Genomic DNA, 115,343 nt, shown 5'->3' with positions numbered 1-115,343 from the left:
GCACGGACTCCACGTACTCGCGGCTCGCCGTGTTGCGCTCCCCCATCACCAGGGGCACGTCGCGCATCGCCGCCAGCGGCACCGCGTCCGGCAGGTCCTGCTCGCAGCCCGGCGGCAGGACCAGCATGAAGTGCTGTTCGACGAGGAACTCCTGGGCCAGCCCGTCGTACGGCGTGGGCAGCACGGTGACGCCCAGTTCGCAGGCGCCCGACTTCACGAGGTCGACCACCTCGGCGTGCCGGTCGCGCTCCTCCACCCGCAGTCGCACCTGCGGCCGCCGCACCCGGAACTGCGCGACCCACACCGACAGCGGGTCCGTCGACACGGCCGACAGGCCCGCGATGTCGATCCGTCCGCCCTCGACGTCACCGACCTCGCGCACAGCCTCCCTGGCCTGGTCGAGATCGCGCAGCACCTGCCGGGCGGGCCCGACCAGGGCCTCGCCGGCGGGCGCGAGGACGAGACCGCGACCGACCCGGTGGAAGAGCTGGGTGCGCAGCTCCTTCTCCAGTCTGCGTACCGACTGCGACAGCGACGGCTGGGCGACGTGCAGGGCGTCCGCCGCGCGGTGCACACCGCCGTGGTCGACGACGGCGAGGAAGTACTCGAGCTGTCTGAAGTCCATGGCCGCGGCCTCAGAGCGCCGCGTCGCGCGCCGCGACGACCGCGTCGACCAGGTCGAGCCCGGCCGCCCGGTGAGCGGCGATCGTCTCGTACCAGCCGCGCAGCGCGTCGCGTACGTCGGTCACGAACTGCTGGGCCGCGGGCGCGAGGACGCCGGCCCGGTGCACGACGCCGAACGGGGACTCGATCAGCGGATCCGTCTCGACGACGCAGGCCCCCGCGTCCAGGGCGGCCGCGCACATCCGCAGCGGCAGGAACGCCTGGAACCCGGAGCGGAGGACGAAAGCCAGTTGGGCGCTGCGGCTGGGCACGGTGGCGCCGGTCGTGAGGTCGACGCCGTGCGCGGCGAGGGCGGCCTGGACGGCGTCCTCCTCGTTGCGGGCGACCTGGCGGCGGGCGAGCGGCAGGTCGCCGATGCCGTCGAGCGGGGCGCGACCGTCGCGGGTGGCCGGACGGCGGCCGCCGGGGCGGACCAGCAGCAGCCGCTGCACGCCGAGTTCGATGAAGGCCAGGTCGCTGCGCAGGTCGTCGGGGGCGAGGGTGAAGCCCAGTTCGGCGCGCCCGTCGGCGACCGCCGCCACCAGCGCGTGGCGGGAGTCGACCTCGCTGATGTCGAGCCGGACGGCCGGGTACTCGCGGGTGAAGCCGCCCGCCCAGGCGGCCACCGCCTCCGCCGACATGTCGGGCGTGCACATCACGGTGAGCACGCCGCCGCCGACCTCGCGAGCGCCGCGCATCGCGTCCTGGACGGCGACCACGTCGTCCAGGACGCGGCGGGCCAGCGGTACCAGTTGCGTGCCCGCGGAGGTGGGGGCGAGGCGGCGCGCGGTGCGGTGGAACAGCTCGACCTTCAGCTCCCGCTCCAGGGACCGGATCGAGCCGGAGAGGGTGGGCTGCGACAGATACAGGTGCTCGGCGGCGCGGCCGAGCCCGCCGTGGTCCACGACCGCCAGAAAGTGTTCGAGCTGTCTCAGCTCCACCGGTTCCCTCCTCCGCGGCCTACACCTCTACGGCAGACCGGCGGGTGACACGGTACGTGTCGGGGAGCGTGCCATCCCGTCCCACCTGCCGGTTCACGGCCCGGCCGAGGTTGCGCTCGTGCACCGGCGAGGACCCTTCATAGATCCGCAGCGCCCGCACGTCGCGCCACATGCGCGGTACGGGGTGGTCGCCGACGATGCCCTCGCCGCCCATCAGCTGGACGCAGCGGTCGGCGACGCGGCTCGCCATCTCGGACGCGAACAGCTTGGCGGCGGCGATGCGGTGGCGCGGCACGGTGCCGGAGTCGAAGGCGCGGGCCGCCTCCATGGTCAGGGCCCGCGCGGCCTCCAGGTCGGCGAAGCAGCGGCCGAGGTCGGCCTGGACGGCGCCGAGATCGGCGAGCGGCGCCCCGAACTGTTCCCGGTCGGACAGGTGCCGGGAGGTCTCCTCCAGCATGCGGGTGGCCTGGCCGACGCAGGTCGCGGCGACGTGCAGGCGGGCGTGGTTGATGCCGCGCAGCGCCGCCGCGAACCCGGTGCCGGTCCGGCCGCCGAGCAGGGCGGAGTCGGCCACCCGTACGCCGGTCAGCTCGATCTCGGCGACGGGGGCCTCGGCGTGCCCGTTCATCCGGGTGGGCAGGCTGGTGCGTACGCCCTCGGTGGCGCGGGGCACGAGGAAGGCGGAGACACCGGCGGCGCCGTCGGCGGGTGCGCCGGTCCGCGCGAAGACGACCAGTTCGTCGGCCCAGTGGGCGTTGGTGATGTACCGCTTGCGGCCGTCGATGACCCAGCCGCCGTCGACGCGGCGGGCCGTGGTGGTCAGCGAGGCGGCGTCCGATCCGGCGCCGGGCTCGGTCAGCGCGAACGCGGTGACGTGCTCACCGGCGGCCATCCTCGGCAGCAGTCCCTCGCGCTGCGCGTCGGTGCCGTGGTCGAGGATCGCCTGCGAGCACAGGCCGATGACGGTGGAGAACCGGGACCGGTAGACGCAGGAGGCGCGGGTGAACTCCATGGTGAGCCGCACCTGTTGGGTCATGGTCCACTCCAGGCCGCCGAGGCGCCGGGGGATGGACACCGCGAACAGGCCGCCCCTGGCCAGCGCGTCGAGTACGTGGTCCGGGACCGCGCCCGCCTCCACCATCTCCCGCTCGGCGGGGATGAGGACGTCGTCGGTGAGGGCGGCCACCCGCGCGAGGTACGCCTCGAAGTCGAGGGTGAGGACGTCGGGGTCGATCATGCGGGTTCCTCCGTGAGGTCGTGGGCGGCGGGGTCGCGCGGAGCGGCGCGCACAGCGCCGCTGTCGATCAGGGCCCGGATCTCGTCCTCGCTGCGGCCGAGTTCGGCGAGGACGCGGGCGGTGTGTTCGCCGGTGCGGGGCGCGGGCGGTGTGCGCGTGGGGCGCCGGCCGCCCAGGGAGAACGGGGTGGTGGGCGCCGTGCGGCCGCCCCGTCCGTCGGGGCAGTCGGCGACGATCCCGGACGCCAGCAGGTCGGCGTCGTCGACGATCTCGTCGAAGCGGCGGACGGCGCCGCACACGATGCCGGCCGCCCGCAGCCGCTCCTGGGCGGTGGCGCGGTCGAGCCGGCCGAGCGTGTCGTGCAGGGCGTCGAGCAGCGCGGGGCGGTGGGCGACGCGGTCGGGATTGGTCGCGAACCGCGGGTCGCTGGCGAGTCCGGGGCGGCCGATGGCCTCGCACAGCGCCGCGAACTTCTCCTGCGTGTACGCGGAGACGACGAGCGTCCCGCCGTCGCGCGTACGCACGAGGTCGGCGGCGGGGGCGGCGAGGGCCTGGCCGTTGCCACGTCGGCGCGGGGCCGCGCCGGCGAGTTCGTACTCGGCCCAGGTGGCGGCCTGCGCGTGGACGACCGCCTCCATGAGCGAGGTCTCCACGACGTCGCCGCGGCCGGTGGTCGCGCGCTGGAGCAGCGCGGCGAGCACCCCGGACGTGAGCGCCTGCGCGGCGAGCACGTCGGCGACGGTGAAGCCGACGCGCTGCGGGTCGCCGTCCGCCTCCCCGGTGAGGTCCATGACGGCGAACTCGGCCTGTGCGGCGATGTCCAGGCCCACCCGGTACGCCGACGGGCCGCGGGTCCCGAACCCGGTGACGAAGCCGTAGACGAGGCGGGGGTGGCGGGCGCGCAGGGTGTCCGCGTCGAGCCGGAGGCGTTCGCTGACGCCGTGCCGGAAGTTGTGCAGCACCACGTCGGCGGAGGCGACGAGATCGCGGACGACGGCGTGCCCGGCCGGGTCGCGCAGGTCGACGGCGAGGCTGCGCTTGCCGCGGTTGTTGGCGCGGACCATGGCCTGGCCGAAGGGTCCGATGCCGCGCGCCTGGTCGCCGCCGGGCGGCTCGACCTTGATGACGTCGGCGCCGAGGTCGGCGAGGTTCTGTCCGGCGCCGGGCGCGGCGATGTACTGGCCGAAGTCGACGACGCGCAGTCCGGTGAGGGGGTCATCGGGCGGCCTCGGTGGCGGCGGCGCGGCGCCGGGCGGTCTCGGCGAGCAGCACTGCGCGCGAGCGCCCCGGGTCGAGGAGCAGGCCGCCGGCCACCGCGAAGACGCAGATGGTGATGCCGACGACGAGGAATCCGTCGGCGTAGCCCTGGGAGACGGTGTCGGCGGCGTCCACGATGGCGCCGAGCAGCCAGGGCGCGATGATCCCGGCGACGCTGTAGGCCGCGATGATGCAGCCGAAGAATCCGGGCCGGTGCTTACGGGGCAGGAAGTCGGCGGCGCCCGCGAAGGCGACGGAGAACGCCACGCTGTTGATCGAGAACGCGGCGACGACCAGGGCCAGTTGGAGTCCGCCCGGCGGAACCCGGGTGAAGGCGATCATGGCGAGGCCCGCGAAGCACAGGAACGCCATGGTCAGGAACCCGCGCGCGGCCCGCGCCGAACGGCCCGCCCGCAGCATGCGCCCGGACAGCCACCCGGCGGTGAGCAGCACGACGATCGCGCAGCCGTACGGGAGGGTGGCGAGCAGTCCGACCGTGCCACGGGAGTAGCCCATCCCGTCGTGCAGGAAGGACGGCAGCCAGGACACCTTCAGCGAGGTGATGAGGTAGCCGGCGAAGGAGAGCAGGGCCAGCCCCCAGAAGCTGCCGGTGCGCAGGAGCACGTACAGGGGGACGTCGATGTCGCCGTTGGGGTCGGGTTCCTCCGCGACGGGAGCGGCGCTCTCGCGCGGTCCCATGCCGGGCTCGCGCCGTGTCACGACGAGCCAGACCACCGCCCACAGGGCGCCGACCGCGACGAGTACGGTGAACGCGGCGTGCCACGTCCACGTCACGATGATCCAGGTGAGCAGCGGGGTGGCGATCAGCGGTCCGACCGAGGAGCCCGCGTTGACGATCGCGCCGGCGAAGGCGCGCCGCTCGGACGGGAAGCGGTCCGCGACGACGGACTGGCACAGGGCGTGCGCGGGCCCTTCGAAGAAGCCGAGGACCATCCGCGACGCGATCACCACGGTCACCGTGGTGGGTACGGTCAGCGGCGCCATGCTCGCCACCCAGGCGATCATCAGCGCGGCCGCGGACCAGCGCCAGCCGATCCGCCGGAAGAACAGCGCGAGGACCACGGCACCCGCGGCGAACAGCCAGAAGAACGCGCTGGACATCAGGCCGTACTGACCGGCGGTGAGCCCGAGGTCCTTCTCCAGGTCCGGCGCGGCGAGCCCGATGGCCGCCTTGTCGGCGAAGTTGAGGGTGAAGAAGGCCAGGAGCAGACCGATGATCCACCAGTCCCTCGGGGTCACCCCCCGACCGGGTCCGGACTCCTGTGCTGTTCCGGTCCCGGCCGTCGCCTGCGGCGCTGCATGCGCGGTCACGTCCACCTCCACGGTCGTGCGTCACCGGGTCGGGTGACGCACAGCACAGGGAATCGGAGGGGGAGGCCGCGAACAATGGCCGCTTTCCGCAGGGACCCTTCGGTGATTCCGAAGCGTCCCCGCGGGTCTCACACCGCGGTCTGCGTGTGGACGTACTCCACGAGCCGGGTCAGCGCGTCCGGGTCGGTGTTCGGCGGCACGCCGTGGCCGAGGTTGAAGACGTGGCCCTCCAGGTCGGCGGCGGCGTCGAGCACCTCGCGCGCCTTCTCCTCCACCGCGGCCTGCGTGGAGAAGAGGATCGCGGGGTCGAAGTTGCCCTGGAGCGCCTTGCCGGGGCCGACGCGGCGCGCGGCCTCGTCGAGCGGCACGCGCCAGTCGACGCCGACGACGTCCGCACCGGCCTCGCCCATGAGGCCGAGCAGCTCACCGGTGCCGACACCGAAGTGGATGCGCGGTACGCCGTACGACTCGACGGCCCGGAACACCTTCTGCGAGGCGGGCATGACGGAGCGCCGGTAGTCGGCCGGGGCGAGCGCGCCGACCCACGAGTCGAACAGCTGCACGGCACTCGCGCCGGCCTCGATCTGCACCTTCAGGAACGTCGAGGTGATCTCGGCGAGCCGGTCGAGCAGCTCGGCCCAGAGCTCGGGGTCGCCGTACATGAGCGCCTTGGTGTGCTCGTGGTTGCGCGACGGGCCGCCCTCGACGAGGTAGCTGGCCAGGGTGAACGGCGCGCCCGCGAAGCCGATGAGCGGGGTGGCGCCGAGTTCCGCGGTGAGCAGGCCGATGGCCTCGGTGACGTAGTGGACGTCGTCCGGGGTCAGGTCCCGCAGCTGGGCCAGGTCGGCGCGCGAGCGGATCGGGTTCGCGATGACCGGGCCGACGCCGGGCTTGATGTCGAGGTCGATGCCGATGGCCTTGAGCGGCACGACGATGTCGCTGAAGTAGATCGCCGCGTCGACGTTGTGCCGGCGGACCGGCTGCATCGTGATCTCGGCGACCAGCTCGGGCCGCATGCAGGACTCGAGCATCGGGATGCCCGCGCGCACCTTGTGGTACTCGGGAAGCGAACGCCCCGCCTGCCGCATGAACCAGACCGGAGTGTGCGGCACGGCCTCGCGCCTGCACGCCTTGAGGAAGGCGGAATCCTTGGTGGCTTCGTACGTCGCTGACGGCTGCTGGCCCGTGGGCAGGGTGTTGGCACTCACGTCGGAAAGTCTCGCACGCCCGCGCGCCCTGCCGAGAAGGGTGTCGGGCGGCGGGTGTCCTTGCCTGCGCGAAGGCCTCGTTCCCCTTAACCTTCCCCGCATGGCTGCGGCTCAGGTACGACGGTCGAACGGCGCGGACGGGATGAGTGAATCGGTGCGGGAGGGGCAGAACGCTCGGGACATGAACGCTGCACAGAAGAAGGACGACACGGCGCCCTCCACTCCGCCGGCGTTCCGCACGGCGGTCGACGCCCTGCGGTCGGCGCGGTTGCGGCGGGAGATCGAGATCGACCCCACGCGCCCGCCGCAGCGCCTGGCCCCTTTCTCCTACGCGTTGGAGGCGACGGTCGTCGACCCCGCGGACGATGACGACGCCCTGGCCGACGGCCGGCTCGTCCTGCTGCACGATCCGGAGGGGCACGAGGCGTGGCGCGGCACGTTCCGCCTGGTGACGCTGGTGCGCGCGGAGCTGGAGCCGGAGATGGCGGCGGATCCGATGCTGCCGGACGTCTGCTGGTCGTGGCTGACCGGCGCGTTGCAGGCCCGCGGCCTCGGGTACGGGGAGCCGTCCGGGACGGTCACCCGGGCCGGCTCGCACTACTTCGGCGGGATCGGTGACCGGCCGCCGACCTCACAGATCGAGATCCGCGCGTCGTGGACGCCGCGCGAGGGTCTGGGCGGCGTCCCGGACACGGCGGCGCACCTCGCGGCGTGGTGCGAACTGCTCTGTCAGATCGCGGGTCTGCCGCCCGCGGCCGGGGGCCACGGCTCGGAGGGGGCCGTGGTCACGCTTCCGCAGCGCCGCGGACCGCATCCTTCGTAGATTCAGAACCGATCATTTTCGGCCGCGTCGAGCGTCTGCCCGGCGCGGCCTTCGCTCGTTCCGGTGCGGTTCCGATTCGGTTCGATCTTCGGATGATCGATACTGTGTCCGAATTGCGTGAATTGTTACTCACTAAATCGTGATCTTTCTCTAAAGGCGGGCGGGTTTGCTGCCGAAGACACCTGTGACCTTGACAGCACGGTTCGTCCCCGCACCCCAGGAGGCCTGGTGTCCGTTCTCCTCGAGCAGCCCTCAAGCCTGGTCGCCTACCGCCCGAACAAGCCGACCGCGATGGTGGTCGTGGCCGACCCCCGCGTCCGCTCCACCGTCACGCGCCATCTCTGGGCGCTCGGTGTGCGTGACGTGATCGAGGCCTCGTCCGTCGCGGAGGCTCGTCCCCGCATCGGCAACCCCCGTGACATCTGCGTCGCCGACGTCCACCTCCCCGACGGATCCGGCCTGACGCTCCTCTCCGAAACCCGAGCCGCGGGCTGGCCCAACGGCCTCGCCCTCTCCGCCGCCGACGACATCGGCGCCGTTCGCAACGCCCTCGCGGGCGGCGTGAAGGGCTACGTCGTCACCGGCACCCGGACCAACATCGGTCTGCCCACCCGTCCCGGCGCCGCCCCCATCGGGTCCGCGGCCGCCCGTATGCACCGCCGCCCCCCGGGTGCCCCGAGCCACCCGGGCGGCTACCGGGAGCTGTCGGGCCGTGAAGTGGAGGTGCTCCGGCTCGTCGCCGAGGGCCAGTCGAACAAGGCCATCGGCGTCTCGATGGGCCTGTCCGCCCTGACCGTCAAGAGCCACCTCGCCCGGATCGCCCGCAAGCTCGGCACGGGTGACCGTGCCGGAATGGTGGCGGTCGCCCTCCGTACCGGAATCATCCACTGATCCAAGAGTGGCCGGATCTTTCCGGTTTACGGCTCTTCAACGCCCGTCGACGGAACGTTCCGTCGACGGGCGTCGTCCGTTCACAGATACCCTTGACAGGTGACCGACGCCCAAGAGACCGCAGCAGACAGTTCACTGCGCACCACCGGAGGCGCCCCTCCGGACGACGGCGGATCTGTTGAAGAGGCGCCGATCCCCCTTCTCGAACCGCGCGAGGGCATCCCGCCGGTGATCGCCGACGCGGACGCGCTCGCCGAGGTGGTCGCGGCCTTCGCCGCGGGCACCGGACCCGTGGCCGTCGACGCCGAGCGCGCGTCCGGCTACCGCTACGGGCAGCGCGCGTATCTCGTGCAGCTGCGCCGCGAGGGTGCGGGCTCCGCGCTCATCGACCCGGTCGCCTGCCCCGACCTGTCCGGACTCGGCGCGGCCATCGCCGACGCCGAGTGGGATCTGCACGCCGCCACTCAGGATCTGCCCTGTCTGCGCGAAATAGGCATGGTGCCCACCAAGCTGTTCGACACCGAGCTGGCCGGACGCCTCGCCGGGTTCCCGCGCGTGGGACTCGGCGCCATGGTCGAGAGCGTCCTCGGCTACCAGCTGGAGAAGGGCCACTCGGCCGTCGACTGGTCGACGCGCCCGCTGCCCGACCCCTGGCTGCGCTACGCGGCGCTCGACGTGGAGCTCCTCGTCGACCTGCGGGACGCCCTGGAGAAGGAGCTCGACCGGCAGGGCAAGCTCGACTGGGCCCACCAGGAGTTCGACGCGATCGCCTCCGCGCCGCCCGCGCCGCCCCGCAAGGACCCGTGGCGCCGCACGTCCGGCATGCACAAGGTGCGTCGCCGCCGGCAGATGGCCGTCGTACGGGAGCTGTGGACCGCGCGGGACAAGATCGCGCAGCGGCGTGACGTGTCGCCGGGCAAGGTCCTCGGGGACACGGCGATCGTCGAGGCCGCGCTCTCCCTGCCGGTGAACGCGCACGCGCTGGCCGCGCTGCCCGGATTCGGGCACCGGATGGGGCGGCGTCAGCTGGAGCAGTGGCAGGCCGCCGTCGACCGGGCCAGGGAGCTGCCGGAGGCCGAGCTGCCGCAGCCCGGCCAGCCGATCGCGGGACCGCCGCCGCCGCGCGCCTGGGCGGACAAGGACCCGGCCGCCGCGGCCCGGCTGTCGGCGGCGCGGACCGCGGTGTCGGCCCTCGCCGAGACGCTGAACATGCCGCAGGAGAACCTCATGACGCCGGACACCGTGCGGCGCGTGTGCTGGGAGCCGCCGTCCGTGGTGGACGCGGACTCCGTCGCCGCAGCCCTGGCCTCGCACGGGGCGCGGCGCTGGCAGGTCGAGCAGGTCACGCCCGTGCTCGTGGCGGCCCTGAAGGCGGCGCGCGGCTGAGCCGTCCGCCCCCTCGCTCCCTCCGGCTGGTGCATCGAGGCCCCGGCTTCGTACGTCGCGTACGAGGCCGGGGCCTTCGCCGTGGGGTCGTCGTGACGGGTGTTGTTGCAGAGTCAGGACATCCGGACCGTTCTGAACGCGCTCACCTCTCGCTACTTTCTGAGCATGTTCAAAAAGGGGCGGGACCGGGAGACGCAGGGGTACGGGGACTGGGTACGGGCCTTCGAGGCCGAGCGGGAGCGGCGGGCGCGGCGGGGGGATCCGGCGTGGGAGCGGGGCGCGCGGCTGCCGCCCTCGCTGGTCCGCAGCCTCCAGCGGTTCCAGGTCGGCGAGGACGGGGACGGCGCCGAGCTGCTCGGCAAGGCGGCGCGGGCCGGAGACGCCCAGTACACCGCCGCCGCGCACCTGTTCGTCGCCGAGGAGCAGAACCACGCCCGGCTGCTCGCCCTCCTCCTGGAGGCCGGCGGGGCGCGGACGCTGGAGTCGCACTGGAGCGACACCGTGTTCGTGCGGCTGCGCCGGCTGCTCGGGCTGCGGCTGGAACTGCTCGTCCTGATGGTGGCCGAGGCGGTGGCACTGCGCTATTACCGGGCGCTGCGCGACGGTGGCGCCGATCCGCTGCTCCGCGAGGTCGCCGGGCGGATCCTGGCCGACGAGGAGCGGCACGTGCCGTTCCACTGCCGCCGGCTGCGCGAGGGCTTCGCCCGGGTGCCGCGGCCCGCGCGGTACGCGGTGACCGGGGGCTGGCGGCTGCTGCTCGCGGGGGCCGCCGTGCTGGTCGCCGTGGACCACGGCGCGGCTCTGCGGAGGTGCGGCGTCACCCGGTCCGTCTTCGTCCGGGACATCGTGGCGTCGTCCGCCGTCATGGCCGCGGTGATCGCGGGCCGGGATGTGACCTTCGCCGCTCCGGCCGTGGGGACTGGGCAGCATGGTTACCCGCAAGTAGCATGAGGGTGTGAGCGCGCGCTCAGTCGCGCGCCGTGGCAGTGCCGTCCCGCATCTTGGAGGAGAGCCATCGTGCCTCGTACCGTCAGGGACGTCGTCTTCGTCGACGGCGTCCGCACCCCGTTCGGCAAGGCGGGCCCGAAGGGCATCTACCACGAGACCCGCGCCGACGACCTCGTCGTCAAGGCCATCCGGGAGCTGCTGCGCCGCAACCCGAACCTGGACCCCGCGCGGATCGACGAGGTCGCCATCGCCGCGACCACGCAGATCGGCGACCAGGGTCTGACCCTCGGCCGCACGGCCGGGATCCTCGCCGGCCTCCCCCAGTCGGTCCCCGGCTACTCGATCGACCGCATGTGCGCGGGCGCGCTGACGGCCGTCACCACGGCCGCGGGCTCCGTCGCGTTCGGCGCGTACGACGCCGTCATCGCCGGTGGTGTCGAGCACATGGGCCGCCACCCCATGGGCGAGGGCGTCGACCCGAACCCGCGGTTCGTGAGCGAGAAGCTCGTCGACGAGTCCGCCCTGTTCATGGGCATGACCGCCGAGAACCTGCACGACCGCTACCCGACCATCACCAAGCAGCGCGCCGACGAGTACGCCGTGCGCTCGCAGGAGAAGGCGGCGAAGGCGTACGCGAACGGCAAGATCCAGCAGGACCTGGTCCCGATCTCGGTGCGCAACACCAACGCCGAGGTGGGCGAGACCGGTTGGGGTCTGGTCACCGCCGACGAGCCGATGCGTCCGGGCACGACCCTGGAGAACCTGGCCGGCCTCAAGACGCCGTTCCGTACCCACGGACGCGTCACGGCCGGCAACGCCGCGGGCCTGAACGACGGCGCCACCGCCTCGATCATCGCGAGCGAGGACTTCGCCCGCGAGAACAACCTCCCCGTGAAGATGCGCCTCGTCTCCTACGCCTTCGCGGGCGTCGAGCCGGAGGTCATGGGCTACGGCCCGATCCCGGCCACGGAGAAGGCCCTCGCCAAGGCGGGCCTGTCGATCGAGGACATCAACCTCTTCGAGATCAACGAGGCCTTCGCGGTCCAGGTGCTCGCGTTCCTGGAGCACTACGGCATCGCGGACGACGACGCGCGCGTCAACCAGTACGGCGGCGCCATCGCCTACGGCCACCCCCTCGCCTCCTCCGGCGTACGTCTGATGACGCAGCTGGCGCGGCAGTTCGAGGAGCAGCCCGAGGTCCGCTACGGCCTGACCACGATGTGTGTCGGCTTCGGCATGGGCGCCACGGTCATCTGGGAGAACCCGCACCACAAGGACGCCGGAGGCGACAAGTGAGCACCACCACCGCTGAGCTCCTGAAGGGCGCGGCCGAGCTGTTCCCGGGCGAGGTCGTCACGTCGGCGCACGTACGCCACCTCGAACTCCCGCACGGCGCGGGCCGGTTCGCCCTCATCACGCTGGACAACGGCTTCGACCACACGAAGCCCACGACCTTCGGCCCGGGTTCGCTCGCGAACCTGAACGTCGCCATCGACCAGGTGGAGGCGGAGGCCGCGGCCGGCGACATCGTCGGTGTCGGTGTCACCGGCAAGCCGTTCATCTTCGCGGTCGGCGCCGACCTCAAGGGCGTCGAACTGCTGAAGAACCACGACGACGCGCTCGCCATCGGCAAGGGCGGCCACGAGGTCTTCAAGCGCCTCGCGGGCCTGGCCGTGCCGACCTTCGCGTACTACAACGGTGCCGCCATGGGCGGCGGCGTCGAGGTCGGCCTGCACTGCACGTACCGCACGGTCTCCAAGGCGCTGCCCGCGTTCTCGCTGCCCGAGGTCTTCCTCGGCCTGGTGCCGGGCTGGGGCGGCTGCACCCTGCTCCCGAACCTCATCGGCGCGGACAAGGCCGTCTCGGTGATCATCGAGAACAGCCTGAACCAGAACAAGCAGCTCAAGGGCAAGCAGGTCTACGAACTCGGCATCGCGGACGCGCTGTTCGAGGGCGCGGACTTCCTGGAGCAGTCACTCCTGTGGACCGCGCAGGTCCTCACGGGCGACGTCAAGGTCGAGCGTCCTGACGTCGACCGCGGCGAGGCCTGGGACCAGGCCGTCGCGCGCGGCCGCTTCATCGCCGACTCCAAGGTGCACGGCGCCGCCCCGGCCGCGTACCGCGCGCTCGACATCATCGCCGCGTCCAAGGACGGCGACCTCCAGGCGGGTTACGACGCCGAGGACAAGGCCCTCGCCGACCTGATCATGGGGGGCGAACTGCGCGCGGGCATCTACGCGTTCAACCTCGTCCAGAAGCGCGCGAAGCGTCCGGCCGGTGCGCCGGACAAGTCGCTCGCGCGTCCGGTCACCAAGGTCGGCGTCGTGGGCGCGGGCCTGATGGCCTCGCAGCTCGCCCTGCTCTTCCTGCGCCGCCTGGAGGTGCCGGTCGTCCTGACCGACATCGACCAGGAGCGCGTCGACAAGGGTGTGGGCTACGTCCACGCCGAGATCGACAAGCTGCTCGGCAAGGGCCGCGTCAACCAGGACAAGGCCAACCGCCTCAAGGGCCTGGTCTCCGGTGTCCTGGACAAGGCCGAGGGCTTCGCCGACGCCGACTTCATCATCGAGGCCGTCTTCGAGGAGATCGGCGTCAAGCAGCAGGTCTTCGCGGAGGTGGAGGCGGTCGCCCCGGCGCACGCCATCCTCGCCACGAACACCTCGTCCCTCTCGGTCTCCGAGATGGCGTCGAAGCTGAAGCACCCCGAGCGGGTCGTCGGCTTCCACTTCTTCAACCCGGTCGCGATCCTGCCGCTCCTGGAGATCGTGCGTGGCGAGCAGACCGACGACGCGGCGCTGGCCACGGCGTTCGGTGTCGCCAAGAAGCTGAAGAAGACCGCGGTCCTCACCAAGGACGCCCCGGCGTTCGTCGTGAACCGCATCCTGACCCGCTTCATGGGCGAGATCCAGAACGTCATCGACGAGGGCACGCCGGTCGAGGTCGCCGAGAAGGCCATCGAGCCGCTCGGCCTGCCGATGTCGCCGCTGGTCCTGCTCGAACTGGTCGGCCCGGCCATCGGTCTGCACGTCTCGGAGACCCTGAACCGCGCCTTCCCGGAGCGCTTCACGGTCTCCCCGAACCTCGCGGCCGTCGTCAAGGCGGGCAAGCGCGGCTTCTACGTGTACGACTCCGGGAAGCCGGAGCTCGACCCCGAGGTCGCCGCCCTCCTCAAGCAGGGCGATGTCGTCCTGACCGAGGAGCAGGTCCGCGACCGCGTCCTCGACGCCGTCGCCCAGGAGATCGGGCTCATGCTCGACGAGGGCGTCGTCGCCGAGGCCCAGGACATCGACCTCTGCCTGATCACGGGCGCGGGCTGGCCCTTCCACCTGGGCGGCATCACGCCGTACCTGGACCGGGAGGGCGTGAGCGAGCGGGTCAACGGGAAGCGGTTCCTGGAGGCCGGCGTGGCTTCCGTCCCCGCCTGATCGACCTGATCCGGTTCCACCGACGGCCGCTCTCCCCTGCGGGGGGGGGGCGGCCGTCGGCGCATCCGTGCTGTCCCTCACTCCTTGGGGACGACCACCACCGCGGTGCTGACCTTCCGCTCGGTCGGGGAACCCCAGTCGTCCATCGGGCGGTTGGCGAGCGTGCCGCCGGTGACCATCGTCGCGTCGCCGCCGCTGCCGAGACCGACGGCGTCGGTGGCGCCCAGCCACTTCATGACCCCGGCTGCCTCCGGCCAGGTGACCCCGACGCTGGTGGCCGGGTCACGGCCGTCGACGGTGACCAGGAGGAGCTCTCCGGACGCCGTGACACCTGCCATGGTGCGCGGATGACGCTGTACGAGCGTGTTGTTGGGCCCGTACGCGAAGTTCGTCATACCGTTCGCCTTGGTGTTGAGGAAGATCTCGCCGTCGCGCACCAGAGCGGGTCCGCCGCCTGCCACGGCGGAGAGCGTCGGACTCGTCACGGAGCCGCCTTGGGCGTCCTTGATCGAGGCACCGGGCTTGAACACCGAGCCCACCTGGGCGTGTTGCAGCAGCCAGTCGGCGCCCTCGCCGGTGCCCTGGAGGACGCGACCGCCCGCCGGAATCGCACCGCCCGCCGGCCGTCGGATCAGCTGGACGGTCCAGTTCCCGTTCATGACGACGTCGACACTGTTGGTCCCGTCGTCGGTAGGTGCGGGAGTCGTGCTTCCCCATTCGGGGCGGAAGACGACGATCTCGCTGTCGTCGCCGCAGAGTTGGTTGCGCCAGGGGCGTTCCGTCTCCGTCTGCACGCCGTTCATGGAGACCCGGTCGCCACCCACGCCGCCGCAGCCGAGGATCCGGCCGGGGACCCGGTTGACGCCGTCGAGAACCCGTACGTCCCCGTTGGGCGCCGTGACCTGCACGGTGGACGTGACTTCGGCGACTCGGACCCGGGAACCCGCACCTTCGAGGAGGAGGGCCGTGCGGCCGTTGTTGGCAGCTCCGAGAAGGGCGTTGTCCTGGACGTAGAGGCCCTGGGGAACGCCTTCGTACGTCGACCCGAGGAACGTATGGATATCAAACTCGGTGCCGTTGACGGCAGCGAGGGCACCACTCGCCGTGGCCATGCTCCGCACGGTCTCGGACGTGGACACGTCGGTCCCGTGCACCGCCTTGAACGTCACGTCGGCGGTCGGCGCGACACGAACGACATGGACCTTCCAGGGGCCACTGCTGGGATTGCCGTCCTGGGCCGTGTAGATGACGCGGGCTCTGAAGCCCGCGGTCTCCAACCAGCCCGCGAGTCGGTCCGCCGATGCCTTCAGATCGGGCGCGAAGGAGCCCACGCGGACGCCGTAGCCGACCACCCCGCCGGCGGTGTCGGCCGAGGCCGGGGCGGTGAAAGTGTCTAGGGCACCACTGAAGCCCTCGGCGGCGAGCTGCGCCGCGAAGGCCTCGGCGGCCGTCTTGCTGCCGAAGGTCTCCGTCCCGTCGCCCCGCTGGGCCCAGACGGTCCAGCGGTCGGAGGCGGTGCCCTGCGTGTACGTCTGATACGTGACCCCGGTGGCGAGGGTACGGACGTCCCCGGCCTGAGTGGCCAGGTCGGCGGGGCCGAGAGGCATCCGGCCACCGTCGGCCGCGCGTGCGACGCCGGCCGGGCTCTGCGGCAGCAGCACGACGGCCGCGAGGAGCGGGACGACGGCGAGGAGGTGGGTGAGCCGGCGCCGGGCTCCGCGGGGCATCCTCATGAGTGCTGCGTCCGGCGCTTGCGCGTCGCTGCGCGGACGGCGACGCCGCCACCGATGAGGAGGGCGGCAAGGGCCGCGCACCACAGGGCCGGGCCGGCGCCGGTCGATGCCAGGTCACCGTCCTGCGGACGGGTGGCGGACGTGCCAGAGGCCGACGGGGACGCGGTGCCGGGCGAGGCCTCCCCTGTCGCTTCTCCTGTGCCGGGCGTGGCGCTGGATCCGGTGGAGGCACTGGGACTCTCGCCGGACGAGGCGGTGAAGGTGATGTGCGCGGCGTCGTTGGTCCCGTTCTTGTCGTACGCGGACCATTCGGCCTGGAGCACCCGGACCTTCCCCTGGGTCTCCTTCAGCGGCTTCGTCATCCTCAGCTTGAACGCGAAGGAGAGCTCGGCGTCGGAGGCCAGCGGGCCGACCGAGCAGGAGTAGGTGCCCGGCGTGCCACGGAAGCAGCCCTTGGGCACGTCGACGACGGTGACGCCGTCCGGGAACTCGGCCTGGAGCGAGGCGAATTCCGTCGGGTCCTGGACGTCCCCGAGCCAGGCCGGGCCGTGGTTGCGCAGTCCGAGCTCGGCCGTCACCTCGTCCCCCACCTTGCCGCTGACCTGGGCCCCGGTGACGGAGAGGTCCGCGGCGTTGGTCACGTAGAAGGTGGAGTCCCACGTGTTGTCGTTGCCGTACTGCCGCACCTCCTGCGGCGCGCGCAGCTTCAACCGGGGTCCGCTGCCCTGCTCGTACGCGTACCCCGCACGCAGGTAGTCCCGCATTCCGGGAGCGTCGGGGAACACCGAGACCTGCACCATGTCGTGGAACGCCGCGGCGCCGACCTCGACCGCCGCCTCCTCGGGCAGCGCGAACTCGGCCCCGGCCGGCACATCGACGTCGAAGGCGCACAGCCAGTAGTGCTTCTCCGCGAAGGAACTGCGCTCGCTGTACTCGCAGTTGGCGAAGCGCCCCACGGGCTTGCCGCCCTCGGTGGAGCGGAACACCATCAGCACGCCCGAGGCCGGTGCGCTGCCCACGTTGCGGAAGGAGACGGGCAGCGGCAGCTTGTCCCCCACGCTCGGCCTGTTCGTGAACCGCGGGCCCGCGGTCACCAGGTTCGCCCCGCCGATCTGCACCGTGGCGTCGGACGCCTTCAGTTCACGCCCGTCCGCCTCGCCCGCCACCCGGAGAGCGCCGGAGTCCCCCGCCTTGCTGCCGCTCGCTGCGGTCAGTTTCAGGGACACACCCGGTACGCGGTCAGGATCGGTCACCTTGATCCGGCACGTGGCCTGTTCGGCCACCACCTCGCACGGCTTCGCGTCGACGTCCGCGACCCCCTTGAGGCCGCCGAGGTCGAGACGGAGCACGTACTCCTTCGGTGCCTGTGCTCCGCCTTCGACCGAGAGCGTGAGCTGCCGGGGCTGCTTCGCGCCGTCCTTGGTCACGGGTGTGACGGCGATCTGCGAGGGGAGTCCGGTGACGGACAGGGGCGTGTCCTGCGCGCCGGCGGGGCCTGCGAAGGCACCCACGGCGGCAGCGGTCAGAGCGAGGGGGAACAGCACCCCTCGGGCCATGGAAAGTCTCACGGCCGGTCAGACTTGCGCCGACCAAAAGACGTTGTACACGTGGCCGTTGCGAAATGATCACGAGAGGATGCCGCTGATCCGGTCGAGCAACCCTCAGAACGTGAGCCCGAACCATCCCTTCAGCAGCGCGTGATCGGACTCCGGATACCGCACCGCGTCGGCATCGGACGACCGGACGTGACGCTTCCCGGCAAAGAGATAGTCGATCTTCCGCCCGTCGACGGTGTGTTCGCCGTCCGCGTGGTCCGCCTCGACGAAGCGGTTCGTGAGCAGGGACAGCGCGGGCGCGTCGGGCGGCAGGTTGAGATCTCCGCCGAGGACGACGGGCACGCCGCGAGGGAACCCCGCCGTCCAGTCCCTGATCTCCCGCAGCTGCTCGGGGGCCTTGGAGTACGTGTGCGCCGTGCACGCGAACAGGCGCGCGCCCCGCACTGTGGTGTGCGCGCACAGCAGGCCCCTGCGGACCAGGACCGTACGGCCGCCGTTGGTGTAGGTCTCGCCGCCGGTGTGCGCGAAGCGGCGGTAGTCCTGCTGCCCGTCAGGGACGTCGCCGCGGCTGAGCACCGCCGTTCCGAAACGGCCGGAACTGCCGCAGGCCGGCACGTTGTCCTGGGACGAGGCGTAGGTGCCGTCCATGGTCCAACCCGCCCTGGCGAGCTTCCGTTTGAGCTCGGCGTACTGCGTCAGGCAGATCTCGTTGACGGTGATCACGTCGGGCTCGAACCGCGCGGCGCTCTTCACGAGGCGCGCGATGGATGTGCCGGAGCCGCTTCCTCCTGCATTCCACGGACACACCGCCGCCGCGCCGCACAGGTTGTAGTGGAGGACACGGACCGTCCGCCGCTGCGCGGCCGCCGAACCCTGACCGTCGGGAAACGCGACGAACAGCCCGAGGATCACCGCAAGCACGGTGGCCACGGCAGCGCCGCAGCCCACCCATCGTCCACGCGACAATGTCCCCCCAGTCATCGAGCACGTCATGGAGCACGTCATCGAGCACATCGCCAAGGGGGACATGGTGCGCATAGGGGGTTCATGAACGCCAGACGCTCGCCGGTGTCACGAACTCCAGGGCCCGAGCGGACTCCCCACCCGGGGCACCAGCTGGCGTCGCATCCGCAGGCGGCCGTCCAGACCGATGACCGCGACGACCAGCGCGCCCGACGCGTCGTACGCCATGGACGGAGCGTTGGTGAACATCTCGCCCGATTCGCGCCACCGCGTGCCGGAGACGTTCTTGTCGCGGTCGGGCATCGACACGACCAGGCGGCCACGGCTGCCGCGGTGGGCCAGGAAAGCCTCGCGCGCTCCTCGTTCGGGCGCCCACAGCGCGGCCACGGCGCCGGTGCCCCCGTGGCCTCCGAGCCCTGCTCCGGAACCCGGCCAGCGGCCGTCGGCGTGCTGCCGGTAGGCCATGACCTGCTGTGTGCCGGCCTCCCGGAAGTAGAGGCAGGTGCGGCCGTCGCCGGAGTCGACCGCCGACAGACCGCCGGTGGCCGGCCGTCCCGTCTTGAGGGTGTCGTCCAGCAGGACCGGGCCACCGGGTTCGGTCTGGTGCCAGCGCCAGACGGTGTTCTTGCCCGGCACGTACAGCTCCACGGTGCCGCGCTCGGTGGTCAGGGCCGTGCCCGCGTCCTGGACGAAACTGCCGCCGACGCTCTCCCAAGGCGCCCACGTGCCGTCGGTGTCGCGGCGACGCATGCTGATGCCCTGATCGAAGTCGCGGACGAAGACATACATCCGGCCGGCCGCGTCAACGGCCGCCGACGGCACACCCAGCTCGCGCTGGCGACGCCCGTCGCCGTGTGACCAGTCGGGGTTCTCCAGGGTCTGCCAGCCGCTGAACCCGTTGCCGTCGGGGTCCTGCACCGTGTGCACGACGTCGACGGTGATCCCGCCGCCGACGACGTGCTGGCGGCGCAGCGCCACGAGTTCGGCGGGACCGCCGGGCAGACCGGTGACGGCCAGGGTGGGCGCCACCCAGCCGTCGCCGAGCACGAACGGGCCCTTCCACTCGCCGCTCGCCGGTCCGGTCTCCGTCCAGAAGGCGAGTCGGCCGCCCAGCACGCCGAACGCGTTGAGCCGTCCGCCCGGGCCCAGACGCAGCCAGTCGGTGGTCGGCGAGTACCGGTAGGCGGCGCTCATCATGTGCGTACTGCGGAACGGGTTCGGCCCCAACTGCCGGTCGCCACACGTGTGGCAGGTGCCGTGCGGGCAGGCGGCCGGGGCGTCGAGACCGCTGTACGTCGCCAGGTACTCGGCTTTCTCGGTCACCGCGTCCGAGTCGAGGTTGTAGCCCCAGAAGCGGTTGGCGTAGCTCCGGTAGTGCTCGACGACCGGGGCGTGACCCGCCTCGCGGTGCCGGGTGAGGGCCGCGAGCGCGAACTGCGTGGTGGTGGTGTGGTCGACGTGGTCGGAGCAGACGAACTCCTGGACGCCGCCGTCGTGTTCCGGGTCGGGGTCCATGGTGCGGACCGTGGTGGGGCGGATGCGGCCGAGCAACGCCGTGAGCCCGCCGATCACCTGCTCGCGCGTGATGTGCTGGACCTGAGTCACCTCCGCACCGTGCACGGGGAGCGTGGCCTGGGCGCGCATCGCCCCCTCCCACAGTTCGTGCAGCCGGGTGCGGGTGCCCCTCTCGGTGGGCGCGCCCATGTGGAGCTGGAAGAAGTACAGGCGCACGGACGGGTGGCCGACCAGGGTGAACCGTTCCACGACGAAGCCGGGGACGAGCTCCACCGGCTCGCGCTGCCAGGGACGGTCGCGGTCCCCGGTGGCCATCCGGGCGTACGCGGAGCGCAGGCCGCAGCCACGCTCGGTGCTGTAGCGGGCGAAGTCCGGCGCGACGGCCTTGCGTTGGGGGTCGTTGGTGTCGACATTGACACCGTCGCCCTCACCAGCGGTGACGATCACCGTGGTGACGTCGTCGCCGTCCTGCAAGGAACGCACCAGGTCGGGGTTCATGAAGTACAGATCGTCGTCCTGGTGGGCGATGATGTGCAGGACCGAGCGGGTCGGCGTGGTCTGCGGGACGGTCATCGGGCCTCCTCGGCCGTCGGGTCGGTCACAGTCGGTGGAGCGGGTCGGCGGCAGCCGCCGAGGGGCTCATCGGTCCACCACGTTCATGGCCATGGCGCCGGAGGCAGAGCAGTAGGGGCGCACCCATACCGGGCGCGCCGGGTGGATCGCTGCGAACTCGGACGCCTCGGCCCCGGCCAGGGGAACCGACGGGTAGACGTACGCGGCCTTGACGTCGTGAAAGTCCTCGAGGAGATGGCAGACGCGTACCTTCCGGCGGTCGTACGGGTCGGGTTGCAGCCACCAGTCCCAGTCCTCCCATCGTTCGAGCCGGTGGTCCACGACGTGGCGCAGCGGTACCTCGGCGCGGAACGACTGCCGCCCCACGATCTGGACGTGGACGGCGAAGTTGTGCGCGTGCCGGCCGCGACGGCTGACGATGAACTGGGCGCCCGGCTCGATCCGGCGGCCGCCGCACAGCACACCGCGCAGCGTGATCGTGTCGTCCGCCACCTCGACGCCGGTGCACTCGGCGTGGTCCTCGCGCAGGACGGTGCGGAGCATGAGCCGCCCGTTGGGCTGGGCGTACGGCAGGTTCCAGACGATCGCCCCGGTCGGCGGGCGGGAGATCAGGCGGGTGCGTGCGTCGATGAGTGCACGGGTGTCCTGAACGCCTGCCTTCATGTGCACGGGGGAAGTCTTGGGGGCGCTCATCATCACCTGCCAGCGGCCGTCGCCGAGGTCGTCGAACGCGCCGGGGGTGAGTGCGGCGGTGTACTGGGTGCCGCCGTTGGCCAGGTCCTTGCGGGACGTGCGCAAGGGGAGATCGGGACGGCGCTGACCGTCCGCGGGCTTGTGGCGCAGCACGAACTGCCAGCGGCGGCGGCCCTCCGCCGGGCCGTCGGCCGAGAAGCGCAGCCAGCCCGTGTCGTCGGTGGTGACGTCGACGGTGGCCGCGCTCAGCGACACCGGCGGCACGGTGAGCAGGTCGCCACCGGTGCGGCGGGCGGGTGCCGGGGCACGGTACCCGCGCTGGGCCGCGGCCCGGTTGCGGGCGGCCTCCTCGAACAGGGCGACGTAGCGGCCGGCCACGGCGGCCGGGTCGTACGCGGCCCCGTTGCGCAGGGCGGCCGCGCCCATGGTGCGCCGCAGGACTTCGTCGGCCATGAGGCGGCGCAGCCCCCAGGCGATGCCCTCGACCTCGCCGTTGGGCACGAGGAAGCCGTCCTCACCGGGGTGCAGGATCTCCCGCGGGCCGACGGGGCAGTCGGTGGAGACCACGGGCAGCCCGCAGCGCATGGCCTCCACCAAGGTCATACCGAAGGACTCCGCGCTGGAGGTGACCGCCGCGATGGAACCCTTGGCCCACTCCGACTCGATCGGCGAGAAGCCGCCCATGAGCAACGCCCGCCCCGCCAGGCCGAGTTCTGAGACCAGGGCGCGGAGCTTTCCGGCTTCGCCGCCGTCGCCGTAGATGCGCAACTGCCAGTCGGGAAACTCGTCGGCCAGCATTCCGAAGGCGCGGATGAGCAGGTCGTACCGCTTGATGTGGTGCATGCGGCCCGCGCTGACGACGACCTTGTGCGTGCAGTCGGACGGCGGGACGGACGGCTGGGGCACGCTGTTGGGGATGCCGACGACGGGGATGCCGGGGATCGGCGTGTTCTCCATGAACGACCGGGCGTCGGCCTCGGTGACCGTGGTGATGGCGTCGAGCCGCGGATACACGCGGGCCATCTCCGCCCGCACCGCGGCCGGGATGCCCAGGTGCGTCATGTGCTCCTGGGCGACGCGCAGGGCACCGTCACGCGTGTACGCGGCGACGAACAGATTGAGGCTGGGGCGGGTGCCGACCACCACGTCGGCGTCGGTGCGCTCCAGGTCGCGGATGATGCGTGCGTCGGTGAACTTGCTGTACTGCGCGTAGAACTCCTCCTGGCGCGGCACGACTTCGCTCGGTTCGCCGCTGCCCGCGGCGTCCTTGTCCGCGGAGCCGGGGCGCAGGTCGACGAGGGCGCGGACGGTGATGCGGGGGGAGATCTCGAACTTGGTGGTGTTCGCGCGCCGGAAGACCGAGACGATCTCCACCTCGTGGTGGACGGCGAGGGCCTCGGCGAGGTTGATGACCGTGCGGTTGGTGCCGCCGATGCCGTAGATGTTGTTGATGAGGAAGGAGATCTTCACCGGACCTCGCCCTCCTTGCGCTCGAACGGGCTGGGCACGGGGTAATAGGCCTTGAGGAACCGGCTCAGCATCGCCGTCTGCCGGGCCACGTCGCGGCCGTCGGAGAGCGTGTCGTTGATGCAGAACGCCGATCGGTCCCGGCGGGCCAGCAGGATCCCGAGCCGACGCTGGATCTCGGGCTTGGCCAGGTCGAGGTAGGCGAAGGTGATCTCGGAGGGCACGGCGCGGCCGGTGAAGTACGCGTAGTAGTGGTAGAGCGAGGACGGGATGGAGATGTCGTCCGCGCTGCGGAACCGGCTCAGGGAGGTCTGCCGGTGCGCCTCGGCGAACTGCTGCTCGATCTCCTCCAGCACGCTGCGCCGCAGGGCGTAGGGAGCGTGCCGGATCTTCTGGACGATGGCCGAGCCGAAGTTGTCGAGCAGCAGACGCCGGTTGTTCTTGCCGGCGGCGTCCACCGGGCGGTCACCCAACGTCCGCTCCCACCGCGGCACTTGGGACGGCGACAGGAACGTACGGGTCATGCCGTTCGACAGGAAGAAGTCGCTCGGGGTGACCGGCCGGCCCAGGAACATGTCGTCGTTGAAGTAGAGGAAGTGCTCGGAGAGGCCCTTGATGTGGTGCAGGCGGCTTTCGATCGCGTGGGAGTTGAACGTGGGCAGCGCCTCAGGGTCGTCGAATATCTCGGAGTGGTCGACGACCGTGATCCGCGGGTGGCGGTCGGTGAGCCAGGCGGGCCGCTGCCGGTCCGTCACCACATAGACGTGCCGCACCCAGGGGGCGTTCTGCTCCAACGCGCGTAGCGAGTAGCGCAGTTCGTCACGGCTGATGTAGCGAGCGGCGTTCGCGGACTCCGTGTGGTAGCCGCCGTGGCCGTACGCGGCCCGGCGTCGCTGCCAGTCGGGGTCGTTGCCGTCGACCCAGGTGTAGACGACGTCGACGGGGAAGCGCACGTCCTCGGGCAGCGCGTCGGCGCACGGCTCGATGGTGCGCACCAGGCGGGTGCGTCGGGTGTGCAGCGCGGCGAAGCCGGTGAGCCGGCTGACGGGCACCGTGACGCGCGGCTCGTCGAAACGGACGTCCTCCGTGACCCGGTTGGAGCGCGGCGCGACGAGGCGCCCTTCCTCGGGCCGCCAGAACTCGATGTCGCAGCCGTAGGCGAGCCCCAGGACCAGCGACCCCGCGGGGTCGCTCCACACCATGCCGACCCGGAGCACCGTCGCTTCCCGCACCAGGTGGCGGCCGCGCCGTGAGCCGGACAGGGCCTTGGGCCCGACGGCGGCGTCGCCCCGGCAGGCCGTCAGGTAGACGGGCCCGCGCTCCGCGCAGCCGGCGAGCGCCGCGGCCACCCGGTCGCGGTCCGCTTCGGCCACCGCGATGCAGGACCGGAAGTCGGAGTTGCCGCGGATCGCGAAGTAGTCGACGCCCGCCTCTTCGAGGAGGGTGACGACGAGTTCGAGGTTGGCCTCGCGCAGACCGAGCGGCGACACCGTGGGGCGCACGAGCGCGATCTGCGTCCCGTGGCCGGACAGCACGGCGAGACGTTCCTGCGCGCGGAACAGATGCGGCCAGCGCCGCTTCGCCCGAGCGGCCCGCAACAGCCTGCCGCCCAGCGTGATGGAGTGAAGATGACGCAGCACATGCTTGAGTGCCGCGCGTAGACGCAACGGAACGCGACGCGCGATACGACGCCGCAGCCCTGCAGGGACGAGGGATCTGTACGCCCCGACTGCCGCGGAGGCCTCGGGATTGCCCATGCTCACGACTGCTTGTCCAGCTCCTTGGGACCCTCGACCTCAAAGACGCTGGGCACCGGGTAGTAGCGACGGAGAAAGCGGATGACGGCCTTGGTACCGCCTTGGCTCTGGGCCCGGCGGTCGCCCAGCCCGTAGAACTGCATCTGTTGGGTGTCCCTGCGGACGAGAAGCCGTTCCAGGTGCTGGTTCAGGCCGGGCAGGGCGGCGTGCAGGGTCACCGAGGCCTCGCCGGACGGGTCGGCCAGTCCGGCCATGTGTCCGACGTGATGGATCAGGCCGTCCATCGGGTGGGTGCCGGGTACGGCGGTGACGCCTTGGCCGTCGAAGACCTGCACAGGACTCGTTCCGGTTCCCGTGAAACGACTCAGGGCCGCGCAACTGTAGGGCTGCGGGCCTTCGGCGTAGCCGTGTGCGACGACACGCCCGGTAGCCGAGTAGGCGGCGTGCGTCCATGGAGCGAAGGACTCCTCGGCGCTCCACCGGCCGCGGCGCGGGCGGGTACCGCCGTGGGGGGTGAAGTAGTCGAACGGCCGCACCGGTCGGCCGAGCAGTGCGCCGGGGCGCAGCAGGAGGAAGTTGTCGGCGATGTCGGGCAGTTGATGCAGGAACCACTCGGCACCCGGCGCGGCCGGCACGATGCTGAGCCGCGCGTCCGGGCTCAGCCACGGGGGCACGGGCGCCTGCGCGAGGACGTGGACCACGTCGATCCAGGGCGCGTACTGGTGCAGCGAGCGCAGGGCCGCGCGCAGCAGTTCTTCGCCCCAGGGGGTGGCGTGCTGCCAGAGGAGGACCGCGTCCACGGGGAACGTGATCTCCTCCAGGCGCGGTATGTCGAAGTCCTCCAGCGTGATCGTCGGCTCCATGTCACCGTCGATGTCGCAGTATCCGGAGAGCCGGTCGAGCCCGATCTCGATGCCCGGGGCGTCGCGGGGCACGGACCGCTGGACCCGGTTGGGGCGGGGACCGATCAGCCGTTCCTGGGGCAGGTCGGTGTTGACCGTCCAGAACTCGATCTCGACGCCCTGGTCCTCGCCGGTCCACAGGTTCTCGGTGGGATCGGTGCGCAGCCAGTTGAGGCGGATCACCCGCGCCTTGCCGAAGTGCTTCCACGCCTTCACATGGCTGCCGGGGGTGTTCTGCGTGTCGCTGTTGGCGGGCGATACGGATACCACGTAACCGGTGTGCTCCTCGAGGAGCGCACGCAGGGCGCGGCGCACCGCGCCCTTGTCGCGCTGCTCGACGGCCAGCACGATCCTGCGGTCGTCGAGGGCGGGGACGGCGAACCAGGGGATGTCCGCCGCGTCCAGGGCCTGGGTGACGAGTTCGTGGTCGAGCCGACGGGCGAGGTCGAAGGTGAGGCCGGTGTGCACGTGTCCGACGCGACCGTCCGGTGCCGTCGTACGGCGCTCGGAACCGCCCAGCTCGGCTTTGCGGACACGGCGCAGGGCACGCCGGTGCAGGCGTGCTTCGCGTCGGCTGAGGGTCTGCGCGAGGGACCGCTTGACCTTGCGTCGGACGCGTCCGGGCACCGTGGTCTTCGCCACGGAACGCACCGGCTGCGGGACGAGTCGCTGGTAGACGTGGGCCGCGGAGCTCAACGACGTCTGATCTGCCACGTCATGAACTCCGGTTCATCGCTCGTAGGGGCTGGGGGTGGGGAAGTAGGAGGTGAGGAAGCCGTCCAGGAGTTCCTGCTGCGCCTCGATGTCCTCGGGTGTGGAGAAGGCGTCGTTGAGGCAGAACGAGTCCTGGTCTCTGCCGTCCAGCAGCCGTTGCAGGCGGTCGGCGAGGTCGGGGACCGCGAGCTGTAGATACGTGAACGGCATCGACCCGGGCTGGGCCCGCCCGGTGAGGGCCGCGTAGTAGAGCGCGAAGGACGAGGTCGGTGACAGGTCCGTCATGGCCCGGAACCGGCTGGCCGAGGTCCGTGCCCAGGCTTCCGGGAAGTCGCGCTCGGCCTCTTCCATCGCCGTACGGCGCAGCGCGTACGGGATGTGCTCCATGGGCTGCGTGATGACCCGCCCGAAGCGCTCGCGCAGCAGGGCGCGGTTGTTCTTGCACGCCGCGTCGACGGGTGTGTCGGACTCGGCGACCGGGCCCTGGGGGATGCGGTTGCGCGACGGGAAGTAGCGGGCGGTGCCGGACGGGGTGAAGAAGGCGTGCGGGGCCACCGGTCGGCCCATGAACATGTCGTCGTTGAAGTAGAGGAAGTGCTCGGCGAGCCCTTCGATGTGGTGGAGCTGGCTCTCGATGGAGTGCGAGTTGAATGTCGGCAGGTCGGCGGGGTTGCGGAAGATCTCCCGGTGGCTGGCGATACGCAGTCCGGGCAGGTCCTCGCGGAGCCACTCCGGCACCTGGTCGTCGGTGACGATGTAGATGTTGCGTATCCACGGCGCGAACAGGTGCAACGAGCGCACCGAGTAGCGCAGTTCGTCGCGGCTGATGAAGCGCGCGTCGCTGGCCGACTCCGCGTGGTAGACCTCGCCCTTCGCCTGGGCCTTGCGCTGCTTCCACGCCGGGTCGTTGCCGTCGACCCAGGTGTAGACGGCGTCGACGGGGAAGGCGATGTCGTCGGCGCAGTTGACCAGGAACTCGGGCCGGGTGGCGAGCGCGGGCGCCAGGTGCTGATCGGTCCAGTCCGACACGAAGCGGCTGAACAGGCGAGCGGCGCCGAGCACGTTCGCACTGTTCGCCAGCACGGCCCAGGTCGCCCGGTTGGCGCGGGGCGCGACGAGGTAGGTGCCCTGCGGCTGCCAGAACTCGATGGCGCAGCCGTACTCGTGACCGAGCAGCAGGTGCCGTCCGGGGTCGGTGCGGTACCAGCTGACCTGGACGATCCGGGCGGAGTTCACCTCGCGCCAGGCCCGCGGGTCGCGCGAGGAGACGGGCTTGGCGGCCCGCAGCGCGTCCGGGTCGATCACACTCAGGTGCCCCGGGTACTGCCCCAGACCGCGGAAGAGGGCGCCGAGCACCCGCTCCCGGTCGTGCTCCGCGACCCCGATCACGGTGCCGTGGTCGGAGGTGCCGCGGACGGCGAAGTACGCCACGCCGACGACGTCGAGCAGGGCGGTGAGGGCGCGCCGGTTGGCCTCGCGCGCGGCGAGCGGGGTCAGGCCGGGCTCGACATAGACGTCCTCGCGTTCGGCCTGGGCGGGTGCCGTCGAGGCGTGGGAGGGCGTCGGGCGTGCTCCGCCGGCGGTGGCGGGCCACGGCCGACCCGATCCGTCGGTCGCTTGGCGGAGCGCCGGTTCGGAAACCGTCGTCACGTTCGCTGCCCTTCAGGGGCCTGCGCAGACAGCACTGCCACCCTCCTTCTCCTCGCCCGGCCGACAGGCCGATGACGAGCCCCAGTGATCGCTCGGCCTCGTGCCCCCCGGCTCGAACCGCGACCACTTGCACACCGGTGTTCATTCACCGGCTCACACACTTAACGGCCCTTTAAGATTCAAAGGCCCGGCACATAGTCACCAACCCCTCACACTTCTGTCAACAGCAGTCACAAATGACGTAAAGGGCTCAGGGAAGGTCAACTTGACTTAACGAGAGGTGATGGTTAGGTAAACCATCCTCCATCGACGCCCCTCGGATTCGGTCTATAGTTCGGAAACATCGCGACCCGCTCGGCCGGTCGCACGGGGCCCGACTCATTCCCCCCACGCGTGCCCTCCCCCAACGCCGTCACCCGGCTCGCCGCCGCATGCGCCGAGCCATCAGCTGGAGAGGACACCGAGGCATGACGCACGCCCCGACGGAGCCGGGCCACGGCCGCAGATCCAGGCGCGCGCCTGCACGCCGGAAGGCCAAGGCGCCCCGGCGCAGGAGGGTCTGGCGCTGGGTCGCGCTCGGCTTCGTCGTCGTCCTGCTGGCCGTCGGCGGTACGGGGTACTGGCTGTACAGCAACCTGAACGGCAACATCAAGGGCGTCGACCTGGATCAGGCCATCGGCACGGACCGGCCGGAGAAGCTGCCCACCTCGGGGCAGAACATCCTGGTCCTCGGCTCCGACTCCCGCTCCGGTGACAACGCCTCACTGGGCACGGGCAAGGTCTCCGGCGCCCGCTCAGACACCGCCCTGGTGATGCACATACCCGAGGGCCGCAAGCAGGCAGTCGCGATCAGCATCCCGCGCGACACTCTCGTCACCCGCCCCGAGTGCACCACCGCGAGCGGCTCGGCCCTGCCGTCCGCGAAGCGTGTGATGTTCAACTCGGTGTACTCCGCGGCCGGTCCGGCCTGTGTGGTGAAGACGGTCGAGAAGATGTCGGGTGTCCGCATGGACCACTTCGTGGAGATCGACTTCGCGGGCTTCAAGGGACTCGTGGACGCGATCGGCGGCGTGACCGTCACCGTCGACGAGGCCATCCACGACAAGTCCAGCGGCCTCGACCTGGAGGCCGGCACGCACAAGCTGGACGGCACCCAGTCACTCGCCTTCGTCCGCACCCGGCACGGTGTCGGGGACGGCAGCGACCTCGGCCGCATCGGACTCCAGCAGAAGTTCATGATCGCGCTGCTCTCCGAGATCAAGCAGCAGGACCTGCTGGGCAGCCCCACCAAGGCGTACAGGATCGCCAACAGTCTGACCGAGTCGATGACCACGGACTCCGGGCTCGCCTCGCTCACCAAGCTCGCCGAGTTCGGGCGGAGCATGAACGGCGTGGACCCCGCCTCCATGGAGACGATCATGCTGCCGGTGGCGTACGACAAGCAGGACCCCAACCGGGTGGTCGCCGCCGAGCCGCAGGCGGGCACCCTGTGGAAGGCCCTGCGCGCGGACGCGGAGATCCCCGAGTCCGCGAAGAAGTCCCCGGCGACCGGCGGATCAACTCCCTGATCGCGGCGGGCGGATACGTGAGCGGGGCCCCACCTGGGTGGGGCCCCGCTCACGTATCCGCCGGTGGTTCAGACGCGCTGCGAGGGCGCCAGCGCGAAGCCGCTCTCGCCGCTCTGCCGAGCGATGTACAGCGCGCCGTCCGCACCGATCGTCCCGAGGACCACACGCCCGTACACGTCACAGGCCAGGGCCGGGGCGCCCGCCGACCGTTCCCCGGTGGGCGACCACCACAGGCCGCCCTGTTCGTTCTCCGTACCGAAGGCAGCGAGCATGACCTGCCCCTCGACGTCCCGATGGGCCAGCACCGTGCAGTCGTACCCGTCGATCGACGCGCGGAGCACGGCCGACTGCTCCTGCGCAGGGATGCCGCCCAGCGGCAGCACCCAACTGCCGAACCGGTGCCCCACCAGAGCACCCGTCCCCGGGTCGGTCCAGTAGTACGTGAGGCGGCCCGGGGCCGTCTCGAGTGCCGCGAGGGTTCCCGGCGTCACGGCCAGCGGGGTGTTCGGGACCTGCTGGAAGTCGCCGTCGGGTTCACTCTGGGTCCAGCGCATGACGAGGTCCTGTCCACCCGCCATCACCTCGACGTGGCCCGCGACGTCCGCGGTCGCCACGACCGGGTCCTGTGCGCCGCTGCCCTTGAGGTCGGTCCACGGGCCCCACTTGCCACCGGGCAGTTCCCTGCGCAGCATGACGCCGCCGCCCGCGTTGCGCGCGCAGACGTACACCGTGCCGGAGGCGCTCACCGCGGCGGAGGGGATCCCGAAGCGAGCCGCCTTCGCGCGGTCCTTGTGCGGGTTGCCCAGCGATCGCCACTCGGTGACGGGGCGTCCTGTCTGGTACTGAATGGCATGTATCACATCGACCGCGGGCGGACCGTCGGCCTTGGGCACCTCGCGCCGGCCCACGAAATGGACGTAGGTGTCGGCGCCCTGGGTCACGGACAGGTGGGTCAGTCCCGCCACGGGGAAGAAGTCAGGGCCCGTCCACGCGGGGCCGCCGGGCCGGATCTCCGTCCAGCGCAGCAAGCCGCCGGCGGTACGGGCGTAAGCGGTGAGCCGGCCGTCCTTGCCCAGGGCCAGCCAGCGACCGTCGAGCGGCCTCTCGGCACGGCGCCGCTCGTCCTGCACGTGCTCTGCCCCGGTGACCGCTCTCGCGTGGGCGTCGCCGCGCCCGGATCTGGTCCGCATGACGTGACCTGCCCCTTTTCTCAGACTCTCGGTGCGCGGGACCTCCTGTCCCGAACCCTTGTACGGCACCGAGCCGCCCCATCATAGGTGGAGTCCCGGGAAAGTACGTGGGACGGGCACATGGCCGGGGGCCCACCTGCCGGTGACGTCGCCCGACGTTCGTGGATCCTGCGTGCTGGGGCCGACCGCCGTCTCAGACCGGCTGCCAGGGCCGCAGCGCGAGGCCCGGCTCGTCCTTGCGCCGGGTGACAAGCCATTGGCCCGTCGAGGGCGAGACCGTCGCCGCCACGATGTCTCCGTCCGCGTCCACGGACAGCCCGATGGCCGCATCCTGGGGCAGCCGCGGCCCGGACTCCGTCCACCAGGCGCCTGCCGACTCCTGTTCCGTGGGGTACGCGGCGAAGGCGACGCGGCCGCTCGACGCACGCTGGGCGAGCACCGTGCAGTCCACGTCGTCGAGCAGGCAACGGACGGCCGCCAGGGGGCCGGGGCCGGCCGCGGCCAGGAGCGGCACCGGCTCGTCGTCCGGGCGCCACGCGTACACGACATCGTCCTCACCGGTGAAGAAGAGAGTGGTACGGGCGGGCGACGTGGCAAGGGCCCGCAAAGTTCCCGCACGCGCGCCGAAGGACAGCGGCTTGTCCTCCTGCGGGGTGGCCCCCGCCTCCCGCTGCCGCCAGCACAGGATCGTGTCAGGAGCCGACGCACAGAGCGTGATCAGGCCCGACTCCCCTGCCACGGCGGTGAGTTCCCCGTGTACCCGACTGCCCTTGAGGTCGCGCCACGGGCCCCAGCCACCCTTCTCCAGCTGGGCGCGCATGCTGACACCGCCGCCCCGGTTGCGAACGAAGACATGGGCCCGGCCCTGCGCGTCGACGGCGACGGCGGGCGGGCCCGTACGGTCGCCCTTCTTGTTGGGGTGGCCGAGGGGCGTCCAGTCGAGCGCCGCGAGGTGCGACTGGAAGTGTGTCGAGTGCACCAGGCCCGATTCGCCGGGGACCGTGGGGCGCCAGGAGACCAGGTGCGCATAGCCGTTCGCGCTCCGCGCGACGGCGAGGACCGGATGCAGACGCTGGTCGCCCCCGACCGTGCGCGGGGCCGACCACGGGCCACCCGGGGTGCGCTCCGTACGGCAGAGAACCGCGTCGCCTTCCGGGGCGAGCGTGTAGCCGCAGAACCTTCCGTCGCGTCCGCGTATCAGCCAATCGCCATTCACGTGCCCCACCTTAAGCGGGTGTCCGGCGAGGCCACGTGCGACCCTGGCCGCATGAACGGACTGCTGGTGGTGGACGGCGCGAACGTCGTCGGTTCCGTCCCCGACGGCTGGTGGCGCGACCGTCGCGCCGCGGCCGTACGACTGCGCGACCGTCTCACCGAGTATGCCGCGCTGCACCCGGACGAGGACGTCGTCCTGGTCGTCGAGGGCCGGGCACGCGGCGTGGAGTCGGTTCCGGGTGTCCGCGTCGAGGACGCTCCGGGCGAGGGAGACGACCACATCGTGGCGGTGGCCGCGGCCGCGCAGGGGCCGTGCGTGGTGGTCACGGCCGATCGTGAACTGCGGCGCAGGGTGGAGGAGTTGGGTGCCACATGCGTGGGCCCGCGAACGGTGTATCCATAGCCACGGTGAGGGCTCACCCCCGTCGCGCGTACACCACGGCCCCGTCCACGGTCCCGACCGCCTCGTACCCCGCCAGCATCCGCCGCAGCGACCCCACCCGCTCCACCCGGTAGGGCGCCCCCCGCGAGTCGTCCACCACGACCGCGGGGGGACGCTCGGCGAACTCGGCGCGGAACGTGGGCCACGCCCCCTCCACCCCCCACTTCTCCCCCACCTGAGGCCCGTCCCGCCCCCCGCTGTAGTTCGTCAGGAGGCCCGCCGTGAGGAAGCGGCTCGCCGGTTCGCGGGCGGAGAGCCAGTACGTTTCCGGGTGCATGCCCCAGACCAGGACGCGGTCGTCCGGGGACGTGTGGGTGCGGAGGGTCGCCGCGACGCGTTCGGCGTGGGCGAGTTCGGGGCGGGGGGCCAGCAGGCCCCACGTCAGGAACAGGGCGCAGCAGCAGGTGGAGGCGAGGAGGGCGTCCACCATGCGCTCGCGCGGGAGGATCTGGAGTGCCGCCGTGCCCAAGAGCGCGAGGGGTGGGGTGAGTTGGAGGAAGTAGTGGCCGAAGAAGTGGAAGCCGAGGAGGACCGCCGCACCGGACGACGCCAGCCAGAGCCACAGGTCCGTGCTGCCCGTGCGGGCGATGCGCAGGACGCGCACGACCGGCGGGATGATGCCCGCGCAGGCCGCCGCGAGGATCGCCGCGTTCGTCAATCCTCGTACGAGGACGTGGAGTTCGGAGCCGGTGAAGGACGCGTAGGCGCCGGAGCCGGTCACCGTCCAGAAGAGGAAGCCCGCCGGGTTCGTGGCGAGGGCCACGGCCAGTACGGGGGCGATCGCGCCGACCGACAGGCGTGTCAGGCCACTTCGCGGCGCGGCGCACCGCCACAGCATCCACAGGGCCGGGACGAGCACCGCTCCCCCGGTCTGCTTGGCCAGGAACGCCCCGGCGATCGCGAGGCCGCACAGGCCCCAGCGGCGGCGGTCCGCGCACCACATCGCCGCCGCCGTCCACGGCAGTATGAACACCTCGAACGTGGCGGCCTGCGCGTCCTCCGGGTTGAGGCCGACGGAGATGAGCAGGGACAGCGCCCCCGCCGTGCGGCCCGCCGCGTCGCCCCAGCGGCGGCGGGCGAGGGAGGCGAGCAGGACGGCGGTCGCCAGCTGCGCCCCGATCGCGCACAGCCGCAGCGGGGTGAGCGAGTCGGAGCCGAAGAGCGCGAACGCCGCCTCGTACAGCCAGGGGACGAGCGGGGGTTTACGGTCGACGACCGTCTCGTAGAGCGTGCCGCCGTGCGCCAACATCCGCGCCTGGACGGCGAGATAGCCCTCGTCGGGGTTCCAGAGGCGGGGACGGAAGGAGGGGGCGCGGGTGACGCAGGCCAGGGCGGCGAGGAGCGGGAGCAGGCGTCCCCAGTAGGCGAGGTCCGAGGTGGCGGCCACCCCGCGGTCTTCGGATACGTACGGTAGTGACGGCGGCGCCTCGGTGAGCATGGGCGCCAAACTATCCGGCCCCGCACTTCCCGTCTAAACGGGACATACGGGGCCGGGGTGGCGAAGCCGGATCGGTGTGCGATTACTGGGAGTTGCCGGTGGCGTTGCCCGCGGCCGCGCGGCTGTGGCGGCGGCCGTACAGGAAGTAGAGGACGACGCCGATGACCATCCAGATCGCGAACCGCAGCCAGGTCTCCACCGACAGGTTGAGCATCAGCCACACCGAGCAGGCGACCGAGGCGACCGGCAGGACGGGGACCCACGGGGCCTTGAAGCCGCGCGGCAGGTCGGGGCGCGTGCGGCGCAGGATGAGCACGCCGAGGGCGACGACCACGAAGGCGAAGAGGGTGCCGATGTTGACCAGCTTGGAGAGCTCCTCGAGGGAGATGAAGCCGGCCACCAGAGCGGTCACGAAGCCGAGGATGATCGTGGAGCGGTACGGCGTGCGGAACTTTGGGTGCACCGCGCTGAAGACCGGCGGCAGCAGGCCGTCGCGGCTCATCGCGAAGAACACCCGGCTCTGGCCGAGCAGCAGGATCATGCAGACGACGGTGAGGCCGACGACCGCGCCGAAGGAGATGACGCCCGCCCAGAACGGGTGGCCGACCGCCTTGAACGCCTCGGCGAGCGGGGCGCTCGGGTCGAGGTCCTTGTAGTTCTGCATGCCGGTGACGACGACGGCGACGGCGCAGTACAGGACCGTGCAGATGGCGAGCGAGCCGAGGATGCCGCGCGGGACGTCCTTCTGCGGGTTGCGGGTCTCCTCGGCGGCCGTGGCGACGACGTCGAAGCCGATGTACGCGAAGAAGACCACCGCCGCGGCCGTGAAGATGCCCATCACGCCGAAGCTGGACGGGGTGAAGCCGGCGATGGCCTCCAGGAGGGTGGCGCTCAGTCCGGTGCCGCCCTCGGTGTCCTGGGCCGGCGGGATGAACGGCGAGTAGTTCGAGCCGTTGATCAAAAAGGCGCCGACGGCGATCACGATGAGCACGACGGTCACCTTGATGGCGACGACGACGGAGGTGACCCACGCGGACAGCTTCATACCGAGGACGACGACCGTCATCACGGCGAGGACGAGCAGGAACGCGGCGATGTTGAAGCTGAAGCCGCTGGTGTGCGAGCTCGGCCCGCGCAGGGCCTCCGGCAGCGGGATGCCCCAACTGTCCAGCAGGGACTGCACGTAGCCCGCCCAGCCGACCGCCACGGTGGCGCAGCCCAGGGCGAGTTCGAGGATGAGGTCCCAGCCGATGATCCAGGCGGGGAACTCGCCGAGCGAGGCGAACGCGAAGGTGTACGCGGATCCGGCGACCGGGACCGTGGAGGCGAACTCCGCGTAGCACAGGGCCGCGAGGGCGCAGACCACGGCGGCGACGACGAAGGAGATGGTCACGGCCGGACCGGCGTACTCGGTGGCCGCCGTTCCGGTGATGACGAAGATGCCCGAGCCGATGACGACGCCGACGCCGAACACGGTCAGATCGAGCGCCGACAGCGACTTCTTGAGCTGGTGCTCGGGCTCCTCGGTGTCCCGGATGGACTGCTCGATGGATTTCGTACGGAACAGCCCCGTGCGGGTGCGCTCCGCTTCTGGGTCTGACTGGGTGGTCACCGGCGTACCTCCGTTTGGCTTCGTCGTCCTCGACATGATCGAGACGAGTTGCCTCCGGCGGGCCGGTCAGTCCTCCAGGTTCACGCGAACGAGACCGGCCGGACCCACCTCTTGGGTGAGTCCGGCCGGAATCGGGGTGGGTGCCCTAGGCCTGTCTCCCAGATCTCTCCCGCCCTTCGGGCGGACGGAGGGATCTGGGAGACAGGCCTAGTCGCGGGCCGGTTCCATCTCCTGGGCCGTGGCGCGCTCGACGCGGCCGTCCAGCTTCGCCACCAGGCCCGTGACCTGGCGGGCGATGTCCGGGGCCGTCAGGCCGATCTCCGCCATGACCTCCTTGCGGGAGGCGTGGTCGAGGAAGCGCGGCGGGATGCCGAAGTCGCGCAGCGGGACGTCGACGCCCGCGTCGCGCAGGGCCTGGGAGACGGCCGAACCGACGCCGCCCACGCGGGAGTTGTCCTCCACCGTGACGACGACGCGGTGGCGCTCGGCCAGCGGGGCCATCGCCTCGTCGACCGGCTTGACCCAGCGCGGGTCGACGACGGTCGTCGTGATGCCCTGCTTGTCGAGCAGGTCCGCGATCTCCAGGCACATGGGGGCCAGGGCGCCGACCGAGACCAGCAGGACGTCGGGGCGGTCCTCGGTGGCCGGCTTGCGCAGGACGTCCATGCCGCCGACCTTGCCGACGGCCTCGACCGCCGGGCCGACCGCGCCCTTGGAATAGCGGACGACCGTCGGGGCGTCGGAGACCTCGACCGCCTCGCGCAGCTGGGCGCGGACCTGGTCGGCGTCGCGCGGCGCGGCGATCCGCAGGCCGGGGACGACCTGGAGGATCGACATGTCCCACATGCCGTTGTGCGAGGCGCCGTCGGTGCCGGTGATGCCGGCCCGGTCCAGGACGAAGGTGACTCCGCACTTGTGCAGCGCCACGTCCATGAGGAGCTGGTCGAAGGCGCGGTTGAGGAACGTGGCGTAGACGGCGAAGACCGGGTGCAGGCCGCCCGCGGCGAGGCCGGCGGCCGACGTGGCGCCGTGCTGCTCCGCGATGCCGACGTCGTAGACGCGGTCCGGGAAGGCGTCGGCGAACTTCTTCAGGCCGACCGGCTGGAGCATCGCGGCGGTGATCGCGACGATGTCCTCGCGCTCCTGGCCGAGGCGGACCATCTCGTCACCGAAGACCGAGGTCCAGTCGGCGCCGGAGGCCTTGATCGGCAGGCCGGTGTCGGGGTGGATCGGGCCGATGCCGTGGAAGCGGTCCGCCTCGTCCTGGAGGGCGGGGGTGTAGCCGCGGCCCTTCTCGGTGAGGCAGTGGACGATCACCGGGCCGCCGAAGCGCTTGGCGCGGGTCAGCGCCGACTCCAGGGCCTCGATGTCGTGGCCGTCGATCGGGCCGACGTACTTCAGGCCGAGGTCCTCGAACATGCCCTGCGGGGCGATGAAGTCCTTGAGGCCCTTCTTGGCGCCGTGCAGCGTCTCGTACAGCGGCTTGCCGACGACGGGCGTGCGCTCCAGGAGGTCCTTGCCGCGGGCCAGGAAGCGCTCGTAGCCGTCCGTGGTGCGCAGGGTGGCCAGGTGGTTGGCGAGGCCGCCGATGGTCGGGGCGTACGAGCGCTCGTTGTCGTTCACGACGATGACCAGGGGGCGGTCCTTGGCGGCCGCGATGTTGTTCAGCGCCTCCCAGGCCATGCCGCCGGTCAGCGCGCCGTCACCGATGACGGCGACGACGTGGTCGTCCCGGCCCTGGACCTCGTTGGCCTTGGCGATGCCGTCGGCCCAGCCGAGGACGGTGGACGCGTGCGAGTTCTCGATCACGTCGTGCTCGGACTCCGCCTGCGACGGGTAGCCGGAGAGGCCGCCCTTCATCTTCAGCTTGGAGAAGTCCTGCCGGCCGGTGAGCAGCTTGTGCACGTAGGACTGGTGGCCGGTGTCCCACAGGACCTTGTCCTTGGGCGACTCGAAGACGCGGTGCAGGGCGATCGTCAGCTCGACGACGCCGAGGTTGGGGCCGAGGTGGCCGCCGGTCTTGGAGACCGCGTCGACGAGGAACGTCCGGACCTCTCCTGCCAGCTGGTCCAGCTGCTCCAGGCTGAGCCGGTCCAGATCGCGCGGTCCCGTGATGCGGGTCAGCAGCGGCACCCGTGCCTCCTTGCAATAGAGCTGTTAAAGCTGGCTGAGCTGTTCGAGCTTGCCGGGTCTGTCGAGTCTAATGTTCCGCCGCCGCGAGCGGCGGGCGGGCTGTGCGTTCGGAGCATGACTGTGCCCGGCGTCACCGTTGACGCCGGGCACAGTCAGTCGAGGCCAGAAGGGGTCCGGCAGCCGTCAGGCGCGGCCGGCCGACTTCTGGGTCTTGCGGGTGATCGAGTCGATGACGACCGTGGCGAGGAGCACACCACCGGTGATCATGTACTGGATCGGCGTCGCGATGCCCTGGAGCGCGAGGCCGTACTGGATCGAGGTGATCACCAGCACACCGAGCAGCGCGTTCCAGGTGCGGCCCCGGCCGCCGAAGAGGCTGGTGCCGCCGATGACGGCCGCGGCGATGACGTTCATCAGGAGGTCACCGGCGCCGGCGCTCTGGTTGGCCGCCGCGATCTTGGAGGCCCAGAAGAGACCGCCGACCGCCGCGAACAGGCCCGCGATGGCGAAGACCGAGACGCGGATCGCCGTGACGTTGATGCCCGCGCGGCGGGACGCCTCGACGCTGCCGCCGAGCGCGAAGATCTTGCGGCCGTACGAGGTACGGCGCAGCACGAAGTCGCTGCCGACGAGGACGATCGCGAAGAGCAGCACCGCGAGGGGCAGGCCCTTGTACTGGTTGAACATGATCGCCACGGCGAACACGGCGACCGCGAGGAGCACCGTACGCATCACGATGTCGCTCAGCGGGCGGGACGGGATGCCCGCGGCCTCGCGCCGCCGGTTGCCCAGGAACGCGGACAGGAAGTACCCGGCCACGGCCACGACGGCCAGGGCGTAGGCGGCGGCGACGTCCGTGAAGTAGTACGAGGTGAGCTTGCCGACCACACCGTCGCTGTCGATGTTGATCGTGCCGTTGGAGCCCAGGATCTGGAGCATGAAGCCGTTCCAGAACAGCAGGCCCGCCAGGGTCACGGCGAACGCGGGGGCGCCGATCCGGGCGAAGAAGAAGCCGTGCAGGGCACCGATGAGCGCGCCCGCGGCGAGTGAGACGAGGACGGCGAGCCACTCGTTCACGCCGTGCGTGACGCTCAGTACCGCGGTGATCGCCGAGGAGACACCGGAGACGGAGCCGACCGACAGGTCGATCTCGCCGAGCAGCAGCACGAAGATGATGCCGACCGACATCATGCCGGTGGCCACCATGGCGACGAAGATGTTGTTCAGGTTCTCCGCGCCGAGGAACGCCGAGTTGAGGCTCTGGAAGATCGCGCAGATGACGATCAGGCCGATGACCACGGGTATCGCACCGAGGTCACCCCCCTTGATCTTGCGCTTGAACTCGCCGACGTATCCGGCGAACCCCTGCTCGCGCACCAAGAGGCGGGGGTCGACGGCGGCGACCGCCGCGCCGGCCGCCGCGGGAGCGGCGTCCACCTGGGGCTGTGACTGGTCCGTCTTGTCGATGCTCACTTCTGAGCCTCCGCGTTGGTGCGCGCCGCACGACGGGTCACGGCGTTGTCCGTGGCGCCGGTGATGGCGGAGATGATCTCTTCGTTGGACGTGCTCTTGACATCGAACACGCCGTTGTTGCGGCCGAGGCGCAGGACCGCGACCTTGTCCGCGACGGCCTTCACATCGGCCATGTTGTGGCTGATGAGGATGACCGCGTGACCGCGCTCGCGCAGCCGCTCGACGAGGTCGAGGACCTGGGCGGTCTGCTCGACGCCGAGGGCGGCGGTGGGCTCGTCGAGGATGACCAGCTTGGGCTCGCCGAGCATCGAGCGGGCGATGGCCACGACCTGGCGCTGACCGCCGGAGAGCGAGGCGACCGGGATGCGGACGCTGGGGATGCGGATCGACAGCGTGTCGAGCAGCTCCCGCGACCGGCGCTCCATCTCGACCTCGTCGAGGACGCCGCGCTTCTTGATCTCGCGGCCCAGGAAGAGGTTGCCGACGACATCGATGTTGTCGCACAGGGCGAGGTCCTGGTAGACCGTCGCGACACCCAGGTTCTGGGCGTCGTGCGGCTTGTTGACCGCGACGGTCTTGCCCTGCCACTCGATGACACCGTCATCGATGGGGTGCACACCGGCGATCGTCTTGACCAGGGTGGACTTTCCGGCGCCGTTGTCGCCGACGAGGGCGACCACCTCACCGGCGTGGACCTCAAGCTCTACGTCGGTGAGCACCTGGACGGCACCGAATCGCTTGGAGACCCCGCGCAACGCCAACACGGGCGTAGCGGACACGTGAACCATCTCCTTCGCCGCCAAAGGCCTGACCCGGCGGGAGGTTGAACAGAGAAGACTGGAGGGGAGTGACTTCCGTCCGGCGCCCCGCCGTTGAGCTTTGCGGGGCTGTCGGCGGCGGGGCGCCGGACGTGCTTACACGGGAGCGCTACTTCGAGTGGTGCGCAAGTCCCGTACAGCGAGAGGGAGTGGAGACTCCCGGAGGGGTTCCTACGGTTACTTCAGACCGATCTTGTCGCACGCGGCCTTGTACTTCGGCGTGCAGATCTCGTCGAGGGTGTAGTAGCCCTCCTTGACGACCGTGTCCTTGATGTTGTCCTGCGTCAGGGAGACGACCGGGACGATCACCGAGGGGATGCCCTTGTCGGTGTCGCTGTCGACGGTGCCGGTGGCCAGCGAGCTGTCCAGCTTGCCGTCCTTGGCGATCGAGACGGCCATCTTGGCGACGGTCTCGGCCTCCTGCGGGTACGACTTGAACACGCTCATGTTCTGGTCGCCCGTGACGATGCGCTGCACACCGGCGAGCTCGGCGTCCTGGCCGGTGACCGGCGGGAGCTTGCTCAGACCGGCGGACTTGAGGGCGGTGATGATACCGCCGGCCATGCCGTCGTTGGCCGAGTAGACGCCCTTGATCTTGTCCTTGCCGATCGCGGAGATGGCGCCTTCCATGTTGGCGTTGGCGTTCTCCGGCTTCCACTCCTTGGTGTCGTAGGACTTGGCGATGGCCACCTTGCCCTTGAGGACGGAGAGGGCGCCCTTCTTGAAGTCGGCCGCGTTCGGGTCCGTGATCGCGCCGTTCATCATGACGATCTTGCTGCTGGGCTTGGCGTCGTCGCCCATGGCCTTCAGCAGGGCCTCACCCTGCGTCTTGCCGACCTCCTGGTTGTCGAAGGAGGTGTAGGCGGCGATCGGGCCCTGGGCGAGGCGGTCGTAGGCCACGACGGGGATGTCCGCGTCCTTGGCCTTCTTCACGCCGCTCGCGACGGCCTTGTAGTCGACCGCGTCCAGGATCAGCACGTCGACCTTCTTGGTGATCATCGTGTCGATCTGCTGCGACTGGACGGTCGCGTCCTGCTTGGCGTTCAGGTACTCGACCTTGCCCTTGCCATTGGTCAGCGTCGATATCTGCTTCTCAATGATCGGCTTGTCGAACTTCTCGTAGCGAGCCGTCTGGTTCTCCGGCAGGAGCAGGCCGACGGTGATGGCGTCGCCCTTCTTGCCGGCCGACTTGGAGCTGTCGGCCTTGTCGCCGGACTCCTTGGCACTGCCACAAGCGGCGAGGGACACAGCCATACCGGTGGCGCAGAAAGCAACGGCGGCACGACGCATACGCGTGTTCACTTCAGAAACCTCCCTGACGAGGCCGCGTCGTTGCGGCCGAGGTGGATTGGAGTCAACTCGGCCGCAACGTAAGCGTCAAGGAGTAAATACTTAACGAGATGGCAACGGTGTCATGCGTTCTCTAAGTGAAGGCAGGTGCCGGTGCGGGTACAACCCCGTCCAAAAGGGTCGAGTCACCCATCTCGCTGAGGGCCAGCGCGAGCGCCCCGAGCACCTCCGCGCGGCCGCCCAACGCCCCTGGGAGGACCGAGAGTTGGCGGGCGGCGCTGGGGATCGCATAGCGGCCCACGGACTCCCTTATGGGCCCCAGGACCAGCTCCCCGGCCTCCGCCAGATCGCCGCCGAGGACGACCCGGCTCGGGTTCAGCAGATTGCAGAGATTCGCGACACCCGAGCCGATGTGCCGGCCCACGTCCGCGATCACGCGACGGCAGCCGGGGTCGCCGTCGCGCGCGAGCCGCACGACGCCCTCCATGGTCAGATCGGTCCCGTGGCTCGACTGGAGCAGCGGCAGGACGTACCGGGCGGCCGTGAACGTCTCCAGGCAGCCGCGGTTGCCGCAGCGGCACACCGGGCCCGACTCGTCGAGCGTGATGTGCCCGATCTCGCCCGCGGTGCCCCCCGGGCCCCGGTAGATCTGCCCGGAGATCACCAGGCCGGCGCCGACACCGCTCGCGACCTTGATGTACGCGAGGTCCTTCACGCCGCGCCCGCTGCCCCACACCAGCTCGCCGAGCGCGCCCAGATTGGCGTCGTTGTCGACGTGCACGGGGACGCCGAGGCGGCGGCTGAGCTCCTCGGCGGGCTTGGTGCCGGTCCAGCCGGGCAGGATCGACGTCGAGCCCAGGGTGCCGCTCTCCACGTCGATGGGGCCCGGTACGCCGAGCCCGACGCCCGCGACCTTCGTCCGGTCGATTCCGGTCGCGGCGACGAGCCGCTCCACCAGCTGCTCGGCGCGGTCGAAGCCCTGCGCGGCGCTGGCGTCGACGTCGAGCGGCTCGGACTCCTCGGCCAGCACCTGGTGCGCGAGGTTGCCGATGGCGACGCGCAGGTGGGTGTGACCGAAGTCGACGCCGATCACGATGCCCGCGTCGCCGCTGAGCGAGACGCTGCGGGCCCTGCGGCCCCCGGCCGAGGTGGGCGTGACCTCGACCGTCCCCCCGTCCTTGAGCTCCCGGACGATGTTGGAGACCGTCGCCGCGGACAGGCCCGTCGTCCTCGCGATCTCCGCCTGCGTGAGCGAACCCGCGAGCCGCACGGCGCGCACGACCCGCTCCAGATTGGCCCGGTGCAGCGACGACTGCGACCCCGGAGTCTCCATTGACCCACACCCTCGTCCCGTTGACCGGGGAGCCCCTTCGCCCCCCTGTGGTCCGCATCACACACGGAGAGTGACCGGACCTTGTACAAGTTATGAACCCCAAGCTCCGCTGAAGGCACCTGTGGCGTCAAGCCCTTGACGGAAATCGGTTCCACACCGTGAACGCGCAGGGGTCCGGCCCCGGAGAGAGCTCTCCGGGGCCGGACCCCTGCGCACAACGGGTGAAGCGGCCGTCACACGGCGGTCGGCGTCAGCGGAAGGTGCCCTGCGACACCGAACCGGCGATCCGCCGCTGGAAGATGCAGTACACGATCAGGACGGGCACCACCGTGATCACGATCGCAGCGAACAGCGCGCCGTAGTCGATGTCGTACACCTGCGAGGACGCGTAGGCGGCCATCCCCTGGGTCAGGACCCACTTGTCCTGGTCGGTGTTGAGCGCCACCGGCAGCAGGAACTGGTTCCACAGCCCCAGGAAGTTGAAGATCGCCACCGCCGCCATGCCGGGACGTGCCATCGGCAGCATCACCTGGAAGAACGCCCGCCAGTCACCGGCGCCGTCGATCAACGCCGCCTCGTAGACGTCGTGCGGCAGCGACCGGAAGAACGAGTACAGGAAGAACATCGTGAACGGCAGCGCGAACGCGACGTACGTGAGGATCAGTCCGGGACGCGTGTTCAGCAGCCCGAAGTTCTGGAGCTGGAAGAAGAGCGGCACGATCGCCAGGAAGACCGGGAAGGTCAGCCCCGCGAGCATCACGTAGTAGATCAGCCGGCGCCCGGGGAACTCGAACCGCGCCAGGATGTACGCGCACATCGCGCCGAGGAGCATCACCAGGAACAGCGCGCAGACCACGACGATCACGGAGTTCAGGAAGTACTTCCCGATGCTCGCGTCGGTCCACGCGTGCGCGTAGTTCTCGACCCTCCAGTGATCCGGCAGCGCGAACGGTGACGACAGGATCTCGCCGGTCGACTTGAACGACGACACCAGCACCCAGAGCATGGGCACGATCACGATCACCGACCACAGGATCAGCAACGCGTGCGAGATCGCCGCGAACCTGCGGTCGCTGCTCACGACGGCTCTCGTCAGCTTCCGGTCACTCGTCGGCTTCCGGTCGCTGGCCGACTTCCGGTCGGCGGCTATGGCGCTCACTGGGCACCTCCCTTGGCTGCGGCACGCCGCGCCCTGAACCCAGGCGCTTTCGTCTTGCCTTCGCTGTCGCCACCGCCGGTCAGGCGGTTGACGAGGAACACCAGCGCCGCGAACACCAGGGTGACGACGGCGAGGACGACACCCATCGCGGTGGCGTACCCGAACTGCTGCTTGGCGAAGGCGACGTTGAACAGTCGCTGGCTGATCGTCAGGGTCGAGTTGTCCGGCCCGCCGTTCGGCAGCATCGCCTGTACGTAGACGAACGCGTCGAGGGCGGCGATGCCCAGGTAGACGTACGCCGTCTGCACCGTGTCCCGGATCGCCGGCAGGGTGATCGAGAGCGTCGTCCGGAACCGGCCGGCTCCGTCGATCCTGGCCGCCTCGTACAGCTCGGCCGGGACGCCCTTGATCGCCGCGATGAAGAGCACCGCGTAGAAGCCGACGAGCCCCCACACGATGACGAACATCAGGGCCGGCATCGCGCTCGACGTCTCACCCAGCCAGGCGAACGTGTCGAACTGGTCGAGGCCCAGCGCCGTGAGGACGCCGTTGACCAGGCCGGCGTTCGGGTCGTACATCTGCGCCCAGATCAGGCCGACGATGATCGCCGGCACGACGTAGGGGAAGAACGAGATGATCCGGTAGAACGACGCTCCCCGGATCCCCCGGACGGGGCCCTTGCTGGGCCCGCCCAGGGTGATGGCCACCGCGACCCCGAGGGCGAGCGTCAACGTCACCAGCGGCACGAAGATCGCCAGCAACGTGACGTTGCGCAGCGCCTTCACGAAGATGTCGTCCTGGAACATCTTGGTGAAGTTGTCGAATCCGACGAAGGTGTAGTCCGGGCTGAACCCGCGCCAGTCCGTCATCCCCCAGTAGATCGCCTGGACGAAGGGGATCAGGACGAAGGTCACGAAGATGGCCAGCGGGACACCGAGGAACGCGAGGAAGAACGTCACCCGGTCGAAGGTGAGTTTGCGGCGTCGGGGCCGCCCACCGCGAGCGGCCGGCGTCGGCCGGCGGCTCGCGGTGTCGGAGGTGGGGGTCGTGTCTTTCATCGCAGTGCTAGCTGACCTTGATCTTGTCGACGGAGTCGTCTTCCCGGATCTTGTCGGAGATCTTCTGGAGCGCCGAGGTCAGACCCTTGGCGTCGAGGTCGCCGGCGAGGAACGAGTTCCACGGCACCAGCTGGTCGGTGTTCATCCCGTAGGCGGAGACGAAGTTCCAGGTGAAGATGTTCTCGCCCGCGTCGGCGAGCATCTTCGACTGCGAGACCAGCGCCGAGGAGCCGTAACCGTCCGCGGGCACGGTGTCCTTGACGATCGTCGGGGCCAGCTTCGTCTTGGAGAAGTTGGCGGCCGCGTCCTTGGACAGCATGGCGCGCAGAACTTCCTTGCCGCCGGCCGGGTTCTTGCCCTGCTTGGGCACGATGAACGGCTCGCCCGCGGCCGCGTGAACGGCCTCGTAGGCCATCTTCGGCTTGCTGGTGAGCGTCATCTCCGGGATGCCGGTCATCTGGAAGTCGGCCTTGGTGGCCTTCTTCATCTCGTTCTCGATCCAGCCACCGGTCGGATAGAGCAGCGCCTTCTGGTCGTTGCTCCAGATCGCCTGCGCCTTCTGGAACTGGGTGCCGGAGCCACCGGGGACGAACATCTTCTCCTTGACCATGGTCTCCATGACCTTGAGGATTCCCTGGATGGCCGGGTGCGACCAGGAGTCCTTCTCCAGGTTCTCCAGGGCGATACGGACCTCGTCGCCACCCTCCTTGATCGCTCCGCCGATGAGCAGCGTCTGGTAGTACGTCGCCGCTTCCTTGCCGTGGACGAAGAGGTACTTGCCCTTCTTCTTGGCCTTCTGGCCGAGGTCGAGCGCCTCGTCCCACGTCTTCGGCGGGGTCCAGCCGTTCTTCTCGAACAGGGTCTTGGAGTACCAGACGCCGTACACGGTCATCACGTAGTTCAGCGCGACGAACTTGTCCTTGAAGGTGCCGGGCTCCTTGACGCCGGCGTAAACCGTGTCGGCGATCTTCTTGCCCTCGTAGTTCTCGGCCTCGAAGACGTCGTCGAGCTCCTCGAGCTGGTCGAGAATGCCGAGGAAGCCGATCTGGTCCTCACCCGAGTTGTCGATGAGGTCCGGCGGGTTGCCGCCGACGAACCGGGGCTGGAGTTCCGGAGCGATGTCGACGACCGGCTTGACCTGGACCTTGACGCCCTTGACCTGCTTGCCCATGACCTTGTTGGCGTAGTCGACATAGTCGGTGCCGTAACCGCCGTCGAAGATGGCCGCGTCGACCTTGGAGTTCGCGGCGACGCCGAACGGGTTCTTGGCACCCTTCTTGCCCTTGGGGCCGCCGCTGTTGTTGTCGTTGCTGGAGGGAGAGCCACACGCAACCGCGAACGAACCCATGGCTGCCGTCGCGATCGCCCCGCGAAGGAGCGTCCGCCTGTCAAGAGAGCCGGCACGAATGGTCATCTCTGCATCCTCACTGATCGATTGAATTTCTACGGGTGTGCTGCGTGTTCGGCTGCCGGGCCGGATGGGCCCCGTGCTTGCCGCACTTCTCTTGGAGCGCTTCCTGATGCGGTTCTTCGCCCGTGATGTCGGCGCGGACGCGCATCGGGTCGTTCAGCCGTCGTACCGGAGCCGCTCGGCGGCACCGGTGGTGATCAGCTGAGCGAGGTGGGAAAAGCGGTCGCCGGGGCCGCGGTGGGAGCGACAGTCGCGCTTCGCTCGATCAGATCGCGATGGCCTACGCCGGGGGTGGATCCCATGCTCAAGTCCTCGCCTTCTCCAGGACTCAGGCGGTGAACCGGATCCTCCCCGGCACCGCGGTGACGTGCTGTGTCGTACCGGGGACGAATCCCCGGACCCCGGACCGGAATGGCATCGACGGAACTCGTCCGGAAATGCACTGGCCCGAGGGAACGCAGTTGGAGCTGGGTGGTACTGGAAGTTCCGGGATCGACGGAGACCTACGGCAGTCGGTGCGATCGCACGCTTCGCCGTTTCCCCCCTCCCCCGGGTCCTGACCCGGTCGTGAGACCGTCCGGGCCGGACGCCGACAGGTATAGTCCACTCCCTGTGAGCGGGGCAAGATCGAATGCAGGTTTGGACGTCGGTCTTTTCCGAGTTGAGACCTCCCGGAAATAAGCCGCAGCGTGGGGCGAGTCGATCTTGTCAACTCGCCTGTCTACAAAGGGTGTAGCGGAATGCGTCCGTCGAGCGGTTCTCCGGGCGGTCATCTGCGGAGCAGTGGGGCGAACAGGGTCGTGCCGGACGGTTCGGGGCGCGACGCGTTCGGGTCTTGAACGAGCGGCAGAGCGGAGGCGGACGCTCCGCGGTCACGGCCGGTCTCCCGCCGCGCCTCCGCCGGTTACCGCCCCGCCCTCACCCGACCGCCGCCCCCGCTCCCGCCCGACTGCCACGCGCTCCCGTATCCGCGACCGTCGGACGCCACGCCCGACCCTCCTCAACACCCTTGACACCACAGCCCACTTGCGGCCCTACTGGACCTTGCGCAGCGAACTGACAACGTTGTCTGGTTGATTGAGCCGCCGGGAGGGCGCCACCCATGCAGGGCAGATCCAGCCGATTCAGATCCCGCAACAGATACCGCGTGACCGCCACCGCCGCCGTGGGAGCGGCGGCGCTGGTGTTCACGGCGACGGCGCAGGGCGGTGCCGTCGCGCAGCCGAGGCAACAACCGGGCGCCGAGCGGGAGTTCAGCTCCTCGTTCGAGGCCGGGCAGCCCGCCCCCGACTGGCTGAACACCGTGGACACCGCGGCGGACGGCGGCAAGCGGGCGAGCGGCGTCGACGGCGGCTACACCGGCGGCATCCCGGGCAATGTCAACGGGCATGTCACCGACGTCCGCGCCAGCGGCGAGAACAGTGGCGGCGGTGAGGTCGCGGCGAACCTCGTCGACGGCGAGGCGACGACGAAGTGGCTGGCGTTCACGCCGACCGCGTGGGTCGAGTACGACCTGGACGAACCGGTCAAGATCACCAAATACGCGCTGACGTCGGCCAACGACCACGACGAGCGCGACCCGAAGGACTGGACCCTGAAGGGTTCGGCCGACGGAAAGGACTGGACCACTCTCGACACGCGCTCCGGCGAGACGTTCGGCGAGCGGTTCCAGGCGAAGACGTACGACCTTCAGACCCCCGCCGAGTACCGCCACTTCCGTATCGAGTTCACGAAGAACAACGGTGCGAACGACGCCACGCAGTTGGCCGATTTCCAACTGTCGACGGGCGGCGACCAGGCGCCGGCGCCCGAGGACATGCTCTCGCTCGTGGACAAGGGCCCGAGCGGCTCCCCGACGGCGAAGGCGGGCGCGGGCTTCACCGGGACACGGGCCCTGCGCTACGCGGGCACGCACAAGACGGACGGGCGCGCGTACTCGTACAACAAGGTCTTCGACGTCGATGTGGCGGTGGCGAGCGACACCGAGCTGTCGTACAAGATCTTCCCGTCGATGGCGGACGGCGACCGTGACTACGACGCCACGAACGTCTCCGTGGACCTGGCCTTCACCGACGGCACGTACCTGAGCGATCTGAAGGCCGTCGACTCCCACGGCGGGCTGCTGACCCCGCAGGGGCAGGGCGACGCCAAGCGGCTGTACGTGAACCAGTGGAACGCCGTGAAGTCCGGCATCGGGTCGGTCGCGGCCGGCAAGACGGTCGACCGGATCCTCGTCGCGTACGACTCCGCGAAGGGACCGGCGAAGTTCCGCGGCTGGCTCGACGACATCGACATCGACCGGGCCGCGCCGTCGCGCCCCAAGGCCCACCTGAGCGACTACGCGTCGACGACGCGCGGCACGAACTCCAGCGGCGGCTTCTCGCGCGGCAACACGTTCCCGGCGACAGCCGTCCCGCACGGCTTCAACTTCTGGACGCCGGTGACGAACGCGGGCTCGCTCAGCTGGCTGTACGACTACGCGCGCGACAACAACGCGGACAACCTGCCCACGATGGAGGCGCTGGCCGCGAGCCACGAGCCGAGCCCGTGGATGGGTGACCGGCAGACGTTCCAGATGATGCCGTCGGCGAAGGCCGGCGACGCGGTGGACACGTCGCGTTCCGGCCGCGCGCTGGCCTTCCGGCACGAGAACGAGACGGCCCGCCCGTACTACTACGGCGTGACGTTCGAGAACGGCGTGAAGGCGGAGATGACGCCGACCGACCACGCCGCGGCGCTGCGCTTCAGCTACCCCGGGGACGACGCGAGTGTCGTCTTCGACAACGTCTCCGAGCAGGGCGGCCTCACGCTCGACAAGGAGACCGGGACCGTCACCGGCTACTCGGACGTGAAGTCCGGGCTGTCCACCGGCGCCACCCGCCTCTTCGTCTACGGCGTCTTCGACAAGCCGGTGAAGGACGCCGCGGCGGCGGGCGTGAAGGGGCACTTCACGTTCGACGCGGGCAAGGACCGCACGGTCACCCTGCGCCTCGCGACGTCCCTGATCGGTATCGACCAGGCCAAGGACAACCTGGCACAGGAGCTCCCGGCGGGCCGGTCCTTCACCGACGTACGGGACGCGGCGCGCGCCCAGTGGGACACGCTGATGAAGAAGGTGGAGGTCGAGGGCGCGACGGACGACCAGCGCACGACGCTGTACTCGTCGCTCTACCGGCTGTACCTGTACCCCAACTCCGGCTTCGAGAAGGTCCGTTCGCAGGGCAAGGCGACGTACAAGTACGCGTCCCCGTTCTCGGCGATGCCGGGTCCCGACACCCCGACGCACACCGGCGCGAAGATCGTCGAGGGCAAGCCGTACGTCAACAACGGCTTCTGGGACACGTACCGGACGACCTGGCCCGCGTACTCGCTGCTCACGCCGAAGAAGGCCGGTGAGCTGGTCGACGGCTTCGTGCAGCAGTACCGGGACGGCGGCTGGATCTCGCGGTGGTCGTCGCCGGGGTACGCGGACCTGATGACGGGCACGTCGTCGGACGTGGCGTTCGCCGACGCGTACGTGAAGGGCGTCGACGGCTTCGACGTCGAATCGGCGTACAAGGCGGCCGTGAAGAACGCGACCGTGGTGCCGCCGCAGTCGGGCGTGGGCCGCAAGGGCATGACGACCTCCCCGTTCCTCGGCTACACGTCGACGGACACGCACGAGGGCCTGTCGTGGGCGCTGGAGGGCTACCTCAACGACTACGGCATCGCGCAGATGGGCGAGGCGCTCTACAAGAAGACGGGCAAGAAGCAGTACAAGGAGGAGGCGGAGTACTTCCGAAACCGGGCCCGTGACTACGTCAACATGTTCGACGACAAGGCGGCCGGGACCGGGTTCTTCCAGGGGAAGGACGAGAAGGGCGACTGGCGTGTGAAGTCGGCGGACTTCGACCCGGCGATCTGGGGCTACGACTACACGGAGACCAACGCCTGGGGCTACGCCTTCACCGCCCCGCAGGACAGCCGCGGCCTCGCCAACCTGTACGGCGGCAAGGACGGCCTCGCGAAGAAGCTCGACACGTTCTTCTCGACGCCGGAGACGGCCACGTCGGCCGTGGCCGGTTCGTACGGCGGTGTCATCCACGAGATGACGGAGGCGCGGGACGTACGGATGGGCATGTACGGCCACTCGAACCAGGTCGCGCACCACATCACGTACATGTACGACGCGGCGGGACAGCCGTGGAAGACGCAGGAGAAGGTCCGTGAGGTCCTCTCCCGCCTCTACACGGGCAGCGAGATCGGGCAGGGCTACCACGGCGACGAGGACAACGGCGAGCAGTCCGCCTGGTACCTCTTCTCGTCGCTCGGCTTCTACCCGCTCGTGATGGGCAGTGGCGAGTACGCCATCGGCTCCCCGCAGTTCACGAAGATGACGCTGCACCTGGAGAACGGCAAGGACCTCGTCGTCAAGGCGCCGAGGAACAGCGCGAAGAACATCTACGTGCAGGGCGTGAAGGTCAACGGCCGTACGTGGTCGAAGACGTCGCTGCCGCACTCGGTCGTCGCGAACGGCGGTGTCATCGAGTTCGCGATGGGCGACAAGCCGTCGTCGTGGGGTACGGGTGCCGACGCGGCGCCGACGTCCCTCACGAAGGACGACAAGGTGCCGTCGCCGCGGTCCGACGCGATCACCGGATCGGGTCCGCTGTTCGACAACACCTCGGCCACGAGCGCGAGTTCGGCGGGTCCGGTGGAGCTGCCGGTCGGCGCGGACGGCACGAAGGCCGTGCAGTACACGCTGACGTCGGACGACAGGGCGAAGGCCCCGGCGGGCTGGAAGCTGGAGGCGTCGAACGACGGTACGTCGTGGAAGACGGTCGACGCGCGCTCCGGCGAGTCCTTCAGCTGGGACAAGCAGACGCGGGCCTTCTCGGTGAGCGCGCCGGGCACGTACCAGCACTACCGGCTGGTGTTCGCCGGTACGGAACCGGCGACGCTGGCGGAGGTGGAGCTGCTGTCGTAGGCACACGTGAGTGACCGGCGGGCGGGCGTGGAGCGTTCACGCCCGCCCGTCGCGTGTCAGCGGGCAGTCCCGGACGCTGCATATCGCGCAGGAGCGGCCGTACGGCCCGTGCCGGTGGTCGTCGTCCTGCTGGACGGGGAGCCGCGGGCGGCCCTCGGGGGCGACCGGCTCCGGGGATGGCCGGTATTCGAGGAGCATCAGCGCGGAGTCGTCGTCGACCCCCGCGCCGGTGTGCTCGTGCACGTCGTGGCGGAGCTGGACCAGGCAGTCGTCGAGGGACGCGCCGCGCAGCAGCGCGACCCGCTGCACCAGCGGGTAGAACGCGTCCTCGGTGTTGCGCGCCTCGGCGAGTCCGTCGGTGTAGAGCAGTACGCGGTCGCCGTGCGCCAGGTCGACATGGCGCGGCTCGGGCGGATCCGGGTCCAGCCACGACAGGCCGAAGGGCATGGCCGGGCTCGGCGGGTGAGCGAGTTCGTGGGTGCCGTCGGCCCGCACGATCAGGGGCGGCGGATGCCCGAAGGAGAGCAGGGTGAGGCGGCCCGCCTCGTCGAGTTCGGCGAGGACCGCGGTGACGAACTGCTCCTCCACTCCCCTGCGGTGCAGCGCGCAGGAGATGCTGAACGCGACGCCGTCCAGGTCGGTGGCGTCGTGGGCGCTCAGCCGGAAGGCGCTGAGTGTGACGGAGGCCGTGCGCACGGCGTTGAGTCCCTTGCCCTGGACATCGCCGATGAGGAGGCGGACCCCGCCGCGCACCGGGACCACCTCGTAGAAGTCCCCGCCGATCCGGGCGTCCTCGGCCGCCGAGAGGTACGAGGCGGCGATGGCCGCGGGGCCGGTGTCGCCGGGCACGGGGGCGAGGATCACCCCTTGGACGAACTCCGAGATCCGGCGCTGCTGCGCCGCGCGCCGCTCCTGCTGGACGCGTGCGTGGGCGGCGACGGCGGAGGCGACGCTCACCAGGAAGACGCTGGTCAGGGCCACGGTGCCGCGCCGTGTGAAGAGCAGGTCGTCGTAGCCGGCCACGGCGGCGCACAGCAGCATCGCGAACGCTCCGCAGATCGCCACCCGGCGCGGTGAGGCGCAGCAGGCGGTCAGCGCGGGGCAGACCGCGTACAGCGGCAGCAGTCCGACGTCGCCGAGCAGGGCGTCGCAGACGGTGATGACCACGGCCGCGACGATGCCGGGGCAGAGCGCGGCGGGCCAGGTGGGCAACGCGGGGAACGAGGGTGCGCGCATCGGGGCTCCAGGGCCGGCCGGGTCGGCCGCCCGTCGACAGTTCACTGAATGGACCTATTCAGGCGATCCTGTCAACGTACAGGTCAAATTCAGGAAAAGAAATGGTATGTCCGGAATCTGAACTCGTCCCTCACGCCCCGTGCGGCACCTCTCACGCTCCGCCGCCCGTCACCCGCCCGCCCGCCGGGAATCAGTCCCCGGCGTCGGTCTTCACGTACACGGACACATGGCTGTCGCTCTCGGAGGTGAACGGGGCGCGCCCCCAGTCCGCGTACCGCTGCTCCAGGCGCATTCCGGCGAGCCGGGCCATCAGGTCGAGCTCGGCGGGCCAGACGTAGCGGAAGGGGATGGACCGGTATCTGCCGCGGCCGTCGGCGTCCACGGAGACGTAGTTCGAGCTGAAGCGCTGGTGGACGAGGTCGTCGTACCGGTCGAAGGCGACACGCTCGCCGGACAGGCCGAAGATCACGGCCTCCTGGCCGGGCGGCAGGTGACGCAGCGCGGGCACGCCGACCTCGACGACGAAGCGGCCGCCGGGCGCGAGATGGGCCGCGGCGTTGCGGAAGGCGTCGACCTGGGCGTCCTGCGTGGTGAGGTTGTTGATGGTGTTGTAGACGAGGTAGGCGAGGGTGAAGGTGCCGGCCCCGTCGACCTTGGTCGTGGTCATGTCGCCGATGGTGACGGGGAGTTCGGCGCCGCCGGGCTTGGCGCGCAGCCGCGCCACCATGGCGCGCGAGAGGTCGGTCCCGGTGACGGGCACACCGCGCGCCGCCAGCGGCAGGGCGATCCTGCCGGTGCCGACGGCGAGTTCGAAGGCCGGGCCGCCGTCGGCGAGCGCGGCGAGGAAGTCCGCGGCGAGGGTCGCGCGGCCCGGGTCCTCGCCCTCGTCGTAGGTGGCGGCGACGCTCTCCGGGAAGTAGCCGTCCTCGACGGCGTCGGTCGGGTGTACGGGGGTGCGGTCATCGGTCACCGGGGGACGGTAGCGCCGCCCGGTGGCCTCGGTCACCCGGATTTCCGCCCGCCGCCCTTGCCCTCAACTCCCTTCGGTGCAACGGTGATTACATGCTTACAGCCGAACAGCACGAGAAGGTGCGCGGCTGGTTCACCGGCCGTCTGCCCGCAGGGCTCTTCGAGGGACCCGCCGACGTGACCGTGGACCGCGAGGAGATCACCGTCGTCGGCCGCATCGCCGAGCCGCAGCTCGACAAGGACGCCTCGGACGCGGAGCGTGCGGCCGCCGTCGAAGGCCGCATCCAGGAGTTCAGGGAGCGCACGCGCGGGGAGCGCGTGGAGGTCGCGCGGGAGGCCGAGCACCGGTTCCGCAAGAAGGTGTCGTGGGGCGTGCGCTGCGGGGCCGACGAGGCCCTGTTCACGCACGTGTCGGCGCCGGTCATGACCCGGCTGCGTCAGCCCGAGCGGCAGGTCCTCGACACCCTGGTCGCGGGCGGCGTGGCGCGCAGCCGCAGCGACGCGCTCGCGTGGTGCGTACGTCTGGTGCAGCGCAACGCCGACGACTGGCTCGCCGAGCTGAGCGCGTCCCTGGAGCAGGTGCGCCGTGTCCGGGCACAGGGCCCGGACACGGCCGCGTAGCCGATCGGTCGCGGCGCGGGCGCAACCTCAGCTCCTGGCCCGCGCCGATCCGGTCACTTGCGCCAGAACAGGTGGTGGATGACGCCGCTCCGGCTGGGCACGACGTCGACGTGGAACCGGTCGCGCAGTTCGTCCGGGGACTCCCACAGCCGCGATCCCGACCCGATCTTCACCGACGGCGCCACCGCCACGTGCAGGGTGTCGACCAGGTCCGCGTCGAGGAACTGCCGGATGGTGCGGGCCCCGCCGCCGAGCCGGACGTCCTTGCCGCGCGCCGCGTCCTTCGCGGCCGCGAGCACCGCGGCCGGTTCGCCGTCGACGAAGTGGAACGTGGTGTCGGAGAGCGTGAACGACGGCCGCGTGTGGTGGGTCATCACGAACACCGGTGTGTGGAACGGCGGCTCCTCGCCCCACCAGCCGCGCCACTCGTGGTCCTCCCACGGCCCCTGTTGCGGGCCGAACTTGGCGCGTCCCATGATCTCGGCGCCGATGTTGTGGGCGAAGTCCCGTGTCAGATAGTCGTCGAGGCCGCGGCTCCCGCCCGGTTCGGTGCGGTTGGGCCAGCTCGCCGTGGCCCCGGCCCACGTGAACATCGTCCCGGGATCGGCGTGCCCGAACGGTCGCTCCAGGCTCTGCCCGTCACCGGCGCCGAACCCGTCACCGGAGACGGTGAAGTTCTGGACCTTCAACAGCTGCGTCACGTGCTTCTCCTGAATCTTGAGGTGCGGCTCCCGTCACAGAGACTCTCCCGGCTCCGAGAACTCATCGCACGGCGACGCGGCACCTCGCCGAATGCGGCGCGCGTTTTACCGGTCTCCTCGATCTGGTGGCCGAGGGCCGACCACGGCTAGGATGCCGTACCCGTTCGCGGGGCCGCACCTGTTCAGGAGTGGCCGATGTCGCCCGTACCACCGCATGTACCGCCGCCTGTTCCGCCGCCGCCGTCGCAGCCACCACGGCCGTCCGTACCGCCCCAGCAGCCCGCGGGGCCACAGCCGCCGCCTCCGACACCTCAGCCGCCGCGACGGCCCGTTCCACCCCGACCGACGTATCCACCGGGGCCGTCGCCGGTGGTCAGGGTCATCGACAGCCGGGTCCCGGGGTTCGCCGTGGCCGACCGGCGGGGCCGGTGGAAGATCGTCACGCTGCTCATGGTCCTGACGCTCGTCGCCACGGTGACGACGTCGTACATCCAGTTCAACTTCAACCTGCTGACCATGAAGGCCACCACCCGGGCCGCGGACGCGGCGGGGCAGGCCGTCGAGGACGGCAAGGAGCCGTTCACGACGGCGGTGAGCCCGGCGAGCGACGTCGACTCCGCCGTCCGCAACAACCGTCTCGACGTGCGCTGGGTGCTCTTCACCGCCCCGCTCACCCCGGAGGAGCAGGGCGAGATCCTCGCCCACCCGCTGGGCGAGAACGAGACGATGGAGCAGTTCCTGCGGATGCTGGACGGCTTCACGCACAAACCCGTCCTCGTCTACGACGGCGGGAACCGGACGACCGGCGAACACCGTGTCGACTTCGCCTACGGGATGACGCTCCAGAGCGCCCGCGCGCAGGCGGTCTCGGTGCGCGGCATGGACGCCGTCGACGTGACGTGCGCCCCCTCGACGGCGACGACCGTCATCTCCCTGCCGCCGGAGGGCGAGGAGCCGATCGAGGAGGTCGCCGTCGACCTGGCCGCCGGCGATCGCGAGGCGCCGCTGCTCCAGCAGTCGCAGGAGGACCCCGGCCCGTACTTCGCCCACCAGTACATCGAGTTGGGCAACGGACAGACGTCCTGGGCCGCGCTCATGGACGTGCTCACCGTGACGGACCAGTGCAGTTGGGCGTTCAAGGTGTCCTACGTCCACGCCGGGCAGCAGCGGACGAAGGTCGTCCGCGACGACGCCTTCCACACCCCGGGACTGCCGACGAGGCCGCGGCAGCTGATCGAGTTCCGGGCCGACAACACCGGCAACCGGTGGATCTGCTGGGGCGAGCAGATCGCGGCCGACGCCCCCTGCCCGGTGCGGGCCCCGGCCGATGACGCCGACGCGGGGGCCCCGGCACTGAAGTACTGGGGCAGCTTCCCGGTCCTGTGACGGCGAAGGGCCGCACCCCCGTCACCGGGGATGCGGCCCTCGACCGCCTTACCGAACCGACTAGTTGCGGATCAGGTTGCGCAGCACGTACTGCATGATGCCGCCGTTGCGGTAGTAGTCCGCCTCACCGGGGGTGTCGATGCGGACGACCGCGTCGAACTCGACACCGGTGTCGGTGGTGACCTTGACGGTGGCCGGGGTGCGGCCCTCGTTCAGCTCGGTGACGCCGGAGATCGCGAAGGTCTCCTCGCCGGTCAGGCCGAGCGAGTCGGCCGACTGGCCCGCCGGGAACTGGAGCGGCAGGACGCCCATGCCGATGAGGTTCGAGCGGTGGATGCGCTCGTACGACTCGGTGATGACGGCCTTGACGCCGAGGAGCGCGGTGCCCTTGGCCGCCCAGTCGCGGGACGAACCGGAGCCGTACTCCTTGCCGCCCAGGATGACGAGCGGGGTGCCCTGCGCCTGGTAGTTCTGCGAGGCGTCGTAGATGAACGAGACCGGGGCGTCGGGCTGCGTGAAGTCGCGGGTGTAGCCGCCCTCGGTGCCCGGCGCGATCTGGTTGCGCAGGCGGATGTTGGCGAACGTGCCGCGGATCATGACCTCGTGGTTACCACGGCGCGAGCCGTAGGAGTTGAAGTCGCGACGCTCGACGCCGTGCTCGCTCAGGTACTTGCCGGCCGGGGTGTCGGCCTTGATCGCACCGGCGGGCGAGATGTGGTCGGTGGTGACCGAGTCGCCGAGCTTGGCGAGGACGCGGGCGCCCTCGAAGTCGGTGACCGGGGTGGTCTCCATCGTCATGCCCTCGAAGTACGGGGGCTTGCGGACGTAGGTCGACTCGCTGTCCCACTCGAAGGTGTTGCCGGTCGGGACGGAGAGGGCCTGCCACTGGGCGTCGCCGGCGAACACGTCCTCGTAGGACTTCGAGAACATGTCCTCGCCGATGGAGTTGGCGACGACGTCGTTGACCTCGGCCTCCGACGGCCAGATGTCGGCCAGGTAGACGGGCTTGCCGTCCTGGTCGACGCCGAGGGCGTCCTTGGTGATGTCCACCTTCATCGAACCGGCGATGGCGTACGCGACGACCAGCGGCGGGGAGGCGAGGTAGTTCATCTTGACGTCGGGGTTGATGCGGCCCTCGAAGTTCCGGTTGCCGGAGAGGACCGACGTGACCGCGAGGTCGTGGTCGTTGACGGCCTTCGAGACCTCCTCGGGCAGCGGGCCCGAGTTGCCGATGCAGGTGGTGCAGCCGTAGCCGACGAGGTTGAAGCCGACCTTGTCGAGGTACGGGGTCAGGCCCGACTTGTCGAAGTAGTCGGTGACGACCTTCGAGCCCGGCGCGAGGGTGGTCTTGACCCACGGCTTGCGGGTCAGGCCCTTCTCGACGGCCTTCTTCGCGACGAGGGCGGCGGCCACCATCACGTACGGGTTCGAGGTGTTGGTGCAGGAGGTGATCGCGGCGACGGTGACGGCGCCGTGGTCGATCTCGTAGGTCGAGCCGTCGGCGGCGGTCACGGTGACCGGGTTCGACGGGACGCCGTTGGAGACGGCCGGGGCGTCGGAGGCCGGGAAGGACTCCTTGCCCGCCTCGGAGTCGTCCGCGACGTAGTTGCGCACGTCCTGGGCGAACTGCTGCGCGGCGTTCGCGAGGACGATGCGGTCCTGCGGGCGCTTGGGGCCGGCGATCGACGGGACGACCGTGGAGAGGTCGAGCTCCAGCTTCTCGGAGAAGTCGGGCTCGGCGGCCGGGTCGAGCCAGAGGCCCTGCTCCTTGGCGTACGCCTCGACGAGCGCGACCTGCTGGGCGTCACGGCCGGTCAGACGCAGGTAGTTCAGGGTCTCGTCGTCGATCGGGAAGATCGCGGCGGTGGAGCCGAACTCCGGCGACATGTTGCCGATGGTGGCGCGGTTCGCGAGCGAGGTGGCGGCGACGCCCTCACCGTAGAACTCGACGAACTTGCCGACGACGCCGTGCTTGCGCAGCATCTCGGTGATCGTGAGCACGAGGTCGGTGGCGGTGGTGCCGGCCGGCAGCTCGCCGGTCAGCTTGAAGCCGACGACGCGCGGGATCAGCATGGAGACCGGCTGGCCGAGCATCGCGGCCTCGGCCTCGATGCCGCCGACGCCCCAGCCCAGGACGCCCAGGCCGTTGACCATCGTGGTGTGCGAGTCGGTGCCGACCAGGGTGTCCGGGTAGGCCTGGCCGTTACGGACCATGACCGTGCGGGCCAGCTTCTCGATGTTGACCTGGTGCACGATGCCGGTGCCCGGCGGGACGACCTTGAAGTCGTCGAACGCGGTCTGGCCCCAGCGCAGGAACTGGTAGCGCTCCTTGTTGCGGCCGTACTCCAGGTCCACGTTCTGCTTGAACGCGTCCGAGGTGCCGAACTTGTCGGCGATGACGGAGTGGTCGATGACCATCTCGGCCGGGGACAGCGGGTTGATCTTCGCCGGGTCGCCGCCGAGGGCCTTCACGGCCTCACGCATGGTGGCGAGGTCGACGACGCAGGGCACGCCGGTGAAGTCCTGCATGATCACGCGGGCGGGCGTGAACTGGATCTCCTGCGCGGGCTGCGCCTGCGAGTCCCATTCGCCGAGCGCACGGATGTGGTCGGCGGTGATGTTCGCGCCGTCCTCGGTGCGGAGCAGGTTCTCAAGGAGAACCTTCAGGCTGTAGGGAAGGCGCGCGGAGCCCTCGACCTTGTCCAGCTTGAAGATCTCGTAGGACTCGTCGCCCACGCGCAGCGTGCTGCGGGCGTCGAAGCTGTTCGCCGACACGACAGTCTCCTTCATACATTTATGTGCGCGTTCCACCGCATCCTGCCGCCACGCCACGTTGCCCAACCGCTAAGGTAAGGCTAAGTTAGGTAACCCTTACCGTCGGACTCGGCCCGGCGGGCGGCCGCAGTGCGCCTCGGCAGATATCTCGATGTCGAGATAACTCTAGTACATGACCCGACGCTGCCGTCGAGCCCCTCCTCGCGTGCGTTCGCTCTCCTCATGGTCGTACGGCAACCCCGGGACGGCGACGCGGCGACCCGTCCGATAGCGTCCGGCAATGGCCAGTGATCTACGTCTCACCGTCCTCGGCAGCGCCACGCCCTACCCCGCCGCGGGGAACCCGTCTTCCGGGTACCTCGTCACCGGGGGCGGCACACGCCTGTGGGTGGACGCGGGGAGCGGAACCCTCGGGGCGCTCCAGAGATACGCGCGGCTCGACGAGATCGACGCCGTCTGGATCTCGCACCTGCACGCCGACCACAGCGCCGATCTGCTCACCGCCCAGTACGGACTCCTGTACGCGGACGTCCGGCGCGAGGCGCCGCTCCCCCTGTACGGGCCGCCGGGGATCGCCGACCGGCTCGCGGACTTCCTCACGAACGGCGAGCGGCGCAGCCCGGTCGAGCGGGCCTTCGACGTACGCGAACTGTCGGACGGGCACTGCGCGCGGGTCGGCTCCCTCGATCTGGCCACACGGGAGGTGGCGCACGGGATGCCCGCGTTCGCGCTGCGCGTCGAGCACCGGGGGCAGTCGCTCGTCTACTCCGGGGACAGCGCACCCTGCACCACGCTGACCGAACTGGCCGCCGGATGCGGGACCTTGCTGTGCGAGGCGGACGGGGACGACGGGGGCGGGGTGCACCACTCGCCGGAGGAAGCCGGGGAGACGGCCGCGGCGGCCGGCGTGGGGCGGCTGATCGTGACGCACGTGGGGCGGGCGATCGCTCCCGGGGACGCCGTGACGCGGGCGGCGTCACGGTTCGCGGGGCCGGTGGCCTACGCGGCGCCGGGGGCGGTGTTCCCGGTCGGTTCCGCCGACTGATCGGCACGGTCCCGGGTACCCGCCTTCTCGTATCCGTACGAAGAGAAGTACGGACCGACGCATCCGTACGAAGGGAAGTACGGAGGGACCACGGAGGGGAATCCGTCATGCCGCTCACGTTCCGCAAGAGCTTCCGCATCCTGCCCGGCGTCCGGCTCAACATCAACCGCAAGTCGTGGTCCGTCACGACCGGCGGCGGCCGGCACGGCCCGCGGCACACGCACAGCAGCACCGGGCGTCGGACGACGTCGATGGACCTGCCGGGTCCCTTCGGCTGGCGTCGCACCCGCAGCGCCAAGCGTCACTGACGTCCCGTCAGGGTCCGTCGGGGGTCCGTCACCCCGATGGACCCCCCAGAATGCGTCATCTCATATCTGAGATAACCTGCCCCTATGGCAGACGACTACCTCGTACGCATCGGCAAGCTCATCCGTGACGCCCGTCAGCACCGGGGCTGGACACAGACGCAGCTTGCCGAGGCGCTCGGCACCAGCCAGAGCGCCGTGAACCGGATCGAGCGCGGAAACCAGAACATCAGCCTTGAGATGATCGCCCGAATCGGTGAAGCCCTGGACAGCGAGATCGTGTCCCTCGGTTACGCGGGCCCGATGCATCTGCGGGTGGTCGGCGGACGCCGACTGTCCGGCTCGATCGACGTGAAGACGAGCAAGAACGCGTGTGTGGCGCTGCTGTGCGCGTCGCTCCTGAACAAGGGGCGCACCGTACTGCGCCGCGTCGCCCGCATCGAGGAGGTCTACCGCCTCCTGGAGGTCCTCAACTCCATCGGCGTGCGCACCCGCTGGATCAACGACGGCGTGGACCTGGAGATCGTGCCGCCCGCCGAGATCGACATGGACGCCATCGACGCGCAGGCGGCCCGCCGCACCCGCTCGATCATCATGTTCCTCGGCCCGCTGCTGCACCGCATGGACCGCTTCAAGCTGCCGTACGCGGGCGGTTGCGACCTCGGCACCCGCACCATCGAGCCGCACATGATCGCGCTGCGCCGGTTCGGCCTCGACATCACGGCGACCGAGGGCCTGTACCACGCCGAGGTGGTGCCGGACGTGGCGCCCGACCGCCCGATCGTGCTGACCGAGCGCGGCGACACCGTGACGGAGAACGCGCTGCTGGCCGCGGCCCGGCACGACGGCACCACGGTCATCCGCAACGCCTCGTCGAACTACATGGTCCAGGACCTGTGCTTCTTCCTGGAGGCCCTGGGCGTACGGGTCGACGGCATCGGTACGACGACGCTCACCGTGCACGGGGTGCCGCAGATCGACGTCGACGTCGACTACTCCCCGTCGGAGGACCCGGTCGAGGCGATGAGCCTGCTGGCCGCCGCCGTCGTCACGGAGTCCGAACTCACCGTCAGGCGGGTGCCGATCGAGTTCCTGGAGATCGAGCTCGCGGTGCTGGAGGAGATGGGGCTCGACCACGACCGCACGGCCGAGTACGTCGCCGACAACGGCCGCACGCGCCTCGTCGACCTCACGGTCCGGCCCTCCAAGCTGGAGGCGCCGATCGACAAGATCCACCCGATGCCGTTCCCGGGGCTGAACATCGACAACGTCCCGTTCTTCGCGGCCATCGCGGCGGCGGCCCAGGGCAAGACCCTGATCCACGACTGGGTCTACGACAACCGCGCCATCTACCTGACGGACCTCAACCGGCTCGGCGGGCGCCTCCAACTCCTCGACCCGCACCGGGTGCTGGTGGAGGGCCCGACCCGCTGGCGCGCGGCCGAGATGATGTGCCCGCCCGCGCTGCGGCCCGCCGTCGTCGTCCTGCTCGCCATGATGGCGGCCGAGGGCACGTCGGTGCTGCGCAACGTGTATGTCATCAACCGCGGTTACGAGGACCTGGCGGAGCGGCTCAACTCCGTGGGCGCCCAGATCGAGATCTTCCGCGACATCTGAGGGTCATCGGTGTGAGGGTGGGGCGCATGACGCGCCCCACCCTCCGGCTGTCCGCCCTCGCCGCCCTGCCCGCCGTGTGCTGCGCGCTGGCGCTGCTCACCGGATGCGGGAGCGGTTCGGCGGACGGGAACGACACGTCCCCCTCGCCCGGCGGCAGTCCGACGGGCTTCGGCGCGCCGATCGCGAGCCGCTCCCCCGCCGTCGGCACCGGTTCGAAGGACCCCGACGACCTGAACGGGGACGGCCACCGCGATCTGCTGCTGCCGCTGGAGACCCCCGGCGGGGAGCCGCAGTGGGAGCCCTCCGACGGGCGGCTGCTGGTGGTGTACGGGTCCTCGCACGGGCTCGATCCGGCGACCCGGTCCGTGTACGGACGCAGCGACCTGGGGCTTCCCGCCGCTGAGTCGTACTCGGGAGTCGAGCGACCCGAGGGCGTCGACGCGCGGTCCGCGGCGAGCGCCGATCTGGACGGCGACGGGTTCGCCGATCTCGCACTGCCGATCATCGGCAAGGAGCGGGCCACCGACGGGACGTACGCGGCCCAGCGGTACACCGTGTACGTGGTGTGGGGTTCCGCGCGCGGTCCCGGCGGCAGCGGCGGGAAGGCGACACCCATGCGGCTCCCCGCGCGGGCCGCCGCGTCGGGCCTCGACTCGGTGGTGCGCGGGGACTTCGACGGGGACGGGCGACTCGACCTGGCCGGACGTGCGGTGTCGGGAACCACGGCGTGGCTCCTGTACGGGCCGTTCGACCGGGCGACGGGGGCGCCCGCCCGCACCGGGACGCTGCCGATGTCCGGAGGGTCGCTGTACGCCGACGACGTCGACCCGACCGGCGAGCACCCGCGCGTCACGCCCCTCCTGGCGCACGACGGGGACGACGGCGAGCAGACCGGAAGCACGCTCTACACGGCACCCACCACCGGCCGGGGCCGTGAACTGCGTGAGGGCAACGCCCACGCCTTCGGCGACTTCGACGGCGACGGGCGGCGCGACGTGGCCGTCGGCGACGACGGGAGCCGCAACGACGAGCCCGGCGCCGAGACCGAGGCGCCCGACGTCGACGGCTCCCTGACCGTCTACCCGGGCGACGGTGGAACGCCGGTCGACCAGGAGCTGCCCGAGGCCTCCCGGCGCCGCCGCGGGTTCAGCAGTCCGCTCGTGTACGTGGCGGCGGACCCGGACGGCGACGGTCGCGACGGGATCCTCGTGCCGACGTTCGACGCGATGGTGCTGCTCGACGGGATCGGTGACGGGGGCGGTGCGCGGCAGGTGGAGGTCGCGCGGCAGGGGCCGGCCCGCGCGCAGGGCAAGAAGGTCCGTGCCGAGCGGCGGCCCGCGCGGCCGTACGGCGCCGCGGACTTCGACGGGGACGGACGGGACGAACTGGTGCTGACCTGGGGCGCGGACAGCATGTTCGGGCTCTACGGGGAGGACCCCACCCACTGGTGGATCACGGACGGGATCTCGGACCGCGACCGGGCGGTGTTCGACGCCACCCGATGGGTGAAGCCGCGGGTGTACGCCTCCCCGACGAACTGAGGTCAGGCCCTCAGGACGTCGCGAACTCCCTGATGGCGGCGGCCAGTTCGCGGGGGCGGTCCAGCGGGATGAGGGTGCCGCACTCGTCCAGCTCCACCAGACGTCCCCGCGGGAGGAGGTCGGCCAGGCGGCGGCCGTGCGCGAGGGGCATCATCTTGTCCTGCTTGCCCCAGACGACGAGCGCGGGGCGGTCGTAGGTCCGCAGGGCGTCCGCCGCCTCCATCATCTCCGTCCTCACACCCGAGCGGAGATAGCGCAGCAGGACGGCCCGCGCCGCAGGGTCCTTGCGCAGCGGCTCGACCCAGCGGTCGATCAGCTCGTGCGGAACGGGCCGGTACGACATCACCGCGTATCCGGTGCCGGGCATCCGGCGCAGCGGGCGGACGGACAGGACCGCCGCGAGGAGCGCGATGCCGCCGGGGACGCGGGCGGCGACATCGAGGAGCTTCCCTGCCGGGCCCGGCGGATAGTTGTCGAACGCCTCGCAGCCCGCGATCACCATGCGGCCGACCCGCTCGGGGCGTTCGGCGGCGAGCTGCTGGAGACGGCCCGCGTCGTTCTCCACGAACACGGTCTCGTCGCCCAGCTTCAGCGCGTCGGCGAACTCGCCGATGAGCAACGCCATGGAGTGCGGGGTGAGGTGAGCGCCGGGCCGCAGCGGTGTGCGATGGCTGCCGTACGGGAGGGTGGGGACGATACAGCGGACGGACGCGCCGAGTTCGTCCACGACGTGTCGCCACACCGTGCCGTCCTGGGCGAGCCCGTGGAGGAGGACGACGGGCGTGCCGTCGCCTCCCGTGTCGTCGTACGCGATCGGACCTACGGAGAGTTCGGTCTGTAGCGTCATGGGCCGATGCTAGGGCGTCGCCGGGCGCTGTGGCGTCGCCGGGTGTTGCGGTCTGTCCGGGGCGGGGGTTGGGCGTACTGCGGTGTGTCCGGGGCGCGGCGTGGCCGGTGTGTGCGCGGTGTCACGGCAGGACGGCGAAGCCGTCCAGTTCGATCAGTGCCTGCTCGTCCCAGAGCCGGACGATGCCGACGACGGCCATCGCCGGATAGTCGCGGCCTGCCAACTCCTTCCATATGCGCCCCAGTTCGGGCGCGTGCTCCCGGTACGCGGCGACGTCCGTGACGTAGACCGTGACGCGGGCGAGGTCGGCGGCGGTGCCGCCCGCCGCGTGCAGTGCGGCGAGGAGGTTCGACAGGGCGCGCCTGAACTGCTCGGGAACCGTACTGCCGACGACCTTGCCGTCCGCGTCGAGGGCGGTCTGGCCCGCGAGGAAGACCAGGCGGCCGCCGGTCGCGGTGACGGCGTGCGAGAAGCCGGTCGGCGGGGAGAGGTGGGGCGGGTTGACGCGGCGCAGGTGGCCGTTGGTGTCCGTCACGCTTCGACCCCCTGCTCCCGGTACAACTCCGCGGCGATGATGGCGCGTTGGACCTCGCTGGCGCCCTCGTAGATGCGCGGGGCCCGGACCTCCCGGTAGAGGTGTTCGAGGAGGTGCCCGCGTTGCAGGGCGCGGGCGCCGTGCAGTTGGACCGCGGTGTCGACGACGTGCTGCGCCGCCTCTGTGGCCAGGAGTTTCGCGAGGGCGGCGCGGCGTACGACGTCGGGGGCGCCGGCGTCGTACGCGCTCGCGGCGGCGTACACCGCGAGGCGGGCGCTCTCCGTGCGCACCTCCATGTCGGCGACCTGGTGGGCGACGGCCTGGAGGTCCTTCAACTTGCCGCCGAACGCGTCCCGTTGGGCGGTGTGCGCCAGCGTCGCGTCGAGCGCGGCCTGCGCCATGCCCACGGCGAAGGCACCGACGCTGGGGCGGAACAGGTTCAGGGTCGTCATCGCGACACGGAAGCCGCGGTCCACCTCGCCGAGGACGTCGTCCGCGGTGACGGGCACCCCGCCGAAGTCCAGGGCGCCGACGGCGTGCGGAGCGATCAGGTCGAGCGGGGTGCCGGTCAGGCCGGGGCGGTCGGCGGGGACGAGGAAGGCGGTGACGCCACGGGCGCCGGCCTCGGGGGTGGTGCGGGCGAAGACCGTGTAGAAGTCCGCCTCGGGGGCGTTCGAGATCCAGCACTTCTCGCCGGTCAGCCGCCAGCCGTCGCCGTCACGGGCGGCCCGCAGGGCCAGCGCCGCGGCGTCGGAGCCCGCGCCGGGCTCGCTCAGCGCGAAGGCGGCGACGGTCTCGCCCGCGCGGACCCCCGGCAGCCAGCGCTCCCGCTGCGCGGGCGTGCCGTACGCGTGCACGGGGTGGGCGCCGAGCCCTTGCAGGGCGAGTGCGGTCTCCGCCTCGGTGCAGACGCGGGCCAGCGACTCGCGCATCAGGCAGAGGTCGAGCGCGCCGGAGGTGAACAGGCGCTCCAGAAGGCCGAGTTGGCCGAGTTCGGCGACGAGCGGGCGATTGACGCGGCCCGGTTCGCCCTTCTCCGCGAGGGGTGCGAGGCGCCGCGCGGCATGATCGCGCAGCTCCGCACACCAGGCGAGCTGTTCCGGTTCGAGCGAGAACGTGCCCATACGCCGGTGCTCCTCTCCGGGCGGGCGGCGCCGCTTCGCCTCCGGCCCTCACGGAACCGTATCGCGCTCCATTGACTGTCGTCACCATCACGATACGCTCGATGCGCGGCCGCCCGACACCGCGGCGGCCAGCGGCCCACTACAAGGGGGCGCCCGGCCATGACCTCCCCATCCACACCGCCGACGACCAGCCCGCATCCCGGCCTGTCACCCTCGGGCCACCGCGACACCTTCGCCCGCGACCACCTGCCTCCCGCCGCGCTCTGGCCCGGCCTCGTCCTCGACCCGCCCGAGCTGCGTCGCTCCGGGCCGCTCAACTGCGGCGCCGAGCTCCTCGACGCGACCGTGGAGCGGTTCGGCGCGGACCGGCCCGCGTTCCACTCCCCCGGACAACCCCCGTGGTCGTACGGGGAGTTGCAGGTCACCGTCGACCGGATCGCACACGTCCTGACGGACGATCTGGGTGTCGTGCCCGGCAACCGCGTACTGCTGCGCGGCCCCACCACCCGCCATCTGGCGGCCTGTTGGCTGGCCGTGATGAAGGCGGGCGGCGTCGCCGTGACCGTGCTCGCGCAGGCGCGGCCGGGCGAGCTGGCCACGATGTGCGAGATCGCCGAGGTGGGCCACGCGCTGTGCGACGTACGGTCGGTCGACGATCTGGCGAAGGCCGAGGCGCCGGGGCTGCGGATCACCACGTTCGGCGGTGACGGCCCCGACGACCTACTGCACCGGGCCGCCGCGAAGCCGTCGTCGTACGAGGCCGTGGCGACCGCGGCCGACGACGTCGCGCTGATCGCCTTCACCTCGGGGACCACCGGGCGGCCCAAGGGGTGCATGCACTTCCACCGGGACGTGCTCGCCATCGCCGACACGTTCTCCCGGCACGTCCTCAAGCCCACCCCCGACGACGTGTTCGCGGGCAGTCCGCCGCTCGGCTTCACCTTCGGGCTCGGCGGGCTCGTCGTGTTCCCGCTGCGCGCCGGGGCGTCGGCGCTGCTGCTCGAACAGGCGGGCCCGCGGCAGCTGTTGCCCGCGATCGCCGAGCACCGGGTGTCGGTCCTGTTCACCGCGCCGACGGCGTACCGGGCGATGCTGGCGGAGACCGGACCCCGCGATCTGTCCTCGCTGCGCCGCTGCGTCTCCGCGGGCGAGAACCTGCCCGCGGCGACCTGGCACGCCTGGCAGGAGGCGACGGGGCTGCGCGTCATCAACGGCATCGGCGCCACCGAACTGCTGCACATCTTCATCTCCGCCGCCGACGACGCGATCCGGCCGGGCACGACGGGCCTGCCCGTGCCCGGCTGGCAGGCGCGGATCGTGGACGCGGACGGCACCGAACTCCCGGACGGGGAGCCGGGGTTGCTCGCCGTGCGCGGTCCGGTCGGCTGCCGCTACCTCGCCGACGAGCGGCAGACCGACTACGTACGGCACGGCTGGAACATCACCGGGGACACCTATGTCCGCGAGCCCGACGGCTACTTCCGGTACGTGGCCCGCGCCGACGACATGATCATTTCCGCCGGGTACAACATCGCGGGCCCGGAGGTCGAGGACGCGCTGCTGCGCCACCCCGACGTGACGGAGGCGGCGGTCGTCGGGCGGCCCGACGAGGAGCGCGGGCAGATCGCGGTCGCGTACGTCGTGCTGCGTCCCGGCGCCCGGCGCGACACCGGGACGGCGGACGCGCTGCGGGAGTTCGTGAAGGCGGAACTCGTGCCGTACAAGTGCCCACGCGTGATCGAGTTCCTGGACGCGCTGCCGCGCACGGCGACGGGGAAGCTCCAGCGGTTCCGGCTGCGCGAGCCGGGCCGGACCGTAGAGTGATCAGGTGTCCGAGCAGCCCTTTCACAGCAGCAGCACCCACACCCCGCGCTCCCTCATCGTCACCCTGTACGGCGCCTACGGACGCGACTTCCCCGGTCCCGTCCCGGTCGCCGAGCTGATCCGGCTGCTCGGCGCGGCCGGGGTCGACGCGCCCGCGGTGCGCTCGGCCGTCTCCCGGCTCAAGCGCCGCGGCCTGCTGCTGCCGGCGCGGACGGCCGAGGGCGCCGCCGGATACGCGCTGTCCGACGACGCCCGCCAGCTCCTGGACGACGGCGACCGCCGGATCTACGGCAGCCGGGACGCGGCGGGCGGCTGGGTGCTCGCCGTGTTCTCCGTCCCCGAGTCCGAGCGGGCCCGGCGCCACGTCCTGCGCTCTACGCTCACCGGCCTCGGTTTCGGCACGGCCGCGCCGGGCGTGTGGCTGGCGCCGGCCGGCCTGTACGAGGAGACCCGGCACACGCTGGAGCGGATCGGCTGCTCCGGATACGTCGACCTGTTCCGCGGCGAGCACCTGGGCTTCACGGCGACGGCCGACGCGGTGGCCCGCTGGTGGGACCTGTCCGCCCTGGCCAAACTGCACGAGGCGTTCCTCGACGAGCACGAACCCGTGCTGCGCGCCTGGCAGGGCCGCGTCGACACGCCGCCGCGGGAGGCGTACCGCGACTACCTGCCGGCGCTCGACTCGTGGCGGCATCTCCCGTACGCGGACCCGGGGCTGCCCGCCCGGCTGCTGCCCGAGGGCTGGCCGGGGATCCGCTCCGCGGAGGTGTTCCGGGCGCTCGACGAGCGGCTGCGGACCGCCGGGGCCCGCTTCGTGCAGGCCGCTTCGTGAAGACCGCATCAACGACACATCGGAAGTGATCCCCGCCACATGAGAGGGTGCTAAGGGAACCCTCAGGTCTCTCCGGCCCTCTTCTCAGAATGCGCGCTTAGCGTCGTGACGTATGAGTCTGAAGCGCAATCTGAACCGGGCCCTGTCCGCGGCCACGGGTCTCGAGGTCCGCCGGGCCGGGAGCGCACCGAAGGTGACGCCCCCGGCCGCCAGGGCCCCGCAGCCCGCGAAGCGCGCGGCGGCGGCCGTGACGTATCGAACGACCGGCGACCTGGCGACCGATCGGCTGCTGCGACGGCCGGTCTTCATCATGTCTCCGGTGCGCTCCGGCTCGACCCTGCTGCGCATGCTGCTCGACGCGCACCCGCGGCTGCACGCCCCGCACGAACTGCACATCCGCCGCCTGGAGGTGGGCTACGGCAGCAAGCTGTCGGAGCGGGCCATGGACGCCCTCGACCTGGGCCGCGGCGATCTGGAGCATCTGCTGTGGGACCGCGTCCTGCACCGTGAACTCACCCGTTCCGGCAAGGACTTCATCGTCGAGAAGACGCCGAGCAACGCCTTCGTCCACCGGCGGATACGCGACTGCTGGCCCGACGCCCGCTTCGTGTTCCTGCTGCGTCACCCCGCCTCCATCGCCCGGTCGTGGCACGAGGGCGACCCGGAGAAGCGGACGTACGAGGAGGCGTGCGCCGACGCGCTGCGCTACATGAAGGCCGTCGACCACGCCCGCAAGGGCCTCACCGGCGGGCACACCGTGCGCTACGAGGACCTCACCAAGGACCCCGAGGCGAAGCTGCGCGCGCTGTGCACCTTCCTCGGCGTGGACTTCGAGCCGTCGATGCTGGAGTACGGCAAGAAGGACGACACGCAGATCCAGAAGGGCCTCGGCGACTGGCGCGACAAGATCCGCACGGGCAGCGTGCAGCAGGGCCGCCCGCTGCCGCAGGACGACGAGATCCCCGAGATCCTGCGGCCCATGAGCCAGGCGTGGGGGTACCTCAAGTGAAGCCCCGGGCCGAGGTGGAGCAGGTGTGGCCGCGCGACGGGCGGATCCGGGTCGTCGGCCGCCTGCACGGGCTGACCGACGGTGCGGGGGCCCGCTGGCGGCTGCTGCTGACCCGCCGCTCACGCACCGAGCACGTCCTGCGCTACGACGCCGAGCGGGAGGGCGCGGACTTCACCTGTACGTGGAAGGTGTCCGACCTCGCCGCGTACGACGGCTTCACCGGCACCGAGCAGTGGGACCTGCACCTGACGGACGGGTCCCACACGCTGCGCGTCGGCCGCAAGCTCGACGACATCCGCGGCAAGAAGGCCGTGATGGTGTACCCCGAACAGCCCGTCCCCGGCGCGGACTTCGCCGTACGGCCGTACTTCACGGTCGAGGACAACCTGTCGCTGGAGTGTCGCTCATGACGACTCCCGTGAAGGTGAGATACCTCCTCCTGCACGCGTACGGACGCGGCGGCACCATCCGCACCGTCTTCAACCAGGCCAACTCCCTCACGGCGGCGGGCTGGGACGTGGAGATCGTCAGCGCGGTGCGCCGCCGTGACGAGCTCCAGTTCCCGCTGGACACGCGCGTCCGCGTCCGCACGCTCGTCGATCTGCGCGAGAGCGCCGAGGCGCCGCCGGAGCCCGCGCGCGGCCTCGCCGGCCGGTGGCGCGCCCGCAGGCGCGAGCGGCTGATCGACCGGCCGGCGCGCGAGATACCCCGCGGCGAGTTCGGCTACCGGTACTTCGACCGGCGCCTCGAACTCGCCCTCGCCGACTACCTGCGCTCGCTCACCGACGGCGTGCTCGTCACGACGCGGCCCGCCCTGAACTTCCTGTCCGCCGCCCACGCCACGAACGGCGTCGTGCGGGTCGCGCAGGAGCACATGAACCACGGCACGCACCGGCCGGACGTGCAGCGGCGGATCGTCGAGACCTACGAACGCTTCGCGGCGGTCGCCGTTCTGACGGAGCGTGATCGCACGGAGTACGCGCGGCTGCTGCCCGGCACGCGCGTCGTGCGCATCCCGAACGCCGTGCACTCGCTCGACCAGGTCCCCTCGAACCACGAGGCGAAGATCGTGGTCGCGGCCGGCCGGCTGTTCCCGCAGAAGGGCTTCGACCTGCTGATCACCGCGTGGGCGAAGCTCGTCGAGGCCTACCCCGACTGGCAGTTGAGGATCTACGGCAGCGGCGAGAAGAAGGCGCAGCTGCGCGCCCTCATCGAGGAGCACCACCTCTACAACCACGTCTTCCTGATGGGCCACACCGACCGCCTCGACGACGAACTCGCCAAGTCCTCTGTGTACGTGCTGAGTTCACGGTTCGAGGGCCTGCCCATGGTGATGATCGAGGCGATGGCCCACGCCCTCCCGGTGGTCTCCTTCGACTGCCCGACGGGCCCCTCCGACGTGCTCACGCACGGCGTGGACGGTCTGCTCGTGCCGGAGCAGGACCCGGACGCCCTCGCCGACGCGCTCGGCCGCCTCATGGGCGACCACGACCTGCGTACGGAGATGGGCACGGCGGCGCTCCTGACGGCCGCCGCCTACGGGCCCGACGCGGTGCACCCGCGCTGGGAAGCCCTCTTCACCGAACTGACCACCCCCGATGGCCTGCGGCCCGCGCCCGGCGCCGCGAAAGGACAGCACGTATGACTACGGCCACGACGACCCGCCCGCAGGGAGCCACGATCTGGCTGACGGGGCTGCCCAGTTCCGGCAAGACCACGGTGGCGCGCGCCCTCGCCGGACGGCTGCGTTCCGAGGGGCACCGGGTCGAGGTGCTCGACGGCGACGAGATCCGCCGCTTCCTGTCGGCGGGCCTCGGCTTCAGCCGCGAGGACCGCAACACGAACGTGCAGCGCATCGGCCTGGTCGCCGAGATCCTCGCCCGCAATGGCATCCTCGCCGTCGTACCCGTCATCGCGCCCTACGCCGACAGCCGCGAGGCCGTGCGCAAGCGGCACGCGACGAGCGACACCCCGTACCTCGAGGTGCATGTCGCCACTCCGGTCGAGGTGTGCCGCGAGCGCGACGTCAAGGGCCTGTACGCGCGTCAGGCCGCGGGGCAGCTCAAGGGACTGACCGGCGTCGACGACCCGTACGAGCCGCCGGTCGACCCGGATCTGGTCCTGGAGACGCGGCACCGGACGCCGGTGGAGTCGGTGGCCTCGGTGCACGCGGTCCTCGCGGCGAGGGGGCTGGTGTGAGCGACTCACCGTACGCGCTGAGCCACCTGGACGCTCTGGAGTCCGAGGCGGTGCACATCTTCCGTGAGGTGGCGGGCGAGTTCGAGCGGCCGGTGATCCTCTTCTCCGGCGGCAAGGACTCGATCGTCATGCTGCACCTGGCGCTCAAGGCGTTCGCGCCCGCGCCGGTGCCGTTCCCGCTGCTGCACGTCGACACCGGGCACAACTTCCCGGAGGTCCTCGCGTACCGCGACCGCGTCGTCGCCGAGCACGGGCTGCGGCTGCACGTCGCGCACGTGCAGGACTACATCGACCGCGGTGTGCTCAAGGAGCGCCCCGACGGGACGCGCAACCCGCTCCAGACGGTGCCGCTGACGGAGAAGATCCAGGCGGAGAAGTTCGACGCCGTCTTCGGCGGCGGGCGCCGCGACGAGGAGAAGGCACGCGCCAAGGAGCGGGTGTTCTCCCTGCGGGACGAGTTCTCGCAGTGGGACCCGCGCCGCCAGCGCCCCGAGCTGTGGCAGCTCTACAACGGCCGCCACGCGCCCGGCGAACACGTCCGCGTCTTCCCGCTCTCCAACTGGACCGAGCTCGACGTGTGGCAGTACATCGCCCGCGAGCGGATCGAGCTGCCGGAGATCTACTTCGCCCACCGGCGCGAGGTGTTCGACCGGGGCGGCATGTGGCTGACCGCCGGGGCGTGGGGCGGCCCCGAGGAGGGCGAGATCCCACAGAAGCGGCAGGTGCGCTACCGCACGGTCGGCGACATGTCCTGCACGGGCGCCGTCGACTCCGACGCCGAGACGCTGGAGCAGGTCATCGCGGAGATCGCGGCGTCCCGGCTCACCGAGCGCGGTGCCACGCGCGCCGACGACAAGATGTCCGAGGCCGCGATGGAAGACCGCAAGCGCGAAGGGTACTTCTAGACATGAGCACATCCACCGCGGCCGAGGTCGGCACGCTGCGCCTGGCCACGGCCGGTTCCGTCGACGACGGCAAGTCCACGCTGGTGGGCCGTCTGCTGCACGACTCCAAGTCGGTCCTCGCCGACCAGCTGGAGTCGATCTCCCGCACGGGCACGCCGGACCTGGCGCTGCTCACGGACGGGCTGCGCGCCGAGCGCGAGCAGGGCATCACCATCGACGTGGCCTACCGCTACTTCGCGACCCCGCGCCGCCGCTTCATCCTCGCGGACACCCCGGGGCACGTGCAGTACACCCGGAACATGGTCACCGGCGCGTCCACGGCCGAGCTCACCGTCATCCTGGTGGACGCGCGCGACGGCGTCGTCGAGCAGACCCGCCGGCACGCGGCGATCGCCGCCCTGCTGCGCGTGCCGCACGTCGTGCTCGCCGTGAACAAGATGGACCTGGTCGGCTACGAGGAGTCCGTGTTCGCCGCGATCACCGAGGAGTTCGCCGCGTACGCGCGGGAGTTGGGCGTATCGGCGGTCACCGCGATCCCGATCTCCGCGCTCGCCGGTGACAACGTCGTGGAGCCGTCCGCCAACATGGACTGGTACGGCGGCCCGACCGTCCTGGAGCACCTGGAGACGGTGCCGGTGTCCGCCGAGCCGTCCGGGACGCCCGCCCGCTTCCCCGTCCAGTACGTCATCCGGCACGGTGAATCCCGTTACTACGCCGGGCAGTTGGTGTCCGGCACGCTGCGCGTCGGCGATGCCGTGACCGTGCACCCGTCGGGCCGTACGACGACGATCGTGGGCCTGGACGTGCTCGGCACGGAGGCGGTCGAGGCCCACGCGGGGGCCTCGTTCACGGTGCGGCTCGCCGATGAACTGGACGTGGCGCGGGGCGACTTGATCGCTCCGGCGGACGACCGGGCGCCGGTCGTGACGCGGGACGTGACGGCGGCGGTGTGCCATCTGGCGGATCAGCCGTTGGTGGTGGGGCAGCGTGTTCTGGTGCGGCACACCACGCGGACGGTGAGGGCCGTCGTCAGGTCGCTGGACGGGGCGGACACCTTGGGCGTGAACGACCTCGGGCGGGTTGTGCTGCGCACGGCGGAGCCGGTTGTCGTCGACGATTACGCGGCGATTCGGCGGACCGGGGCGTTCTTGGTCGTGGACCCGGTGGAGGGGACGACGTTGACCGCGGGGATGGTGGTGCTGCCCGGGTAGATCTGTCGGCGGGTGCGGGTTCGGTGGGGGCTGGTCGCGTGGTTCCCCGCGCCCCTGAAAGCTTGCGGCTTCGCCGCGCTTTCCCCCAGCGAGCTCGCGGACCCGCCACCCGCGACGAAACCCTCACCCCGGCAGGACAAGGCGTGGCCGGGGGTCGTCCGAGCGTCCTGTCTGCGGGCGGCGGCTCCCCGCGCGGTACGGCTCGGGCCAGACGACACCCGGCCCCGTGTAGCCCTGCTCCGCGGCGGCGTGCAGCGTCCAGTTCGGGTCGTACAGGTGCGGCCGGGCCAGCGCGCACAGGTCCGTACGTCCGGCCAGGACCAGCGAGTTGACGTCGTCCCACGACGAGATCGCCCCGACCGAGATCACCGGGATCCCGGCCTCGCCCCTGATCCGGTCCGCGTACGGCACCTGGTACGAGCGCCCGTACGCGGGCCGCTCCTCCGCGACGACCTGCCCCGTGGACACGTCGATCGCGTCGGCGCCGTGCGCGGCGAAGGCCCGCGCGAACGCCACGGCGTCCTCGGCGCCGGTACCGCCCTGCGCCCAGTCCGTCGCCGAGATCCGCACGGTCATCGGCCGGTCGTCGGGCCACACCCCGCGCACCGCGTCGAAGACCTCCAGCGGGAACTTCAGGCGGCCCTCCAGGGAACCTCCGTACGCGTCCGTGCGCCGGTTGGTCAGCGGCGACAGGAAACCGGACAGCAGATAGCCGTGCGCGCAGTGCAGTTCCAGGAGGTCGAAGCCGGCCCGCGCCGCGCGCCACGCCGCCGACACGAACTCCTCCCGGATCTCCTCCAGTTGGGCGGCGGTCAGCTCGCTCGGGGTCTGGCTGACACCTGGCTTGTACGGGATCGGAGAGGCCGCCACGAGCGGCCAGTTGTCGTCCGGGTCGGGCAATGGTTCGTCGATGCCCTCCCACATGAGCCGCGTCGATCCCTTGCGGCCGGAGTGCCCGAGCTGCACCCCGATCGCCGTGCCGGGCGCCCGGGTGTGCACGAACTCCACGATCCGGCGCCAGGCGGCGGCCTGTTCGGGGGTGTAGAGCCCGGCGCAGCCGGGGGTGATGCGGCCCCGCGGGCTCACGCACACCATCTCCGTCATCACCAGGCCCGCCCCGCCGAGCGCCCGCGCCCCCAGATGCACGAGGTGGAAGTCCCCGGGCACCCCGTCGACCGCCGAGTACATGTCCATCGGCGAGACGACGACCCGGTTCCGCAGCCGCAGCCCGCGCAGCGCGAACGGGGTGAACATCGGCGGCGTACCCTCCGGGCAGCCGAACTCCCTCTCCACCGACTCCGTGAAGCGTGCGTCGCGCAGCCGCAGGTTGTCGTGCGTGACGCGGCGCGAGCGGGTGAGCAGGTTGAAGGCGAACTGGCGCGGCGGCTGGTCCAGGTAGCGGCCCAGCTCCTCGAACCACTCCAGGCTGGCCCGCGCCGCGCGCTGCGTGGAGGCGACGACGGGGCGGCGTTCGGCCTCGTACGCCTTCAACGCCGCACCGGTGGTGGGGTGTTCGTGCAGGCAGGCGGCGAGCGCGAGGGCATCCTCGACGGCGAGCTTGGTGCCGGAGCCGATGGAGAAGTGAGCGGTGTGCGCGGCGTCGCCGATGAGGACGCGATTGCCGTGCGACCAGCGGTCGTTGACGACCGTGCGGAAGGTCAGCCAGGACGAGTTGTTGGACTTCAGGCCCCGCCCGCCGAGCGCGTCCGTGAAGATCTTCGCGCTGCGCTCCACCGATTCCCGTACGTCCATGTCGTCGAAGCCGGCCGCCCGCCACACCTCCTCGCGCATCTCGACGATCACGGTCGACTCGTGGTCGCTGAACGGGTAGCCGTGCAGCTGCATCACGCCGTGCTCGGTCTCGGCGATCTCGAAGCGGAACGCGTCGAAGGCGAAGTCGGCGGCGAGCCAGATGTAGCGGTTGCGGTGCTCCTCGATGTGCGGGCGGAACGCGTCGGCGTACGTCTCGCGCGTACGGCTGCGCACTCCGTCGGCGGCGATCACCAGGTCGTGCGCCGCGGAGAGCTCGGCCGCGGGCGGTGCCTCCGTGCGGAAGCGCAGCTCGACGCCGAGCTGGCGGCAGCGGCCCTGCAGTATCTCCAGGAGACGGCGACGGCCGAGTGCCGCGAAGCCGTGGCCGCCCGAGGTGTGCCGGACGCCGCGGTGCACGATGTCGATGTCGTCCCAGCGCACGAACTCGTCGCGCAGCGCAGCGTAGACGACCGGGTCGGCGTGCTCGATGCCCCCGAGGGTCTCGTCGGACAGGACGACGCCGAAGCCGAACGTGTCGTGCGGCGCGTTGCGCTCCCAGACGGTGATCTCGCGGTCCGGGTCGAGGCGTTTGAGGAGCGCGGCCGCGTACAGGCCGCCGGGGCCACCGCCGACGACGGCGATCTTCTGGGGACGCACTACGGCGTCACCTCCCCTGCCACTTGGGCGGGCGCTTCTCGGTGAAGGCCGCGTGGAACTCGGCGTAGTCCTCGCCGTTCATAAGCAGCGCCTGGGTCGCGGCGTCCATCTCGACGGCCGCGGCGAGCGGCATGTCGAGCTCGGCGGTGAGCAGCGCCTTGGTCTGCGCGTACGCGAGGGCCGGGCCCTCGGCGAGGCGGTGGGCCAGGGCGAGGGCGGCCTCGTCGGCGCGGCCCTCCTCGGTCACCTCGCTGAGCAGGCCGATCCGCTCGGCCTCCGGGGCGCGGACGGGGTCGCCCAGCATGAGGAGCCGGGTGGCGTGGCCGAGGCCGACGACGCGCGGCAGGAGGTAGGCGGCGCCCATGTCCCCGCCGGACAGGCCCACCTTGGTGAACAGGAACGCGAACCGGGCGCTCGGGTCCGCGACCCGGAAGTCGGCGGCGAGGGCGAGCACGGCGCCCGCGCCCGCGGCGACCCCGTGCACGGCGGCGATCACCGGGAACGGGGCCTCGCGCACGGCCCGTACGACCTGCCCCGTCATCCGGTTGAAGTCGAGCAGCTGCGCGGTGTCCATGGCGAGGGTGGCGCCGATGATCTCGTCCACGTCGCCCCCGGAGCAGAAGCCGCGCCCCTGCCCGGTGAGGACGAGGGCGCGGACGGACTTCTCGCGGGCCAGCTCGGCGAGCAGGTCGCGCAGATCGGCGTAGGCGCCGAACGTGAGGGCGTTGAGCTTCTCGGGCCGGGCGAGCGTGACGGTCGCGACGCCGTGCGCGTCCACGGTGTACGTCAGGTGGCGCCAGGTCTCGGTGCGGGGGGCGGAGCCGGTGAAGGGACTCATACGGGTGCCTCCGACGGACGGCGGTGCGGCGGGCGGGGCGGAGCGAGCCGAGGACGGCACATCGACGGTATCACCGCATCGTGACCGCCGTCACGAGTGCGCGATAAAGCGTCGCACGAGAGCCGGAAAGGGCCAGAAAGGGACGGACGTCCCGAGAGAGCCCGCCGGGAGCCCCTATCGCACCCGTCGTACCATTCATAAGGTTGAAAGCAGGACGGTCACCCCGTGTCACCGGCGACGTCCCTCCAGCCAGCCCGTCCCCGAGCCGCCTCCGAGGACCCCGCCTTGCCCCCTCCATCGACGCCCACCTCGTGGCGTATCGCCCTGCCGCACACGTCGGCCGCCGTACCGGTCGCGCGCGCTCTGGTGCGGACCGCGCTGACCGAGATCGAGTCGCCGGCGGCCGACACGGACACCGCCGAGCTGCTCACGGCGGAGCTGGTGGCGAACGCGGTGGAGCACACGACGGGTGACGCGCCGATCGAGCTGGTCGTGGAGCTCCTGGAGTCCGGCTGTCAGGTCGAGGTGCACGACGCGGACCCGGCGCCGCCCGCGGACCTCACCAATCCGGACGACGCCGAGGCGCCCGATCCCTGGCAGGAACACGGCCGCGGCCTGCTCCTCATCCGCACGCTGTCCTCCTCGTGCGGGCACCGCCCCACCGATTCCGGCAAGGCGGTCTGGTTCACCCTTCCCGCGGTACCGGCGCAGCGCCCGCCGTCGGAGGCGTGACCGCGCCGAGCCGCGAGTTCCGGCGCCCGTAGAAGGCGTACACGAGCGCGCCCACGGCGACGAACACCACGAACTGCACCCACGTCGTCCAGCCCGTGCCCCAGATCAGGTAGAGGCACATCGCGATGCCCAGCACCGGGCTCAGCGGGTACAGCGGAACCCGGAACGAGCGCCTCAGCTCCGGGTGCGAGCGGCGCAGCGCGACGACCGCGACGTTGACGACGGCCATGATCGCGAGCGTCCCGATGGTGGTCAGGTTGACCACGACGTCCAGCGAGGCGAAGGCCGCGGGGATCGCGAAGACGGTGGCGACGATCCAGGTGTTGGCCACGGGCGTCGCCGTCCTCGGGGAGACCCGCTCGAAGGTCCGCGGGATCAGTCCGTCCCGGGACATCGACATCAGGATCCGCGTCTGCCCGTACATCACGGCGAGCACGACGGACGCGATGGCGACGACCGCGCCGAACGCGATGATGCCGCCGCCGACGGACGAACCGGTGACCTGGTCGACGACCAGGGAGAGCGCGGCGGGCTTGTTCCCGACCTCGTCGGCGCCGAGCGCGCCGATGGCCGCGACGGCGACGGCGCAGTACAACAGTGTGACGACACCGATGCAGATCATGATCGCCACGGGGATGTTCCGCCGCGGGTTCTTGACCTCCTCACCCGCCGTGGTGATCGCGTCGAAGCCGATGTACGAGAAGAAGGCGAGCGAGGCGCCCGAGGTGATACCGCCGACGCCCTCGGCCATGAACGGCGTCAGGTTGTCCGCCTGGAAGGCACTGAAGCCGATGGCGCAGAACGCGATCAGGATCCCGATCTTGAGGACGGCCATGGCGGCGGTGGCCCCCGCGCTCTCGCGGATACCGCGCACGAGCAGGGTGGCGGCCATCAATATCACGATCACGGCGGGCAGGTTGATCACTCCGCCGTCGCCGGGCCCGGCGGACAGCGCGGCGGGGATCTGCCGGCCGAAGAGGCTGTCGAGCAGCTCGTTCAGGTACTGGCTCCAGCCGACCGCGACGGCCGACACCGAGACGCCGTACTCCAGGAGCAGGCACCAGCCGACCAGGAACGCGATGCGCTCGCCGAGGGTCGCGTAGGCGAAGGAGTACGAGGATCCGGAGACCGGGATGGCGCCGCCCAGCTCGGCGAAGGAGAACGCCGTGAAGATGCAGGTGACGGCGGCGAGCACGAAGGAGACGATGACGGCGGGCCCGGCCTCGGCGACCGTGTCGGACAGGCCGACGAAGATGCCGGTGCCGACGATCGCCCCGACGCCGAAGCACACGAGCTGGAAGAGCCCCATGGTGCGCTTGAGCCCGTGCCCCTCCAGGTCGGCGCCGGACTCGGCGATGAGGGACTCGGGGGACTTGATGCGCAGCCCTGTGGGGGTGGGCGACATGCGGTGGTGCTCTTTTCTTGTGGTGCGGGTGTGCGGCGGGGTGTGCCGCATGCCGGTGGGGCCGGAGAAGGTGTTCCGGCCCCACCAGTTTGAACAGTTATGGGTGACTTAGGTGGCTTATTACGGCCGGCCGAGCGTGGCGACCATGACGGCCTTGATGGTGTGCATCCGGTTCTCGGCCTCGTCGAAGACCACGGAGTGCTCCGACTCGAAGACCTCGTCGGTCACTTCGAGGGACTCCAGACCGTACTTCGCGTGGATCTCCCGGCCGACCTTGGTGCCGAGGTCGTGGAAGGCGGGGAGGCAGTGCAGGAACTTCACGTCCGCGTTGCCCGTCGCGCGCAGCACGTCCATCGTGACCGCGTACGGCGTGAGCGCCTTGATCCGCTCGTCCCAGACCTCCTCCGGCTCCCCCATGGAGACCCAGACGTCGGTGACGACGAAGTCGGCTCCCGCGACGCCCTCCTCGACGGACTCGGTGAGCGTGATGCGCGCGCCGCTCTCGGCGGCCAGCGCGCGGGCCCGGGTGACGATCTCGTCGGCGGGCCAGTAGGCCTTCGGCGCGACGATCCGTACGTCCATGCCGAGCAGCGCGCCGGTCACCAGGTACGAGTTGCCCATGTTGAACCGGGCGTCGCCGAGGTAGGCGAAGGCCGTCCCGGTCAGCGGCTTGGCGCAGTGCTCGGTCATGGTGAGCACGTCGGCGAGCATCTGGGTGGGGTGCCAGTCGTCCGTCAGACCGTTGTAGACCGGCACACCCGCGAATGCGGCGAGGGTCTCCACCGTCTCCTGCGCGTCACCGCGGAACTCGATCGCGTCGAACATCCGGCCGAGGACGCGGGCGGTGTCCTTGCTCGACTCCTTCTTGCCGATGTGCGAACCGGCCGGGTCGATGTACGTCGTCGAGGCGCCCTGGTCGGCGGCCGCGACCTCGAAGGAGCAGCGGGTCCGCGTCGAGGACTTCTCGAAGATCAACGCGATGTTCTTGCCCTTGAGGTGCTGCTTCTCCGTCCCCGCCTTCTTGGCGGCCTTCAGCTCGGCGGCCAGCTCGACCAGGCCTCGGAACTCCTCGGCGGTGAAGTCCACCTCCTTGAGGAAGTGGCGGCCGGCGAGGTCGGGGCGGGCGGTGGTCGCCATGGGGCGCTCCTGGGGTACGACGGGGGGACGGGACAGTGACAACACTGGAAGTCTATACGACCATCCACATTTCTATACGGGGTCCCGTTCGACGGGGCAGCTCATGCAGCGGGGGCCGCCCCGGCCCCGGCCCAGCTCGCTGCCCGGGATCTCGATGACCTCGATGCCCTGCTTGCGCAGGTAGGTGTTGGTCGTGGCGTTCCGCTCGTACGCGACGACGACCCCGGGCTCGACCGCCAGGACGTTGCACCCGTCGTCCCACTGCTCCCGCTCGGCCGCATGCACGTCCTGCGTGGCGGTCAGGACCCGGATCTCGCTGAGTCCGAGCGCGGCGGCGATCGCGCGGTGCATGTGCTCCGGCGGGTGGTCGGTGACCTTCAACTCCCTGGGCGACGAGCCCGGTTCGATGGTGTACGAGCGGAGCATGCCGAGCCCCGCGTACTGCGTGAACGTATCGCCGTCGACCATGGTCATCACGGTGTCGAGGTGCATGAAGGCCCGCCGCTTCGGCATGTCGAGCGCGACGATGGTGCGGGCCGAACCCGCCGCGAACAGCTTGTGCGCGAGCATCTCCACGGCCTGCGGGGTGGTGCGCTCACTCATCCCGATGAGCACGGCGCCCTGCCCGATGACCAGTACGTCGCCGCCCTCGATGGTCGACGGGTAGTCGGCCTGGCCCTCGGACCAGACGTGGAAGGTCTCGTCGCGGAAGAGCGGGTGGTGCCGGTAGATCGCCTCGAAGTGGACGGTCTCGCGCTGCCGGGCGGGCAGACGCATCGCGTTGATGGAGACGCCGTCGTAGATCCAGGCCGAGGTGTCCCGGGTGAAGAGGTGGTTGGGCAGCGGCCCGAGCAGGAAGTCGTCGAGCTCCATCGCGTGGAACCGGACGGAGGTCGGCTCCGGGTGCGCGTCCAGGAACTCCCGCTTGGTCATGCCGCCGATCAGCGCCGCGGCCAGCTCCTCGGACGGCAGCGTCTCGAAAGCGGCCCGCAACGGGCCCGTGGCCAGCGGCCCGTACTCCTTCTCGTCGAAGACGCGGTCCAGGACGAGGGAGCGGGCCGCGTCCACGTCGAGCGTCCCGGTGAGCAGGTCGCCGAAGAGGTGCACGGTCACGCCCCGGTCGCGCAGCACGTCGGCGAACCCGTCGTGCTCCTGCCGCGCCCGACGCACCCACAGCACGTCGTCGAAGAGCAACTGGTCCTTGTTGCTGGGCGTGAGCCGCTTCAGCTCCAGATCGGGCCGGTGCAGAATGACGCGGCGCAGCCGCCCGGCCTCGGAGTCGACGTGAAATGCCATGGAGTCATCTTTCCCCGGGGCGGGCGGGTATGCGCGGCCGCCCGGACCTGCTGAGAACCAGCGGCGAAGCCGCAAGCCCTCAGCAGGGGGCGGGGAACCGCGCGACCGGCCACCGTGAACCCCGCACCCGCCGACGCACCTCACAGCGCCCCGGCCCGGCCGAAAGCCCGCCGGAGCCCGGGGGACCCGTCACAGTCGAGGGTCGACCGGCTCCGACTCCAGCGCCAGCACGGCGAACACCGCCTCGTGCACCCGCCACAACGGCTCCCCCTCCGCCAGCCGGTCCAGGGCCTCCAGACCGAGCCCGTACTCGCGGATCGCCAGCGACCGCTTGTGGCCGAGGAAGCGGTTCCGCAGCTGGGCCAGGTTCTCCGGCCGGGTGTACTCCGGCCCGTAGATGATCCGGAGGTACTCGCGGCCGCGGCACTTGATGCCGGGCTGCACGAGCCGCCCCTTCCCGTCCCTGACCAGCGCGCCGACCGGCTTGACGACCATGCCCTCGCCGCCGCGCCCGGTCATCTCCAGCCACCAGTCGACGCCCGCGCGCACCGACGCGGCGTCACCCGTGTCGACGTACAGCCGCCGTGTCGTCCGGAGCAGCCCGCTCGCGTCGTGCTCGACCATGCGGTCGATGAGCGCGAGCTGCTCGTCGTGCGGCAGCGCGGCGAGCGACCGGCCGCGCGCGGCGAGGATCTGGAACGGCGCGAGCCGCACCCCGTCGAGCCCGTCCGTGGTCCAGCAGTAGCGCCGGTACGCGTCCGTGAACGCGGCGGCGTCCGCGGCCCGCCCGCGCTGGCGCTCCAGCAGGTCCGTCACGTCGACACCGCGCGCGGCCGCCGTCTCCAGCGCCCCGAGCACACCGGGGAACGCCGCGCCGGACGCCGCCCCCACCGCCGCGTACTGCGACCGCAGCAGCCCCGACGCCTTGAGCGACCAGGGCATCAACTCGGCGTCGAGCAGCAGCCAGTCGGTGTCCAGCTCCGCCCAGAGTCCGGCCGCCGTGGCGGCGTCCCTGACCCGCGCGAGCACGGCCTCCGTCGTCTCCTGGTCCGCGAAGAACGGCCGCCCGGTGCGCGTGTAGAGCGAGCCGGTGACCGCGTCGTCCTCCACCCCGAAACGCTCGCGCGCCGTGCCCGCGTCACGGCACACCAGCGCCACGGCCCGCGACCCCATGTGCTTCTCCTCGCACACGACGCGGGCCACGCCGTCGGCGGCGTACTGAGCGAACGCCTCGGCCGGGTGCTCCAGGAACTGCGCGTCGGCGGCTCCCTCCCTGACCTCGGCCCCGGCCGTCGCCGTGGGCGCCATCGTCGGCGGCAGGTACGGCACGAGCCGCGGGTCCACGGCGAAGCGGCTCATGACTTCGAGCGCCGCCGCCGCGTTCTCCTCGCGCACGGTGACGCGGCCGCTGTGCCGGGTCTCGACGGTGCGCCGCCCGTACACGTCGGCGAGGTCGAGCGGCCGGCCCTCGTGCCCGCCGGGGGCCTCGGTCGCGAGCGGCTTCGTCGGCTCGTACCAGACCTTCTCGGCCGGTACGTCGACGAGCTCGCGCTCCGGCCAGCGCAGCGCGGTGAGCTTGCCGCCGAACACGGCGCCGGTGTCGAGGCAGATGGTGTTGTTCAGCCATGTGGCGGTCGGGACCGGGGTGTGGCCGTAGACCACCGCCGCCGTGCCTCGGTAGTCCTCCGCCCACGGGTAGCGCACGGGCAGCCCGAACTCGTCGGTCTCGCCGGTCGTGTCCCCGTACAGCGCGTGCGAGCGCACCCGGCCCGAGGTCCGGCCGTGGTACCGCTCGGGCAGACCGGCGTGGCACACGACGAGCCTGCCGCCGTCGAGGACGTAGTGGCTGACGAGTCCGTCGACGAACTGCCGCACCTCGGCGCGGAACTCCTCGCTCTCCTTGTCCAACTGCTCGATGGTCTCGGCGAGTCCGTGCGTGTGCTGCACGTTCCTGCCCTTGAGGTAGCGGCCGAGCTTGTTCTCGTGGTTCCCGGGGACGCACAGCGCGGTGCCCGCCTTCACCATCGACATCACGCGGCGCAGCACGCCGGGGCTGTCGGGCCCGCGGTCGACGAGGTCACCGACGAAGACGGCGGTGCGGCCCTCGGGGTGCGTCCCGTCGACGTAGCCCAGCTCGGCGAGCAGCGTCTCCAGTTCGCTCGCGCAGCCATGGATGTCGCCGACGATGTCGAACGGTCCCGTGAGGTGCGTGAGGTCGTTGAACCGCTTCTCGCGGACGATGCTCGCGCCCGCCACGTCCTCCACACCGCGCAGCACGTGCACCTTGCGGAAGCCCTCGCGCTCCAAGTGCCGCAGGGAGCGCCGCAGTTCGCGGGTGTGGCGGGTGATGACGCGACGCGGCATGCCGGCCCGGTCGGTGCGCTCCGCGTTCCGCGCGGCGCACACGTCCTCCGGGACGTCGAGGACGATCGCGATCGGCAGGACGTCGAACGAGCGGGCGAGGTCGATCAGCTGGCGGCGTCCTTCCTGCTGGACGTTCGTCGCGTCGACGACGGTGAGGCGTCCGGCGGCGAGGCGCTTGCCGGCGATGTAGTGCAGCACCTCGAACGCGTCGCGGCTCGCGCTCTGGTCGTTCTCGTCATCGGCGACGAGGCCGCGGCAGAAGTCGCTGGAGAGGATCTCGGTGGGCTTGAAGTGGGCCCGCGCGAACGTGGACTTGCCCGAGCCGGACGCCCCCACGAGCACGACGAGGGAGAGATCGGTGACAGCCAGCGTCCGCGCGCTGCCGCGCCCGGCGGCCTGACCGCTCCCCGTGATCTCGCTGGTCCCAGTGATGTTTCTGGTCTCACTGGTCCCACTGGTTCCACTGGTCCCACTGGTCTCGCTGGTACCGGTCATGCGGCCTTCGCCTCCTTCGCTGTCGCGGTGCCGGCCGTGGCGCCGGTCGTCGGGTCCGTCGTGGTGTCGGTCTTCGGGTCCGTCGTGGTGTCGGCCAGGGTGAACACGGCCATCTGTGTGGGCGGGCCCACCTCGGGGTCGTCGGGCCCGACCGGCACGTACCGCACGTCGTAGCCGTGCCGCGCGGCGACCCGCTCCGCCCACGCGCGGAACTCCTCGCGCGTCCACTCGAACCGGTGGTCACCGTGCCGGACATGGCCCGCCGGGAGGGTCTCCCAGCGGACGTTGTACTCGACGTTCGGCGTGGTCACGAGGACCGTGCGGGGCCGCGCCGAGCCGAACACCGCGTATTCGAGAGCGGGCAGCCGGGGCAGGTCGAGGTGCTCAACGACCTCGCTGAGCACCGCCGCGTCATACCCCTTGAGCCGCTTGTCGGTGTACGCGAGCGAGCCCTGGAAGAGCTGCACGCGCGAGGCCTGCCGCTCACCCATGCGGTCCAGCTTGAGGCGCCGCGCGGCGATGGTGAGCGCCCGCACGGACACGTCGACGCCCACGACCTCCGTGACCCGCGCGTCCTTGAGCAGTGCCTGCACCAACTGGCCCTGTCCGCACCCGAGATCGAGCACCCGCGCCGCACCGGCCTCGCGCAGCGCGGCGAGGATCGCGTCGCGCCGCCGCACGGCGAGCGGCACCGGCTTCTCCTCGGTGTCGCTGGTCTCGTCCACGGCGTTGTCGATCTCCTCGACGTCCGTGTCGTCGGCGTCGGCGAGCCGTACCAGTTCGAGCCGCTCCATCGCCTGCCGGGTCAGCGACCAGCGCCGCGACAGGTAGCGGCTGGTGATCAGCTTCTGCTCGGGGTGCTCGGCGAGCCAGCCCTCCCCGGCCCGCAGCAGCTTGTCGACCTCGTCGGCCGAGACCCAGTAGTGCTTGGCGTCGTCGAGCACGGGCAGCAGCACGTACAGGTGCCGCAGCGCCTGCGCGAGCCTCAACTCCCCCTCCAGGACGAGCCGTACGTACCGCGAGTCCCCCCACTCGGGGAACTGCGTGTCCAGCGCCACGGCGTCCGCCGTCACCTGCCACCCCAGCGGCTCGAACAGCTTCCGTACGAGGTCGCTACCGCCCCGCGCCGGCAGCGCGGGCACCTCGATCCGCAGGGGAAGCGTCTCCTCGGCCCGCTCGGGGCGCGCCTTGCACACACCGCGCAGGGCGCTGGAGAAGACGCTGCTCAGCGCCACGGCGAGCAGCGACGACGCGGCGTAGGGCCGGTCGTTCACATACTGCGCGAGCGCCGCGTCCGGGGCCGCACGGTCCTTCTTCTTCCCGCGCCGCACCAACGCCACCGGATCGACTTCCAGCAGCAGCGCGGCCGTGCACCGCTCCGCGCTCGCCTCGGGGTAGAGGACGTGCGCGGTGCCGTAGGAAGTGGAGAACGCCTGCGCGCTGTCGGGATGCTTGTGCAGCAGGAATCCGAGGTCGGTCGCGGGACGGTCCGGGGTGCCGGTGGTACTGATCGTCAGGAACACACGGCCCAGTCTCCCCCGACGGACTCGGGCGCGACCAGCGAGTTTTGCCGGCCGACGGCGGCCGCCGGGCATCATGACGGTATGGATCTTCGCGTTTTCACCGAACCCCAGCAAGGTGCCACCTACGAGACCCTCCTCCGCGTCGCCCAGGCCGCGGAGGAGCTGAACTACGGAGCCTTCTTCCGCTCGGACCACTATCTGCACATGGGCTCGGTCGACGGCCTGCCCGGACCCACGGACGCCTGGACGACACTCGCCGGCCTGGCCCGGGAGACCAAGCGGATCCGCCTCGGCACGCTGATGACCGCGGGCACCTTCCGACTGCCGGGCGTGCTCGCCATCCAGGTGGCGCAGGTCGACCAGATGTCGGGCGGCCGCGTCGAACTCGGCCTCGGCTCCGGCTGGTACGCGGAGGAGCACGCCGCGTACGGCATCCCGTTCCCCAAGGAGAAGTTCGGGCGCCTGTCGGAGCAGCTCGCCATCGTGACGGGCCTGTGGGAGACGCCGGTCGGCCAGCGCTTCAACTTCGACGGTACCTACTACCAATTGAAGGACTCCCCCGCGCTGCCCAAGCCCGCACAGACGCGCGTGCCGATCCTGGTCGGCGGCCACGGCACCAAGAAGACGCCGGCGCTGGCCGCGAAGTTCGCCACCGAGTTCAACATTCCGTTCGCCTCTCTCTCCGACACCGAGCAGCAGTTCAAGCGGGTGCGCGCCGCGGCCGTCGAGCACGGTCGCGCGGACGACGCGCTCGTCTACTCCAACGCCCTGATCGCCTGCGTCGGCCGCACCGACGCCGAGGTGAAGCGCCGTGCCGACGCGATCGGCCGTGACGTCGACGAGTTGAAGGCCAACGGGCTCGCCGGCTCCCCCGCCGAAGTGGTCGAGCGCATCGCCTCCTTCCAGGCCGTCGGTTCACAGCGGATGTACCTCCAGATGCTCGACCTCGACGACCTGGACCACCTGGAGCTGATCGCCGCCGAGGTGGCACCCCAGCTGAACTGAGCCGAGCGGGCCGGGCCAGGCCGGGCAGGGCAGGGCAGGCCAGGGCCGAGCTGAGCCGCGCCGGGGTCGGCCATGGCGCGGCCGCTCGGAAAGCCGCTGGTCGAACAGGCGTCAACGCGTCGGCCGCGCCGGTGCTCCGCCACCACGGGCGGGTGAAATTGCGTCAACCCCGCACGTGGTGGTGGTCCACGGCAGTGACCAGGTCCCCGCAGTGATCGTTGGCTCGGGCGGAGCCGGACCGCCCGGCACCCGCGCCGGCGGTCGATGCCGGGCGTCACTTGCGTCAACTGCCCGTCCCCGAGTGGGAGGGCGAGGGCCGAGGAGGCCGTCATGTCCCAGGAAGCCGTGCCCGAGGCTGTGCACGACACGACCGTGCCGGAACAGCAGGGTGCACCCAAGGGCCTGTTGCAGCAGATGGAGGAGCTGATGGCGGCGCTCAACGCCGACCTGTCCCAGCTCGACGCCGATCTCCAACAGTCCCCGGGCACCCCGACCACGGGCACGTCACGCCCCGCCGCCGAGGACGTCTGACGGCACCGCCTGCCGGGAGCGGCCCGCTCCCGGTCAGGCCGCCGAGTCGGAGTCCGAGTCGGGCCGCGACTCAGGCGTGGACATCGCGGTGCCGTGCTCCGGCAGCCGCCGCAGCAGCTCCAGGACGTGGTCCCGCGACTCGTCCGCCGCGTCGATCGCTTCCATGCACTGCCAGTAGGCCCCCTCCTCGAACGACGCGCTCGCCACGGCGACGAGCGCGATGCCCACGTCGCCGAGGAGCACGCCCAGGCCCACCAACGCCTGCCGCACATCCCCCAGTTCGGTCAGCTGCGCCGCCCGTATTCCGCCGGCGCCGACCACCGGGACCGCGGAGCCGCCGCTGCCCCGCGCTCCCGCCTCGCTCAGACTGCGCGCCTCGCCTCTTAACTCCGGGGGCCCGTGCGCCGCGAGCCGCCCTCCTATCGCCTGTGCCAGTGCCTGCGCCTGCCACGCCTCCCTCATGATGTCCGGCGCGTCCTGGCTCTGCGCCAGGGCCCGTCGACCGACCCCGATGAGCCGCACCGCGTCCATCCGCGTCCCCGTCCTGCCCGCCCGAACTCCGTTGTCCACTACCCAGAGTGAAGGTCCGCGCGACGAAAAGCCAGAGGAAGCCCGAAATCTGTGGACACGGAATCCGTTGTGGATATTTCTATGACTCCGGAGAGTGACCGTCGTCGAGGGGAGCGATATCGACGGCGGCGCTTCCCGTCCCCGGGACCGGGAAGCGCGTCTCGTTGCGGTCGATCTTCGCCGCGAGCGCGGCGAGCACGTCGACGCCTAGGACCTCGCACAGCTGGAGCAGATACGCGAGGACGTCGGCGACCTCGTCCTCGACGCGGTGGGCGGTGTCCGGGTCCTCCATCACACGGGCGGACTGCTCGGGGGTCAACCACTGGAAGATCTCGACCAGTTCGGACGCCTCGACGCTGAGCGCCACCGCCAGGTTCTTCGGGGTGTGGAAGGGCTGCCAGTTCCGCGCGGCGGCGAAGCGCGCGAGCCGGTGCTGGAGGCCCGCCACGTCGAGCGGACGGGCGGGTTCGGCCTGGTCATGGGTTCCGTCTGTCACGGTCTCAGGTCTACCATCGCCGCCCCGTGCTCCCGCGCCGCCCCGTCCGCGCACGAGGCGTCGCCCACCGCGGCGATCAGGCGGATATGGCCGCGGGCGCACATCCGGGCGGCGAGCGCGGCCAGTTCCGTGCTCTGGGTGCGGTCGAGGCCGCGGTCGAGGCCGTCCACCAGGACGGTGAGGGTCTGGTAGGCCTCCGGGATCTCGGCCGCCGCGTCGACCTCCAGGACCCGGGGTCCGGTGAGCAGGACGAGAGCGAGGGCCAGATATCTCAACTCGCCGTCCGCGAGCCGCTCCACGGGGGTGCGGTGTCCGTCGCCCCGGTCGACGACGGCGCGGACGGCGCCGTCGGGCGTGGTCTCGGCGAGGACGTCCACCACCGGGCCGGCGAGGCCCGCACGGGCCGCCGCGACGAGGAGGGCGTGCCGCGTACCGCACTCGGCGCGGGTGCGGCGCAGGACCGCGGCGAGGTTGTCGCAGCCGGTCAGGAGCCGGTCGGCGTGCGGCGTCACCGGCGTACGCATCCGGGCCGGATCCGGAGCGCAGGCGAACGCGGAGCGCAGTCCGACCACGACCTGTTCCGCCGCGGCGAGCACCTGCCGCTGCCCTTCGGTGCGGCCGGCCACGCGCAGCGGCAGCAGGGCCGTGCCGAGGAGGTCGTCGGGGAGCGGGCCGCGTGTCACGGGGACCGAACCTGCGGTGTGCCAGGCGGCCTGCACGTCCCGGCGGCCCGGGTCGCGCAGCGCGGTCTCCAGGTAGGTGACGTTCGTCCCGGTCAACCGCTCGCCCACGATGCGCAGTTCGGGCTCGGCCTGGACGGCGAGATCGAGGCGGACGGGTCCGGTGGGCCCCTCGACGGTGCAGCCGATACGGAAGCCGCGGCGGTGCTGTGCGTCCGGGCGGGCGCCCTCGGGAACGTAGGCGGCGGGATCGGGGAAGACCTCCGCGAGCTCCGCTCCGCCGCCGAGCCTGGCGAGCGCCTCGAAAGCCTTCAGGACGCCGCTCTTTCCGCTGCCGCTCGGTCCTGACAGCACGGTGAACGGGCCGAGCGGGACGGTGCGGCCGCGGTGGCGGGCGAAGGCGGAGAGCCGCAGCTCGCTCACGTGCGGGCGGGCCGGGGTGTCCCCCGGCGGTAACGGGGGCGCGCCCCGGTGGAGCACGGTCATGCGGTGAACTTAGGCGGACCTGCGCCGCAGAACCGTTCGTCCTGGGTGACCTTCCTACGAACGAGGGACTATGCCCTCTGGAATTGCCACCCGCGGCCCTCTGGAATTGCCACCCGCGCCGGACGTCCCGCGGACGCCGACGGTCAGGACAGGGCGCCCGCACCCGCCACGAGTCCCTGGACCTCGGTCCCCGGAGGGGCCAGCAGGAAGACGTTGCGGTCGACGCGGTGCATGCCGCAGCCGAGACCGAGGACGACGCCGCTGCTGAAGTCCAGGACGCGCTTGGCCACATCGGTCTCGGCGCCGGAGAGATCGAGCAGCACCGGGATGCCGGACATCACCGTCTCGGCGACCTCGCGGGCGTCACCGAAGACGTTGACCCTCAGGACGACGAAACGGCGGCGCGGTTCCGTCTCCGGTTCGCGGATCGCCCGGTGGTCGACCGCTGACGGCCATTCGTTGCGGCTGCGCAGCGGTACGACCTGGGCGAGCCCTTCCCACTGTTCGTCTGTGACGTCGTGGCTGTTCACTACTGCACCCACCCCGTCCGGGCTCGCACTGTTGTCTGCACCGGCCAATTCTTACGCCATGTCACCCGTTCAGCCCAACACCGACACGGTCCGGAACGCCCGCACACTCATGCGGCGAGGGACACCGCTTCCACCGCCGGGACCCGCAGGCCGCGTCGCGCGGTGGCCAGGCTGGTGACCAGTGTGGCAGCGGCGGCAATGGCCACCACCGTGATCCAGATGCCGAGGCCTTGATCGGGCAGGAGGCCGTCGGTGCGTACGGCGGTGAACGGGAGGATGCCCGCGAGCGCCGCGAGTGTGCCGAAGAACACTCCGGTGACGGTCAGGACGACGCCCTCGACCGCGACGGTCGCGAGGACCTGGGACGGGGTCGCCCCGGCCAGGCGCTGCTGGCCGAACTCCCGTACGCGGTAGGACGTCGCGGCGTACAGAGAGTTGATCAACATGATGCAGGCGAAGACGACGATGATGCCGACCACGGTGAAGTTGAGTGTCTCGAGATTCTTGTCCTCCATGGACTTGGTCAGCCCTGATGCCTTGATCGCGTCATTCTCGACGGACTGCATGTACAGCGTCGCGGTGGCCATTCCGGTGAACAGGATCAACGGCATGAGCACGCCGGACAGTTGGGAGGCTCGCTGTCGCATGTTCCGTACGGTCAGGTAGCCGCTCACGCCCGCGAGGGCCGTGACGAGCGGCTCGGCGCGACCGAGGACAGTGCGCAGGAGGCTCGTCGAGACGAGGGCGAAGCCGACGGAGAGCAGGATCGCGCCGTAGGCGGGCGCCGCCATCAGGGCCGCGTCCGTGGCGTTCATGGCGAACGTGGAGCACACGGCGAGGCCGCCGACGACGAGCGCCGCCCAGGACGCGAACTGCCGTGCGCGCCCTGCCTGTCGCTGTGCCCCGGCGGCCTTCGTGGCGCGGCGCACCGCGAGGAACGCGGCGCCGGCCGCGGCGAGCACCGTGATGTCGATGCCCGACATGAGGGCGATCGGACCGAAGGAGAAGTCGACGGAGTCGGCGACCTGTCCGCTGTCCTTGAAGACGTCGAGGAGGACGGCGCCGCCGAGCGCGGCGGGGCCGATGGCGAGCAGGGCACCCACGAGGGAGACGGCCACGGCCTCGCCGACGACCATCCGCTTGATCTGGGCGGGAGTGGCGCCGGTCTGCCTCAACAGGTTGATCTCGTCGATACGTTGACGCACGTTGACCGTCAGGGTGGACGCGATCGCGAAGAAGACGAGGAGCGTCCCGTAGCCGCCGACGACGCTCGCGGCCGTGGTGAGGGTGTCGGCGCTCGCCTTGTCGACACCGTTCGCGGCCGCCGTGTCGTGCATCGAGTTGAACGTCATGATGATCGTCGCGCCGAGGAAGGCGGACAGGAGGGTCGCGAGGAAGCGGCCGGGGCGCTGTCGTACGGAGCGGACCGCGAGTCCGAGCATGGTGAACATGGCTCACACCTCCGTCAGGGTGTCGTCACCGAGGTGCGCCAGGCGTTCGGCGACCGCGTCGACCGTGGGGGCGGGCATCCGGCCCGCGAGGCGGCCGTCCGCGAGGAACTGCACGGCGTCCGCGTACGAGGCGGCGACGGGGTCGTGCGTCACCATCACGACGGTCCTGCCGTGCACCCGTACCGCTTCCTGGAGGAGGCGCAGCACGTCGCGGGCGCTCCGGGTGTCGAGTGCGCCGGTGGGCTCGTCCGCGAAGATCACGGAGGGTTCGGTGACCAGGGCGCGGGCGATGGCGACGCGCTGGCACTGTCCGCCGGAGAGCTGGTCGGGGCGGTGCCCGAGCCGGTCGCCGAGACCGACGGAGGCGAGGATCTGCTCGACGCGGGCCCGGTTCACGCGCCGCCCCGCGAGCTTGAGGGGCAGGACCGTGTTCTGGGCGACGGTCAGCGTCGGCAGCAGGTTGTACTGCTGGAAGACGAAGCCGACGCGGGTGCGGCGGAACTTGGTGAGCGCCGCCTCGCCGCGTGCGGCACCCGTTCCGCCCGTCATCTCCTCGCCGTCGACCACGACGAGGCCGCTGTCGGGCCGGTCGAGTCCCGCCGCGCAGTGCAGCAGCGTGGACTTGCCGGAGCCGGAGGGGCCCATCACCGCGGTGAAGGTTCCGGCGGGCAACGAGAGGGTGATGTCGTCGAGGGCGCGGACCGCGGTGTCGCCGCCGTCGCCCCCGGTGCCGTACGTCTTGGTGACCCGCACGAGGCGCAGTGCCTCGGCGCGGCCGTCGGCTTCCGGTCCGGGTCCGTGGGTCTGGTGTCGCATGATCGCCGATCCCCTCGTCGGGCGCTCCGCGCGCCGCTGTGTCGATGTCTACGACGCTAGGGACGGCGGGCTCGCGAGGCATGGGGCGTACGACCCGGACCGGGGTGTCGCTATGTACACCTCAGGAGCTACAGGTGGCCGCCGGAGCGGGCGAGCCAGCGGCCTTCGTGCCGGGTGACCTCGATGGGGCGGCCGAAGCAGGCGGTCATCCGCTCCCGCGTGAGGACCTGGTCCACCGGGCCGCGTGCCAGGACCCGGCCGTCGCGCAGGAGCAGGACGCGGTCGATCGCCGGGGAGAGTTCCTCCAGGTGGTGGGTGACCGTGACGGTCGCCAGCTCGGGCCGGTTCTCGGCCAGGCGGCGCATCGTGTCGATGAGGTCCTCGCGCGAGGGCAGGTCGAGCGCGTTGAACGGCTCGTCGAGCAGGAGCAGCGCCGGGTCGGCCATGAGGGCGCGGGCGATGAGGATGCGGGCGCGCTGGCCGCCGGAGCAGACGCCGTACGGGCGGTCGGCGAGTTCCTTGATCTGGAGTTCGGCGAGCAGTTCGTGGGCGCGGTCGCGCACGTCGGTGCCGTACGACTTCCAGAGCGGCTGGACGGTGCCGGTGTGGCCGGTGAGGACGACGGTGTGGCCGGTGAGGTCCTGCGGGACGCGCTGGGAGGTGGAGACATGGCCGATGTGGGCGCGCAGTTCGCGCACGTCGACCCGGCCGAGGCGGTGGCCGAGGACCTCGACGGTGCCGGTGGTGGGGTGGTTCGTGGCGCCGACGAGGCGCAGGACGCTGGTCTTGCCCGCGCCGTTCGGCCCGAGCAGGGCCCAGTGCTCGCCGGAGCGGACGGTCCAGTCGATCCCGTCGAGGATGACCTGGCCGGTGGTGTGGCGGCGCATGCTCACGCCGTCGAGGGCGGCCACGACCCGCCTCTGGTCCTCGGTCACTGTGCCTCCCGCGTCTCCGGCTCGCCCGCTTCGTCCGCCGCTTCGTCGCGTCTGCGGCGTCGCGTGTGCGACGGAGGGTAGCTGTACGCAGCACGCACCCGTGGGGTCGTCCGAGTCGTGGACCGCGCGGTCGAGACGGCGGGCGCCCGGCGCGGCGTCACCCGCCCGGGTTCTCGAACCGGTACCCCATGCCGGGCTCGGTGATCAGGTAGCGGGGGTGGGAGGGGTTCGGCTCCAGTTTGCGTCGGAGCTGGGCCATGTAGACGCGGAGGTAGTTCGTCCTGTCGCTCCGGGAGGTTCCCCAGACCTCGTGGAGGAGGTGCTTCTGGCTGATCAGGCGGTCGGGGTGGGACACCAGGATGTCGAGGAGGTGCCATTCGGTGGGGGTCAGGCGTACGTCGCGCCCGTCGCGGACGGCCTTCTTCGCGACCAGGTCGAGGGTGAAGTCGTCCGTGGTGACGACGCCGGCGTCCGGGGCGAGCGGCAGTGGCTCGGTGCGGCGCAGGGCGGCGCGGAGCCGGGCCAGCAGCTCGTCCATGCTGAACGGTTTCGTGACGTAGTCGTCGGCGCCCGCGTCGAGGGCGGTCACCTTCTCCTCGGGGGCCTGGCGCGCGGAGAGCACCAGGATCGGTACGCGGGTCCAGCCGCGCAGCGCCTCGATGACGTCGACGCCGTCCATGTCGGGCAGGCCCAGGTCGAGGACGATCACGTCGGGCCGGCGCGCGGCGGCCAGACGGAGCGCGGTGGCTCCGTCCGGCGCCGCGTCGACGCCGAACGCGCGGGCTCGCAGGTTGATGACGAGAGCGCGGACGAGTCGGGGGTCGTCCTCCACCACCAGTACCCGCGTCATCAGTGGGTGGCGGTCAACCGCTGGAGGGCGATGTTGAGTTCGAGGACGTTGACGGTCGGCTCTCCCATGAAGCCGAGGGCGCGGCCGTTCGTGTGGGCGTCGACGAGCTTCCGCACCTGGGCGACGGTCAGGCCGTTGCGGTCGGCGACGCGGTGCACCTGGAGGTCGGCGTAGTCCGGGGAGATCGCCGGGTCGAGGCCGGAGCCGGAGGAGGTGACGGCGTCGGCCGGGACGTCGGAGGGCTTCACCGTGTACGTGGCGGTGGAGTTGTCCTTGACGACGGCGGCCTTGGCGTCCCTGACCTGCTTGATCAGGTCCTTGTTGTCGCCGGAGAGGTTGGTGGCGCCGGACAGGATCAGCGTGTACCGCGTGTTGACGCTGTTGGTGCCCAGGCCGTTGGACGGGCGTGGCTGGAACCACTTCAGGTCCGGCTCGCCGTCCTTGGTGAGGTACGTCTGCCCGATGAGGGACGAACCGACGACCTCGCCGTCGGAGTTCTTGATCTCCGAGCCGTTCGCCTGGTGGTGGAAGGCCAGCTGGGCGATGCCGGTGACGGCGAGCGGGTAGAGCACGCCGCAGACGATCGTCAGGACGATCAGGGCGCGCAGGCCGGCCCAGAGCAACCGCCCCGTGTTTCCTACCGAGTTGTTCATCGTGATCAACGCTTTCGAGAAGTTACAGCCCGGGGATGAGGGAGAGGAGCACGTCGATGATCTTGATGCCGATGAAGGGGGCCACGAGGCCGCCCAGGCCGTAGATCCCGAGGTTGCGGCGGAGCAGCTTGTCGGCGCTGACCGGCCGGTACTGGACGCCCTTCAGGGCGAGCGGCACGAGCGCGATGATGATGAGCGCGTTGAAGATGACGGCCGACAGGATCGCCGAGTCGGGCGACGACAGCCGCATGATGTTCAGCGTGTTCAGGCCCGGGTAGACCGCCGCGAACAGGGCGGGGATGATCGCGAAGTACTTCGCGACGTCGTTGGCGATGGAGAACGTCGTCAACGCGCCCCGGGTGATGAGCAGTTGCTTGCCGATCTCGACGATCTCGATGAGCTTGGTCGGGTTCGAGTCGAGGTCGACCATGTTGCCGGCCTCCTTCGCGGCCGACGTACCGGTGTTCATCGCGACGCCGACGTCCGCCTGGGCCAGGGCCGGGGCGTCGTTGGTGCCGTCACCGGTCATCGCGACGAGCTTGCCGCCCGCCTGCTCCCGCTTGATGAGGGCCATCTTGTCCTCGGGGGTCGCCTCGGCGAGGAAGTCGTCGACGCCCGCCTCCTCGGCGATCGCCTTGGCCGTCAGCGGGTTGTCACCCGTGATCATGACGGTCTTGATGCCCATGCGGCGCAGCTCGTCGAAGCGTTCGCGCATGCCGTCCTTGACGACGTCCTTGAGGTGGATGACGCCCAGGACGCGGGCGCCCGCGGAGTCCTCGACGGCGACGAGCAGCGGCGTGCCGCCGGCCTCGGAGATCCGGTTCGCCAACTCCCGCGCGTCGGAGGCGACTTCGCCGCCCTGCTGCTCGACCCAGGCGATGACCGATGCGGTCGCGCCCTTGCGGATCTTGCGTCCGTCTACGTCCACGCCCGACATGCGGGTCTGGGCGGTGAACTCGATCCAGGTGGCGGCGTCCAGCTCGCCCTGGTGGCGCTCCCGCAACCCGTACCTCTCCTTGGCCAGGACGACGATGGAGCGGCCCTCGGGCGTCTCGTCGGAGAGCGAGGAGAGCTGGGCGGCGTCGGCGACCTCGGCGTCGGTGGTGCCGCGCACCGGGACGAACTCGGCGGCCTGGCGGTTGCCCAGGGTGATGGTGCCGGTCTTGTCGAGGAGCAGGGTGGAGACGTCCCCGGCGGCCTCGACGGCGCGCCCCGACATCGCGAGGACGTTGCGCTGCACCAGGCGGTCCATGCCCGCGATGCCGATCGCGGAGAGCAGCGCGCCGATCGTGGTCGGGATCAGGCAGACCAGCAGGGCGATCAGGACGACCATGCTGAGGTGCCGGCCCGCGTAGTCGGCGAACGGCGGCAGGGTCGCGACCGCGAGCAGGAAGACGACGGTCAGCGAGGCGAGCAGGATGTTGAGCGCTATCTCGTTGGGCGTCTTCTGCCGGGCCGCGCCCTCGACCAGGTTGATCATGCGGTCGATGAACGTCTCGCCGGGCTTCGTCGTGATCTTGATGACGACGCGGTCGGAGAGGACCTTCGTGCCGCCGGTGACGGCCGAGCGGTCACCGCCGGACTCGCGGATGACGGGGGCGGACTCGCCGGTGATCGCCGACTCGTCGACGCTCGCGACGCCCTCGACGACGTCACCGTCGCCGGGGATGATGTCGCCGGCCTCGCAGACGACGAGGTCGCCGATCCGCAGCTGCGTACCGGGGACGTGCTCCTCGCGCTCCCCCACGAGCCGCCGCGCGACCGTGTCGGTCTTGGCCTTGCGCAACGTGTCGGCCTGCGCCTTGCCGCGGCCCTCGGCGACGGCCTCCGCGAGGTTCGCGAAGATCACCGTCAGCCAGAGCCAGGCGCTGATGGTCCAGCCGAACCAGTCGGACGGGTCCTTGAACGAGAACACCGTCGTCAGGACCGATCCGACGAGGACCACGAACATCACGGGCGACTTGACCATGACGCGCGGGTCCAGCTTGCGGCAGGCGTCCGGCACCGACCTGAGCAGCTGCTTCGGGTCGAAGACGCCCGCGCCGACCTTCCCCTCGTCGGCCTTGTGCCCGGTCGGCACGTCCTGGTGCGGAGCGCGGGTGGGGGTGGCTGTGGACATGCCGTCCTCGGTTTTCTGAGTCTTCGCTGTACGTACGGTCATGACGCGAGGCCCTCCGCGAGCGGGCCCAGGGCGAGCGCCGGGAAGTAGGTGAGACCGGTGATGATGAGGATCGTGCCGACCAACAGGCCCGTGAACAGCGGCTTGTTGGTGCGCAGGGTGCCCGCGGTGGCCGGGACGGGCGTCTGCTCGGCGAGCGAGCCGGCGAGCGCGAGCACGAACACCATCGGCAGGAACCGGCCGAGCAGCATCGCGAGGCCGATCGTGGTGTTGAACCACTGTGTGTCGGCGCTGAGTCCGGCGAAGGCCGAACCGTTGTTGTTGGCGCCGGACGTGTACGCGTACAGGATCTCGGAGAAGCCGTGCGCGCCGGAGTTGAGCATGGAGTTCGGTGGTGTCGGCAGGGCCATCGAGACGGCCGTGAAGACGAGCACCAGGGCCGGTGTGATGAGGATGTAGCAGGCCGCGAACTTGATCTCGCGGGTGCCGATCTTCTTGCCGAGGTACTCGGGGGTGCGGCCGACCATCAGACCGGCGATGAACACCGCGATGACCGCCATGATCAGCATGCCGTAGAGGCCGGATCCGGTGCCGCCGGGCGCGATCTCGCCGAGCTGCATGCCCAGCAGGTTGAGGCCGCCGCCGAGACCGGTGTTGGAGGAGTGGAAGGAGTTCACCGCGCCGGTCGACGTGAGGGTCGTGGAGACCGAGAAGATCGCCGAGGCGGCGATCCCGAAGCGGGTCTCCTTGCCCTCCATCGCGCCGCCGGCCAGGTCGAACGCCGGGCCGTGGTGGGCGTACTCGGTCCACATCATCAGGGCGACGAAGCCGACCCAGATGGTCGCCATCGTGGCGAGGATCGCGTAGCCCTGCCTGATCGAGCCGACCATCCTGCCGAACGTGCGGGTCAGCGCGAACGGGATGAGCAGGATGAGGAAGACCTCGAAGAGGTTCGAGAATCCGTCGGGGTTCTCGAAGGGGTGGGCCGAGTTGGCGTTGAAGTAGCCGCCCCCGTTGGTGCCGAGCTCCTTGATGACCTCCTGGGAGGCGACGGCGCCGCCGTTCCACTGCTGGGAGCCGCCCATGAACTGCCCGACGTCGTGGATGCCGGAGAAGTTCTGGATGGCGCCGCAGGCGACGAGGACGACCGCGCCGACCACGGAGATCGGGACGAGGATCCGGACGACACCGCGCACCAGGTCCGCCCAGAAGTTGCCCAGTTCACCGGTGCGGGAGCGGGCGAAGCCCCGTACGAGGGCGACGGCCACGGCGATCCCCACGGCCGCCGAGACGAAGTTCTGGACGGCGAGTCCGGCGGTCTGCACGACGTGGCCCATGGCCTGCTCGCCGTAGTACGACTGCCAGTTGGTGTTGGAGACGAAGGACGCGGCCGTGTTGAAGGCCTGGTCCGGGTCGATGGAGGCGAAGCCGAGCGATCCCGGCAGCGCGCCCTGGAGGCGTTGCAGCAGGTACAGGAAGAGCACGCTCACGGCCGAGAAGGCGAGGACGCCGCGCAGGTAGGCGGTCCACCGCATCTCCGCCTCGGGGTTGGCGCCGATGCCCTTGTAGATCCACTTCTCCACCCGGAGGTGCTTCTCGGAGGAGTAGACCCGGGCCATGTAGTCGCCGAGGGGACGGTAGGCCAGTGCCAGCGCCGCTGTCAGCGCGAGCATCTGGAGCACTCCGGCAAGTACGGGGCTCATATCTGTACTCAGAACCTCTCCGGATAGATGAGGGCGAGGACGAGATAGCCCAGGAGGGCGACGGCCACGACGAGGCCGACGATGTTCTCGGCGGTCACAGCTTGGTCACCCCCTTGGCGACGAGTGCCACCAGCGCGAAGACCGCGATCGTGGTGACGACGAAGGCCAGGTCGGCCATCGTGAGCTCCTGACGAGAAGGTTCGGAAATGAACGGACGAGTTGAGGAAACCCCCGGTGACGGCCGGTTTCGATCCCCGTTGACGGCTCCCATACGGCTTCGCACGCGGCCTTGACGCTTCTCTTACGCGGGCGGTCCCGGAACTGTCCCGGGGCTGTCACATCCACCGCCGCGCTCTGGCCCCCGCCCGCCGACGCGCGCATGGTCGAGGCAAGGGGCGAGCCACTCCGGCCGGCCCCGTCGACCCGGAGGTGCACCATGTGCTCCCACCGACCCGCGTGCCCCGGCCCCGAGCACCCCGTCGCCGCCCACCCCGAGCAGGGGTGGAGCCTGCTGTGCGACGGCCGGATCGTCTTCGACGACACCGGTGAGCTGCTGCCCGACGGCCGGGTCGTGGACCCGCCCCGGACGCCGCGGCTCGCCGCCGCGGCCTGACCGGGGCGGTCGACGGGCCGCTGTCAGGCGAGCTTGAACCGCAGCCGGCAGACCACGGCGTCGGTGTCGCGGCGTACCGCGTGGGCGACGACCGCGCCCCGCTGGTTCTGGAGGATCCGCTGCCAGGCGCGGCCCGGTTCGGCCTCCGGGATCAGGACGGTGACCCGGGTACCGGGCTCCCTGGCCGCCAGCGCACGGACGTACGCGGCGACGGGCCTGCCCAGGGTCCGCCGCTCGGACGGGAGGCGGACCAGGTCGACGCCCGGATTCCACAGGTCCCAGTCGCGGGTCAGCGCCTCGGTCCGCTCGCGGTCCTCCGGATCGGCGTGGCAGACGGTGACGGCGCGCACCTCGTCGCCGAGGGAGTTCGCCGCGGTCAGCGCCTCGCTGGTCAGCCGGGAGATGCCGGAGACCGGGACGATCACGAGGGAGCGGGCGCGGGTCGGGCGGTCGGGGATGCGGCCGAGCCCGAGGCGCTCGCCGATGCGGGCGTAGGCCCGGTGCACGGCCTCGAACGCCGCCACGAGGAGAGGCAGCGCCACGACGATCAGCCAGGCCCCGTCGTGGAACTTGGTGGCGGTGACGACGATCGCGCTGACGCCGGTGAGCAGGGCGCCGAGCCCGTTGAGCAGCATCGCGCCGAGCGAACCCGGTGTGCCGCGCCGGTGCAGGACCATGCCGGTCTGGGCGAGGGTGAACCCGACGAAGACGCCGATGGCGAAGAGCGGGACGAGGGTGTTCGTGTCGCCGCCGGAGAGCACCAGCAGGGCGGCGGAGACGGCGGCGAGGGCGAGGACGCCGTGCCGGTGGACCTGGCGGTCGGCCTTGAGGGCGAAGACGTGCGGCAGGTAGTTGTCGCGGGCCAGCAGCTTGAGGAGCACCGGCAGGCCGCCGAAGGACGTGTTCGCGGACAGGGCCAGCAGGATCATCGTCGCGAACTGCACCACGTAGAAGGCCCAGTTGTGGCCGAGGGAGGCGTCCGCGAGCTGCGCGAGGACGGTGACGCCCTCGACCGGCTGGAGGTGGAACCGGGAGATGAGGACGCTCAGGCCGATCAGCATCACGCCGAGCACGGCGCCGAGGGCGATCTCCGCGTGCTGGGCGCGGCGGGCGCGCGGGGCACGGAAGGACGGCACGGCGTTGGCGATGGCCTCGACACCGGTCAGGGCCGAACAGCCGGCGGCGAACGCCTTCAGCAGGAGCAGCGCGCCGACGGTGGTCGCGCTGTCGCCGAGGACGGAGGCATGGCCCGCGGCGGCCTCGGTGGACACGGGCGCGGAGCGCAGCAGGCCGACGGCTATGAGGACGAGGATCGCCACGACGAAGACGGCCGTCGGCACGAGGAAGGCGCGGGCCGAGTCGACGATGCCGCGCAGGTTCACGGCCGTGATCGCGGCGAGGACGGCCAGGCAGATCCAGACGCGGTCCCCATACAGCTCCGGGAAGGCGGAGGTCAGGGCGGCGACGCCCGCGGTGACGGCGACGGCCACGTTGAGGACGTAGTCGAGGACGAGGGACGCCGCCGCGACCAGGCTCGTGCGGGCGCCGAGGTGCTTCTTCGCCACGGCGTAGGAGCCGCCGCCGTCCGGGAACGCGGCGATGACCTGCCGGTAGGAGGCGACGAGCACGCCGAGCAGCGCGGCGATGGCGAGCGTGACGGGGAGGGTGAAGCCGAGGCCGTGGGCGCCGGCCGCGGCCAGGACCAGGACGATGGCCTCCGGGCCGTAGGCGACGGAGGCCATGGCGTCGAGGGAGAGCGCGGCGAGGCCGGTCAGGGCGGTGAGCCGGTGGCGGTCGCCCCCCGCACCCCCCGCGCCCCCGGGATCGGCGGGCTCGGCGCTGTCGGGGGGCTCCTCCGCGGTGGGCGTGAGGTCGGGGCGGGTGGCTCGGAGAGTGCGGGTGGCTCGGGTGGTCATGGTGTTCCTTCTCGCCGTGGGCGGCCGGCGTGCGCGGCGTGGGTGGGTACGCGCCTCTCCGTCGTGGCCGGTCGCACGGTGGCCCGCACCACGGCGATGGCGCTCGCCCAGGGTGGTCCGCGGTCCGGTCGCCTCACCGGCTCCTTGCGCGTTCTTCGCGCCCGCACCGCCGAACCTGACGCTTCGTTGACGCCGGAGCCGCCGACGCCGCCCCGCCCGGCCGCGTTCCGTCTCGTCTCGTACGGCAGTCCGGGCGGCACCCGGCACGCTAGGCTGATGCACGCTGCGCAAGTCGCGTGCAGCCAGAGAAAAAGCCGGGGCACGGCACAGCATCCGTACAGGTACAGATCCGTACAGGGACAGAGGAGGGCCATGGCTACTCGGGCGACCGACGCCGGGACGAACCAGAGTGTGGAGCGGGCCGTCTCCGTGCTGCGCGCGCTCGACTCGGGACGCGCCGAGCTGCGCGTCTCCGACGTGGCCGAACTGACCGGACTCGGTTCCTCCACCGCGTCCCGGCTGCTGTCCACGCTGGAGCGTCTCGACATGGTCGAGCGCGACCCGGTCAGCAACCTCTACCGCCTGAGCCTGGGCACGCTCTCCCTCGCCGCGACCGCCGTGAACCGCCACCCCGTGCACCGTGCCGCCCGCACCGTCCTCCAGGAGCTGGCCGCGCGCACCGGACTCGGCGCGAACGTCGCCGTCCGACGCGGCGACGTCCTGATGTTCCTGTGCAACTTCGAGGGCGTCCGCGCCCCCAAGTCGTACACCCAGGCGGGACACACGGCGCCGCTGCACGCCACCGGCATCGGCAAGTGCCTGCTGTCCGGTCTCACGCCCAAGGACCGGCGCAAGCTCCTGCCCGAACCCCTGGAAGCGCACACGGAGTTCACCACCGTCAGCCACGATCTGCTCGACGAGGAGCTCGCCGCCGTGCGCCGGGCGGGGTACGCCGTGGAGGCGGAGGAGCGCGCGCTGGGCCGCGCCTCCCTCGCCGCTCCCGTCCGCGACGCCTCCGGCGACATCGTCGCGGCCGTCTCGCTGTGGGGCCCGACGTCCGTGCTCGGCACCGACGCCGGGGACGAGGACGCCCGGGGCGCCCTCGTCCGCGAGGTCATCGAAGCGGCCGACGCCGTCAGCCAGGCCCTCGGCGCCGTCTGAACCGGGCGGACCTACGCCCCGTACGCCTTGAACGCGACCACGTGGGCGCGCGGCGCGCCGTGCGTCGCGTCCACCACGAGGCGGAGCGCGCGGGTGCGCACGGGGTCCGTGAACCGGTGGATCCGGTGGCGGCGGCGGTTGCCGGTGACGGTCAGCAGGGTGTGCCAGTCGCCGTCGGCGTCCTGGTGCTCGACGCGGTAGTCCCGGACGAGCTCGGGCATGACCTCGTACGGCGTGCGGTGGCGGTGGAGGTTGTTGAGGTACTCGTCGACGTCGTCGTCGAACACGACGCGCACTTCGGCGAGTTGCTGCTCGCGGTCCCAGTCGAGGCGCAGCCACTGGTCGGCCAGCGGGTCCGAGGACCACAACCGCGGCCCGCCGTACGGGCGTTGGTAGCCGCCGACCGTCTGCTCGGGCGCGAAGGCGCGGGTGGCCGGCGAGGCGCGGAAGGCGAAGGAGCTGCGGCGCAGGCCGCGGGCCTGCCACTCCAGGACCAACTGGCCCTCCTCCTCCGGGATGTCGTGGTCGACGGCCGCGTCGCCCTCGACCCTGCGGCGCAGCGCGAGGACGCCGTCGGTGCGTTCGGGGACGAGGACGAGGGCGGTGCCGGGGCAGGAACGGACGATCAGGACGACGTTCTCGGGGGCCTGCGGACGGTGGTCGAGGCGGGCCGTGACCCAGTGCGGTCCGCCGGGCGCGACCGTGACGGTCGTCGTGGTCAGGTGGTCGACGGGCACGCCGTTCTCGGGGAGTCCCGTCCCCCACAACTCGACGGTCAGCTGCCGGGGTCGGCCGTCGTCCGCGCCGTGGACGAGCAGGTCGACCGTGTCGAGGGCGGGGTCCACGGGCAGCAGCAGCGCGAGGTCGCGGGTGAGCGGGCAGGGCTCGCCGGGCGCCTCGGCGGTGGGTTCCGCGGCCAGCCGGTCCAGGTGCGAGGAGGCGCTGACGCGGGCGGTGCGGGCCAGGTCGGCGGGGTCGTCGTCGCGTACGCCGATGACGGAGGCGTCCTGCCGCAGCAGCGTGCGGCGGACCAACTCGGGCCGCTTGACGGCCAGTTCACGAGGAGTGAGCCCTTCGTCGACGCAGAGCGCGGCGGCGGTTCCCGCGGCCTCGCCGAGGGTGGCGCAGGTGGCCATCACGCGGGTGGCGCCGAAGGCGATGTGCGTGGCGGAGATGTTGCGGCCGGCGAACAGCAGGTTCGTGACGTTCGCGGAGTACAGGGAGCGCAGCGGGATGTGGAAGACGCCGTCCGCGTACCGCTGACGGGCGCCGGGCTCGTCGGCGTACATGCCCTGGACGGGGTGGAGGTCGACGGACCAGCCGCCGAAGGCGACCCGGTCCTCGAACTGCCGCTGTTCCAGGATGTCCTGCTGGGTCAGGACGTAGTCGCCGACGAAGCGCCGGTACTCGCGCTTGCCGGGGAGGCTGCCGACCCACTCCAGGGTGAGGTTCGCGGCGTCGGGGAACTCCCCCGAGTTCTTGATGTGGTCCCAGATCCCCATGATGGCGGCCTGGAGTTCGTCGCGGATCCGCTCGTTGTCGTGGACGGTGTCGAGCTCGCCGCCCCACTCGATCCACCAGTAGTCGCAGCCGTTGTCGCCGGTGCGCAGGACGCGGTTGCGCAGGATGGGCGTCGAGGTCAGGTCGCGGGCGTAGGCGGGCGGGACGAACTTGACCGGGTGGCCCGCGTCCTTGGTGTGGAAGAGGATGGTCGAGCCGAGCAGCGCCTCGTCCGCCTCGTCGGGCGCCCACGGCTCGCCGTGTTCGGAGCGCGCCTCGCGGCCGATCCGGTACCGGGCGCCCGCGAGATGGCCGAGCAGTCCGTCGCCGGTGCAGTCGAGGAACTGCCGGGCGTGGAAGGTGATGCGGCGCTCGGAGCCCATCATCCATCCCGTGCAGGAGTGCACCTCGCGTGCGTCCTGCGGGCCCGACGCGTCGACCTCGCGCACGTCGGTGTTGAGGTACAGGTCGATCAGCGGTTCGGCGAGCACCGCGTCGAGGACCACCTGGTCCCAGTAGTACGGGTTCCCCTCGGGGTTGCGGTACTGGTTCTCCGTGTAGAGCTCGCCCATGACGCCGGTCTCGCGGGCCCATCGGTGCACGCCGTGCGCGGTGGCGCCGCAGACCCAGACGCGTATCTCGCTGCTGGCGTTGCCGCCCAGGACCGGGCGGTTGTGCACCAGGGCGACCCGGCGTCCCAGCCGGGCCGCGGCGATGGCCGCGCACGTCCCCGCCAGGCCGCCGCCGATCACGGCGATGTCGTAGTGGGCCTCTTCTTCCCGCACGTGCGGCCTCCTCGGTGATGGTTCGAGCCGTCATGAACGTACATCACATGCATATTGTGCAACCACTATTCAGCCAGTGGGATCTGCTGTAAGTTCGCGCCGCGGTCGAGGCCGACGGAGAACGAGGAGGCAGGGGTGAAGGGGATGACCGGCGGGGCGACACGGCTGACATCGCAGCCGAGTGGCGCGCGGGACGCGGCAGATGCGGGACCGTCGAACGATCCGGGGAGCGCGGACCGGTCCGCCGATCCGTCCGTGCTGCGCAAGGTCATGGTGGCCGCGGGCCTCGGCCACTTCGTCGAGTGGTTCGACTTCGGCATCTACGGCACGCTCGCCGTGATCCTCGCCCACCACTTCTTCCCCTCCGCCAGCCCGCAGGCCGAGCTTCTCTCCACCTTCGCCGTGTTCGGGGCGGGCTTCGTGATGCGGCCGCTCGGCGGTCTCTTCTTCGGCTCGCTCGGTGACCGCGTCGGCCGCCAACGGACCCTGGCGATCGTCGTGCTCGCCACCTCCGCGTCCACGCTCGCCATGGGGCTGCTGCCCACGCACGCGACGGTCGGCGTGCTCGCACCGGTGCTGCTCGTGCTGTGCCGCCTGGTGCAGGGGTTCGCCGCGGGCGGGGAGAGCGCGGGCGCGACGACCCTGCTCGCCGAGTACGCGCCCGCGCACCGCCGCGGCTTCATCACGTCGTGGATCGACGCCTCCGGGTTCGCCGCGTTCGTCGCGGGCTCCGGCATCGTGCTGCTGCTCACCGCCGCGCTGCCGGGCGACGCGATGGACGACTGGGGCTGGCGCCTGCCGTTCCTCCTCGCGGCGCCGCTGGGCATCGCCGGGGTGTATCTGCGGACGCGCCTGGAGGACAGCCCCGAGTTCCGCCGGCTCAAGAGCGAGGGCGGGCAGGCGCGTTCACCGCTGCGCGAGAGCTTCGCCACCGCCCGCAAAGCCATGCTCCTGTGCACCGGATTCATGCTCATCAAGGCCGTGGGCCACTGGGCCCTCCAGACGTTCATGCCGGGCTACCTCCAGACCACGCTCGACTTCAGCCGCGTCCAGGCCTTCGCGATCACGACGGCGGGGCTGTTCGTGGTCGCCGCGGCCGTGCCGTTCATGGGCGCCCTCTCCGACCGCTACGGGCGCAGGCCGCTGCTGATCGCCGGGTGCGCCGGGTTCGTGGTCGTGTCCTGGCCGGCGTTCTGGCTGCTGAGCGTCGGCGACGCGCCATTGGCCGCCCTCGCGATGATCGTGCTCGGCCTGTGCATCGCCGCGTTCGACGGCGCGATCTCCGCGGCCCTCGCCGAGCTCTTCCCCACGCGTGTGCGGTACGGCGCCATGGCCGTCTCCTACAACCTCGCCACGGCCCTGTTCGGCGGCATGACCCCGTACTTCGCGACGTGGCTGATCGGCGCCAGCGGGTACGACCTGTCGCCCGCCTTCTACCTGATCGTGATCGCCCTCGTCTCGGGCGCGACCGTGCTGCGGGCCCGCGAGACGGCACCCTCGCGCGCCACCTCGTGACGCCCCGCTCCCGCCGCTCCCCTGTTGTCCCTTCCCCTTCTGTTTCCCCTGTTGTCCCCCGCTTGTCCCCCGCGAAGGAGTCACCATGCGACGCCCGTACGCCGTTTCGGCCGCGGCACTGACCGCCGTGCTCACTCTCGTACCAACCGCGCAGGCCACGTCCGCCGGTCCGTCCACGACCACGGCGACCGCTGCGACCGCCGCCGCCGACACGGTCGCGACGGTCGAGAAGGTCCCGTACGCGATGGACTCGTCCAACCAGGCCGCCTGGTGGACGCCCGCCGCCACGTACAAGGGCCGCGGGCAGTACACGTACTTCGCATTCAACGAGCCCGGCTCGACGGCCGCCACGCACCGCCCGGCCATCGCCCGCCGCGACCCCGACGGCGTCTGGAGCCGCCTGCCGCTGCTCAACAGCGACGGTCAGCAGGCCGAGTTCACGGACGACAACGGCCACAACCAGCCGTCCGTCGCCCGGGACGGCAGCGGCCGGCTGCACGACTTCACGTCCATGCACGGTGACACGTGGCGCTACTTCCGTTCGGAGAGCGCGGGCGGCAGCATCACCGACCACGCCTCCGAACTCCCCGACCAGGGGGTGGGCATCACGTATCCGGTCCTGACGACCGCGCCCAACGGCGACCTGTACCTGACCGCCCGCGTGGGCATCGGCGCCGAGCAGCGCCCCGGCAAGCTCTACCGCTGGGACAACGCGGCCGCGAAGTGGAGCGTCGTCGCCACCTTCGCCACCGCCCAGTACCGCGCGGTCTACCCGGACGACCTCGCCGTCGACAGCGCCGGACGCGTCCACATCCTCTACGAGTGGTCGAAGGCGCCGTCGTCGGCGTTCCGGCACCAGCTGTCCTACCTGCGCTACGACCCGTCGACGGGCACCTTCGCCGACAGCACGGGGGCCGCGGCCACCGTCCCCGCCACCCCCGACACCGCCGACGTCGTCCAGGGTCTGACCAGCGGCGAGGAGTGGAGCAGCGACAACACCGGCTACACCGGACCGGCGGTGCAGAGCGCCAAGCTGACCCTCGACGGGTCCACGCCCAAGGTCGCCTTCCGGTACCGGTCGGCCGACAGCGCGGGCGTCTTCCGCGTCTACTACGCGTATCCGAGCGGGGCGGGCTGGGCGCGGCAGACCGTGTACGCGGGTGGGCAGACGACCGCCGCGCTGGGCATCACCTGGGACGAGACGGACGCCAAGCGCGTGTACTACGTGACCGCGTCCGGCACCGACCGGGTCTTCGCGGCGACCGAGGCGGGCGGCACCTGGACGGCGCAGTCCGCGACGCCCGGCGTACCGGCGGACCGTCTGGCCGTACGACGGGACTCGGACGGGAACGACGTGCTGTACCTGCCGGACACGGCGCACAACACCCTTTACTACGCGCGCCGTTGAGGCTGCGGCTGCGGCAGGCGGCTTCACCACCGGTGGCCGTGGCCACCGGTGGTGAAGGGGGCCTGTCCTAGGCGAAGCCGCCGTTGCTCATCATCAGTTGGCCGTTGATCCAGCCGCCCTCCTCGGAGCACAGGAAGTCCACGAGGTGGGCGGTGTCCCGCGGGGTGCCCAGGCGGCCGAGCGGGGTGGCGCCCACGCAGTGGTCACGGATCTCGTCGGACATCCAACCGGTGTCCACGGGGCCGGGGTTGATCACGTTGGCCGTCACCCCGAGGTGGGCGAGTTCGCGGGCGGCGGCCAGCGTGATGCGGTCCAGGGCGCCCTTGCTCGCCCCGTAGGGCAGGTTGCCCACGGTGTGGTCGCTGGTGAGGCTGATGATCCGGCCCGTGCCGTGCGCGCCGGAGAAGCGGAGTCCGAACTCGCGGATGAGCAGCCAGGTGGCGCGCGCGTTGACGGCGAAGTGCCGGTCGAAGCTCTCCACGGTGGTGTCGAGCAGCCCGGAGTCGACCGACTCGCAGTGGCACAGCACCAGTGCGCTCACCCCGCCGAGCCGCTTCTCCACGTCGTCGAAGACGCGGGCGGGGGTGTCCGGGTCGGCGAGGTCCGCCTCGATCGCGGCACAGGCCGCGCCCTGGTCGGCGAGGTCCTGGCCGATCGTCTCGCTCGCTCCCGCTTCCCTCCCCCAGTCCATGCGGTCGTCGTACGGGGTCCAGGAGGTGAAGGCGATGTCCCAGCCCGACGCGGCGAGCCGGCGGACAACTCCCGCTCCGATACCGGCCGTTCGGCCCACGCCGGTGACCAGGGCGATCGGGCGGGCGACGGCCGGGTCCTGATCCATGGATGACGTCACGGTCGTGGATCCTCTCCGCCCGCGGACCACGGCGTCAACGGAAAATCGCTCGCCCGCCCGGACACCGGGCCGTTAGGCTCCGGCCGATGTCGGCAGGGGGAGTTCGGAATGGGTACCGCGAGCGGGCCGAGCGGCCGACTCGGCGTACTGCTCGACCAGTTCGACCGCGCCAGGGAGATGGCTCAGGTACGGCTCGCGGGGCTCGGTGACGACGAGTACCTGTGGGAGCCGGTGGCCGGCTGCTGGTCGGTGCGGCGGCGCGGGGCCGCGGTGACACCGCGGGCGTTCGGCGCGGGCGCGTGGGTGCTCGACCAGGGCGCGGCGGACATCCCGGCGAACGAGTACGAGGAGGTCGCGCGGCAGGCCGCCGACGGCATGACCGTCGACAAGATCGCCGAGGACTGGAGCGTGAGCGTCGAGCGCGTCCGCCAGGTCCTCGCGCACAGCGGCCCGGTGCAGCCCGACCCCGTACATGTCACCACGCTCGCGTGGCGTCTGGGGCATCTGCACTTCTGCTTCGCGGGCCAGTGGGAGTGGACGTTCGGCGAGCGCCGTACGGACCCGAAGGACCTGGTCGACTTCAGCCCGTCCGCGGCCGTGGCCCTGGAACGGTTCTGGGCCGTCCTCGACCGCTGGCGCACCGACGTGGCCGCGCTCACCGACGAGCAGCTCGACACGGTCGGGCTCTCTCAGTACCCGTACGGCTCGGATCCGGACGACCCGTTCGTCGACGTGCTGTGGGGGACGGTCCTGGAGTTCATCCACCACATGGCGGAGATCGGGCTGCTGCGCGACCTGTGGCAGGCGCGCTTCACGCACTGAGCGCGGCTCTCCACCGACGCGGCCGACCACACGCACCATCACGCCAATCGTCACGTGCACCGGCAGCGGCACCGGCATCGGCATCGGCATCGGCATGGGCATCCGACAGTCGCGCGCATCGTCATCACGCGAACGGTGACGCCGAAGAGCGGCGGGCACCCGCTCCCACCTGCCATGACGCCACAGAACCTGCCGCGCGACATCGTGACACCACCGGTGCGGCGCCACGCGTGACGCCATAACCACTACACATGGCACCACGCGTGTGCCATCATGGCGTCACGAACGGCACCGCTCACACGGACGGCACGCCATCGAAGGGGTTGGGGACATGGAGACAGCACAGCGTCAGACGCAGTCGGCGCCCGGCGCCGTCGCCGCCTTCGCCCGCTTCGTGCTCTGCGGCGGCGGGGTCGGGGTCGCCTCAAGCTTCGCCGTGGCGGCCCTCGCCTCCTGGATCCCGTGGGCCCTCGCGAACGCGCTGATCACGGTGGTCTCCACGCTGCTCGCGACCGAGCTGCACGCCCGCTTCACCTTCGGCGCGGGCGGGCGCGCGACCTGGCGCCAGCACGCGCAGTCCGCCGGTTCCGCGGCGGCCGCGTACGCGGTGACCTGCGTGGCGATGGCCGTCCTCCAGCTCCTGGTGACGGCGCCGGGTGCGGTGCTCGAACAGGTCGTCTACCTGTCGGCGTCCGCGCTGGCCGGCGTCGCGCGGTTCGCGGTCCTGCGCCTGGTCGTGTTCGCCCGGACCCGCGCGCAGGCCGCGAAGCCCGCGCGCCCGGTGGCCACGACCGTGGCGCGCGCGTCCGCCCCGGCGGAGCTGTGCCCCGCGGCCTGAGCCTCAGACCTCCGCCACGGCGGGGGTGGCCAGGCCGCGGGAGGCGATCACCTGCGCCTTGCCGTCGGTGAGCCGATAGCAGAGGCCGACCACCGCGGTGCGCCCGGCCGCCACGCCCTCGGCGAGCGCCTGCGAACGGTCCAGGAGCAGGTCCACGGTGTGCCGGATGTGCTCGTGGAGGATCTCCTCGTCCTCGACCCGCCCCGCCGCGTGCGCCGCGAGGACGCTCGGCGTCACCCGCTCCACGACATCACGGACGAAACCGCCGGGTGTCGTGCCGCTCTCCACCGCGGAGCGCGCGGCGGCGACGGCCCCGCACGAGTCGTGCCCGAGGACGACGACCAGCGGGCTGCCGAGCACGCTCACCCCGTACTCGATGCTGCCGAGCACCTCGGCACCCAGGACGTGTCCCGCGGTGCGCACGACGAACAGGTCGCCGAGCCCCCGGTCGAAGATGATCTCCGCGGCGAGGCGGGAGTCCGCGCACCCGAACAGCACGGCGAAGGGACTCTGGGCAGGCACGAGTTCGGCGCGGCGGGCGGCGTCCTGGTTGGGGTGCGCGGGGCTCCCCGTCACGAACCGCTCGTTGCCCGCCATCAGTGTCGCGAAGGCGGCGTCCGGGCTGATCGGCTGGTCGGCGGCGGGCGGTATGGGCATCTCGGTCATACAGAAATCGTACGGTCCGGCCCACCAGCCCCGCTGACCCCACTGACCCAACCGGACGCCGGACACCGGACGCATCCCCCTGCTCGGAGCCCCAGCGGCCGCCCACCGACCGGCTACGGGCCTCCTACTGGCCGCTGGTGAACTGCGGGTCCTCGGCCTGGTTGTAGATCTCCTTGCCCGACGCGTCGTACGCGTGGACATAGGGGTTCGGGCCCGAGTAGCGCGGACCGGGAGGCGCGTCCGGCGACAGAGCGGCCCCGTAGACGAACGCGCCGCCCGCCATGCGCGCCGGGTACTCCTTCGGCTCGTCGCCGTAGCTGATGGTGACCTTGGCGACGTCGGACGTGTAGTGCCCGGCGCCCAGCGCCAGGTACGTCCCCTTGCCCGCGGGCTGGAGCACGGAGTCGAAGTACGAGATGACGTGCCCCGTGCCCCACAGGCGGTCGTTGATGAAGGTCGGCGGGGAGTTCGGGGTGGAACCCTTGTCCCCCTTCGACTGGCACTGCACGTACTGGCCGGCGGAGTCGACGGCGACGACCATCCCGTCCACGTTCTGCGCGGCGACGGGCGTCCGGACCGCGAGGACGGCGTGGAACCGCGACGCGTCCGCCCCCAGGCAGGAGGAAAGGATCTTGGCGACGGTCCCGCGGTCGATCGGGGTCGTCGTCGCGTCGCCGATGGTGAAGCCGGCCTCGGACGAGGACGAGGGCGTGCCGGTCGACGTCTGCCCCGTACCGGCTCCCCCTGTGGCGCCACGCGAGGCGCTCGGGCTCGGTGACGCGGTGGAGGTCGTCGGGCCGCCGCCGCTGTGCGCGGGCCCTGCGGCCTTCGGCCGAGCGTCCCCCGTCCCACCCAGGACGACCACGGCCCCGACGCTCACCGCGGTCACACCGGCGGCGACGCCGAGCGGCACTCCCCATCTACGTCGCAGCGAGGCTGTCTTGTCCTGCGGAGCGATCTGCATCAGTAGTTCCTCTCGGGTCCGCCGGTGGTCCGGCAGATCACGATCGGAAGGAGCCGCGGGAATGCCCTGCATGCCATTCATCGTGCGATCTCCTTCGCGTTGACGGGCTGCCTGGAACCGAACGGCGCCGCAGCCGCGGCCGCGCCGAGATCCGCGCCCAGCCGTTGCCGGGCCCGGTGCAGCCGGGACTTCACCGTGCCGACCGCCACCTTGAGGACCGTCGCGGCCGCCTGTTGGTCGAGGCCCGACCAGACGCAGAGTTCGACGACCTCGCGTTCGTGACGCGGCAGCCGGGCCAGCGCCCGGTGGATCTCCGACATGCGGCGCTCGTCGTCGACCAGTCCGGCGACGCTGTCCGCGTGGTCGCCCACCGACTCCTCGTGCGAGACGAGCCGGAGCAGCAACGCCTCGGCCCGTCTCAGCCGCCGCCGGGTGTTGGACAACTGGCCGTTGGCGATGCCCAGCAGCCACGGCAGGGCCGAGTCGCGGTCGAGCACCGTCTCCGAGCGCCGCCGCCAGGCGTGCAGGAAGACGGTCGACGTGAGGTCCTCGGCCTCGGACCAGTCGGCGGTCCGCCGGAACAGGTGGTTGTAGACGGCCTTCCCGTGCCGGTCGAAGATCCGGCCGAACGCCTCGCGATCGCCGTCGACGGCCCGCGCCCACAACTCCCGGTCCGTCGCCCCGCCTATCGGTACGGCGGGGCCGGCGTCGTTCAGTTCCATGTTCTGTCCGTGTCCGGCACCCGGCCGAAGGTTCCCGTTCCTCGTGATGTCCCGTCGACGGATGGTCTCACCGTCGCTTCGGGGATCGCCCGGTCGGGGTCAGGCGTCGCCCTTGACCACGTACACCTCCCAGGGCTCCTGGCCGGGGCCGTGCACCCAGACCTTGTCCTGGAGGGCGTAGCAGCAGGTGGTGTCGTGCTGTTCGGTGGTGGCCAGGCCCGCCTCGCCGAGCCGGGCGGTCGCCGTGCGGACCTCCGCCGTGGAGCCGACCTCGACGCCGAGGTGGTCCAGGCGGGTCGCCTCCTCGGCGGTGCCCTCGATCAGGACGAGCTTGAGCGGGGGCTCGGTGAGGGCGAAGTTGGCGTAGCCGTCGCGGAGTTTGGCCGGTTCGGTCCCGAACAGCTTGCTGTAGAACGCGACGGACGCGCTCAGATCCGGGACGCGAAGGGCGAGTTGGACGCGGGACATGGCGTACCTCCTACGGGGACGAGGCGGATCGGATGGCGTCAGCAGCCTCCGGACGCGGCGGGAGCGCCGACGCCGATCTGGATGACGGACGGCGCGGCCGGGGCGGCGCAGCAGCCGCCGTCCTGCGACGAGTCGGAGGTGTCGGCGGTGTCGAAGAGTCCCGCGCCGCCGCACACCCCGGTCTCGGGCAGCGTCAGCTCCACCTTCTCGGCCGCCTCCTGGTCCCCGGCGAGGGCGGCCGCGACGGAGCGGACCTGCTCGTATCCGGTCAGGGCGAGGAAGGTGGGGGCGCGGCCGTAGGACTTCATGCCGACGAGGTAGACGTCCCGCTCCGGGTGAGCGAGCTCGTTCACGCCGTGCGGGTAGACGGTGCCGCAGGAGTGCTGGTTGGGGTCGATCAGCGGGGCCAGTTCGACGGGGGCCTGGAGGCGCTCGTCGAGGTTCAGGCGGATCTCGGAGAGGAAGGACAGGTCGGGGCGGAAGCCGGTCAGCACGATGATCTCGTCGACCGGGTCGAGGCGGCGGCCGTCCTCGGCGACCAGGATCAGCCGGCCGTCGGCGGTCCGCTCGACGGCATCCGTACGGAAGCCGGTGACCGCGTCCGCGTGACCGTCGTCCACGGCGGCCTTCGCGGCCAGGCCGAGGGCGCCACGGGCCGGCAGCTGGTCGGCCTCGCCGCCGCCGAACGTGGAGCCGCTGATGCCGCGCCGCAGGACCCACACGCCCTTGGTGCCGGTGCCGTCGTCGGACCTGGCGAGGGCGGCCAGCTGGGCGAGGGCGGTGAAGGCGGAGGCGCCGGAGCCGATGACGGCGGTGCGCCTGCCCGCGTACCGGGCGCGGGTGGCCGGGTCGTCGAGGTCGGGCACGCGGTACGCGATGCGGTCGGCGGCCGCCTTCTCGCCGAGGGCCGGCAGGCCGCTGCCGCCCGCCGGGGATGGGGTGGACCAGGTGCCGGAGGCGTCGAGGACGGCGCGGGCGAAGATCCGCTCCTCGCGGCCGTCGGCGTGGGCGATGTGCACGACGAACGGCTGGGCCGCGCGGTCGGCGTCGACGATCCGGTCGCGGCCGGAGCGGGAGACGCCGGTGACGGTGGCACCGGCGCGGACCCGGTCGCCGAGGACGTCCGCGAGCGGCTGGAGGTAGGCGTCCGCCCAGTCGCCGCCGGACGGGTAGGTGGCGGCGTCCGGCTTGACCCAGCCGGTGGGGGCGAGGAGCTTCTCGGCGGCCGGGTCGACGACCTCGCCCCAGGTGGAGAAGAGCCGCACGTGCGACCAGGCGCGCACCGCCGTCGCGGCGGCCGGGCCGGCTTCCAGGACGAGCGGCTCGATGCCCCGGTCGACGAGGTGGGCCGCCGCGGCGAGACCGATGGGACCGGCTCCGATGACGACGACGGGCAGTTCGGCGGTGGCAGGCGTGGGCACGGTGCGCTCCTCGTTGATTCGACGTCTGTCGATGGCTTGCCCGGCCAGCATCGCACCTGCTTCGACAAGCGTCAACATAGACATTCATCGAATCGGTAGGGCCTTCGCACCTCCCGCCCTGCTTAGACGTATGTCAACATAGACATATGTCGAATGCGAAGGCGTTGCCGCTGCTCGAACCCGCCGACCAGGGCGTCGCGCCGTGCTGCCCGCCGCTGACCGAGCGGCCCTTCTCCGCCGAGGAGGCGGAGACCGCAGCCCGTATGTTCAAGGCGCTCGGCGATCCGGTGCGGCTGCGGCTGTTCTCGGCGGTGGCCTCGCACGAGGGCGGGGAGGCGTGCGTCTGCGACATCTCGGATGTCGGCGTCTCTCAGCCGACCGTCTCCCACCACCTGAAGAAGCTCAAGGACGCCGGCCTGCTCACCTCCGAGCGGCGCGGCACGTGGGTGTACTACCGGGTCGAGCCCTCCGTCCTGGCGGCCATGGGTCAGCTGCTGACGCTCCGCTCAGCCGCGTGACCTGACAGGAGCGTCGCGTGACCTGACGGGAGCGTCGCGTGACCTGACGGGAGCAACGAGCCCGAGTACCTGGCCGGGCACCCCGCCCGGCCCGTCAGCGGACGAGGCCGGCGATCTCCCGGGCGGCCTCCCGAGCCGGACGCCCCACCCCGATGAGCGTGGCGGAGGCGGGGCCGGTCCAGTCGCCGTAGCCGAGCAGGTGCAGGCGCGGCTCGTCGACCGCGCGCGTGCCGTCGGTCGCGATGTGCCCACGGGTGCCCCGGAGTCGGAGCGGGGCGAGGTGGGCGAGGGCGGGCCGGAACCCGGTGCACCAGATGACCGCGTCGGCCTCGGCGCGGCTGCCGTCGGCCCAGGCGACCCCGTCGCGTTCCATCCGGGCGAACAGGGGTGACGCCGTGAGCAGCCCGGCGTCCCGCGCCTCGCGCACCGGCGGCACGGCCACGATGTCGCCGAGCGAGGCGACGCCGCCGGTGTCGGTGCGGCCCGCGTCCAGGGCGCGGCGGCGGGCGGTGGCGGCGTCGAACAGGGCCCGGCCGTCGATGTCGTCGGCGAGATAGCGGGGTGGGCGCCGGGTCGCCCAGGTCAGGGCGATGTCGTCACGGACCGCGAGATCGGCGGCGATCTGGGCGCCGGAGTTGCCGCCACCCACCACCACGACGCGCTGTCCCGCGAAGTCGGCCGGGCCGCGGTATCCGACGGTGTGGAGTTGGCGGCCCGCGAAGTCCGCGCG

Annotated in this window: 94 protein-coding genes and 1 pseudogene (2 of these 95 running past the window's edge); 33 read left to right on the top strand and 62 right to left on the bottom strand. The window is 71.2% G+C overall.

Going from position 1 to position 115,343, the window contains the following annotated elements; all coding sequences use genetic code 11:
• The 6 genes from V2W30_RS30655 to hemE form a co-directional block, all read right to left on the bottom strand.
• Positions 1–625, bottom strand: the 5' portion of a protein-coding gene (locus tag V2W30_RS30655; RefSeq protein WP_338701595.1) for a LysR family transcriptional regulator. The gene continues 473 nt to the left of window position 1, outside the view; the window shows 625 of its 1,098 coding nt (coding positions 1–625); it begins with the start codon at positions 623–625; the stop codon falls past the left edge of the window.
• Between the two features lie 10 nt (positions 626–635).
• Positions 636–1,604: a LysR family transcriptional regulator gene (locus V2W30_RS30650; protein WP_338701594.1), complete on the bottom strand. Its 969-nt coding sequence runs from the start codon at positions 1,602–1,604 to the stop codon at positions 636–638.
• A gap of 19 nt (positions 1,605–1,623) precedes the next feature.
• Positions 1,624–2,841, bottom strand: coding sequence for an acyl-CoA dehydrogenase family protein (locus V2W30_RS30645; RefSeq protein WP_338701592.1), 1,218 nt, complete (start codon positions 2,839–2,841; stop codon positions 1,624–1,626).
• Positions 2,838–4,043, bottom strand: coding sequence for a CoA transferase (locus V2W30_RS30640; RefSeq protein WP_338703829.1), 1,206 nt, complete (start codon positions 4,041–4,043; stop codon positions 2,838–2,840). The genes V2W30_RS30645 and V2W30_RS30640 overlap by 4 nt, the downstream gene beginning before the upstream one ends.
• A 13-nt stretch (positions 4,044–4,056) precedes the next feature.
• A complete protein-coding gene (locus V2W30_RS30635; protein ID WP_338701590.1) occupies positions 4,057–5,430 on the bottom strand; it encodes an MFS transporter in 1,374 nt (457 codons plus the stop codon).
• 128 nt (positions 5,431–5,558) lie between these two features.
• The gene (hemE, locus tag V2W30_RS30630) at positions 5,559–6,638 is read right to left on the bottom strand and encodes a uroporphyrinogen decarboxylase (protein ID WP_338701589.1); all 1,080 of its coding nucleotides are present in this window, start codon (positions 6,636–6,638) and stop codon (positions 5,559–5,561) included.
• A gap of 181 nt (positions 6,639–6,819) precedes the next feature.
• Between hemE and V2W30_RS30625 the strand changes: the two genes are divergently transcribed.
• From V2W30_RS30625 to V2W30_RS30600, 6 genes are all read left to right on the top strand, one after another.
• Entirely contained in the window at positions 6,820–7,461 is a 642-nt protein-coding gene (locus V2W30_RS30625; protein ID WP_425244614.1) for a DUF3000 domain-containing protein, read from the top strand.
• Between the two features lie 228 nt (positions 7,462–7,689).
• Positions 7,690–8,352, top strand: a complete 663-nt coding sequence (locus V2W30_RS30620) for a response regulator transcription factor (RefSeq protein WP_338701586.1) — start codon at positions 7,690–7,692, stop codon at positions 8,350–8,352.
• Positions 8,353–8,451: 99 nt separating this feature from the next.
• Positions 8,452–9,738 (top strand): ribonuclease D, encoded by a 1,287-nt coding sequence (locus tag V2W30_RS30615; protein WP_338701584.1) that lies wholly within the window; start codon positions 8,452–8,454, stop codon positions 9,736–9,738.
• 165 nt (positions 9,739–9,903) lie between these two features.
• The gene (locus V2W30_RS30610; RefSeq protein ID WP_338701582.1) at positions 9,904–10,689 is read left to right on the top strand and encodes a ferritin-like domain-containing protein; all 786 of its coding nucleotides are present in this window, start codon (positions 9,904–9,906) and stop codon (positions 10,687–10,689) included.
• 66 nt (positions 10,690–10,755) lie between these two features.
• The gene (locus tag V2W30_RS30605) at positions 10,756–11,982 is read left to right on the top strand and encodes an acetyl-CoA C-acyltransferase (protein WP_338701580.1); all 1,227 of its coding nucleotides are present in this window, start codon (positions 10,756–10,758) and stop codon (positions 11,980–11,982) included.
• Positions 11,979–14,111, top strand: a complete 2,133-nt coding sequence (locus V2W30_RS30600; protein WP_338701578.1) for a 3-hydroxyacyl-CoA dehydrogenase NAD-binding domain-containing protein — start codon at positions 11,979–11,981, stop codon at positions 14,109–14,111. The genes V2W30_RS30605 and V2W30_RS30600 overlap by 4 nt, the downstream gene beginning before the upstream one ends.
• A gap of 77 nt (positions 14,112–14,188) precedes the next feature.
• Here the strand turns inward: V2W30_RS30600 and V2W30_RS30595 are convergent, their stop codons facing one another.
• The 8 genes from V2W30_RS30595 to V2W30_RS30560 all read right to left on the bottom strand — a co-directional run bounded on the left by V2W30_RS30595 (position 14,189) and on the right by V2W30_RS30560 (position 27,634).
• The gene (locus tag V2W30_RS30595; RefSeq protein ID WP_338701576.1) at positions 14,189–15,844 is read right to left on the bottom strand and encodes a phosphodiester glycosidase family protein; all 1,656 of its coding nucleotides are present in this window, start codon (positions 15,842–15,844) and stop codon (positions 14,189–14,191) included.
• Entirely contained in the window at positions 15,841–17,355 is a 1,515-nt protein-coding gene (locus V2W30_RS30590; RefSeq protein WP_338701574.1) for a hypothetical protein, read from the bottom strand. The genes V2W30_RS30595 and V2W30_RS30590 overlap by 4 nt, the downstream gene beginning before the upstream one ends.
• A gap of 150 nt (positions 17,356–17,505) precedes the next feature.
• A complete protein-coding gene (locus V2W30_RS30585) occupies positions 17,506–18,330 on the bottom strand; it encodes an endonuclease/exonuclease/phosphatase family protein (RefSeq protein WP_338701572.1) in 825 nt (274 codons plus the stop codon).
• A 141-nt stretch (positions 18,331–18,471) separates the two neighbouring features.
• Positions 18,472–20,451, bottom strand: a complete 1,980-nt coding sequence (locus tag V2W30_RS30580) for a hypothetical protein (protein WP_338701570.1) — start codon at positions 20,449–20,451, stop codon at positions 18,472–18,474.
• A 66-nt stretch (positions 20,452–20,517) separates the two neighbouring features.
• Entirely contained in the window at positions 20,518–22,614 is a 2,097-nt protein-coding gene (locus V2W30_RS30575; protein ID WP_338701567.1) for a glycosyltransferase family 4 protein, read from the bottom strand.
• Complete coding sequence (locus V2W30_RS30570) at positions 22,611–24,251, bottom strand: stealth family protein (RefSeq protein WP_338701565.1); 1,641 nt, start codon at positions 24,249–24,251, stop codon at positions 22,611–22,613. Before V2W30_RS30570 ends, V2W30_RS30575 begins: the two co-directional genes overlap by 4 nt.
• A 119-nt stretch (positions 24,252–24,370) precedes the next feature.
• Positions 24,371–25,984: a sugar phosphotransferase gene (locus V2W30_RS30565; RefSeq protein WP_338701563.1), complete on the bottom strand. Its 1,614-nt coding sequence runs from the start codon at positions 25,982–25,984 to the stop codon at positions 24,371–24,373.
• Positions 25,985–25,999: 15 nt separating this feature from the next.
• Positions 26,000–27,634 carry a stealth family protein gene (locus V2W30_RS30560; protein ID WP_338701561.1) on the bottom strand — a complete coding sequence of 545 codons (1,635 nt, stop codon included), beginning with the start codon at positions 27,632–27,634 and terminating at the stop codon, positions 26,000–26,002.
• 467 nt (positions 27,635–28,101) lie between these two features.
• On the opposite strand from V2W30_RS30560, the gene V2W30_RS30555 reads away from it, so the two are divergent.
• A complete protein-coding gene (locus V2W30_RS30555; protein ID WP_338701559.1) occupies positions 28,102–29,202 on the top strand; it encodes an LCP family protein in 1,101 nt (366 codons plus the stop codon).
• Positions 29,203–29,270: 68 nt separating this feature from the next.
• Here the strand turns inward: V2W30_RS30555 and V2W30_RS30550 are convergent, their stop codons facing one another.
• A complete protein-coding gene (locus tag V2W30_RS30550; RefSeq protein WP_338701557.1) occupies positions 29,271–30,392 on the bottom strand; it encodes a hypothetical protein in 1,122 nt (373 codons plus the stop codon).
• A 193-nt stretch (positions 30,393–30,585) separates the two neighbouring features.
• Positions 30,586–31,608 (bottom strand): hypothetical protein, encoded by a 1,023-nt coding sequence (locus V2W30_RS30545; protein WP_338701556.1) that lies wholly within the window; start codon positions 31,606–31,608, stop codon positions 30,586–30,588.
• A 51-nt stretch (positions 31,609–31,659) separates the two neighbouring features.
• Here V2W30_RS30545 and V2W30_RS30540 point away from each other — a divergent pair, with 51 nt between their 5' ends.
• Positions 31,660–32,010, top strand: coding sequence for an NTP pyrophosphohydrolase (locus V2W30_RS30540; RefSeq protein WP_338701555.1), 351 nt, complete (start codon positions 31,660–31,662; stop codon positions 32,008–32,010).
• Between the two features lie 13 nt (positions 32,011–32,023).
• Here V2W30_RS30540 and V2W30_RS30535 read toward each other — a convergent pair whose 3' ends face one another.
• The 10 genes from V2W30_RS30535 to ngcE form a co-directional block, all read right to left on the bottom strand.
• Positions 32,024–33,487, bottom strand: coding sequence for an ArnT family glycosyltransferase (locus tag V2W30_RS30535; RefSeq protein WP_338701553.1), 1,464 nt, complete (start codon positions 33,485–33,487; stop codon positions 32,024–32,026).
• An 82-nt stretch (positions 33,488–33,569) separates the two neighbouring features.
• On the bottom strand, positions 33,570–35,135 hold the full coding sequence (locus tag V2W30_RS30530; RefSeq protein ID WP_338701551.1) for an amino acid permease: 1,566 nt from the start codon (positions 35,133–35,135) through the stop codon (positions 33,570–33,572).
• A gap of 171 nt (positions 35,136–35,306) precedes the next feature.
• Positions 35,307–37,232 carry a 1-deoxy-D-xylulose-5-phosphate synthase gene (gene dxs / locus V2W30_RS30525; RefSeq protein WP_338701549.1) on the bottom strand — a complete coding sequence of 642 codons (1,926 nt, stop codon included), beginning with the start codon at positions 37,230–37,232 and terminating at the stop codon, positions 35,307–35,309.
• A gap of 183 nt (positions 37,233–37,415) precedes the next feature.
• Positions 37,416–38,705, bottom strand: coding sequence for a sugar ABC transporter permease (locus V2W30_RS30520; RefSeq protein ID WP_338701547.1), 1,290 nt, complete (start codon positions 38,703–38,705; stop codon positions 37,416–37,418).
• A complete protein-coding gene (locus V2W30_RS30515) occupies positions 38,702–39,493 on the bottom strand; it encodes an ATP-binding cassette domain-containing protein (protein ID WP_338701545.1) in 792 nt (263 codons plus the stop codon). Before V2W30_RS30515 ends, V2W30_RS30520 begins: the two co-directional genes overlap by 4 nt.
• Positions 39,494–39,700: 207 nt before the next feature.
• A complete protein-coding gene (locus tag V2W30_RS30510) occupies positions 39,701–40,825 on the bottom strand; it encodes a sugar ABC transporter substrate-binding protein (protein WP_338701543.1) in 1,125 nt (374 codons plus the stop codon).
• Positions 40,826–40,946: 121 nt separating this feature from the next.
• Positions 40,947–42,146 (bottom strand): ROK family transcriptional regulator, encoded by a 1,200-nt coding sequence (locus V2W30_RS30505; RefSeq protein WP_338701541.1) that lies wholly within the window; start codon positions 42,144–42,146, stop codon positions 40,947–40,949.
• A 250-nt stretch (positions 42,147–42,396) separates the two neighbouring features.
• Positions 42,397–43,305 (bottom strand): carbohydrate ABC transporter permease, encoded by a 909-nt coding sequence (locus V2W30_RS30500; protein ID WP_338701538.1) that lies wholly within the window; start codon positions 43,303–43,305, stop codon positions 42,397–42,399.
• On the bottom strand, positions 43,302–44,363 hold the full coding sequence (locus tag V2W30_RS30495) for a sugar ABC transporter permease (protein WP_338701536.1): 1,062 nt from the start codon (positions 44,361–44,363) through the stop codon (positions 43,302–43,304). Before V2W30_RS30495 ends, V2W30_RS30500 begins: the two co-directional genes overlap by 4 nt.
• 7 nt (positions 44,364–44,370) lie before the next feature.
• Positions 44,371–45,777 (bottom strand): N-acetylglucosamine/diacetylchitobiose ABC transporter substrate-binding protein, encoded by a 1,407-nt coding sequence (gene ngcE, locus V2W30_RS30490; protein ID WP_338701534.1) that lies wholly within the window; start codon positions 45,775–45,777, stop codon positions 44,371–44,373.
• A gap of 1,099 nt (positions 45,778–46,876) precedes the next feature.
• Here ngcE and V2W30_RS30485 point away from each other — a divergent pair.
• A complete protein-coding gene (locus tag V2W30_RS30485; protein ID WP_338701532.1) occupies positions 46,877–50,740 on the top strand; it encodes a GH92 family glycosyl hydrolase in 3,864 nt (1,287 codons plus the stop codon).
• A 36-nt stretch (positions 50,741–50,776) separates the two neighbouring features.
• Here V2W30_RS30485 and V2W30_RS30480 read toward each other — a convergent pair whose 3' ends face one another.
• Both V2W30_RS30480 and V2W30_RS30475 read right to left on the bottom strand, forming a co-directional pair.
• Positions 50,777–51,976, bottom strand: a complete 1,200-nt coding sequence (locus V2W30_RS30480; RefSeq protein WP_338701531.1) for a PP2C family protein-serine/threonine phosphatase — start codon at positions 51,974–51,976, stop codon at positions 50,777–50,779.
• A gap of 190 nt (positions 51,977–52,166) precedes the next feature.
• Positions 52,167–52,946: a class I SAM-dependent methyltransferase gene (locus tag V2W30_RS30475; protein WP_338701530.1), complete on the bottom strand. Its 780-nt coding sequence runs from the start codon at positions 52,944–52,946 to the stop codon at positions 52,167–52,169.
• A 92-nt stretch (positions 52,947–53,038) separates the two neighbouring features.
• Here V2W30_RS30475 and V2W30_RS30470 point away from each other — a divergent pair, with 92 nt between their 5' ends.
• Complete coding sequence (locus tag V2W30_RS30470) at positions 53,039–53,566, top strand: hypothetical protein (protein WP_338701529.1); 528 nt, start codon at positions 53,039–53,041, stop codon at positions 53,564–53,566.
• Positions 53,567–53,619: 53 nt separating this feature from the next.
• On the opposite strand, the gene V2W30_RS30465 is transcribed toward V2W30_RS30470, so the two are convergent.
• Positions 53,620–54,267 carry a dihydrofolate reductase family protein gene (locus V2W30_RS30465; protein WP_338701528.1) on the bottom strand — a complete coding sequence of 216 codons (648 nt, stop codon included), beginning with the start codon at positions 54,265–54,267 and terminating at the stop codon, positions 53,620–53,622.
• Positions 54,268–54,636: 369 nt separating this feature from the next.
• Between V2W30_RS30465 and V2W30_RS30460 the strand changes: the two genes are divergently transcribed.
• A complete protein-coding gene (locus V2W30_RS30460; RefSeq protein ID WP_338701527.1) occupies positions 54,637–55,653 on the top strand; it encodes a hypothetical protein in 1,017 nt (338 codons plus the stop codon).
• A gap of 60 nt (positions 55,654–55,713) precedes the next feature.
• Here the strand turns inward: V2W30_RS30460 and acnA are convergent, their stop codons facing one another.
• Complete coding sequence (acnA, locus tag V2W30_RS30455; protein WP_338701526.1) at positions 55,714–58,428, bottom strand: aconitate hydratase AcnA; 2,715 nt, start codon at positions 58,426–58,428, stop codon at positions 55,714–55,716.
• A 280-nt stretch (positions 58,429–58,708) separates the two neighbouring features.
• Between acnA and V2W30_RS30450 the strand changes: the two genes are divergently transcribed.
• The 4 genes from V2W30_RS30450 to V2W30_RS30435 all read left to right on the top strand — a co-directional run bounded on the left by V2W30_RS30450 (position 58,709) and on the right by V2W30_RS30435 (position 62,936).
• A complete protein-coding gene (locus V2W30_RS30450) occupies positions 58,709–59,473 on the top strand; it encodes an MBL fold metallo-hydrolase (RefSeq protein WP_338701525.1) in 765 nt (254 codons plus the stop codon).
• Between the two features lie 107 nt (positions 59,474–59,580).
• Positions 59,581–59,781 (top strand): DUF4236 domain-containing protein, encoded by a 201-nt coding sequence (locus tag V2W30_RS30445; RefSeq protein ID WP_338701524.1) that lies wholly within the window; start codon positions 59,581–59,583, stop codon positions 59,779–59,781.
• An 84-nt stretch (positions 59,782–59,865) separates the two neighbouring features.
• A complete protein-coding gene (locus V2W30_RS30440; RefSeq protein WP_338701522.1) occupies positions 59,866–61,395 on the top strand; it encodes a UDP-N-acetylglucosamine 1-carboxyvinyltransferase in 1,530 nt (509 codons plus the stop codon).
• Positions 61,396–61,421: 26 nt separating this feature from the next.
• Positions 61,422–62,936, top strand: a complete 1,515-nt coding sequence (locus V2W30_RS30435) for a VCBS repeat-containing protein (protein WP_338701520.1) — start codon at positions 61,422–61,424, stop codon at positions 62,934–62,936.
• A gap of 10 nt (positions 62,937–62,946) precedes the next feature.
• On the opposite strand, the gene V2W30_RS30430 is transcribed toward V2W30_RS30435, so the two are convergent.
• The 3 genes from V2W30_RS30430 to V2W30_RS30420 all read right to left on the bottom strand — a co-directional run bounded on the left by V2W30_RS30430 (position 62,947) and on the right by V2W30_RS30420 (position 65,442).
• Positions 62,947–63,783, bottom strand: a complete 837-nt coding sequence (locus V2W30_RS30430) for an alpha/beta hydrolase (RefSeq protein WP_338701519.1) — start codon at positions 63,781–63,783, stop codon at positions 62,947–62,949.
• A 121-nt stretch (positions 63,784–63,904) separates the two neighbouring features.
• A complete protein-coding gene (locus V2W30_RS30425) occupies positions 63,905–64,318 on the bottom strand; it encodes a RidA family protein (RefSeq protein WP_338701517.1) in 414 nt (137 codons plus the stop codon).
• Entirely contained in the window at positions 64,315–65,442 is a 1,128-nt protein-coding gene (locus V2W30_RS30420) for an acyl-CoA dehydrogenase family protein (RefSeq protein WP_338701515.1), read from the bottom strand. The genes V2W30_RS30425 and V2W30_RS30420 overlap by 4 nt, the downstream gene beginning before the upstream one ends.
• Positions 65,443–65,601: 159 nt before the next feature.
• On the opposite strand from V2W30_RS30420, the gene V2W30_RS30415 reads away from it, so the two are divergent.
• The 8 genes from V2W30_RS30415 (at position 65,602) to V2W30_RS30380 (ending at position 73,422) form a co-directional block, all read left to right on the top strand.
• Entirely contained in the window at positions 65,602–67,266 is a 1,665-nt protein-coding gene (locus V2W30_RS30415; RefSeq protein WP_338701513.1) for an AMP-binding protein, read from the top strand.
• 4 nt (positions 67,267–67,270) lie between these two features.
• The gene (locus V2W30_RS30410; RefSeq protein ID WP_338701511.1) at positions 67,271–68,098 is read left to right on the top strand and encodes a PaaX family transcriptional regulator; all 828 of its coding nucleotides are present in this window, start codon (positions 67,271–67,273) and stop codon (positions 68,096–68,098) included.
• 112 nt (positions 68,099–68,210) lie between these two features.
• Positions 68,211–69,107 (top strand): sulfotransferase, encoded by an 897-nt coding sequence (locus tag V2W30_RS30405; RefSeq protein ID WP_338701510.1) that lies wholly within the window; start codon positions 68,211–68,213, stop codon positions 69,105–69,107.
• On the top strand, positions 69,089–69,517 hold the full coding sequence (locus V2W30_RS30400) for a hypothetical protein (protein ID WP_338701508.1): 429 nt from the start codon (positions 69,089–69,091) through the stop codon (positions 69,515–69,517). The genes V2W30_RS30405 and V2W30_RS30400 overlap by 19 nt, the downstream gene beginning before the upstream one ends.
• Positions 69,514–70,752, top strand: coding sequence for a glycosyltransferase family 4 protein (locus V2W30_RS30395; protein ID WP_338701507.1), 1,239 nt, complete (start codon positions 69,514–69,516; stop codon positions 70,750–70,752). The genes V2W30_RS30400 and V2W30_RS30395 overlap by 4 nt, the downstream gene beginning before the upstream one ends.
• Complete coding sequence (gene cysC / locus V2W30_RS30390; protein ID WP_338701506.1) at positions 70,749–71,306, top strand: adenylyl-sulfate kinase; 558 nt, start codon at positions 70,749–70,751, stop codon at positions 71,304–71,306. The genes V2W30_RS30395 and cysC overlap by 4 nt, the downstream gene beginning before the upstream one ends.
• A complete protein-coding gene (gene cysD / locus V2W30_RS30385; protein ID WP_338701504.1) occupies positions 71,303–72,211 on the top strand; it encodes a sulfate adenylyltransferase subunit CysD in 909 nt (302 codons plus the stop codon). The genes cysC and cysD overlap by 4 nt, the downstream gene beginning before the upstream one ends.
• A 2-nt stretch (positions 72,212–72,213) precedes the next feature.
• Complete coding sequence (locus V2W30_RS30380; protein ID WP_338701502.1) at positions 72,214–73,422, top strand: sulfate adenylyltransferase subunit 1; 1,209 nt, start codon at positions 72,214–72,216, stop codon at positions 73,420–73,422.
• Between the two features lie 123 nt (positions 73,423–73,545).
• Here V2W30_RS30380 and V2W30_RS30375 read toward each other — a convergent pair whose 3' ends face one another.
• Together V2W30_RS30375 and V2W30_RS30370 are read right to left on the bottom strand one after the other, a co-directional pair.
• The gene (locus tag V2W30_RS30375; protein WP_338701500.1) at positions 73,546–75,831 is read right to left on the bottom strand and encodes a bifunctional salicylyl-CoA 5-hydroxylase/oxidoreductase; all 2,286 of its coding nucleotides are present in this window, start codon (positions 75,829–75,831) and stop codon (positions 73,546–73,548) included.
• 7 nt (positions 75,832–75,838) lie between these two features.
• On the bottom strand, positions 75,839–76,669 hold the full coding sequence (locus V2W30_RS30370) for an enoyl-CoA hydratase family protein (protein WP_338701498.1): 831 nt from the start codon (positions 76,667–76,669) through the stop codon (positions 75,839–75,841).
• Between the two features lie 285 nt (positions 76,670–76,954).
• Between V2W30_RS30370 and V2W30_RS30365 the strand changes: the two genes are divergently transcribed.
• Positions 76,955–77,401, top strand: a complete 447-nt coding sequence (locus V2W30_RS30365; RefSeq protein WP_338701496.1) for an ATP-binding protein — start codon at positions 76,955–76,957, stop codon at positions 77,399–77,401.
• Here the strand turns inward: V2W30_RS30365 and V2W30_RS30360 are convergent.
• The 5 genes from V2W30_RS30360 to V2W30_RS30340 form a co-directional block, all read right to left on the bottom strand.
• Complete coding sequence (locus tag V2W30_RS30360) at positions 77,355–78,806, bottom strand: amino acid permease (RefSeq protein WP_338701494.1); 1,452 nt, start codon at positions 78,804–78,806, stop codon at positions 77,355–77,357. The genes V2W30_RS30365 and V2W30_RS30360 overlap by 47 nt on opposite strands.
• 120 nt (positions 78,807–78,926) lie before the next feature.
• Positions 78,927–79,943 carry an ornithine carbamoyltransferase gene (argF, locus tag V2W30_RS30355; RefSeq protein WP_338701491.1) on the bottom strand — a complete coding sequence of 339 codons (1,017 nt, stop codon included), beginning with the start codon at positions 79,941–79,943 and terminating at the stop codon, positions 78,927–78,929.
• Between the two features lie 72 nt (positions 79,944–80,015).
• On the bottom strand, positions 80,016–81,239 hold the full coding sequence (locus V2W30_RS30350; RefSeq protein WP_338701489.1) for an arginine deiminase: 1,224 nt from the start codon (positions 81,237–81,239) through the stop codon (positions 80,016–80,018).
• Between the two features lie 189 nt (positions 81,240–81,428).
• Entirely contained in the window at positions 81,429–84,098 is a 2,670-nt protein-coding gene (locus V2W30_RS30345; RefSeq protein WP_338701487.1) for a polynucleotide kinase-phosphatase, read from the bottom strand.
• Positions 84,095–85,621 carry a 3' terminal RNA ribose 2'-O-methyltransferase Hen1 gene (locus tag V2W30_RS30340; protein WP_338701485.1) on the bottom strand — a complete coding sequence of 509 codons (1,527 nt, stop codon included), beginning with the start codon at positions 85,619–85,621 and terminating at the stop codon, positions 84,095–84,097. The genes V2W30_RS30345 and V2W30_RS30340 overlap by 4 nt, the downstream gene beginning before the upstream one ends.
• An 81-nt stretch (positions 85,622–85,702) precedes the next feature.
• Here V2W30_RS30340 and V2W30_RS30335 point away from each other — a divergent pair, with 81 nt between their 5' ends.
• Both V2W30_RS30335 and V2W30_RS30330 read left to right on the top strand, forming a co-directional pair.
• A complete protein-coding gene (locus tag V2W30_RS30335; protein WP_338701483.1) occupies positions 85,703–86,626 on the top strand; it encodes an LLM class F420-dependent oxidoreductase in 924 nt (307 codons plus the stop codon).
• Positions 86,627–86,956: 330 nt separating this feature from the next.
• Complete coding sequence (locus V2W30_RS30330; RefSeq protein WP_338701481.1) at positions 86,957–87,157, top strand: hypothetical protein; 201 nt, start codon at positions 86,957–86,959, stop codon at positions 87,155–87,157.
• 33 nt (positions 87,158–87,190) lie between these two features.
• On the opposite strand, the gene V2W30_RS30325 is transcribed toward V2W30_RS30330, so the two are convergent.
• The 13 genes from V2W30_RS30325 to V2W30_RS30265 all read right to left on the bottom strand — a co-directional run bounded on the left by V2W30_RS30325 (position 87,191) and on the right by V2W30_RS30265 (position 98,717).
• A complete protein-coding gene (locus V2W30_RS30325) occupies positions 87,191–87,688 on the bottom strand; it encodes a DUF6099 family protein (protein ID WP_338703828.1) in 498 nt (165 codons plus the stop codon).
• 118 nt (positions 87,689–87,806) lie between these two features.
• Entirely contained in the window at positions 87,807–88,223 is a 417-nt protein-coding gene (locus V2W30_RS30320) for a nucleotide pyrophosphohydrolase (RefSeq protein ID WP_338701479.1), read from the bottom strand.
• The gene (locus tag V2W30_RS30315; protein ID WP_338701477.1) at positions 88,220–89,389 is read right to left on the bottom strand and encodes an ATP-binding protein; all 1,170 of its coding nucleotides are present in this window, start codon (positions 89,387–89,389) and stop codon (positions 88,220–88,222) included. The genes V2W30_RS30320 and V2W30_RS30315 overlap by 4 nt, the downstream gene beginning before the upstream one ends.
• 143 nt (positions 89,390–89,532) lie before the next feature.
• Positions 89,533–89,919 carry a cell division protein SepF gene (locus tag V2W30_RS30310; RefSeq protein WP_338701476.1) on the bottom strand — a complete coding sequence of 129 codons (387 nt, stop codon included), beginning with the start codon at positions 89,917–89,919 and terminating at the stop codon, positions 89,533–89,535.
• 107 nt (positions 89,920–90,026) lie between these two features.
• Positions 90,027–91,361 (bottom strand): FtsX-like permease family protein, encoded by a 1,335-nt coding sequence (locus tag V2W30_RS30305; RefSeq protein WP_338703827.1) that lies wholly within the window; start codon positions 91,359–91,361, stop codon positions 90,027–90,029.
• Between the two features lie 12 nt (positions 91,362–91,373).
• Positions 91,374–92,186, bottom strand: coding sequence for an ABC transporter ATP-binding protein (locus V2W30_RS30300; protein WP_338701475.1), 813 nt, complete (start codon positions 92,184–92,186; stop codon positions 91,374–91,376).
• A gap of 128 nt (positions 92,187–92,314) precedes the next feature.
• Entirely contained in the window at positions 92,315–93,073 is a 759-nt protein-coding gene (locus V2W30_RS30295) for an ABC transporter ATP-binding protein (protein ID WP_338703826.1), read from the bottom strand.
• 205 nt (positions 93,074–93,278) lie between these two features.
• A complete protein-coding gene (locus V2W30_RS30290; protein WP_338701474.1) occupies positions 93,279–93,971 on the bottom strand; it encodes a response regulator transcription factor in 693 nt (230 codons plus the stop codon).
• Complete coding sequence (locus tag V2W30_RS30285) at positions 93,971–94,624, bottom strand: potassium-transporting ATPase subunit C (protein ID WP_338701473.1); 654 nt, start codon at positions 94,622–94,624, stop codon at positions 93,971–93,973. The genes V2W30_RS30290 and V2W30_RS30285 overlap by 1 nt, the downstream gene beginning before the upstream one ends.
• Positions 94,625–94,646: 22 nt before the next feature.
• Entirely contained in the window at positions 94,647–96,743 is a 2,097-nt protein-coding gene (gene kdpB, locus V2W30_RS30280) for a potassium-transporting ATPase subunit KdpB (protein WP_338701472.1), read from the bottom strand.
• A 38-nt stretch (positions 96,744–96,781) separates the two neighbouring features.
• Positions 96,782–98,446 carry a potassium-transporting ATPase subunit KdpA gene (gene kdpA / locus V2W30_RS30275; protein WP_338701471.1) on the bottom strand — a complete coding sequence of 555 codons (1,665 nt, stop codon included), beginning with the start codon at positions 98,444–98,446 and terminating at the stop codon, positions 96,782–96,784.
• A gap of 8 nt (positions 98,447–98,454) precedes the next feature.
• Positions 98,455–98,544 (bottom strand): K(+)-transporting ATPase subunit F, encoded by a 90-nt coding sequence (kdpF, locus tag V2W30_RS30270; protein ID WP_018533641.1) that lies wholly within the window; start codon positions 98,542–98,544, stop codon positions 98,455–98,457.
• A complete protein-coding gene (locus V2W30_RS30265) occupies positions 98,541–98,717 on the bottom strand; it encodes a hypothetical protein (protein ID WP_338701463.1) in 177 nt (58 codons plus the stop codon). The genes kdpF and V2W30_RS30265 overlap by 4 nt, the downstream gene beginning before the upstream one ends.
• A gap of 165 nt (positions 98,718–98,882) precedes the next feature.
• Between V2W30_RS30265 and V2W30_RS30260 the strand changes: the two genes are divergently transcribed.
• Positions 98,883–99,059, top strand: a complete 177-nt coding sequence (locus V2W30_RS30260) for a DUF5999 family protein (protein ID WP_338701461.1) — start codon at positions 98,883–98,885, stop codon at positions 99,057–99,059.
• A 23-nt stretch (positions 99,060–99,082) separates the two neighbouring features.
• Here the strand turns inward: V2W30_RS30260 and V2W30_RS30255 are convergent, their stop codons facing one another.
• Complete coding sequence (locus V2W30_RS30255; protein WP_338701459.1) at positions 99,083–100,975, bottom strand: APC family permease; 1,893 nt, start codon at positions 100,973–100,975, stop codon at positions 99,083–99,085.
• Positions 100,976–101,347: 372 nt separating this feature from the next.
• Between V2W30_RS30255 and V2W30_RS30250 the strand changes: the two genes are divergently transcribed.
• Entirely contained in the window at positions 101,348–102,136 is a 789-nt protein-coding gene (locus tag V2W30_RS30250) for an IclR family transcriptional regulator (RefSeq protein ID WP_338701457.1), read from the top strand.
• Positions 102,137–102,147: 11 nt separating this feature from the next.
• Here V2W30_RS30250 and V2W30_RS30245 read toward each other — a convergent pair whose 3' ends face one another.
• Positions 102,148–104,421, bottom strand: a complete 2,274-nt coding sequence (locus V2W30_RS30245) for an FAD-dependent oxidoreductase (protein WP_338701455.1) — start codon at positions 104,419–104,421, stop codon at positions 102,148–102,150.
• 144 nt (positions 104,422–104,565) lie between these two features.
• Here V2W30_RS30245 and V2W30_RS30240 point away from each other — a divergent pair, with 144 nt between their 5' ends.
• Positions 104,566–105,936 (top strand): MFS transporter, encoded by a 1,371-nt coding sequence (locus V2W30_RS30240; RefSeq protein WP_338703824.1) that lies wholly within the window; start codon positions 104,566–104,568, stop codon positions 105,934–105,936.
• An 85-nt stretch (positions 105,937–106,021) separates the two neighbouring features.
• On the top strand, positions 106,022–107,344 hold the full coding sequence (locus V2W30_RS30235; RefSeq protein WP_338701452.1) for a BNR-4 repeat-containing protein: 1,323 nt from the start codon (positions 106,022–106,024) through the stop codon (positions 107,342–107,344).
• Positions 107,345–107,411: 67 nt separating this feature from the next.
• Here V2W30_RS30235 and V2W30_RS30230 read toward each other — a convergent pair whose 3' ends face one another.
• Positions 107,412–108,182: an SDR family oxidoreductase gene (locus V2W30_RS30230; protein WP_338701450.1), complete on the bottom strand. Its 771-nt coding sequence runs from the start codon at positions 108,180–108,182 to the stop codon at positions 107,412–107,414.
• Between the two features lie 120 nt (positions 108,183–108,302).
• Here V2W30_RS30230 and V2W30_RS30225 point away from each other — a divergent pair, with 120 nt between their 5' ends.
• Together V2W30_RS30225 and V2W30_RS30220 are read left to right on the top strand one after the other, a co-directional pair.
• The gene (locus tag V2W30_RS30225) at positions 108,303–109,016 is read left to right on the top strand and encodes a DinB family protein (protein ID WP_338701447.1); all 714 of its coding nucleotides are present in this window, start codon (positions 108,303–108,305) and stop codon (positions 109,014–109,016) included.
• 331 nt (positions 109,017–109,347) lie between these two features.
• Entirely contained in the window at positions 109,348–109,854 is a 507-nt protein-coding gene (locus tag V2W30_RS30220; RefSeq protein ID WP_338701446.1) for a hypothetical protein, read from the top strand.
• A gap of 3 nt (positions 109,855–109,857) precedes the next feature.
• Here the strand turns inward: V2W30_RS30220 and V2W30_RS30215 are convergent, their stop codons facing one another.
• The 5 genes and pseudogenes from V2W30_RS30215 to V2W30_RS30195 all read right to left on the bottom strand — a co-directional run bounded on the left by V2W30_RS30215 (position 109,858) and on the right by V2W30_RS30195 (position 114,095).
• Positions 109,858–110,520 (bottom strand): carbonic anhydrase, encoded by a 663-nt coding sequence (locus V2W30_RS30215; RefSeq protein WP_425244613.1) that lies wholly within the window; start codon positions 110,518–110,520, stop codon positions 109,858–109,860.
• 124 nt (positions 110,521–110,644) lie between these two features.
• Entirely contained in the window at positions 110,645–111,484 is an 840-nt protein-coding gene (locus tag V2W30_RS30210; protein ID WP_338701444.1) for a hypothetical protein, read from the bottom strand.
• Between the two features lie 77 nt (positions 111,485–111,561).
• Positions 111,562–112,206 (bottom strand): sigma-70 family RNA polymerase sigma factor, encoded by a 645-nt coding sequence (locus V2W30_RS30205; RefSeq protein WP_338701443.1) that lies wholly within the window; start codon positions 112,204–112,206, stop codon positions 111,562–111,564.
• A 102-nt stretch (positions 112,207–112,308) separates the two neighbouring features.
• Positions 112,309–112,674, bottom strand: a pseudogene (locus V2W30_RS30200) (ArsI/CadI family heavy metal resistance metalloenzyme); the annotation flags it as partial.
• Between the two features lie 38 nt (positions 112,675–112,712).
• Positions 112,713–114,095 (bottom strand): NAD(P)-binding domain-containing protein, encoded by a 1,383-nt coding sequence (locus V2W30_RS30195; RefSeq protein WP_338701441.1) that lies wholly within the window; start codon positions 114,093–114,095, stop codon positions 112,713–112,715.
• 146 nt (positions 114,096–114,241) lie between these two features.
• Here V2W30_RS30195 and V2W30_RS30190 point away from each other — a divergent pair, with 146 nt between their 5' ends.
• Entirely contained in the window at positions 114,242–114,613 is a 372-nt protein-coding gene (locus tag V2W30_RS30190; RefSeq protein WP_338701439.1) for a metalloregulator ArsR/SmtB family transcription factor, read from the top strand.
• A gap of 94 nt (positions 114,614–114,707) precedes the next feature.
• Here the strand turns inward: V2W30_RS30190 and V2W30_RS30185 are convergent, their stop codons facing one another.
• Positions 114,708–115,343, bottom strand: partial view of an ArsO family NAD(P)H-dependent flavin-containing monooxygenase gene (locus V2W30_RS30185; protein ID WP_338701437.1) — the 3' portion only. The gene runs 453 nt beyond the window's last position; only the last 636 of its 1,089 coding nucleotides appear in the window; the start codon falls outside the window, past its right edge; its stop codon occupies positions 114,708–114,710.

The organism is Streptomyces sp. Q6, assembly GCF_036967205.1.
GTDB classification, from domain to species: Bacteria; Actinomycetota; Actinomycetes; order Streptomycetales; family Streptomycetaceae; genus Streptomyces; species Streptomyces citrinus.
Note: the sequence above shows the minus strand (reverse complement) of the source record. Positions and strands in the feature narration are given on the sequence as shown.

Coding starts and splice junctions, on each gene's coding strand:
- V2W30_RS30260 (WP_338701461.1), top strand. CDS start 98,883: ATGTGCTCCCACCGACCCGCGTGCCCCGGCCCCGAGCACCCCGTCGCC.
- V2W30_RS30230 (WP_338701450.1), bottom strand. CDS start 108,182: ATGGATCAGGACCCGGCCGTCGCCCGCCCGATCGCCCTGGTCACCGGC.
- V2W30_RS30235 (WP_338701452.1), top strand. CDS start 106,022: ATGCGACGCCCGTACGCCGTTTCGGCCGCGGCACTGACCGCCGTGCTC.
- V2W30_RS30250 (WP_338701457.1), top strand. CDS start 101,348: ATGGCTACTCGGGCGACCGACGCCGGGACGAACCAGAGTGTGGAGCGG.
- V2W30_RS30190 (WP_338701439.1), top strand. CDS start 114,242: ATGTCGAATGCGAAGGCGTTGCCGCTGCTCGAACCCGCCGACCAGGGC.
- V2W30_RS30360 (WP_338701494.1), bottom strand. CDS start 78,806: ATGTCGCCCACCCCCACAGGGCTGCGCATCAAGTCCCCCGAGTCCCTC.
- V2W30_RS30530 (WP_338701551.1), bottom strand. CDS start 35,135: ATGTCGAGGACGACGAAGCCAAACGGAGGTACGCCGGTGACCACCCAG.
- V2W30_RS30535 (WP_338701553.1), bottom strand. CDS start 33,487: ATGCTCACCGAGGCGCCGCCGTCACTACCGTACGTATCCGAAGACCGC.
- V2W30_RS30290 (WP_338701474.1), bottom strand. CDS start 93,971: ATGACGCGGGTACTGGTGGTGGAGGACGACCCCCGACTCGTCCGCGCT.
- V2W30_RS30205 (WP_338701443.1), bottom strand. CDS start 112,206: ATGGAACTGAACGACGCCGGCCCCGCCGTACCGATAGGCGGGGCGACG.
- V2W30_RS30480 (WP_338701531.1), bottom strand. CDS start 51,976: ATGCGCGCACCCTCGTTCCCCGCGTTGCCCACCTGGCCCGCCGCGCTC.
- kdpA (WP_338701471.1), bottom strand. CDS start 98,446: ATGAGCCCCGTACTTGCCGGAGTGCTCCAGATGCTCGCGCTGACAGCG.
- V2W30_RS30550 (WP_338701557.1), bottom strand. CDS start 30,392: ATGCGGACCAGATCCGGGCGCGGCGACGCCCACGCGAGAGCGGTCACC.
- V2W30_RS30305 (WP_338703827.1), bottom strand. CDS start 91,361: ATGCTCGGACTCGCGGTCCGCTCCGTACGACAGCGCCCCGGCCGCTTC.
- V2W30_RS30540 (WP_338701555.1), top strand. CDS start 31,660: ATGAACGGACTGCTGGTGGTGGACGGCGCGAACGTCGTCGGTTCCGTC.
- cysC (WP_338701506.1), top strand. CDS start 70,749: ATGACTACGGCCACGACGACCCGCCCGCAGGGAGCCACGATCTGGCTG.
- V2W30_RS30325 (WP_338703828.1), bottom strand. CDS start 87,688: ATGGACGCGGTGCGGCTCATCGGGGTCGGTCGACGGGCCCTGGCGCAG.
- V2W30_RS30610 (WP_338701582.1), top strand. CDS start 9,904: ATGTTCAAAAAGGGGCGGGACCGGGAGACGCAGGGGTACGGGGACTGG.
- V2W30_RS30435 (WP_338701520.1), top strand. CDS start 61,422: ATGACGCGCCCCACCCTCCGGCTGTCCGCCCTCGCCGCCCTGCCCGCC.
- V2W30_RS30220 (WP_338701446.1), top strand. CDS start 109,348: ATGGAGACAGCACAGCGTCAGACGCAGTCGGCGCCCGGCGCCGTCGCC.
- V2W30_RS30335 (WP_338701483.1), top strand. CDS start 85,703: ATGGATCTTCGCGTTTTCACCGAACCCCAGCAAGGTGCCACCTACGAG.
- V2W30_RS30265 (WP_338701463.1), bottom strand. CDS start 98,717: ATGGGAGCCGTCAACGGGGATCGAAACCGGCCGTCACCGGGGGTTTCC.
- V2W30_RS30515 (WP_338701545.1), bottom strand. CDS start 39,493: ATGGTTCACGTGTCCGCTACGCCCGTGTTGGCGTTGCGCGGGGTCTCC.
- kdpB (WP_338701472.1), bottom strand. CDS start 96,743: ATGTCCACAGCCACCCCCACCCGCGCTCCGCACCAGGACGTGCCGACC.
- V2W30_RS30370 (WP_338701498.1), bottom strand. CDS start 76,669: ATGAGTCCCTTCACCGGCTCCGCCCCCCGCACCGAGACCTGGCGCCAC.
- V2W30_RS30470 (WP_338701529.1), top strand. CDS start 53,039: ATGCTTACAGCCGAACAGCACGAGAAGGTGCGCGGCTGGTTCACCGGC.
- V2W30_RS30300 (WP_338701475.1), bottom strand. CDS start 92,186: ATGCGACACCAGACCCACGGACCCGGACCGGAAGCCGACGGCCGCGCC.
- V2W30_RS30415 (WP_338701513.1), top strand. CDS start 65,602: ATGACCTCCCCATCCACACCGCCGACGACCAGCCCGCATCCCGGCCTG.
- V2W30_RS30285 (WP_338701473.1), bottom strand. CDS start 94,624: ATGAACAACTCGGTAGGAAACACGGGGCGGTTGCTCTGGGCCGGCCTG.
- V2W30_RS30210 (WP_338701444.1), bottom strand. CDS start 111,484: ATGCAGATCGCTCCGCAGGACAAGACAGCCTCGCTGCGACGTAGATGG.
- V2W30_RS30445 (WP_338701524.1), top strand. CDS start 59,581: ATGCCGCTCACGTTCCGCAAGAGCTTCCGCATCCTGCCCGGCGTCCGG.
- V2W30_RS30295 (WP_338703826.1), bottom strand. CDS start 93,073: ATGCGCCGCCACACCACCGGCCAGGTCATCCTCGACGGGATCGACTGG.
- ngcE (WP_338701534.1), bottom strand. CDS start 45,777: ATGACCATTCGTGCCGGCTCTCTTGACAGGCGGACGCTCCTTCGCGGG.
- V2W30_RS30225 (WP_338701447.1), top strand. CDS start 108,303: ATGGGTACCGCGAGCGGGCCGAGCGGCCGACTCGGCGTACTGCTCGAC.
- V2W30_RS30430 (WP_338701519.1), bottom strand. CDS start 63,783: ATGACGCTACAGACCGAACTCTCCGTAGGTCCGATCGCGTACGACGAC.
- V2W30_RS30555 (WP_338701559.1), top strand. CDS start 28,102: ATGACGCACGCCCCGACGGAGCCGGGCCACGGCCGCAGATCCAGGCGC.
- V2W30_RS30645 (WP_338701592.1), bottom strand. CDS start 2,841: ATGATCGACCCCGACGTCCTCACCCTCGACTTCGAGGCGTACCTCGCG.
- V2W30_RS30215 (WP_425244613.1), bottom strand. CDS start 110,520: ATGACCGAGATGCCCATACCGCCCGCCGCCGACCAGCCGATCAGCCCG.
- V2W30_RS30395 (WP_338701507.1), top strand. CDS start 69,514: ATGACGACTCCCGTGAAGGTGAGATACCTCCTCCTGCACGCGTACGGA.
- V2W30_RS30345 (WP_338701487.1), bottom strand. CDS start 84,098: ATGACCGGTACCAGCGAGACCAGTGGGACCAGTGGAACCAGTGGGACC.
- V2W30_RS30255 (WP_338701459.1), bottom strand. CDS start 100,975: ATGACCACCCGAGCCACCCGCACTCTCCGAGCCACCCGCCCCGACCTC.
- V2W30_RS30240 (WP_338703824.1), top strand. CDS start 104,566: ATGACCGGCGGGGCGACACGGCTGACATCGCAGCCGAGTGGCGCGCGG.
- V2W30_RS30440 (WP_338701522.1), top strand. CDS start 59,866: ATGGCAGACGACTACCTCGTACGCATCGGCAAGCTCATCCGTGACGCC.
- argF (WP_338701491.1), bottom strand. CDS start 79,943: ATGGCGACCACCGCCCGCCCCGACCTCGCCGGCCGCCACTTCCTCAAG.
- V2W30_RS30315 (WP_338701477.1), bottom strand. CDS start 89,389: ATGACCGTGCTCCACCGGGGCGCGCCCCCGTTACCGCCGGGGGACACC.
- V2W30_RS30495 (WP_338701536.1), bottom strand. CDS start 44,363: ATGAAAGACACGACCCCCACCTCCGACACCGCGAGCCGCCGGCCGACG.
- V2W30_RS30580 (WP_338701570.1), bottom strand. CDS start 20,451: ATGACCGTCCCGCAGACCACGCCGACCCGCTCGGTCCTGCACATCATC.
- V2W30_RS30450 (WP_338701525.1), top strand. CDS start 58,709: ATGGCCAGTGATCTACGTCTCACCGTCCTCGGCAGCGCCACGCCCTAC.
- V2W30_RS30625 (WP_425244614.1), top strand. CDS start 6,820: ATGAACGCTGCACAGAAGAAGGACGACACGGCGCCCTCCACTCCGCCG.
- V2W30_RS30595 (WP_338701576.1), bottom strand. CDS start 15,844: ATGAGGATGCCCCGCGGAGCCCGGCGCCGGCTCACCCACCTCCTCGCC.
- V2W30_RS30405 (WP_338701510.1), top strand. CDS start 68,211: ATGAGTCTGAAGCGCAATCTGAACCGGGCCCTGTCCGCGGCCACGGGT.
- V2W30_RS30505 (WP_338701541.1), bottom strand. CDS start 42,146: ATGGAGACTCCGGGGTCGCAGTCGTCGCTGCACCGGGCCAATCTGGAG.
- V2W30_RS30485 (WP_338701532.1), top strand. CDS start 46,877: ATGCAGGGCAGATCCAGCCGATTCAGATCCCGCAACAGATACCGCGTG.
- V2W30_RS30380 (WP_338701502.1), top strand. CDS start 72,214: ATGAGCACATCCACCGCGGCCGAGGTCGGCACGCTGCGCCTGGCCACG.
- V2W30_RS30420 (WP_338701515.1), bottom strand. CDS start 65,442: ATGGGCACGTTCTCGCTCGAACCGGAACAGCTCGCCTGGTGTGCGGAG.
- V2W30_RS30330 (WP_338701481.1), top strand. CDS start 86,957: ATGTCCCAGGAAGCCGTGCCCGAGGCTGTGCACGACACGACCGTGCCG.
- V2W30_RS30350 (WP_338701489.1), bottom strand. CDS start 81,239: ATGGCATTTCACGTCGACTCCGAGGCCGGGCGGCTGCGCCGCGTCATT.